This window comes from Stackebrandtia albiflava (assembly GCF_007994225.1).
In the GTDB taxonomy this organism is placed as follows: domain Bacteria; phylum Actinomycetota; class Actinomycetes; order Mycobacteriales; family Micromonosporaceae; genus Stackebrandtia; species Stackebrandtia albiflava.
Genome location: NZ_VLLL01000001.1, coordinates 27,730 through 118,084 on the forward strand (window position 1 = coordinate 27,730; position 90,355 = coordinate 118,084).

At 70.1% G+C, this 90,355-nt stretch carries 85 protein-coding genes, 1 tRNA gene and 2 pseudogenes; 39 read left to right on the forward strand and 49 right to left on the reverse strand.

The window, feature by feature from the left end; all coding sequences use genetic code 11:
• Nucleotides 1-73: 73 nt before the first annotated feature.
• Genes LX16_RS00155 through LX16_RS00165 form a run of 3 tightly spaced genes read right to left on the reverse strand, consistent with a single transcriptional unit; the run spans nt 74 to nt 1,904 of the window.
• Nucleotides 74-1,015 carry an ROK family glucokinase gene (locus LX16_RS00155; protein WP_147131166.1) on the reverse strand — a complete coding sequence of 314 codons (942 nt, stop codon included), beginning with the start codon at nt 1,013-1,015 and terminating at the stop codon, nt 74-76.
• Nucleotides 1,012-1,458: an SRPBCC family protein gene (locus LX16_RS00160; protein ID WP_147131169.1), complete on the reverse strand. Its 447-nt coding sequence runs from the start codon at nt 1,456-1,458 to the stop codon at nt 1,012-1,014. The genes LX16_RS00155 and LX16_RS00160 overlap by 4 nt, the downstream gene beginning before the upstream one ends.
• A 2-nt stretch (nt 1,459-1,460) precedes the next feature.
• Nucleotides 1,461-1,904, reverse strand: a complete 444-nt coding sequence (locus LX16_RS00165; protein ID WP_147131172.1) for a polyketide cyclase / dehydrase and lipid transport — start codon at nt 1,902-1,904, stop codon at nt 1,461-1,463.
• 124 nt (nt 1,905-2,028) lie between these two features.
• On the opposite strand from LX16_RS00165, the gene LX16_RS00170 reads away from it, so the two are divergent.
• Genes LX16_RS00170 through LX16_RS00180 form a run of 3 tightly spaced genes read left to right on the forward strand, consistent with a single transcriptional unit; the run spans nt 2,029 to nt 6,215 of the window.
• The gene (locus tag LX16_RS00170) at nt 2,029-3,819 is read left to right on the forward strand and encodes an AMP-dependent synthetase/ligase (protein WP_147131175.1); all 1,791 of its coding nucleotides are present in this window, start codon (nt 2,029-2,031) and stop codon (nt 3,817-3,819) included.
• 24 nt (nt 3,820-3,843) lie between these two features.
• Entirely contained in the window at nt 3,844-5,541 is a 1,698-nt protein-coding gene (locus tag LX16_RS00175) for a sensor histidine kinase (RefSeq protein WP_147131178.1), read from the forward strand.
• A 5-nt stretch (nt 5,542-5,546) separates the two neighbouring features.
• Entirely contained in the window at nt 5,547-6,215 is a 669-nt protein-coding gene (locus tag LX16_RS00180) for a response regulator transcription factor (protein ID WP_147131181.1), read from the forward strand.
• A 29-nt stretch (nt 6,216-6,244) separates the two neighbouring features.
• Here the strand turns inward: LX16_RS00180 and LX16_RS00185 are convergent, their stop codons facing one another.
• Together LX16_RS00185 and LX16_RS00190 are read right to left on the reverse strand one after the other, a co-directional pair.
• Complete coding sequence (locus tag LX16_RS00185; RefSeq protein WP_147131184.1) at nt 6,245-7,375, reverse strand: glycosyltransferase family 4 protein; 1,131 nt, start codon at nt 7,373-7,375, stop codon at nt 6,245-6,247.
• Nucleotides 7,372-8,619: a M48 family metallopeptidase gene (locus tag LX16_RS00190; protein WP_147131187.1), complete on the reverse strand. Its 1,248-nt coding sequence runs from the start codon at nt 8,617-8,619 to the stop codon at nt 7,372-7,374. Before LX16_RS00190 ends, LX16_RS00185 begins: the two co-directional genes overlap by 4 nt.
• A 168-nt stretch (nt 8,620-8,787) precedes the next feature.
• On the opposite strand from LX16_RS00190, the gene LX16_RS00195 reads away from it, so the two are divergent.
• A complete protein-coding gene (locus LX16_RS00195) occupies nt 8,788-10,176 on the forward strand; it encodes an NYN domain-containing protein (protein ID WP_244615616.1) in 1,389 nt (462 codons plus the stop codon).
• Nucleotides 10,177-10,216: 40 nt separating this feature from the next.
• Here the strand turns inward: LX16_RS00195 and LX16_RS00200 are convergent, their stop codons facing one another.
• From LX16_RS00200 to LX16_RS00220, 5 genes are all read right to left on the reverse strand, one after another.
• Complete coding sequence (locus LX16_RS00200; RefSeq protein WP_147131192.1) at nt 10,217-10,663, reverse strand: DoxX family protein; 447 nt, start codon at nt 10,661-10,663, stop codon at nt 10,217-10,219.
• Between the two features lie 27 nt (nt 10,664-10,690).
• Complete coding sequence (locus LX16_RS00205; RefSeq protein WP_211354202.1) at nt 10,691-11,161, reverse strand: hypothetical protein; 471 nt, start codon at nt 11,159-11,161, stop codon at nt 10,691-10,693.
• Nucleotides 11,158-11,841: a scabin-related ADP-ribosyltransferase gene (locus LX16_RS27830; protein ID WP_425304405.1), complete on the reverse strand. Its 684-nt coding sequence runs from the start codon at nt 11,839-11,841 to the stop codon at nt 11,158-11,160. Before LX16_RS27830 ends, LX16_RS00205 begins: the two co-directional genes overlap by 4 nt.
• 239 nt (nt 11,842-12,080) lie before the next feature.
• Nucleotides 12,081-13,718 (reverse strand): ABC-F family ATP-binding cassette domain-containing protein, encoded by a 1,638-nt coding sequence (locus LX16_RS00215; RefSeq protein WP_147131194.1) that lies wholly within the window; start codon nt 13,716-13,718, stop codon nt 12,081-12,083.
• A 613-nt stretch (nt 13,719-14,331) separates the two neighbouring features.
• Nucleotides 14,332-15,024: a hypothetical protein gene (locus LX16_RS00220; RefSeq protein WP_147131197.1), complete on the reverse strand. Its 693-nt coding sequence runs from the start codon at nt 15,022-15,024 to the stop codon at nt 14,332-14,334.
• A 363-nt stretch (nt 15,025-15,387) separates the two neighbouring features.
• On the opposite strand from LX16_RS00220, the gene LX16_RS00225 reads away from it, so the two are divergent.
• The gene (locus LX16_RS00225) at nt 15,388-16,752 is read left to right on the forward strand and encodes a DUF2254 domain-containing protein (RefSeq protein ID WP_158645435.1); all 1,365 of its coding nucleotides are present in this window, start codon (nt 15,388-15,390) and stop codon (nt 16,750-16,752) included.
• Here LX16_RS00225 and LX16_RS00230 read toward each other — a convergent pair.
• A complete protein-coding gene (locus LX16_RS00230) occupies nt 16,741-17,322 on the reverse strand; it encodes a TIGR03086 family metal-binding protein (protein ID WP_147131203.1) in 582 nt (193 codons plus the stop codon). The two genes, LX16_RS00225 and LX16_RS00230, sit on opposite strands and share 12 nt — an antisense overlap.
• Nucleotides 17,323-17,394: 72 nt before the next feature.
• On the opposite strand from LX16_RS00230, the gene LX16_RS00235 reads away from it, so the two are divergent.
• Complete coding sequence (locus LX16_RS00235) at nt 17,395-18,195, forward strand: helix-turn-helix domain-containing protein (RefSeq protein WP_147131206.1); 801 nt, start codon at nt 17,395-17,397, stop codon at nt 18,193-18,195.
• A 67-nt stretch (nt 18,196-18,262) separates the two neighbouring features.
• Here the strand turns inward: LX16_RS00235 and LX16_RS00240 are convergent, their stop codons facing one another.
• The 6 genes from LX16_RS00240 to LX16_RS00265 form a co-directional block, all read right to left on the reverse strand.
• Nucleotides 18,263-19,627, reverse strand: a complete 1,365-nt coding sequence (locus LX16_RS00240; RefSeq protein ID WP_147131209.1) for a dihydrolipoyl dehydrogenase family protein — start codon at nt 19,625-19,627, stop codon at nt 18,263-18,265.
• Between the two features lie 966 nt (nt 19,628-20,593).
• On the reverse strand, nt 20,594-21,001 hold the full coding sequence (locus tag LX16_RS00245) for a hypothetical protein (RefSeq protein WP_147131211.1): 408 nt from the start codon (nt 20,999-21,001) through the stop codon (nt 20,594-20,596).
• Nucleotides 21,002-21,517: 516 nt separating this feature from the next.
• Nucleotides 21,518-21,931, reverse strand: a complete 414-nt coding sequence (locus tag LX16_RS00250; protein ID WP_147131214.1) for a hypothetical protein — start codon at nt 21,929-21,931, stop codon at nt 21,518-21,520.
• On the reverse strand, nt 21,924-22,598 hold the full coding sequence (locus LX16_RS00255) for a hypothetical protein (RefSeq protein ID WP_147131219.1): 675 nt from the start codon (nt 22,596-22,598) through the stop codon (nt 21,924-21,926). The genes LX16_RS00250 and LX16_RS00255 overlap by 8 nt, the downstream gene beginning before the upstream one ends.
• Before the next feature lie 366 nt (nt 22,599-22,964).
• Nucleotides 22,965-23,585, reverse strand: a complete 621-nt coding sequence (locus LX16_RS00260; RefSeq protein WP_147131222.1) for an LPXTG cell wall anchor domain-containing protein — start codon at nt 23,583-23,585, stop codon at nt 22,965-22,967.
• 19 nt (nt 23,586-23,604) lie between these two features.
• Nucleotides 23,605-24,576 (reverse strand): aminoglycoside phosphotransferase family protein, encoded by a 972-nt coding sequence (locus tag LX16_RS00265; RefSeq protein ID WP_147131225.1) that lies wholly within the window; start codon nt 24,574-24,576, stop codon nt 23,605-23,607.
• Between the two features lie 70 nt (nt 24,577-24,646).
• Between LX16_RS00265 and LX16_RS00270 the strand changes: the two genes are divergently transcribed.
• Entirely contained in the window at nt 24,647-25,504 is an 858-nt protein-coding gene (locus tag LX16_RS00270) for a GNAT family N-acetyltransferase (protein WP_147131228.1), read from the forward strand.
• A 23-nt stretch (nt 25,505-25,527) separates the two neighbouring features.
• The gene (locus tag LX16_RS00275; RefSeq protein ID WP_147131232.1) at nt 25,528-26,313 is read left to right on the forward strand and encodes an SAM hydrolase/SAM-dependent halogenase family protein; all 786 of its coding nucleotides are present in this window, start codon (nt 25,528-25,530) and stop codon (nt 26,311-26,313) included.
• A gap of 334 nt (nt 26,314-26,647) precedes the next feature.
• Here the strand turns inward: LX16_RS00275 and pspM are convergent, their stop codons facing one another.
• The 6 genes from pspM to rimO all read right to left on the reverse strand — a co-directional run bounded on the left by pspM (nt 26,648) and on the right by rimO (nt 31,475).
• Nucleotides 26,648-27,448, reverse strand: a complete 801-nt coding sequence (gene pspM / locus LX16_RS00280) for a phage shock envelope stress response protein PspM (protein WP_147131235.1) — start codon at nt 27,446-27,448, stop codon at nt 26,648-26,650.
• Between the two features lie 14 nt (nt 27,449-27,462).
• Entirely contained in the window at nt 27,463-28,308 is an 846-nt protein-coding gene (locus LX16_RS00285) for a PspA/IM30 family protein (RefSeq protein ID WP_147131238.1), read from the reverse strand.
• An 83-nt stretch (nt 28,309-28,391) separates the two neighbouring features.
• On the reverse strand, nt 28,392-28,856 hold the full coding sequence (locus LX16_RS27835) for a helix-turn-helix domain-containing protein (RefSeq protein WP_147131241.1): 465 nt from the start codon (nt 28,854-28,856) through the stop codon (nt 28,392-28,394).
• 93 nt (nt 28,857-28,949) lie between these two features.
• Nucleotides 28,950-29,435 (reverse strand): CinA family protein, encoded by a 486-nt coding sequence (locus LX16_RS00295; RefSeq protein WP_147131243.1) that lies wholly within the window; start codon nt 29,433-29,435, stop codon nt 28,950-28,952.
• Nucleotides 29,432-30,028, reverse strand: coding sequence for a CDP-diacylglycerol--glycerol-3-phosphate 3-phosphatidyltransferase (pgsA, locus tag LX16_RS00300; RefSeq protein WP_147131246.1), 597 nt, complete (start codon nt 30,026-30,028; stop codon nt 29,432-29,434). The genes LX16_RS00295 and pgsA overlap by 4 nt, the downstream gene beginning before the upstream one ends.
• 1 nt (nt 30,029) lies before the next feature.
• Nucleotides 30,030-31,475, reverse strand: coding sequence for a 30S ribosomal protein S12 methylthiotransferase RimO (gene rimO / locus LX16_RS00305; RefSeq protein WP_147131249.1), 1,446 nt, complete (start codon nt 31,473-31,475; stop codon nt 30,030-30,032).
• A gap of 218 nt (nt 31,476-31,693) precedes the next feature.
• On the opposite strand from rimO, the gene LX16_RS00310 reads away from it, so the two are divergent.
• Nucleotides 31,694-32,218 carry a DM13 domain-containing protein gene (locus tag LX16_RS00310; protein ID WP_147131252.1) on the forward strand — a complete coding sequence of 175 codons (525 nt, stop codon included), beginning with the start codon at nt 31,694-31,696 and terminating at the stop codon, nt 32,216-32,218.
• 63 nt (nt 32,219-32,281) lie between these two features.
• On the opposite strand, the gene LX16_RS00315 is transcribed toward LX16_RS00310, so the two are convergent.
• The 3 genes from LX16_RS00315 to LX16_RS00325 form a co-directional block, all read right to left on the reverse strand.
• Entirely contained in the window at nt 32,282-34,774 is a 2,493-nt protein-coding gene (locus LX16_RS00315) for an FtsK/SpoIIIE family DNA translocase (RefSeq protein ID WP_147131256.1), read from the reverse strand.
• A gap of 172 nt (nt 34,775-34,946) precedes the next feature.
• The gene (locus LX16_RS00320; protein ID WP_147131259.1) at nt 34,947-36,713 is read right to left on the reverse strand and encodes a bifunctional metallophosphatase/5'-nucleotidase; all 1,767 of its coding nucleotides are present in this window, start codon (nt 36,711-36,713) and stop codon (nt 34,947-34,949) included.
• A gap of 95 nt (nt 36,714-36,808) precedes the next feature.
• Nucleotides 36,809-37,951, reverse strand: a complete 1,143-nt coding sequence (locus LX16_RS00325) for a low temperature requirement protein A (RefSeq protein WP_147131262.1) — start codon at nt 37,949-37,951, stop codon at nt 36,809-36,811.
• Between the two features lie 38 nt (nt 37,952-37,989).
• On the opposite strand from LX16_RS00325, the gene LX16_RS00330 reads away from it, so the two are divergent.
• Entirely contained in the window at nt 37,990-38,688 is a 699-nt protein-coding gene (locus LX16_RS00330; protein ID WP_147131265.1) for an SDR family oxidoreductase, read from the forward strand.
• Nucleotides 38,689-38,736: 48 nt separating this feature from the next.
• Here the strand turns inward: LX16_RS00330 and LX16_RS00335 are convergent, their stop codons facing one another.
• The 3 genes from LX16_RS00335 to thyX form a co-directional block, all read right to left on the reverse strand.
• Entirely contained in the window at nt 38,737-40,455 is a 1,719-nt protein-coding gene (locus LX16_RS00335) for a ribonuclease J (RefSeq protein WP_147131268.1), read from the reverse strand.
• A gap of 3 nt (nt 40,456-40,458) precedes the next feature.
• Entirely contained in the window at nt 40,459-41,349 is an 891-nt protein-coding gene (gene dapA / locus LX16_RS00340; RefSeq protein WP_147131272.1) for a 4-hydroxy-tetrahydrodipicolinate synthase, read from the reverse strand.
• A gap of 139 nt (nt 41,350-41,488) precedes the next feature.
• Entirely contained in the window at nt 41,489-42,241 is a 753-nt protein-coding gene (gene thyX / locus LX16_RS00345; RefSeq protein WP_147131431.1) for an FAD-dependent thymidylate synthase, read from the reverse strand.
• Between the two features lie 199 nt (nt 42,242-42,440).
• Between thyX and LX16_RS00350 the strand changes: the two genes are divergently transcribed.
• The 4 genes from LX16_RS00350 to LX16_RS00365 all read left to right on the forward strand — a co-directional run bounded on the left by LX16_RS00350 (nt 42,441) and on the right by LX16_RS00365 (nt 47,204).
• Nucleotides 42,441-42,947, forward strand: coding sequence for a toxin-antitoxin system HicB family antitoxin (locus LX16_RS00350; RefSeq protein WP_147131275.1), 507 nt, complete (start codon nt 42,441-42,443; stop codon nt 42,945-42,947).
• Nucleotides 42,948-42,986: 39 nt separating this feature from the next.
• Entirely contained in the window at nt 42,987-43,790 is an 804-nt protein-coding gene (locus LX16_RS00355) for a DUF4097 family beta strand repeat-containing protein (RefSeq protein ID WP_147131278.1), read from the forward strand.
• 193 nt (nt 43,791-43,983) lie between these two features.
• The gene (locus LX16_RS00360) at nt 43,984-46,545 is read left to right on the forward strand and encodes an FtsK/SpoIIIE domain-containing protein (protein WP_147131281.1); all 2,562 of its coding nucleotides are present in this window, start codon (nt 43,984-43,986) and stop codon (nt 46,543-46,545) included.
• Nucleotides 46,542-47,204: a hypothetical protein gene (locus LX16_RS00365; protein WP_147131284.1), complete on the forward strand. Its 663-nt coding sequence runs from the start codon at nt 46,542-46,544 to the stop codon at nt 47,202-47,204. The genes LX16_RS00360 and LX16_RS00365 overlap by 4 nt, the downstream gene beginning before the upstream one ends.
• 4 nt (nt 47,205-47,208) lie before the next feature.
• On the opposite strand, the gene LX16_RS00370 is transcribed toward LX16_RS00365, so the two are convergent.
• The 4 genes from LX16_RS00370 to LX16_RS00385 form a co-directional block, all read right to left on the reverse strand.
• The gene (locus LX16_RS00370) at nt 47,209-47,727 is read right to left on the reverse strand and encodes a hypothetical protein (RefSeq protein WP_147131287.1); all 519 of its coding nucleotides are present in this window, start codon (nt 47,725-47,727) and stop codon (nt 47,209-47,211) included.
• Between the two features lie 80 nt (nt 47,728-47,807).
• Nucleotides 47,808-48,362 (reverse strand): glucosaminidase domain-containing protein, encoded by a 555-nt coding sequence (locus tag LX16_RS00375; protein ID WP_158645436.1) that lies wholly within the window; start codon nt 48,360-48,362, stop codon nt 47,808-47,810.
• 146 nt (nt 48,363-48,508) lie between these two features.
• Entirely contained in the window at nt 48,509-49,078 is a 570-nt protein-coding gene (locus tag LX16_RS00380; RefSeq protein WP_147131293.1) for a DUF2752 domain-containing protein, read from the reverse strand.
• A gap of 85 nt (nt 49,079-49,163) precedes the next feature.
• Nucleotides 49,164-50,384: a winged helix-turn-helix domain-containing protein gene (locus tag LX16_RS00385; RefSeq protein WP_147131296.1), complete on the reverse strand. Its 1,221-nt coding sequence runs from the start codon at nt 50,382-50,384 to the stop codon at nt 49,164-49,166.
• A 290-nt stretch (nt 50,385-50,674) separates the two neighbouring features.
• Between LX16_RS00385 and LX16_RS00390 the strand changes: the two genes are divergently transcribed.
• Nucleotides 50,675-51,244: a GNAT family N-acetyltransferase gene (locus tag LX16_RS00390; protein ID WP_147131299.1), complete on the forward strand. Its 570-nt coding sequence runs from the start codon at nt 50,675-50,677 to the stop codon at nt 51,242-51,244.
• Between the two features lie 48 nt (nt 51,245-51,292).
• On the forward strand, nt 51,293-52,033 hold the full coding sequence (locus LX16_RS00395; RefSeq protein WP_147131303.1) for an LppM family (lipo)protein: 741 nt from the start codon (nt 51,293-51,295) through the stop codon (nt 52,031-52,033).
• 47 nt (nt 52,034-52,080) lie between these two features.
• Here LX16_RS00395 and dapB read toward each other — a convergent pair whose 3' ends face one another.
• The 7 genes and pseudogenes from dapB to LX16_RS00430 all read right to left on the reverse strand — a co-directional run bounded on the left by dapB (nt 52,081) and on the right by LX16_RS00430 (nt 59,567).
• The gene (dapB, locus tag LX16_RS00400; RefSeq protein WP_147131306.1) at nt 52,081-52,863 is read right to left on the reverse strand and encodes a 4-hydroxy-tetrahydrodipicolinate reductase; all 783 of its coding nucleotides are present in this window, start codon (nt 52,861-52,863) and stop codon (nt 52,081-52,083) included.
• Nucleotides 52,864-53,055: 192 nt separating this feature from the next.
• Complete coding sequence (locus LX16_RS00405) at nt 53,056-54,366, reverse strand: M16 family metallopeptidase (RefSeq protein ID WP_147131309.1); 1,311 nt, start codon at nt 54,364-54,366, stop codon at nt 53,056-53,058.
• A 146-nt stretch (nt 54,367-54,512) separates the two neighbouring features.
• Nucleotides 54,513-56,798 (reverse strand): annotated as a pseudogene (locus LX16_RS00410) (polyribonucleotide nucleotidyltransferase); the annotation flags it as partial.
• Nucleotides 56,799-57,031: 233 nt separating this feature from the next.
• Nucleotides 57,032-57,301 carry a 30S ribosomal protein S15 gene (gene rpsO, locus LX16_RS00415; protein WP_147131316.1) on the reverse strand — a complete coding sequence of 90 codons (270 nt, stop codon included), beginning with the start codon at nt 57,299-57,301 and terminating at the stop codon, nt 57,032-57,034.
• A gap of 122 nt (nt 57,302-57,423) precedes the next feature.
• Complete coding sequence (locus LX16_RS00420; protein ID WP_147131319.1) at nt 57,424-58,356, reverse strand: bifunctional riboflavin kinase/FAD synthetase; 933 nt, start codon at nt 58,354-58,356, stop codon at nt 57,424-57,426.
• Nucleotides 58,357-58,371: 15 nt separating this feature from the next.
• Nucleotides 58,372-59,253 carry a tRNA pseudouridine(55) synthase TruB gene (gene truB / locus LX16_RS00425; RefSeq protein WP_147131322.1) on the reverse strand — a complete coding sequence of 294 codons (882 nt, stop codon included), beginning with the start codon at nt 59,251-59,253 and terminating at the stop codon, nt 58,372-58,374.
• Entirely contained in the window at nt 59,250-59,567 is a 318-nt protein-coding gene (locus LX16_RS00430) for a MazG-like family protein (RefSeq protein ID WP_147131434.1), read from the reverse strand. The genes truB and LX16_RS00430 overlap by 4 nt, the downstream gene beginning before the upstream one ends.
• 180 nt (nt 59,568-59,747) lie before the next feature.
• On the opposite strand from LX16_RS00430, the gene LX16_RS00435 reads away from it, so the two are divergent.
• Both LX16_RS00435 and LX16_RS00440 read left to right on the forward strand, forming a co-directional pair.
• Nucleotides 59,748-59,957 (forward strand): hypothetical protein, encoded by a 210-nt coding sequence (locus tag LX16_RS00435; protein WP_147131325.1) that lies wholly within the window; start codon nt 59,748-59,750, stop codon nt 59,955-59,957.
• A 131-nt stretch (nt 59,958-60,088) separates the two neighbouring features.
• Nucleotides 60,089-60,161 (forward strand) — tRNA-Lys (locus tag LX16_RS00440).
• Nucleotides 60,162-60,245: 84 nt separating this feature from the next.
• Here the strand turns inward: LX16_RS00440 and LX16_RS00445 are convergent.
• Nucleotides 60,246-62,549 (reverse strand): Hsp70 family protein, encoded by a 2,304-nt coding sequence (locus LX16_RS00445; RefSeq protein WP_158645437.1) that lies wholly within the window; start codon nt 62,547-62,549, stop codon nt 60,246-60,248.
• Between the two features lie 248 nt (nt 62,550-62,797).
• Nucleotides 62,798-63,466 (reverse strand): winged helix-turn-helix transcriptional regulator, encoded by a 669-nt coding sequence (locus LX16_RS00450; protein ID WP_147131332.1) that lies wholly within the window; start codon nt 63,464-63,466, stop codon nt 62,798-62,800.
• A gap of 49 nt (nt 63,467-63,515) precedes the next feature.
• Between LX16_RS00450 and LX16_RS00455 the strand changes: the two genes are divergently transcribed.
• Nucleotides 63,516-64,241 (forward strand): DUF899 family protein, encoded by a 726-nt coding sequence (locus tag LX16_RS00455; protein ID WP_147131335.1) that lies wholly within the window; start codon nt 63,516-63,518, stop codon nt 64,239-64,241.
• An 87-nt stretch (nt 64,242-64,328) separates the two neighbouring features.
• Here LX16_RS00455 and LX16_RS00460 read toward each other — a convergent pair whose 3' ends face one another.
• Complete coding sequence (locus tag LX16_RS00460; protein ID WP_147131338.1) at nt 64,329-64,958, reverse strand: TetR/AcrR family transcriptional regulator; 630 nt, start codon at nt 64,956-64,958, stop codon at nt 64,329-64,331.
• Between the two features lie 135 nt (nt 64,959-65,093).
• Here LX16_RS00460 and LX16_RS00465 point away from each other — a divergent pair, with 135 nt between their 5' ends.
• Complete coding sequence (locus LX16_RS00465; RefSeq protein ID WP_147131342.1) at nt 65,094-65,750, forward strand: CatB-related O-acetyltransferase; 657 nt, start codon at nt 65,094-65,096, stop codon at nt 65,748-65,750.
• Nucleotides 65,751-65,786: 36 nt separating this feature from the next.
• Nucleotides 65,787-67,061, forward strand: a complete 1,275-nt coding sequence (locus tag LX16_RS00470) for an erythromycin esterase family protein (RefSeq protein ID WP_147131345.1) — start codon at nt 65,787-65,789, stop codon at nt 67,059-67,061.
• Here the strand turns inward: LX16_RS00470 and LX16_RS00475 are convergent.
• Nucleotides 66,974-67,993, reverse strand: coding sequence for a LysR family transcriptional regulator (locus tag LX16_RS00475; protein ID WP_211354205.1), 1,020 nt, complete (start codon nt 67,991-67,993; stop codon nt 66,974-66,976). The genes LX16_RS00470 and LX16_RS00475 overlap by 88 nt on opposite strands.
• 79 nt (nt 67,994-68,072) lie before the next feature.
• On the opposite strand from LX16_RS00475, the gene LX16_RS00480 reads away from it, so the two are divergent.
• The 9 genes from LX16_RS00480 to LX16_RS00520 all read left to right on the forward strand — a co-directional run bounded on the left by LX16_RS00480 (nt 68,073) and on the right by LX16_RS00520 (nt 75,967).
• Complete coding sequence (locus tag LX16_RS00480) at nt 68,073-69,026, forward strand: EamA family transporter (RefSeq protein ID WP_244615618.1); 954 nt, start codon at nt 68,073-68,075, stop codon at nt 69,024-69,026.
• On the forward strand, nt 69,023-69,922 hold the full coding sequence (locus LX16_RS00485; protein WP_147131353.1) for an NAD(P)H-binding protein: 900 nt from the start codon (nt 69,023-69,025) through the stop codon (nt 69,920-69,922). The genes LX16_RS00480 and LX16_RS00485 overlap by 4 nt, the downstream gene beginning before the upstream one ends.
• Before the next feature lie 118 nt (nt 69,923-70,040).
• Nucleotides 70,041-70,562 carry a DUF2087 domain-containing protein gene (locus tag LX16_RS00490; RefSeq protein WP_147131356.1) on the forward strand — a complete coding sequence of 174 codons (522 nt, stop codon included), beginning with the start codon at nt 70,041-70,043 and terminating at the stop codon, nt 70,560-70,562.
• 91 nt (nt 70,563-70,653) lie between these two features.
• A complete protein-coding gene (phoU, locus tag LX16_RS00495; RefSeq protein ID WP_147131360.1) occupies nt 70,654-71,301 on the forward strand; it encodes a phosphate signaling complex protein PhoU in 648 nt (215 codons plus the stop codon).
• 183 nt (nt 71,302-71,484) lie between these two features.
• On the forward strand, nt 71,485-72,537 hold the full coding sequence (pstS, locus tag LX16_RS00500) for a phosphate ABC transporter substrate-binding protein PstS (RefSeq protein ID WP_244615619.1): 1,053 nt from the start codon (nt 71,485-71,487) through the stop codon (nt 72,535-72,537).
• Nucleotides 72,538-72,613: 76 nt separating this feature from the next.
• Nucleotides 72,614-73,597: a phosphate ABC transporter permease subunit PstC gene (gene pstC / locus LX16_RS00505; RefSeq protein ID WP_211354206.1), complete on the forward strand. Its 984-nt coding sequence runs from the start codon at nt 72,614-72,616 to the stop codon at nt 73,595-73,597.
• On the forward strand, nt 73,594-74,511 hold the full coding sequence (gene pstA, locus LX16_RS00510) for a phosphate ABC transporter permease PstA (protein ID WP_147131368.1): 918 nt from the start codon (nt 73,594-73,596) through the stop codon (nt 74,509-74,511). The genes pstC and pstA overlap by 4 nt, the downstream gene beginning before the upstream one ends.
• 52 nt (nt 74,512-74,563) lie before the next feature.
• The gene (pstB, locus tag LX16_RS00515; RefSeq protein ID WP_147131440.1) at nt 74,564-75,430 is read left to right on the forward strand and encodes a phosphate ABC transporter ATP-binding protein PstB; all 867 of its coding nucleotides are present in this window, start codon (nt 74,564-74,566) and stop codon (nt 75,428-75,430) included.
• Nucleotides 75,431-75,580: 150 nt separating this feature from the next.
• Nucleotides 75,581-75,967, forward strand: coding sequence for a phage holin family protein (locus LX16_RS00520; RefSeq protein ID WP_425304404.1), 387 nt, complete (start codon nt 75,581-75,583; stop codon nt 75,965-75,967).
• 1 nt (nt 75,968) lies between these two features.
• Here LX16_RS00520 and LX16_RS00525 read toward each other — a convergent pair whose 3' ends face one another.
• Nucleotides 75,969-76,493, reverse strand: a complete 525-nt coding sequence (locus tag LX16_RS00525) for a hypothetical protein (RefSeq protein ID WP_147131375.1) — start codon at nt 76,491-76,493, stop codon at nt 75,969-75,971.
• A gap of 475 nt (nt 76,494-76,968) precedes the next feature.
• On the opposite strand from LX16_RS00525, the gene LX16_RS00530 reads away from it, so the two are divergent.
• Nucleotides 76,969-77,874: a cation diffusion facilitator family transporter gene (locus LX16_RS00530; protein ID WP_147131378.1), complete on the forward strand. Its 906-nt coding sequence runs from the start codon at nt 76,969-76,971 to the stop codon at nt 77,872-77,874.
• 263 nt (nt 77,875-78,137) lie between these two features.
• Nucleotides 78,138-78,320 (forward strand): DUF397 domain-containing protein, encoded by a 183-nt coding sequence (locus LX16_RS00535; RefSeq protein ID WP_147131382.1) that lies wholly within the window; start codon nt 78,138-78,140, stop codon nt 78,318-78,320.
• A gap of 272 nt (nt 78,321-78,592) precedes the next feature.
• On the opposite strand, the gene LX16_RS00540 is transcribed toward LX16_RS00535, so the two are convergent.
• Nucleotides 78,593-79,561: a helix-turn-helix domain-containing protein gene (locus LX16_RS00540; RefSeq protein WP_147131384.1), complete on the reverse strand. Its 969-nt coding sequence runs from the start codon at nt 79,559-79,561 to the stop codon at nt 78,593-78,595.
• Between the two features lie 246 nt (nt 79,562-79,807).
• Between LX16_RS00540 and LX16_RS00545 the strand changes: the two genes are divergently transcribed.
• The gene (locus tag LX16_RS00545; RefSeq protein WP_147131387.1) at nt 79,808-80,104 is read left to right on the forward strand and encodes a hypothetical protein; all 297 of its coding nucleotides are present in this window, start codon (nt 79,808-79,810) and stop codon (nt 80,102-80,104) included.
• 132 nt (nt 80,105-80,236) lie between these two features.
• Here the strand turns inward: LX16_RS00545 and LX16_RS00550 are convergent, their stop codons facing one another.
• On the reverse strand, nt 80,237-81,523 hold the full coding sequence (locus LX16_RS00550) for an alpha-L-fucosidase (protein ID WP_147131391.1): 1,287 nt from the start codon (nt 81,521-81,523) through the stop codon (nt 80,237-80,239).
• A 412-nt stretch (nt 81,524-81,935) separates the two neighbouring features.
• On the opposite strand from LX16_RS00550, the gene LX16_RS00555 reads away from it, so the two are divergent.
• Nucleotides 81,936-83,450: a serine/threonine protein kinase gene (locus tag LX16_RS00555; protein ID WP_147131394.1), complete on the forward strand. Its 1,515-nt coding sequence runs from the start codon at nt 81,936-81,938 to the stop codon at nt 83,448-83,450.
• Between the two features lie 3 nt (nt 83,451-83,453).
• Here the strand turns inward: LX16_RS00555 and glpK are convergent, their stop codons facing one another.
• On the reverse strand, nt 83,454-84,929 hold the full coding sequence (gene glpK, locus LX16_RS00560) for a glycerol kinase GlpK (protein WP_147131400.1): 1,476 nt from the start codon (nt 84,927-84,929) through the stop codon (nt 83,454-83,456).
• A 118-nt stretch (nt 84,930-85,047) separates the two neighbouring features.
• Between glpK and LX16_RS00565 the strand changes: the two genes are divergently transcribed.
• Entirely contained in the window at nt 85,048-85,953 is a 906-nt protein-coding gene (locus tag LX16_RS00565; RefSeq protein ID WP_147131403.1) for an ABC transporter ATP-binding protein, read from the forward strand.
• On the forward strand, nt 85,953-87,029 hold the full coding sequence (locus LX16_RS00570) for an ABC transporter permease (RefSeq protein ID WP_147131408.1): 1,077 nt from the start codon (nt 85,953-85,955) through the stop codon (nt 87,027-87,029). Before LX16_RS00565 ends, LX16_RS00570 begins: the two co-directional genes overlap by 1 nt.
• A 15-nt stretch (nt 87,030-87,044) precedes the next feature.
• On the opposite strand, the gene rsmI is transcribed toward LX16_RS00570, so the two are convergent.
• Nucleotides 87,045-87,902: a 16S rRNA (cytidine(1402)-2'-O)-methyltransferase gene (gene rsmI / locus LX16_RS00575; protein WP_147131411.1), complete on the reverse strand. Its 858-nt coding sequence runs from the start codon at nt 87,900-87,902 to the stop codon at nt 87,045-87,047.
• A gap of 170 nt (nt 87,903-88,072) precedes the next feature.
• On the opposite strand from rsmI, the gene LX16_RS00580 reads away from it, so the two are divergent.
• The 3 genes and pseudogenes from LX16_RS00580 to LX16_RS00590 all read left to right on the forward strand — a co-directional run.
• Complete coding sequence (locus LX16_RS00580) at nt 88,073-88,723, forward strand: restriction endonuclease (protein WP_147131414.1); 651 nt, start codon at nt 88,073-88,075, stop codon at nt 88,721-88,723.
• A gap of 97 nt (nt 88,724-88,820) precedes the next feature.
• Nucleotides 88,821-90,005, forward strand: coding sequence for a Gfo/Idh/MocA family protein (locus tag LX16_RS00585; RefSeq protein ID WP_147131416.1), 1,185 nt, complete (start codon nt 88,821-88,823; stop codon nt 90,003-90,005).
• A gap of 132 nt (nt 90,006-90,137) precedes the next feature.
• Nucleotides 90,138-90,355 (forward strand): annotated as a pseudogene (locus tag LX16_RS00590) (hypothetical protein); the annotation flags it as partial.

The following is a 90,355-nucleotide window of genomic DNA, read 5'->3' on the forward strand; positions in this document are numbered from 1 at the left end:
TTCGGCGGCGAACTCACCATCCCCGCACCCGTCGACACCACCATCGACACCACCGAATTCCCGTGAGCGGGGTTCAGCGCCGGGCCAGGTCGGCCGCGCCGACGATGCCCGCCATCGGTCCCATCCTCGCCGGTACCACGACGGCCGCGTCGATCCGCGACCGCGCCGCCAACGCCTCGCGATAGCGTCGCCGCGCGGGCTCCAGCAGCAGGTCACCCGCGTTGATGACGCCGCCACCGATCACGATGACGTCGGGATCGAGGAGTTGCGCGATGTCGGCCAGGGCCTCGCCCAGGTATTCACCGATGTCCTCGAACGCCGCGATCGACACCGGGTCACCGCCGCGCGCGGCCTCGGTCACCATGGGACCGTCGATGGCGTCCACGTCGTTGTCGGCGGCCTTCAACAGGGCGGTCGCCCGGTCGGGGTCCTCGGTCGCGGCCCGCTTGGCGAACCGCACCAGCGCGTTGCCGCTGGCGTACTGCTCCAGGCAGCCGTGCCGCCCGCAACCGCACTCGCGCCCGCCGGGAACCGCGAGGGTGTGACCGAACTCGGCGGCGATGCCGTGGGCTCCCCGCACCAGATTGCCGTCGATGACGATGCCGCCGCCGATGCCGGTGCCGACGGTGAACAGGGCCGCGCTGTCGGCCTCGGCGGCCGCGCCGTAACGGAACTCCGCCCAGGTGGCGACGTTGGCGTCGTTCTCGACCACGATCGGCAGGTCGATGTGCGCGGACAGCAGCTCACGGAGCGGCTCGTCCCGCCACGCCAGGTTCGGCGCGAACTGGACCGTCGAGCGGCTGGCGTCGATCCAGCCCGCCGCGCCGATCCCGACCGCGCCCACCTCGTGTTCACGACGCAGTTCGGCCACCAGGTCGACGATGACACCACGGATGGCCGCCACGTCCGTGGCGGGCGTCGACCGCAGCCGCGACGTGACGACCGTGCCGTCGTCGGCGACCACCCCGCCGAGGACCTTGGTGCCGCCTATGTCGATTCCGATGGTCAGGCTCACGCCAGCTCCTCCACGCGGGTCTTGAGGTTCTTCAGGGCCGAGTCCATGATGATCTTCTCGGCCTTGCGCTTGAACATGCCCAGCATCGGGATGCTCAGATCGACGGTCAACGTGTACTCCACCGTGGACGTACCGTCGGCGTTGCCCGAGATGTCGTACGACCCGACCTGCGACTTCTGCACCGACGACGGCCTGTCGAGCGTCCAACTGATCCGCGACAGGTCGTCGGAGTACTCGTACCGCAGGTCGTAGGCGTCCTTGAGGATCCCGGCGTCCAACTGGAAACGGACGAGGTGGGCGTACCCGTCCTCGAACTCCTCCAGGATCTCGACCTCCTTGACGTCGCCGATCCACTCCGGATAGCGCGCGAAATCGGTGATGACCGCCGTGATGTCCGCAACCGGTGCGGCGATCCGGATCGACTGCTTCGAGGACTCCGCCATGGTCAGGGAGCGTACCCCGCGTCCGGTGCGGCGATCGATCCCGGCGGACCCGTCGGCGGACCCGGCACCGCCGGGCTCACGGGCGCGGTGGAGGCGGTCTCCGTCACGTCCTTCAACCCCCACAGCACCCTGCGCAGGTGTGCCCGGGTCCGTCGCCGGCGCCACCGCGCCCACCACGACGGCCACCGGCGTCCCAGCGGGTCGACCCGCACGAAGGTGTGCAGCACCGCGCCCTCCCCGACCGGTTCCACCCAGACCTCGGTGGTCCCGGTCACCCTCGGACCGGTGACCCGCCACCGCACACCCTCCACACCGCGCTCCTCCGCCACCTCAAGACGCCACTGTGGCCAAAGTCGCGTCCGCAACACCGGGTCGGCGACGCGGAACGCCAGGTCAGCGGGCTCGGCTCGGACGTATGTTTCGATAATGAGATCAAGTTGTGGCACGTCCGTATCTTCTCCAGCTCTATGCAATCGCAGGTGAGGGGCGGTAGCGTTTTCATATAACAGTGTCCGTACCGCGGAGTTTCACGCCGACGACGTCGCCGTGAAACAGTCAATGGAGTCACCCGTGCGCGAATTCGCAGTTCCCCCGGCAGTCGAGATCCCCGACGACCACAACACGACCACCGCCCTGTGGGACAACGCCGCACGGAACCCCGACGGACTGCTGTTCGCGGTGCCGGCGGGTTCGGGCTGGCGTGACGTCACCAACCGCCAGTTCCGCGACGAGGTGACCGCCGTCGCCAAGGGCCTCGCCGCCTCGGGTGTCAAGCCCGGCGACCGGGTCGGACTGATGTCCCGGACCCGCTACGAGTGGAGCGTCCTCGACTACGCGATCTGGACGGCCGGCGCGGTGACCGTGCCGATCTACGACTCCTCCAGTGCCGAACAGATCCGGTGGATCCTGTCGGACTCCGGTGCGGTCGCCTGTATCACCGAACTCCCGCCGCACTCGCGGCTGGTCGAGTCGGTCCAGGACACGATCCCCACCGTCACGCACACCTGGGAGATCGAGGGCGGGGCGCTCGACACCCTCAAGGCCGCCGGTGAGGGCTTCGACGGCGACATCGAGGAACGCCGCCTGTCGGCCAAGGCGTCCGACCTGGCCACGATCGTGTACACCTCCGGCACCACCGGACGCCCCAAGGGGTGTGAACTCACCCACCTCAACCTGGTCGCCGACATCGCCAACGTGCTGCCCAGCGTGTCGTCGATGTTCAACTCCAGCTCCACGACCCTGATGTTCCTCCCGTTGGCGCACGTGCTGGCCCGCATCATCCAGGTCGGTTGCGTCCAGGCGGAGGTCCAGGTCGGCCACATCAGCGACCGCACACAGCTGGTGCAGACGTTGCCGACCTTCCGGCCGACCTTCCTGGTGGCGGTGCCGCGGGTCTTCGAGAAGGTCTACGACGGGGCGCGGCAGAAGGCCGTCGACGGCGGCAAGGGCAAGATCTTCGAGAAGGCGGCGCAGACCGCCATCGACTACAGCAAGTCGCTCGACACCGGCGGGCCGGGCCTGATGCTCAAGCTCAAGCACGCCCTGTTCGACAAGCTCGTCTACGTGAAACTGCGCACCCTGATGGGTGGCCGGTGCGGCTCGGCGATCTCCGGTGGCGCGCCGCTGGGAGAACGGCTCGCGCACTTCTTCCGCGGTGTCGGCGTGACGATCTACGAGGGATACGGCCTGACCGAGACCTCCCCCGTGGTGTCCATCAACCTCGACGACGCGTTGCGGATCGGAACGGTGGGGCGTCCCACGCCCGGCACCTCTATCCGCATCGCCGACGACGGCGAACTGCTGATCAAGGGCCCGCAGATCTTCAAGGGCTACTGGAACAACCCGCAGGCCACCGCCGAGTCCTTCGACGCCGAGGGCTGGTTGAAGTCCGGCGACATCGCCGAGATCGACGCCGACGGCTACCTGAAGATCACGGGCCGCAGCAAGGAGATCATCGTGACCGCCGGCGGCAAGAACGTCGCGCCGGCGCCGCTGGAGGACGTGGTCCGTGCGCACCCGCTGGTGGGCCAGTGCCTGGTGGTGGGCGACGCCAAGCCGTTCATCTCGGCCCTGATCGCACTCGACCACGAGACGCTGCCCGCGTGGCTGGAACGCCACGACCGGCCCGCCGACACCCCGATCTCGGAGCTCACCGAGGACCCGGTGATCCGTGCCGAGATCGAGGCGGTCGTCGCCGAGGCCAACGCGACGGTCTCCAAGGCCGAGTCGATCAAGAAGTTCCGGATCCTGCCCGCCGCCCTGACCGAGGCCACCGGTGAAGTCACTCCCAAGCAGAGCGTGAAGCGCAACGTAGTCTTGGAGAAGTACGCGGCGGAGTTCGAGGCCCTCTACTCCTCGTAGTCGCACGACAACCGGCGGGGAGGCATGGAGAAACGCGACTGGATGAAGGAAGGGTGGCTCGTTCCCGCGTTCGGTCTGCGGGTGCTCGTCTTCGCCTTCACCATCACGCTGGGCTTCCTCAGCGCCGACACGTCCGAGGCGATGTTGTGGGGCGGTCTGCTGCTGATCGCCTCGGTGCCGGGGACGATCGCCGCGGCCCACCCGGTGTTCGGCCGGCTGGGCCGGTTGGCGGAGGTCCTGGTGATCGTGCTGGGCACCCTGTCGCCGGAGGGCTGGTACGGCTGGCTGCTGCCCTACCTGGTGGCGCCCCTCGGGGGCGCGGCCATGTTCGGCGGCCTGCGCGAGGACCGGGTCCGCCCCGACAGCCCGCAGAACGTGTTCGCCCGCTACCCCGGCCTCATCGAGGCCGGGGTGTTGACGGTCATCGCCGCCGCCGCCCTCGGCGGGACGGCCATCTCCGCCGGCGGGAACCTCGGCAGCCCCCGGTACGCGGTGGAGTGTGCCACGGCCGTGTGCTTCGGGGTGCTCGCCGCCGGGACCGGGCACTGGCTCCGGCATCTGCTCAACGCCGGCGTCCCCTCTGGTTCACGGCCGTACGCCGAGGCGACCGCACTGCTCACGCAGTTGCGTGCCGTCACGCGGCAGCTTCCCGGTGGAACGCTGGATCCCGGCGGGATCGCCACCGACATCGTCCACCGGCTGCGAGGCCTGTCCGACGCCGACCGGGCCGCGGTCCTGGTCGCGGGCGGCGGCAACCGCCTGGTCGTGTTGGCCCAGTCCGCGGACGACCGGGTCGACTGGGAGACGTCGCTGCCGGCCAACGCGATGCTCGCCGATTCCTGGGCCGACCAGCAGGCGCACATCGGCGACACGTCGCTGGCCCGCAGCACCACCGGCCCGGTCTCGTCGATGGTGGTGCCGCTGGTGGCGGAACGCCGCACCGTGGGCCTGGCACTGCTGGAGTGCGACGCGCCGGACCGGTTCACCCCCGAGACCGCCGAGGAGGTCGTCACCGGGCTGGGGGCGGCGGCGCTGCGGTTGGAGACCGCGCTGCTGTTCGACGAGGTGCGGTCGATCGCGACCACGGAGGAACGGCAGCGGCTCGCCCGGGAGATCCACGACGGCATCGCGCAGGAACTGGCGATGCTGGGTTACGGCATCGACCACGCGCTCGCGCAGCTCCCCGAGGGGGCCGACGATTCCGGGGCGCAGCTTCAGGAGTTGCGCGACGAGGTGACCCGGCTGGTGACCGAACTGCGGCTGTCGTTGTTCGAGCTGCGCAGCGAGGTCGACCGGTTGGGCGGCCTCACCACCGCCATCGCCGACTACGCCCGCACCGTCGGGGCGTCGGCGGGCCTGCGGGTCCACCTGTCGCTGGACGAGGGCGGGGCGAGACTTCCGGCGGCGACCGAGGCGGAGCTGCTTCGCATCGCGCAGGAGGCGATGACCAACGCGCGCAAGCACGCACGGGCGGAGAACCTGTGGGTGACGTGTGAGATCGACCCGCCGTACGCCCGTATCGAGGTGGCCGACGACGGGAAGGGACTGGACGGCGACGGCGGCGACGGCCGGTACGGTTTGACCATCATGTCCGAACGCGCGGAGCGTATCCGCGGGTCTCTTGAGATACGGCCTCGGAAACCACACGGCACCACGGTCGCGGTGCTGCTCGCGGCATCCGCCCGGCCGGGTAGCGTGTCGTCCGAAGCTGTAAGGGAGTAACAACGATGAATAGCCCCACCAACGAGTCGTCGTCCACGACGGTGTTGATCGTCGACGACCACGACCTGATCCGAAAGGGCCTGCGGCACGCCTTCAGCCGTGACCCGCAGTTCGAGGTGGTCGCCGAGGCCGCCACCGCCGGGGACGGCCTGCGCAAGGCCGCGGCGCTGCAGCCCAACGTCGTCATCATGGATCTGCGCCTGCCCGACGGCTCCGGGCTGGAGGCGACCCGCAAGCTGCGCAAGGCCCACCCCTCGATGGGGATCGTCGTGTTGACCATGTACGCGGGTGACGACCAGCTCTTCGGCGCGTTGGAGGCCGGTGCGAGCGCGTTCGTACCCAAGTCGGCGCCGTCCGACGACGTGGTGTCGGCCGCCCGCCACGCCGCGACCACGCCCAACGCGTTCACCGCCGCCGACCTGGCCGAGGCGATGAAGCGGCGCCTGACGCCGACCGGTCCGCAGTTGTCGCCGCGGGAGGCGCAGGTGTTGAAGCTGCTGGCCGACGGGATGAGCGTCGCGGGGATCGCGAAGCAGTTGTACGTGTCGGAGTCCACCGCCAAGACCCACATCTCGAAGTTGTACGAGAAGCTGGGCGCGGGCAACCGCGCGCAGGCGTTGATGACGGCGTTGAAGCTGGGCCTCCTCGAAGCACCCGACTCCCCGAAGTTCTGAGTCGGTTCGGCGGCCCCCGCCGGGCCGGATCACTCCGGCGGGGTCAGCATCGTCCGCAACCGTTCGGCGAGGGTGGGCCAGGTCCACGCCTCACACATCCACTCCCGTCCCGCCCGTCCCATCCCGGCCGCCGCCTCCGGGTCGGTGAGTAGCGCGGTGAGCCGGTCGGCCAGGGTGGCGGCGTCTCCTCCGGGGACGACGTGACCGGTGTGACCGTCACGCACGGCGGCGGGGGCACCGCCCGAGTCCCCCGCGATGACGGGTAGGCCGGTCGCGGACGCCTCCAGGTAGACGACACCGAGCCCCTCCACGTCCATGCCCGCCCGCCGGGTGCGGCACGGCATCGCGAACACGTCTCCGGCGGCGTAGTGCGCGGGCAGCTCCTCCTGCGGCACCGCCCCCGTGATGGTCACCGCGTCGGTCTGGCCGGTGGCGGCGATGCGACGACGCAGTGCCGACTCGTACGGTCCGCCGCCCACCAGCAGTAGGCGCGCGTCCGGAACCCGCTCGCGGACCCGGGGGAACGCGTCGATCAAGGTGTCCTGCCCCTTCCGGGGCACCAGGCGGGACACGCACACCACGACCGGTGCGTCCCCGAGGCCGTGGCGGGAACGGACGGGTTCACCGTCCACGCCGGGGTGGAACCGTTCGACGTCGATGCCGAAGGTCAACTGCTCCAGCGCGGTCAGTCCGCCGATCGCCGGTGCCAGCCGCCGCCGGGTGTAGTCGGTGAGGTAGGTGACGACGTCGTTGTGGGTGGCGATGCGGCGCAACAGCGCACGGGCACCCGGCAGCATCGCCCAGCCGACCTCGTGGCCGTGGGTGATGGCGACCGCGCGGCGGATCCCGGTGCGTCGCTTCAATCCCGCCGCGAGCAGCCCGAGCGGGGCCGCCGCGCCGAACAGGACGGCGTCGCAGTCGTGCCGACGTGCGATCTCGGCGGCACGGCGCGCCACCCCGGGTGTGGGCAGCAGCATGCCGGTGCGTTCCCTGACCACCGGGAACGGCTGACGGGCGTCGAACCCGGCGGCGCCCTCGGAGGTGGAGCAGTACACCACCAGGTGTTCCACGGGAAGCCGCTCGGCCATGCCGTGCACGAACGACTGGATGCCGCCCTGCCGGGGCGGGAAGTCGTTGGTGACCAGCAACACCCGGGTCATGCGTACTCCTTCGCCATGGCGATGCGTTGTGCGGTCGTGGGGTGGGAGCCGAACAGCCAGTGCAGCACGGTCGGCGGGTCCACGTCGGACAGGTTGGTGGTGGCCAGTCCGGTCTGCATCTCGATGAACGTCTGCGGGTCCCCGGTGAGTTCCAGCGCGTGCTGGTCGGCGCGCATCTCGATCTGCCGCGAGATGACGTTCTGCACCGGGCCCGCCAGCAGGCCCACCACCGCTACGGCCGCGAGGATCAGTCCCGCCGACCGGGGCGAGGTGATGTCGTCCACCCCCGCCCTGCGCAGCAGGCCGCCGGCGCCCGCCAGCACCGCGATGCCGCACGCGGCGGCGGCGACCGCCAGTGCGCCGATGGAGGTGCCCACCCACACGTCCCCGTGTTTTGCGTGTCCGAGTTCGTGGGCGACCACCGAGACCACCTGTTCCCGGGGCGCCTCCAGCAGGGTGTCGTACACCACGATGCGCCGGGTGGGGCCGAGCCCCGACACGTACGCGTTGACGGCGGTGGTGCGGCGGGACGCGTCGGCGACCAGGACGTCGGTGACGGGCAAGCCGTCGCGTTCGGCCATCTCGATCAGCTCGGTCCGCAACGGGCCGTCCGCCATGGGGGTGAACCGGTTGAACAGCGGCTCCACCACGACCGGGTACACCGCCGACATGACGACCACCAGCACACCCGCCGCCGCCGAGGCCCACAGCCACCACAACCGGGGCGACAGCCGCATCAGCCCGTAGAGACCGGCTAGCATGATCGCCGCGGTCACGACGGTGACCCCGTACGATTTCGCGAGGTCGGCGGCCCACGCGCCCCAGGTCTGGGTGGACAGTCCGAAGCGGACCAGGATCGTGTGGCGCCACGCCGACAGCGGCAGGGTGACCAGTTGCGCGGCGAGCACCACGGCGACGCCGCCCAGTACCGCCTCTGCGAGCCAGTGCCCGCCGAACGGCCTGCCGCACCATTCGATGATCCGGGCGCCCAACGGGGTCAGGCCCAGCAGCAACGCCACCGCGAGGCTGAGACCCATCGCGATGTAGGAGCCGGGGCGGGTGGCCGCCGCGAACTCCTTACCCGCCGCCACGGTCTCGGCGGGCAGTCCCGCCACCGCGTCCGCCTGCGCCGCCGCCGAGGGCGGATGCACGTCCCACGGCACCAGGAGGACCCCCGCCAGGACGAGTCCGCCGAGCAGGACCAGCAGCGCGACGGACGCGGGGTGACGAAACATCGAAGCCATCGCTGTATTTTCGATCCCCGCCCCGCCGGTGTCGCGGGTGGGGGGCACGAGACGGCATGATCGGTGGCAGACTTGAGTCATGTCGGTGAAGTACGCACCCGCGACCATCACCGGGAGTGTCGACGCGATCACCTTCCGGCCGGTGCGGCGTGTCTCACCGACGGGGCCGTGACCGGTTCCGCGGGTGATCCACCCGCCGCCCCGCCACCCCCTCCTCCGCCGCCGCCTCCGCCACCGGCCGGGGACGTGCCGCACGACGGTGCCGACGAACCACCGGAGTCGGCGTGGCCGATCCTGATCGACCTCGCCGCCGCCACCCTGTCGGCGATACGGCCCGATGACCTGCCCGGCCAGTTGCGCCGGTTCGCGCGTTTCGCACCCGCCAAACGCGCCAAACCGGCCGGCCCGGCTCTGCGGACGGAACTGTCACGCGACTCGGCGTTCCGGCAGCGGGTGGCCGAACTGGTGACCGGTTCGCTCCCGTTGGCGGCCTCCGTCGCCGAGGGGACCGTCCCCGAGGACGCCGACCCCGTCGAGGTCGCGGCCCTGGCGTTCCTCACCCGTCCGGACGGCTGGACGAGACTGGTCCGCGCCGGTGCGCGCCACCAACGCGAACAGGAGGCCGCCTCCGAGGTCGCCGACCGCATCGCCCGGGCCGAGCAGCATGCCGCCGCCGCCGAGCACGACAGGGCGACGGCCGAACGGGAGGCCGAGAAGCTGCGCGTCGAGTTGACCGAGCTGCGCGGCGAGGTGGAGGAGCTGCGCCACCGGCAACGCGCCGACGCGCGTGAGCTCCGGGAGCTGCGGCGGCGGGAACGCAAGGCCGTGGACGCGTTGTCGGCGGAACGGGGCAGGCTCAGACAGGCCGAGGACAACCACACCGCCGAGGTGAGACGGCTGACCGCCGAGTTGGACGAGACACTGCAATCGCTGGAACGCGCCCGGCGGGGCGCCCGTGACACCAGGTCCCTCAACGACGCGAGGCTGTGGCTGCTGCTGGAGACCATCGGTGGGGCCGCCCAGGGGCTTCGGCGGGAGCTGGCGCTGGAACCGGCGGAACGCCCACCGGCGGAGTTCGTGGCCGACGTCGAGGGCCTGCGTGCCGACCGGCCGGCGTCGGCGTCGGCGCGGGGCCTGGAGGCCGACGACCCGATCAGGTTGGACGAACTGCTCGCGTTGCCGCGCGCGCACCTGATCGTGGACGGTTACAACGTGACCAAGGGTCGCTGGGGAGACCTGACGCTGGAACAACAGCGTGCCCGGCTCACCCGGGGTTTGTCGGGGCTCGCGGCCCAGACCGGGGCGGAGATGACGGTCGTCTACGACGGCGCCGAACGGATGGTCGGGCTGCCGCCCGCGCCACGCGGCGTGCGGGTCCTGTTCAGCCGCAAGGGACAGACCGCCGACGAGGTGATCAGGGCGTTGGTCCGCGCCGAACCGAACGGGCGCCCGGTCGTGGTGATCTCCAGTGACCGCGAGGTGGCCGACGGGACACGACGAAACGGCGCGTATCCGTTGTCGTCGGACACGTTGCGCCGTCGTCTGGAGAGAGCCTGACGCCCGGTCCCGCCGGGCGGGACCGGGTGCGTGGCGTGCGTCAACGGGCGGACCGGAGCAGGTTCCGCAGTTCGATCAGGGAGTGACGGCATCCGTAGGCGATCACCGCGGTGACCACTCCGGTCACCGCCGGGAACTCGACCATCATGCCGCCGAAGGCGACGATCTGGGTCGTCACCGCGCCGATCATCAGCAGGGTCAGGCACAGCGCCGCCAGTCCGGACAGCGGGCGGATCAGCAGACCCAGTGCTCCTGCGACCTCCAGCGCGCCGAGCAGGTAGATGAACCACTCGGCGAAGCCGATCTGGGCGAAGCCCGCGACCGCCTCGGGCGAGGCGGTCAGCTTCGGGAACGCCGAGAACAGGAAGACCGCGGCGGCGAGGCCGCGCAGCACCCACAGTCCGATGTGTCCGATACGGCGGGCGGTCCCCTTGGTGGCGTCGGTCCGGGTGGTCGTGACGGTGGCGGAGGCGGTGTGAGTGGTCATTGTCTCGGTCCCTTCGAGTCGGTTCACTCATACGTCGAACGGGAACCGCCGGGATCGACACGCCTGGGATTTTTCTTCGGATTCTTTTCGGGCTAACGACTCCAGCCACGCCACGTACGCCTCATGCTGCTGCGCGACCGTCGCCAGCAACCCGACGTCGGCAACCGGGGCCAGGGTGTCGACCAGGTCGGCCGTACTCGCCGGGCGGCCGGTGTGCAACAGGTGGATCCGTTCGCCGCCGCCCATGTCGCGCGCCATCCCGCTCGGGTAGGCGTCACGCCGGGCACCCTGCACCGCGGGCAGCCACCCGTCGGTCTCCAGGTCACGCCGCAACGCCACCAACGCCTCGAACAGGTCGGGACCGGTGGACTCCTTGAGCTGTCCCATGCCCTCCAGGCGAAGCCGGTAGGGATCGCGCCCCACCACCCGCAGCGTGGCGAGGCGACGCTCGGTGCCGCGTACCAGCAGCACCGAGACGTCGCCGGAGTCGACGGTCACCGCTCCCGCCACGGCCGGTAGTGCGGGTTCGCCTCACACCGGTCCTCGATGATCGTGAGGGTCTGCCGGTCGACGGGGCAGCCCTTGACGATGAACCGGGTCGCCAGGCCACCCGGGAAGGCGACCTCCGCCTGGTCGGCGTACTTGTGGTCGCGTCCGATGGTGTCGTTCACGTCGATGCCGCCGGGCGCGTCGATGTAGTAGTAGTACGGCGACTTCCACGCCCGGTACAGGTCGTCGCGGTAGGTCGTGCTCACGAACGGCGACGGCTGGTTCTTCAGGACGTAACTGCGCACGTCGTACTGGCCGTCGACGGTGTCCCACGCGGTGAAGCCGGTCTCGAAGATCTCCTGCGGCGCGCGGCGGTCCGCCCGGTACAGCTCGTGGCAGTTCTCCCGGTACTGCGGGTCGGGGGTGATGCGGTCGACGTCCACGTCACGCTGCGCCGCTGCGTACAACGGGTCCGGCCCGGACGGGATCGCCCGGAAGACCTCGCTCGGCAGCGTCACCACGAAGTCGGCACCGCAGCCCGCGTCCTCAAGGGCCTCGATGTCGCGGAAGTTCATCCGCGAGTCGCCGACGATGACGGCCGCCCGGCCGGTCGCGGCGTCGGTGACGACCGTCCCGTCGGTCATCTCCACCCGCGGCGCGGCGGTGGCCGGTGGCGCGGTGACGACCAGCGCCCCCGCCGCGACGATCGCCGTCGCGGACCAGCGCGCGACGCTTCGCACGATTCCCATGATTCTCCCCGTATCCGTCAGTCCTACATGGCTGGAGAGAATCTACCGATCCCGGAGGCGTGTCCCGGGTATGGCGCGCCCGAAAGGAGTCCGGCATGTCGCGCCGCCGTCGGCGGGCCGGCGACGCGACACGGCCGGCCGGTCGTCCACGTGTCCGTGACGCGACCGACCGGCCCGCTTCACCGCAGGCGGCCCGCCGACACGGCCAGTCGGCGACCCCGGAACACGTCGGTGAAGGCGGCGTCGTGGGACACCACCACCAGGGCTCCGGTGAACCGGTCCAACGCCTCCTCCAGTTCCGCTACCAGCGCCGGTGACAGGTGGTTGGTCGGTTCGTCGAGCACCAGCAGACGCGCCGGACGCGACACCAGTTTCGCCAGTTCGAGCCTGCGGCGCTGCCCGACCGACAGGGCCGCCACCGGCCTGTCCAGGTCGGCCTCGGCCAGCAGGCCGAGCGAACGCAACCGGTCGGCGTGTGCGTCGGCGGGTCCGGGAAGTCCGGCGGCGAACTCCTCCGTCACGGTCCTGGTGGTGGGTGCGGCGGGCAGTTCCTGACGCAGGTAGCCGATGTGCTCGGGACGGGTGACCGTGCCGGTGTCCGGGGTCAGGTCCCCGGCGAGCACCCGCAGCAGGGTGGTCTTCCCGGCACCGTTGGGCCCGGTGACGAGCAACCGGTCGCCGCCGCCGACGCGCAACCCGTCCACCACGAGGCGGTCTCCGACCCGGACACCGTCCAGGGTGGCCACCGGGCCGGCCGCCTCCTCCACGGTGTCCGCGGCGAATTCGCCGGAGAACCGCAGCGGCTCCGGCGGTTCGGGTACCGGGTCCTCCCGGAGCCGCCGAAGCCGCTCATGGGCCTGCCTGACCACTGCGGACAGTCCGGTCTCGTGCGACCTGCGGTGACCGGCGGTACGGGGACGCGTGTCGGACCGCACCTTCGACGCCAGCCTCGACGCGCCGGTCTCGGTGGCGGCGCTCTGCCGGGCGACCTCGGCGCGCCAGTCGCGGTACTCCTGCTCCCAGCGCCGTCGCGCCGCGGCCTTCGCCGACAGGTAGCCGTCCCAGCCGTCGCCGTATCGGCGCACCGTCCGCCGGTCCGCGTCGACCTCCAATATGGCCTCGGCGAAGCCGGCCAGGAACCGCCGGTCGTGCGTGACGGCCACGACGGTGCCACGGTGGTCGCGGAGCCGGCGCGCCAGCCAGCCGACCGCCGCGGCGTCCAGGTGGTTGGTGGGTTCGTCGAGCAGGATCAGCTCCGGATCCGCCGCCAACACCGCCGCCAGACCGAGCCTCGACTGCTCACCGCCGGAGAGGGTGCCGATGCGGCGGTCGTTCCCGATGTGGGCGACGCCCAACGCCTGGACGGCGGTCGCCAACCGGGACTCGGTCCGGTATCCGCCGCGCTGCTCGTACTCGGTGAGGAGATCACCGTATTCGGCGAGCGCGTCGTCATCGGCGTCGGCGAGTCCCCGCTCCGCCTCCCCGATCCGGCGTTCCAGGGCGCGCAGGTCCGCGAAGGCCAGGTCGATCGCGTCGGCGACGGTGGCGTCGTCGGGCAGCAGGAGGGTCTGGGCCGCGTGACCGATACCGCCTGCCGCCATCACCGTGATGTCGCCGCCGTCGGCCGACTCGGTTCCGGCGAGCAGCCGCAACAGGGTGGACTTGCCGGACCCGTTCTCGCCGACCACGGCGAGCTTCTCACCGTGGGGAACCGTCAACGACACCCGGTCGAGGACCGGCGGGCCGTCATAGGACTTCGTCACCTCCGTCAACGCGATCTGCGAGACGGTGGCGGTAGGGGAGAGGACGTGGTTCATGTGGGCCTCCACAGGTCGATGGGAAGAGGAGGCCGTTCGAGGCGGCGCGGGACGCGGGCTGCCGATCACGGGATCAGGATGCTTGCCAGGCGCGGCGTCGGCCGGAACGGCCATTGCGACACACGGTGAGGCGCCTGTCGGGACACGACGCGGCTCGCCCGGAAGCGGGCGGCGGCGTACGCGCGGGAAATCAGAGGAGCCGGACGGCCGGTTCGGACGAACCGACGGCTCTGCGACAGGCGACTAGTGGAACCGTGGCCTGGCGATCGTGTCTATCGCACCCATGCCGACCACCATACAAGACGCGACGTCTCGCCGGCAACCCGCCGTCGACCGGATCACACTCCGCCCGATCGGCACCGCGAATCCCGGCGGCCCGGGGCGCCGAGTCCCGCGGCCTCCGCAGGGCCCGCCCGCAGCTCCGACCGTCGCGGCCTCCCCACCTGAAGGCCGGCTGAATAACCGATTGACACCATTTCATACGTTTTGCAACACTTCGTTCCATCGGGGTGGTTTGCCCCCGGTCGGGGTGGGGAGTGTAGGGCGCCCGCATCCGCATCCACCCATCCGGTCTCGGGTGTGCAGAGTCATCCCCCGAGACCGGATGCGGCGGTCAGGGCGCCAGCTTCGTCAAGCCGTCGTTGACCACGTCGATCAGGACGTTCCCCAGCATCTCCGGCGCCGGCGCATCGTGCTCCTCGCCGTAGTTGACGCCGATCTCGGCCATACCGGAGACGTTCCCGTTGCGGAAGGCGAGTATCACGCTCAACACGTTGTTCTCCGTCTTGGTGTGGACCTCCGCCTGGTCTCCGATGTCGAGGTCGGTCAAGTGCGCGTAACCGGGGTAGGACTCCCAGATCCGGTCGTACTCGCCCTGGACGTTCTCGGGGTCGAGGACGCCGAAGTCGACATAGAAGATCCCGGTCGGTCGCGTATCCCGGTACTCCACGGTGCTGCGCATCTGCGCGTTGCACGACACCCAGCCGCGGCCCCCGCCCCGATCGTCCATCCCCGGTTCCTTCAACCCCTCGAACGGCAACACCGCGTTCACGCCGGACAGGTCGAGGGTGGCGCACAGGTCGTACCCGGCGGGAAAGTCGAAGACGTACTCGACACCGGTCGGCGCGGGCGGCAGCTCCGGGTCGTACTCGGCGGGGAACTCGTAGGGCTCGCCGCCCGCGAGCATGTCGGAGCCGCCGAAGCCGAAGAACCACACGCCCGCACCGCCCAGGCACATGACACCCAGCAACCCGGCGACCAACACCAGGATCAGGGCGGTGTTGGTCTTCTTCGGCGGCGAGGGCATCGGCGGAGGGCGGTGTCCGCCGGGTGGGGGAACGAACGCGCCGGGCGCTCCGGGCGGCGGACCGTACGACGGTGGCGGCGGCCCGGCCCCCATCACCGGCGGCGCCGTCGCCGGGTCGTAGGCGGACGGGAAGCCGTCGGAGGGGCCACCGAACTGATGATGTGAAGGAGGTTGAGACACGTTGAACCCGTCGGTCGGAGGTAGGAGTCCCGAACGTATCGACGAGCCGACCGAATCATGCACGATTTGACGCGCCACACTCGTGCACGCCGCCGCCGCGACGCCAGAGCCGCCGGAACCCGCCTACCGGAGACCGGCGATCGGGTGTCCTACCCTGATGTGCCACGGGGGACGGGGGCGGCCATGACGGCCACGAAGGACGACGGAGAGCCCGGGAACGACACCGGCGACACCACCGGGCCGGATGCCGCCGCGGCGCCCGTCCGGCGTGAGCCGTGGCGCACCGTCGGCACGCCACGTGTCCGGCGGGGCCAACGGTTGTGGGTGTGGCCGACGGTCATGGTGGCTGTAGCGGTACTGCTCAGTGCCGCCCTGCCCGTTGTGGACGCCCTCGTTCCGCAGTCGTTCAAGTCCGAGGTCTCGATACCCCGCGACCCCGGTGTGACCGCCAGCCGGTTGGGCGCGGTCGCGGGCGGCACGATCTCCTTCACCGGTTTCGTCTTCACGATCGTGATGCTCACCGTCCAGTTCGGTACGAGTTCGCTGTCGGCGCGGCTCATCCCGTTCTTCCAGCGCGACCGGGTCGTCCGGCTGGCGCTGGGTGTCTTCCCCGCCACGTTCGTCTACACGGTCCTGATCGCCATCGAGATCGGCGCCGACAACAACCGGGAGTTCCCCAGCATCAGTGTCGGCTTCGCGACCTTCCTGTCGGTCGTGAGTGTTCTCGTGTTCCTGCTGCTGGTGCAGCGCATCGCCGACATGATGCGGCCGCCGCGGCTGTTCCGGCAGGTGACGATCGCGGCGGAGGGCGCCGTCCGCCGGTTCCACGGGTCTGGGGCGGACGGTTCACCGGACGGCCTCGCCGCACCACCCGACGGGGTGGTCCACAACGGGACGGACTTCGGGACGTTGACCGGGGTGGACGTCCGGGGTCTGCGCCGGTTCGCCGCCCGGCACCGCGTCGGGATAACCGTCGTGCCCCGGCTCGGCGACTTCGTGTACCCCGGAGCCCCGTTGTGCCGGATACACGGCACCGCCACGAGAATCCGTGGTGACGCCGTCGCCCGTCGGCTGCGCATCGGTGAGGAACGGCGCCTGCGCCACGATCCGGCGTTCTGCCTTCTCGTCCTCTCGAACGTCGCGGTCAAGGCGATGTCGGCGGCCGTGAACGACCCGACGACGGCGGTGCAGGCGATGGACCACATCGAGACGCTGCTGGTACGGCTCGTCGCGGCACGACCCGGCCCGGTCGTGTACACCGCGGGTGCCGGCCGCGTCGCGGTCGGTGCCCCCGACTGGCCCGGCTATCTCGCCATCGGCACCGACGAACTGCGGCACTGCGCGGCCTCCTCGCCGGAGGCGAGCCGCAGGCTCCACCTGCTGCTCACCCGCGTGGAGACCGTCGCGCCACCCGAGTACCGGCAGGCGGCCCGGGAACGCATCGACGCCCTGCACCGTCAAGGCGGTCACGTGTGGACCGAGTTGGACGCCGCCCACGTGGCGGCGCCCGACACCCGTTTCGACGGACCGTTCGGGTCAGGCGGCTGACTGCCGCCACCGCGGGTCACGACCCGCGAGGCCCAACAGCCGGTCGAACGCCGGAGCCGAGTCCGGTACCGGCACCTCGGCACCGAACGCGCCCATCTGCCGGCCGGTCGGCGCCAACTCCGTCAGCACCGCCGACAGGTCCGTCACCGTGGCGTCGTCCACCCGCACCTCCTGCCCGGTCGCGACCGCGAGGTCCCAGCCGTGGACGACCAGGTCGAGAACGGGCATCCGGGCCACCACCCGGCGGGGCATGCCCATGCTCGACCTGTCGAAGGTCATCGCCTCAGGCGCCGACCAGGCCGCGACGAGCCGGTCGACGGCCGCGTTCAAACCGGTGCGCCATTCACCGTGGACCCGGTGCGGCGGTGTCGCGGCGAACGACATGTCCTCGCCTCGCGCCGCCTTCTCGAACTCCACGGCCACCTCGTACAGGTGGTCGAGAAGTCCGGCGACGTCGTAACCGGGGCACGGTGTCGCCGCCGTCAACCGCTCGTCGGGGATGCCGTCGATCACCGGCACGGCGGTGGCGGCGGCGGATGCGTACAGCTCGGCGATCTGGGATTCGGTCATCCGCCGAGGTTAACCGGGAGCGCGGCACGCCTCTTGAAGAAAACCGTCACCGGCGGGTCCTATCATCGGCCGGTGAGGCATCCCAGGAAGGACGACCGGGGCATCCTGGCGGCGGCTCGGCTACGTGACAAGGTGCGGTTCCGCCGGTTTCCGGCGACCGGGCCGCTGGACGTGCTCGTCGAACACTTCTGGCTGATCGACTGGGATCTCGCCGCGCCCCACGAGCAGCACGTGGTGCCGCATCCGTGCGTCAACCTGGCCTGGATGAACGACGCCCCCGCGCTGGTTCACGGCGTGGAGCACCGGCTGTCGTCGGTGAAACTCCTCGGCCGTGGCCGGGTGTTCGGTGTGCAGTTCCGGCCGGGCGGTTTCCGGCCCTTCGTCGACCGGCCGGTGTCGGACTTCACCGACGAGGCGGTGCCCGTCGCCGAGGTGCTGGGACCGGTGGACCGGGAGTACGAGGAGATACTGCGCCACGGCACCGACGACGACGCCCGCGTCGCGGCCGCCACCGAGTACCTCGTGCGGCGTCACCGGGAACCCGAACCGGCGAACCTGCTGGCGATGCGGTTGGCGAACCTGGTCAGGACCGACCGGACACTACTGCGGGTGGATCGGCTCGCGGAGGTCGCCGACATGTCGGAACGCGCGCTCCAGCGGCTGTTCGGGGAGTACATCGGGGTGAATCCCAAGTGGGTGATCCGGCGGTACCGGATCCACGAGGCGATCACGCAGGCCACCACCGGGACGAACTGGGCGCGGCTGGCGGCGGCGCTGGGGTACTCCGATCAGGCGCACCTGGCCAGGGATTTCCAACAGACGACGGGCATGTCCCCCACCGAGTACGCCCGGTGGGTCGGCGAACCCGGGTGAACGGGGCCGGTGCCGGGCGGAGCGCGTGGGTGCCGGGTACCGGGTCTCGGCACCCACGCTCGCCGGGTCAGTCGGCGTCGAGGTCGTGCACGGCGTCGAGCACTCCCCTGTGGAACGTGGGGTAGGCGTAGATCATGTCGCGGAGTGTGTCGATCGGGACCTTCGCCTTGACCGCCAACGTCAGCATCGACAACACCTCACCGCCGCAGGGCCCGACGGAGGTCGCCCCCACCAGCACTCCCGCGTCCGCGTCGGCGACCAGTTTGATCAGGCCGGCGTTGCCCGCCTTGTGGATCCAGCCGCGCGACGTCTCGGGGACCCTGGCCGTACCGGTCCTCACCCGGATGTCGGCGGCGTGGGCCTGCGCCTCGGTCATGCCGACCGAACCCACCTCGGGGTCGGTGAAGGTGACACGGGGCAACGCCCGGTAGTCGGCCGACGGGCCGCCCTGCCCGAGGATGTCACGTACCGCGATGTCGGCCTGGTACATCGCGACGTGTGTGAACGCGCCGCGCCCGGTGACGTCCCCGACCGCCCACAGACCGTCGCCCGCGCGCATCCACTCGTCGACCGGAATCGACGACGCCGACGGGTCGAGCCCCGCCTTGTCGACGCCGAGCGGACCGAGCTTGGCCTTCCGGCCGACGCTGACCAGCAGCGCCTCACCGATCAGCCTGCGGCCGTCCTCGATCGTGACGGTGAACCGGCCCTCGCCGTGGGACACCGCGGTGGCCTTCGCACCCGTGTGGACGTGGACGCCGTCGGCGGCCAGGACGTCCTGCACCAGGGCCGAGGACTCCGGTTCCTCGTTGGACATGATGCGGTCGGAGGCCTCGATGACGTTGACCTCCACGCCGAAACGGTTCCACGCCTGGGCCAGTTCGAGGCCGATGGCCCCGCCGCCCAACACCAGGAGCGAATCCGGCAGCGTGTCGGCCTCGACCAGTTCCCGATTCGTCCAGTAGGGAGTGTCGGCGAGGCCGTCGATCGGCGGTATCACCGGTGCCGATCCGGTACCGAACACCACGCCCCTGCGCGCCCGGTACACCTGGTCGCCCACCGTCACCTCGTTGGGGCTGGTGAGCGTGGCCCACCCGCGCACGAATCTCCCGCCCTTGTCGGTGAACCGTTTGACGGCGACGGTGTCGTCCCAGTTGTCGGTGGCCTCGTCGCGGATGCGGCGGGCGACCGGAGTCCAGTCCGGGATCGCGTGGGCGCGCCCGGCCATCCCGTCGACCCTGGCGGTCTCGGCGAGCAGGTCGGCGGCCCGGATCATCATCTTGCTGGGGATGCACGCCCAGTACGGGCATTCGCCTCCCACCAGTTTCCCCTCGACGCCCACGACATCGAGGCCGGCGCCGGCCAACCGCCCGGCGACCTCCTCACCGCCGACCCCGAGCCCCACCACGACGACATCGACTTCCTCGGTCACGGCGAACGTCCCTCTCGAATCGTTGTGAACACTGGTGCGATCGCTGACTTCCGACGCTACCGTAATCACGTGGTGAAGTCCGACAAGTCGGTGTCGCGGCGGAGTGCCCGGATACGGTGAATCGTCCGTCCTTAGAGGCCGGTCGGAGAAGGCGCCGCCATTTATCGAATAGCGGTTCGGGCGGTCGCCGGAACACATCCCGCAGGACCGCGGGGAACGGTCGTTTCGGTTGGTAAACCAGGGGTTTCGCCCGCGCGGCCGATGCCCGGGACGGGGCGACGATCCAGACGCCCGATGCGGGTGACCTGCCAGGCCGGGATCGAGGAGCGCTGACGGGGCGATACGAAGCCCCCACGGCAAGCGGTTGATCAGCGACGACTCCACTGCGCAACTGTCAGGAACCGGACACTCGATTTGGCACATTCCGAATCGTCACGCCGCAGGGAATGCACGGCATTCCGGCCGAAACGCACATCATCGGCGGCGATATGTCACACATTTCATTCCCGAATGTGTTCAACCGCGAGAGTCGCGTAATAACCACGCTACTACAAAATGCATGTGCCGTCGATTAATGCGCGAATACCGCTCCCCCACCGCACGTTCGGCCGCCCGAGGCCCCGAACCCCCTTCCGCGGCGGACCGCCGCCCGCGCCAGACACCACACCGCAGGCGCACCCGTGGCCTCCACCGGTTGCGGTAGCCCAAGACCGACAACCGCAGGATTCCGCACCGCGTCCGGTGCCATCGCCGCCATCTCCTGCCCGAGCACCGGCCTCTGCCCGCCCACGGTCGCGAGCGGCATCGCCAAGTTCATCGCAGACGTACTCGACGGCCGCTTCCCATCACCGCGACTTCATCCACGCCACCTCTGCCGCCAGGAGTAGCCGTCACGACACCACAGGATTCGGGTTCGGTAAGCCACCGAACCCGCCCCGGCCTCAGATTCGCGACAAAGCCGGTTCGTCATTTCCGCTTCCGCCACAGTCCTGAATGGCGACGGTAGTGCGGGGCGATCAAGAACTTCGGACGATTGAACACCACGATCGCCGCCGGAAGCACGAAGAGGAGCACCACACCGAACCCGAAGATGACGAACGATACCGATCTGCCGATCGCGTTCTCTACAACGATGTTCTGAAAGAGGAGAACACCTGCGGCTCCCAGGATGATGAGACTCGCAGCGACGACGAAAGCCACACCCGATCGGGCCAGCCCCGCCGAGGCGCGACCTCGGCCGAGGATCATCTCTGCGCTCATCCTGTCATTCCGAACCGCCTCAGCCCGCCCTCTCCAGTGTTGCGGGACCACGACGAGCCAGAGCAACGCGACAAATGCCGCCATCCCCGCGATGATGAGAATCGTCTTGACCATAGAACCGCTCACCATTCGTTCATGACTTCGCCGGCGTCATCCGGGCGCCGAAGACCGAAACTCCATGATGACTCCAGCCAGAGCAACGGACACAGACGCCGCCCTACGAACTGTTCGCCGCCCGAGCCGCGATACCGTGGTGGTTCAATGCCGACCGGATCGGTGCGTTCCCGGCGTATCAGTGCAAGAAGTGGCGTTCGCAGCGCGACGGCACAATTCCGGCCACGGCGTTCAACCGTCGAGGCCCGCCACGATCGCCTCCCACCACGCTTCGTCCCGCCCTGGTTCTCGTTGCACACGCCCCTTGGGTGAGACGGAACCGCCCATTGCCGAAGCAACCACGGCCCCCTGAAAGGCACGCTCCGACAAGACCAGTTCGCTCAGCATGTGAGGGCGTATGCCATCCCCGCAACGCAATGAACCTCTGCCTACCCAATGCCTCGCCGTGTCACCGAAATCGCTGGCCGCCACATATGCGAGCCAACAACCAGACCCGGAAAGAGTCGCTGCCAGTAGTCATGTTCGCCGATTCATTATCCCCGCCTGTCCCCGAAACCGTGGTGGGATCAAAAAGCGTGGGCGGTTGAAAAGGGTGATGAGGATTGGGAGCAGGACGAACATCAGAGCACTGATACAAAGCGCACCAACGATCATCAGTCGGGCGATGTCGAGCCACTTTCCGTGGAGCAGCGACTCCACAACAATGCCGACGGCGGCCGTGAACAGTATCATCGAAGCTGCGAACGTCATTCCTACGGTCGAACGAACAATTCCTCGAGCAATACCACCTCCTCCGAACATCCGCCGCTCAATCACCTCGTCGGTAAGGAGCCCTTTTCTATCTCCACGCCAGTGATGCGGAATGACGACCACCCAGATTGCAAGTACCATCATGCCAAAGACTGCTATAACAGCCAGCTTGTCACTCAAATCGACCTCGCCGTCGGAGGGCTCGCCGCCGCTCGACTACCGGCAACGCGACCGCAAAGAGCAGGTTCCCGGCCGACACGGCGATCAAGGCGTACCAGGACGTGAACGCCAGGAAGAAGAGTTGCAACCCGCTACCGAGTGCGATGAACCCGACCATGATGATCACCGTCCACACCGAGAGCGGCACGAAACGGGTGAACGTGTAAGTGAGGCTCAACGGGAGGATCGCACCCACCATCATCGGTGTCACGAGATAGAGCAGGACCGCGAGCAGCAGATTCCACAGCTCCTCAGCCGAGATGGTGCTACCCGAGAGGTCACGGGAGATCCGCGTCAACTCCAGGCCGATGGCGAACGCGACGACGGTGATCACCGCGTACATCGAGGACCAGCGAAGGAGGAAACCCGGAAGTCCGAGCAGGCCCGGTGGGCGCCCCGCGTCGAAGGGATCGTCCTCAACGACCCAGGAGTCCGGATCGTCCACCACAGAACCGAACCGGAACCGGCGATGACCACCGACCTCGAACCGCGGATCCACCCGGTCCTCCGACGCCTCGTCACGCACATCGCCACGGTCGCCCACAACCCCATCGCCTACACGCATAAGCCCTCCAGCGCCGCAAGGAATCGGGATGTCGGCATGGCCGGTTCCTGTCTTCTCCGGCACGTGACGCGCACGTGTGGGGGCATGGGAGATGTGGGCCTCGTGCCGGGAGATCCGTGTCGGTAGAGAATGTAAACGATTTCGATGCCGGGCACAACCCATTGTCACCGGGCGACTGCAATCCGGCCTAATCGGACATAGCGGGGCGGCATTCCGTTACGGAACGGGACAATCGGACTCACCGGCGATTCGCCATGTCCCGATACCGTGAGGTATGTCACCGTCACCCGCGGATGTGCGGCGGCCTTGGCGGCGGAGGAACCGGCACCGTTCGCGCCGTCACCGCGCCCAGGCACCGCCCCGGTGGGAACACCGCGCCGTCACGACCGAAGCCGGCACCCTCCGTTGTGACGATCCGGGCCGAAGTGCTCACCAGTGCGTGGAGCCCTGCAGCAGTCGGCGGCGGGCGCGGAGAGCGATGAGGATGAACGCGCCGGTGAGCGCGGCGGCGGCGCCGACGGCCACGGCGGTCGTCGTGCTGGTTCCGGTGGTGGGCAACCGTTCCGTGGTCGAGGGCGAGCCGGTGGCCGCCGCTCCGGCGATGTCGGATTCGGTGCGCAGGTCCCAACGCTGCTCGGGCGCGCCACTCCACGGCCGCAACACCAGTTCGGGTTCCGCTGCGACGGCCAGTTCAGGATGCCCCTGCGGATGCCATTGGCCGGTACCGGGTTCGTGCCGCCACACGGTGACCGATTCGGTGTCGCCGCCCACTGTGACCGGTGCTCCCGCGTCGGCGCGGTCCACGGTGAGCGCCGTGCGCCCGGTGGCGTCGGCGACGGCCCCGTACTCGGTGAAACGCCAATGCCCGGTGTCCACGCCACAGTCCGCCGACTCCACGACGACGTCTCCGGACCGGGGCGCGGCACACTGCCCGGTGGCGCGGTTGACCATCCAACCGGTCGGCTGGTCCGCGTATGCCGGCGCGGGCACGGCGACCGCGGCGGCGACGACGAGGGCCGTGGCCATCGAGGTGATGTTCCGATCCGCCATGGCGACAGTCTAGTGACGGTTACACTACGGGTTTACCCGGGATCCGATCGGCCGTGGCGAACAGGACCTCCGCGACGGCCGACATGTTGCGGACGAAGTCGGCGTCGTCCTCGTCGAGTCCCCAGTAGAGGTCCTCCATGGATCTCACGAACGCCCACGCGTGTGCGCGACGGGGATCCACCTCCAGCCATTCCGCGGTTCGGATCGTGTACTCGACCGCCGATACCTCTGTCGGTGTCGTCTCCAGTTGGATCCGCAGCAGGTATCCGGCGTCGAAGGCGCGCTCGCCGAGCTTCGGTTTCGGGTCGATGAGCAGCCACGGCTCACGCCGCGCGGACACTATGTTGCCGAGGTGGTTGTCCATGTTGGCCACTCCGACGGGACCGTCGGGCACGGTGAGGACCCGGCACAGCCGTTCCGCCTCCCGCAGCATCGGTGCGGGGATGTCGTCTCCCCGGTATCCGGCGAACAGCTCGGCCCAGTCCGCAGCCTGGTCCACCACGGTGGGGATCGGGGGGAGGTCGGCGGGCGCGGGACCCGGTACGCGCCACAACCGGCGGTACAGCCGCGCCGCGAACTCGACGTCGCCGGCGTGCTCGGGCAGTCCCTCGCGGTGGGCGGTGGCGACGTGCTCCTGGGACACCAGCGGCTCGCCGGGGTCGGCACGTTCCAGCAGCATGGCGCCGCTGTCGGCGTCGTACTCGTACAACAGGACCGCCCCCTCGCCCCCGTAATGGTACAGCGCGGTGGGTTCGGCGACGTTCCACTCGTCGACGACGGGGACCTTCAGGACGGCGGCCGTCCCGTCGGCACGGTTCACCGGTGCCACATAGGAATGCGTACCGCCGGTGAAGGCCGGGCCGGTGACCTCCAGCCGCCATTCCCGGCAGCGGTCCTCCACCAGGCGCGGCAGGTCGTCGAGCCACGCGTGTCCGCGTTCGGCGAAGATACGGCGGACGATCCTGGCGACTTCGGCGGGAACCAACGACATCCGGTCATTCTGCCGACCGGTGAACCGGCCCGGCAACCCGATGGCCCCGGGCGGCGGCTAGCGTGGCGGCATGCGCCTCACCGCCCCCTCCGACACGCTCCTCGCCACGCGGGAAGCCGACCGCGCCACGCCTGCCACGCCGCCCCGCGGCACGGCCGTCATCGAACGGTTCGGTCTGCGGCACGGCGACACCGAGGTGGGTGTGCTGGCGATCAGGACCGGCACGGAGTTCGACCGGCCGGTGGCGGTCCTGGACGACCTCTGGATCCGGCCCGAACACCGCCGGTCCGGGCTGGGCGCGGCGGCGGTCGCGGAGGCCGAGCGGTGGGCGTCCGGACACGGGGCCCCCCGACTGTCGGTGGCGTGCGTCCCCGACGACCCGGCTCACCTGGCGTTGTTCCGGGACTACCAGGTGGTGTCGCGGCACATGGTGATACCGGTGGGCGACGCGGTCGAGCCGACCGCGATCCGCGCGGACCCCATGACGGAGGCCGAGTACGGCCCGTGGCTCGCGCATTCGGTGACGGGTTTCGCCGAGGTGACGGCCGAATCCCAGGGCTTCACGCCCGAGGAGGCCACCGACCGCGCGAAGCAGGTCTTCGCGCAGCTCCTACCGGACGGCCTCGCCACCGAGGGACACGAACTGTGGATGGTCCGGCAGGGCGACGACGTGGTCGCGCACCTGTGGTTGTTCCACGACGCCCCGGACGGCCACACCTTCATCTTCGACATCGAGGTGACGCCCGACCGTCGCGGCACCGGGCTGGGCAAGGAGACGATGGCGCTGGCGCGGTGGCGGGCCGCCGTACACGGCCGTGACGGGGTGAAGCTCAACGTGTTCGCCACCAACGAGGTCGCCACGGGCCTCTACCGGCGACTGGGATACCGCGCCACTGTGGAATTCAGGTTCAAGGCGCTCACCGGCTGAGGCTTTCATGGCAGGCTGACCCCATGCCGACTTATCCGATCGTCAGCCTCACCACCGACTACGGTCTGGCCGACGGCTTCGTCGCGGCGTGCCACGGCGTCATCGCGCAGTGGGCGCCCGACACCCGCGTCATCGACGTGAGCCACCTGGTGCCGCCGGGAGACATCCGGCGGGGCGCACTGGTGCTGGCGCAGACGGTCCCGTTCCTGCCTCGCGGCGTCCACATGGCGGTGGTCGACCCGGGAGTGGGTACGACCCGGTTCCCGGTCGCGATCGAAGCCGGGTTCGGCATACTCGTCGGTCCCGACAACGGCCTGTTGATGTGGGCGGCCGAGGCGTTGGGCGGGGTACAACGCGCGGTGACGCTCACCGACACCCGGTTCCACCGGCACCCCGTCTCGCACACCTTCCACGGGCGGGACATCTTCGCTCCCGCCGCGGCGGTGCTGTCGTCGGGCGTCGCGCCCGCCGACCTCGGGGAACCGGTGAAGCCGAACGACCTGGTGAGACTGCCCGACCCCAAGGTCACCGTCACCGACGGCGAGATCGTCGCGGAGGTCATGTCGGTGGATCGGTTCGGGAACCTGCAACTGGCGGCCGACGGGCGTACCCTCGACGGTTTCGGGGAGGGTTTCGAGATCGCGGGCAGGTCGGCGGTGCGGGGTGACATGTTCGCGGCGGCGGACCCGGGTGCCGTGGTGGTGCTCGTGGACTCGGCGGGCAAGGTCGCGATCGCCGTCAACGGCGGTTCCGCCGCGGAGGAGCTGGAGGCCCGGGCCGGGGACGTCCTGAGCCTGCGCGCGCGGTGAGCGTGGCGGACGGGTGTGGTGCCGACGGGCGGTGCGCCCTCACCGGGCCGGGTGGGTGGCCCCGGTTCGAGGGAGTTCGCCTCACCGGTGAAGGGGAATCGCAGGGCCACCGGCCTCCTCCCCTCTGGCGTGAGCCTATCGCCGGCGAGGTGGGGTGCGCATCCCGAAAACGACGGGGCTGTGGATAACCCTCCGGTTGTGGACGCGGGAACCGCGGAGGGGGCCCGCGTCACGCGGGATCGGGGTACGCGAGGACCCGGGCATGACGACGGGGTTCCGCGCCCGGTTGACGACCGGGAACCACCCGTGACGCCCGGCGGTACCGAAGGGCGGTTCAGAGTTCCGGTTGCGGCTGGTGTCGGCGGTGGAAGTCGCGCATCTCACTGACCGCCGACGCGAAACCCCTGAGCTGTTCGGTCGCCTCCGCCAACCGGCTACCGGTGAGGTCCCCACCGGGATGCGTCAGCGACGACAGGGCGCTCTGCTCGGCGACGACCTCGGCGGCCGCCCCGACCATGTCCTCGTACGAGGTGACACCGGATTCGAGCCGTTCCAGTAGTGCCTGGTGCGCACTACCGAGCGACGCCTGCCGGTCGGCGGGTGCGACCGCGATCGAGCGTTCCAAGCCGCGTATCTGCTCGGCGAGATCCTTCAGCGAGGTCGCCGCGCCGCGCACGTCGGTCAGGACGTCGGCGGCGGGACCGGTGAGCCGGGGCGCGAGGTCGTCGAACGCCCGGGTCGCGGCGACCAGCCGCGTGAACGCCGGGTTGGCGGCGGACCGCCTGAACTGCGCCGACTCCCGTTTTCCGCGTACCTTGCGGGCGAGCTCGTTGGCGACGGTCTGCGCCTCCAGCGACAGGGCGGCCGTGCCGTGCAGGGCGAGCTGTTCGGACTCGCCGGGCATCGCCGCCGACATCCGCCGGTAGTCGATCCAGCGGAACGCCGCGAGGACGGCACTGCCGCCGAACAGGCCCGCCCAGACGGCGTCGAGTGGACCGAGCCCCTGGTACGGGACGAGCACGGCGGCGGTGCCTCCGAACAGGCCCGCCCACACGCTCCACCGGCGCGCGGCCCGGAGCCGTCGCCGTAGTCGTTTGAGCGGCTGGGGTACTCCGCCGCCGGGCAGCCTGATCATGAGGGGGTGCGGACTCAGCCGGTGGCCGCGTCCTTGTCCTTTCCTAGGCTCGCGCGGATCTCGTCGAGTCGGGAGACCGACGCACTGTCCGACTTGGCGGCCTCCACGGCGGGCTTCTCGGCGGCGCCGCCGAGTTTCTCACCCTGGAGGCTGGCGCGGATCTGCTCCAACCGGGACGATCCGGCCATGTCGATCGTGGACTTCTGGACCTCCATCATCCGCCCCTCGATGGAGTTGCTGGCGAGGTCGGCGCGGCCCATGGCGGTGGCGTAGCGGCGTTCGATCTTGTCGCGGATCTCGTCCATGTTGGGCACGTTGCCGGGCGCGGCCAGCGACGACATCGACTCCAGCGAGGAGGCGATGGTCTCCTGCATCTTCGCCTGTTCGAGCTGGCTGAGCAGCTTGGTGCGCTCGGCGAGCTTCTGCTGCAGCATCATCTGGTTGTTCTCGACCGCCTGGCGGGCCTGCTCGGCGGCGTTGATGGCCTGGTCGTGGAGGGTCTTGAGGTCCTCCATCGACTGCTCCGCGGAGACGAGCTGCGCGGCGAACGCCTGCGCGGAGTTCTCGTACTCGCCGGCCTTCTTCTCATCGCCTTCAGCGCGGGCACGGTCGGCCAGGACGAGTGCCTGCCGGGCCGAGGCCTGCAGCTTCTCGACCTCGGACATGGTGCGGGACAACTTCATCTCGAGCTGGCGCTGGTTCCCGATGACCGCCGCCGCCTGCCCCACCAACGCCTGATGCTGCCGCTGAGATTCTTCGATGGCCTGCTGGATCTGGATCTTGGGATCGGCGTGCTCGTCGATCTTGGCGCCGAACAGCGCCATCATGTATTTCCAACCCTTGACGAAGGGATTGGCCATCTCGCGATCCTTCCAGTGTTAGCGGCGGTGGGTATCGAGTCTAAGGTGTCGTGCCCATACTTGCCCAATCCCCGCCCACCGGCTCAGCCCGGGGGCCGTAAGGCGGCCACGCCCGCCTTGGGGGTGGGGCGTCCACCTGCGCCGCGCACCCTGCGCGCGCGGGCCGCCGCCAGTGAGACCGGTGGTGACACCGGTGCGGCGGCGCGTTTACGGACCGGCCGGGACTCCTGCCCGGATTTGCGGTGGTCGTCGAAGTGGGAGACGGACTGCAGCAGTGACACCGGCGACAGCTGCGCGGCGGCCTCGCGTTGCCGTTCCTCCTTGGCGACCTCGGTCGTCACCTCCCCCAGCACGTCCGACAAGGGTACGTCGAGCGCGGTGCAGATGGAGGACAGCAGTTCGCTGGACGCCTCCTTCTGGCCGCGTTCGATCTCGGACAGGTAGCCCAGGCTGACGTTGGCCGACGCGGAGACGTCGCGTAGCGTGCGGCGCTGGGCCCGCCTCCGGGACCGCAGTGTCTCACCGATGATCCGACGCAGCAGCACCATCGCAATCTCCTGTCTCGTCTGGCCCGGTCGGTGGAAAGGTGGGCACACAGATGTCAACCGGGTCGAGGGCCAGATTACTCCGGGTGGCGGAGACTAATTCCGCTCGGCCGCCAGGACGTCGAGGAGCAGCCGCAACGCCAGTTCCACCGAGGCGTTGCGCACCTGCGCACGGTCACCGGGAAGGTGGTGGCCACGGGCGACGGGTTCACCGTCGGGGCCGGCGACCGCCAGCCAGACCGTGCCGGGGGGTTGACCGCCGTGTGGTTCGGGTCCGGCGGCTCCGGTGGTGCCGATGCCCCAGTCGGCCTCGCCGCGTCGTCGCGCGCCGACGGCGAGTGCCGCGGCGACCTCGGCGGACACGACACCGTGGGTGTCGATGAGTGCGGCGGGGACGTCGAGGAGCCTGGTCTTCATGTGCGGGGTGTAGGCGACGACTCCGGCGGTGAACACGGCCGAAGAGCCCGGTACCTCCACCAGTGACGCGGCCAGCAGTCCCCCGGTGAGGGATTCGGCGACGGCGAGGCTGCGGTCGTCGTCGCGGAGCCTGGTGACGACGTCGGCGGCGGGTGTGGTGTTCAATCGCTTCTCCGATCACCCCGGTGACGAATGCGGATCACCTGTATGACGTATTCGGCGCCCGTGACGACGGTCGCCAGGACCGCGGCACCCATGAGCCAGGGGGCGGCGTCGGCGACGGGCGCCGGCCACGGCCACAGGTACCAGAAGATGGCGGCGACCTGTAGTGCCGTCTTCAGTTTGCCGCCGTGGCTGGCCGCGATCACCCCGAATCGGATGACCCAGAACCGCAGGACGGTGACGCCGATCTCACGGAACAGGATGAGCGCGGTCGCCCACCAGGGGACCTGTCCGGCCAGGGACAGCAGGATGAGGGCGGTCCCGGTGAGGGCCTTGTCGGCGATGGGGTCGGCGACCTTGCCGAACGCGGTGACCAGGCCGTGGCGGCGGGCGAGCCAGCCGTCCACGACGTCGGTCGCGGACGCGAGCGCGAACACCCCGGCGGCGGCCATGCGCCACGTCTGGGAGACGAAGGCGGATTCGACGACGCACCACGCGAAGACGGGGATGAGCAGCAGGCGCAGCAACGTCAACGCGTTGGCGACGTTGTAGACGGAGGGGGTGCGCCGGGCGTCGGCGGAGACCTCGTGGGGCACCTCAGCGGCCTTCGACGGAGACGAGTTCGGCGACCAGGTCCACGCCGTTGCTGTCGACGACGGTCGCGGTCACCAGGTCGCCCGGGGTGAGGCCGTCGACGTCGCCGATGACGGCGGTGCTGCCGTCGACCTCGGGCGCCTGGTGGGCGGCGCGGCCGTCCACGCCGTCGTCGTCGACGGTGTCGATCAGCACGGTCACGGTCTCCCCGATGCGTTCCGCGGCGCGCTGGTCGCACAGTTCGTCGGCGAGCGAGCTGAAGTGTTCGTAGCGGGCGGTGATGACGTCGGGATCGACGTGGCCGTCGAGCTCGGCGCCCTCGGTGCCCTCCTCGTCGGAGTACGCGAACACGCCGATGGCGTCGAGCCGGGCGTGGGTGAGGAACCTCTCCAGTTCGGCGACGTCTGTCTCGGTCTCACCGGGGAACCCGACGATGACGTTGGTGCGGGCGCCGGCCTGCGGGGCGAGGCCGCGGACGGTGTCGAGCAGGTCCAGGAAGCCCTCGGTGGAGCCGAATCGCCGCATCCGGCGCAGCAGGTCGCGGCTGGAGTGCTGGAACGACAGGTCGAAGTAGGGGGCGACGCCGGGGGTGGTGGCGATGGTCTCGATGAGGGCCGGTCGCAGTTCCGCCGGTTGCAGGTACGACAACCGGACCCGGACGATCCCGTCGACGGCGGCGAGTTCGCGGGTGAGCCGTTCGAGCGCGGACGGGTCCGACAGGTCCTTGCCGTAGGAGGTGGTGTTCTCGCTGACCAGGGTGATCTCCCGGACGCCCTGGGTGGCGAGCCACCGGACCTCGGCGATGATCTCCTCGGGCGGCCGGGACACGAACGCTCCCCGGAAGGTGGGGATGGCGCAGAACGCGCAGCGCCGGTCGCAACCGCTGGCGATCTTGACGTTGGCGACGGGGCCGGTGCTGAGCCTGCGGCGCATGACCGTCAGGTGGGCGGGCAGTCCCTCCGTGGATTCGGCGGGTGCGGCGGCGTGGCCGGGGATGACGGCGGCCGACGGCTTGCGTGCCGCCGGGCTGATCGGGAGCAGTTTCCGGCGGTCCTGCGGCGTGTGCGAGGTGATGTTCTCGCCGCGCGCGACGGCGTCGAGCCGGGCGGCGATGTCGGGGTAGTGGTCGAAGCCCAGTACGGCGTCGGCCTCGGGGAGGCTGTCGGCCAGTTGGGTTCCGTAGCGTTCGGCGAGGCAGCCGGTGGCGACGACCTTGGCGCCGGTGTCGGCGGCGGCCAGCAGCGTGTCGATGGAGTCCTGTTTGGCGGTTTCGATGAAGCCGCAGGTGTTCACCATCACGACGTCGGCGGCCTCTCCGTCGTCGGTGACCTCCCATCCGCCGTGGGCGAGGCGGGCGGCGAGCTCTTCGGAGTCGACCTCGTTGCGCGCGCAGCCGAGGGTGAGGACGGCGACACGGCGTTTGGGCAGGGAGGTTGGCGCTTCAGACACGCTATGAGCCTACCCATCGCCGCTTCACACGCGACAGCTCGTAGCCCCGTGGTGCACTCACTGTGCCCGGGGTCACCCGGGCGCAGTGGGAACACGGCCCCGGGGTCACCGGGCACAGCGCGAACGCGGCCCCGGGGTCACCCGGGCACGTGGCCGGAGCCGTACGGACGCGCGCGCCGGCGTCCCCACGAGGGGTGCGCGTGACGGAGAATCGATGGATGCGGAAATTTCTACGTTCTCCGATCACGTGGGTGGCCGTCGTGGTGGTGGCCGCCGCGGCCCTGTACTGGTTCCAACCGTGGCGGCTGTGGATCGATCAACGGGTGGACGAGCAGCTGCCGGACACCGTCGCCGAGTCTCCACAGGAGACGGAGTCGGCATCGGCGCGGCCGGATCCCGAGCCGGTCCTGTTGGCGGCGGGCGAGTTCGTGAGCCAAGAACACCCCACCGCCGGCCGCGCCGAGCTGGTGCGACAGCCCGACGGCTCGGTGGTGCTGGCGATCGCGGGATTGGAGACGTCGAACGGCCCGGACCTGCGGGTGTGGTTGACCGATCAGGCCGTCGACCCGGACGAGTGGTTCGTCTTCGACGACGGCTATCACGTGGAGTTGGCCCCGTTGAAGGGCAACCTCGGCGACCAGGTCTACGAGGTCCCCGCCGACGTCGACCTCGACAAGGTCGACAGCGTCTCGATCTGGTGCGCCCGGTTCGCGGTCTCGTTCGGCGCGGCGGCGTTGGAGTGACCCACGCGGTCACCCGGCCCCGCACGTCGGTGAGGCCGGGTGACCCGACGGACGGTGCGCGGTTCAGCCCTCGCCCCGGATCGAGGCGAGCACGTGGTCCAGTTCGTCCGGTTTCACCAGGACGTCCCTGGCCTTGGTGCCCTCCGACGGTCCGACCACGCCGCGGCTCTCCATGAGGTCCATGAGCCGGCCGGCCTTGGCGAACCCGACGCGCAGTTTGCGTTGCAGCATGGATGTGGAGCCGAACTGCGTGGTCACGACCTGTTCGACGGCCTGAAGTAGGACGTCGAGGTCGTCGCCGATGTCCTCGTCGATCTTCTTCTTACCGCCGGAGGCGGCGGTGAGGACGTCCTCGGCGAACTCCGGTTCGCGCTGGTCCCTGGCGAAGGCGACGACCCGTTCGATCTCGGCGTCGGTCACCCATCCACCCTGGATGCGTTGGGGTTTGCTGGCGCCCATCGGCAGGAACAGTCCGTCGCCGCGGCCGATGAGCTTCTCGGCGCCCGGTTGGTCGAGGATGACGCGGGAGTCGGCCAGCGACGAGGTGGAGAACGCCAGGCGGGACGGCACGTTGGCCTTGATGAGGCCGGTGACCACGTCGACGGAGGGTCGCTGGGTCGCCAGGACGAGGTGGATCCCGGCGGCGCGGGCGAGCTGGGTGATGCGTACGACGGCGTCCTCGACGTCTCGGGGCGCGACCATCATGAGGTCGGCCAGTTCGTCGACGATCACCAGGAGATAGGGGTAGGGGCGGTACTCGCGCTCGGATCCCGGTGGCGGCTTCATCTTTCCGGCACGGACCTTGCGGTTGAAGTCGTCGATGTGCCGTACGCCCGAGGCCGCGAGGTCCTCGTAGCGCATGTCCATCTCCTTGACGACCCACTGTAGAGCGTCGGACGCCTTCTTCGGGTTGGTGACGATGGGGTTCACCAGGTGCGGGATGCCCTCGTAGGCGGTCAGTTCGACCCGCTTGGGGTCGATCAGCAGCAGCCGCACCTCGTCGGGCGTGGCCCGCGCCAGCACCGAGACCAACAATGTATTGATGCAGCTCGACTTCCCGCTGCCGGTGGCTCCGGCTATCAACAGGTGCGGCATCTTGGCGAGGTTGGCGACGACGAAACCACCCTCGATGTCCTTGCCGAGACCGATCACCATGGGGTGGCGATCGGCCGCGGCCTCACCGCTGCGCAGCACGTCCCCCAGCGCCACGTCCTCCCGGTCGGTGTTGGGGATCTCCACTCCGACGGCGCTCTTGCCGGGAATCGGACTGAGGATACGCACGTCGGGGCTCTTGACCGCGTAGGCGATGTTGCGGGACAGCTGCGTGATCCGCTCGACCTTCACGGCGGGGCCCAGTTCGACCTCGTACCGGGTGACCGTGGGGCCACGGGTGAAACCGGTGACGGCCGCGTCCACGTTGAACTGTTCGAAGACCTCCTGGAGCGCGGCGATCACCACGTCGTTGGCCTTGCTGCGTTTCTTGGCCGCCGCACCGGCGGCCAACAGGTCCAACGGCGGCAACCGGTAGTCGCCGGTGTCGGGCAGCGTCGGTTGTTCCAGCCGGGCGGGGGCCGGGGAGTGCCTGGGCGGCTCACGTCGCCGGTCGGGGACCTGCTCGGGGGTCAGCCGGGGCAACGGGGTGGCGGGCCGGTGCACGGGGGCGTCGTCGGCCTCGGCGTCCTCCGACTCCGTCTCGGTGTCCTCGGCGACCATCGCGGCCTGGCGGCGGCGCGCCGGACGGCGGCGGGTGACCGGCTCCTCCTCGTCCTCGGGCTCGGTGTCCTCGACGGGTCCGGCGGTGCGGCCGGTCGCCAGGCGCCACAGTTCGGCGAGCCGGTCGGGTACACGGTTCACCGGGGTCGCCGTGATCACCAGGACGCCGAACACCGCGGTCAGCAGCAGGAACGGCGTGGCGACCCACGCCGACACGGCGGCCTCCAGCGCGCCACCGACGAGCCTTCCGATCTGGCCGCCCGCACCGGACACGCCGTCGGCGTCGGTGGGGAGACCGTTGCCCAGGTGGAACAGTCCGGCGGTGGCGATCGACAGGGCCGTCCAGCCGACGACGCCGCGGCCGTGCGCCTCTTCGGTGCGCGGCACCCGCATCATGCGGACGGCGCCGATCCCGAGCAGTGCCGGCAACGCCAGTGCGGTGACCCCGACGAGCCACCGGATCGCCAGCGACGCGTACTCCCCCACCGGGCCGCCGGAGTCGAACCACAACGCGACCGCCAGCAGGATCGCGGCGGCCAGCACACCCAGCGCCTGGCCGTCACGGCGGTGAGCGGTGTCGATCTCCTTGGCGGTGGCCGCCTCGCGGCCGATGCCGCGGGCCACCCATCCGATCGAGCGGGCCGTCCCGATCCACATGCCGCGCAACGCCATCCGGCTGGCCTCCAACGGCCCCGGTATGCCGCCGCCCCGGCGGGCGGGACGTTTGGGGGGTGCGGCCTTCTTTCGGGCGCGGGGTGCCGCCGCCGCCTTGGTGGTGCGGGCGCGCGCGGGTGCGGTGCGTTTGCGGGCGGCTTTCTTCGCCGCCTGACTTCGGCCGGCCATGCCCATTACCGTACCGGCGTGACACGGCCCGGTCCGGTACGCGGCCCGACTCGGTGCCGGTGGATACGTCACGACGGGATCGGCCGGAGACGGCCGACGGCCCCAAAGCGGGGCTTCGGGGCCGTCGGGTGGGTCGGTGCGGAGTGGAGTCTCGGCTCCACTCCGCCGCCGGTCACTGGAAGGTGATCCGGTTCGCGGGCAGGGCCTCGGCCGGGTCGTCCGCGCTGGTGTTGGCGGTGAACCAGTCCTTGAACACGTCGATGTCCAGCCCGCCGACGAGGCGGTTCCCTCCCTCGGCGAGGACGGCGAAGCCGTCACCGCCGTCGGCGAGGAAGGAGTTGACCGTCACCCGGTAGGTGGCGGCGGGGTCCAGCGGCTGTCCGTTCAGCGCGATCGTGTCGGTGAGGATGCGGTCGGCGCCGGTCGCGGAGGCGTCCACCGTGTAGGTGAATCCCTCCGACGGCTGCAGCAGCAGGTTGCGGTCGGCGTTGTCACCGGTGTACTGCTGTTGCAGCAGGGTGACGATCTGCGCACCGGTCAGGTCCATCGTGACGAGGTAGTTGTTGAACGGTTGCACGGTGAAGGCGTCGGCGTAGCTGACCACACCGTCCCCTTCGGAGCCGGACGCCGCGTAGCTGAGGTCGGCGCGGACGCCTCCGGGGTTCATGAAGGCGATCTGGGCGCCGCCGGTGTCGGCCGAGGAGGTCGCGGCCAGTTGCATGTCGGCGATCAGGTCTCCCAGTGGGGATTCCACGTCACGGGTGTCGCCCATGGGGATGTCCTCGGCGAGGTAGCCGACCGTCTGGTTGGCGATCGGGTCGACGAGGGTCCGGTATTCGGCGATCAGGTCCCGCTGGGTGTCGTCGACGTCGACGTCACGGGTGACGACGCGGTTCTCGGCGACCATGGTGGTCCGGATGATGTCGCGGGTCTTCTTGTCGTAGGTGAGGTTGATCTCGGTGTACAGCCGCCCGAAGGAGGAACCGGACGTCACGAGCCGGGGTTGACCGGCGGGGTCGTCGATGGTGCACGCGTACGCCTGGTGGGTGTGGCCGGTGACGACGACGTCGATCTCGGCGTCGAGGTTCTGGGCGATGTCGACGACGGGTCCGGAGATTCCGTCACCGGGGCCGGGCGAGTCGCAGTCGTAGTTGTAGGCGGGGCTGACCGGGACGCCGCCCTCGTGGAGCAGCACGACGATCGACTGGACGCCGACGGCCTTGAGCAGCTTGGCGTAGTAGTTGGCGGTGACGACCTCGTCCTTGAACTCGAGGTTCTTGATGACCTCCTTGCTGACGATGTTGCCGGTGCCTTCGAGGGTCATGCCGATGAAGCCGACGCGGGCGCCCTGGCCGAGGTTCTTCACCCAGACCGGCGGGAGTTCGGGCAGGCCGGTGTCCTTGTCGACCACGTTGGCGCCCAGGTACGGGAAGTCACTGCCGTCGTACGGGTCGGCGGGGTCGGTGCAGCCGTCGACCTCGTGGCAGCCGCCGTCCTGGATGCGGTGGAGTTCGGCGATGCCCTCGTCGAACTCGTGGTTGCCGACCGCGCTGACGTCGAGTCCCATGTGTTCCAGGGATTCGATGGTGGGTTCGTCGTGGAACGCCGCCGACAGGAACGGGCTTCCGCCGATGAGGTCGCCCGCGGCGACGGTGACGGAGTTGCGGTGGCCCTCCCTGGCCTCGGCCAGGTGGGTGGCCAGGTACTCGGCGCCCCCGGCCTTCACCTGCACCTGTTCACCGTGCTCGTCGATCATGGTGATCTCGCCGCTGGACCCGCTCGGCGGTTCCAGGTTGCCGTGGAAGTCGTTGATGGCGAGCAGTTGGATGTCGACGGTGGACTTGGCCTGCGCGGCGGACGGTACGGCCGTCACGGTCAGGCCGAGTACCGCCATCGCGACGGCGCCGCCGCCGATGAGGCGTTTTGCCCGGGTGGACATATGTGGGATCTCCCTGAGGGGCGTTGGTGGTTCTGCCACAGGTAGCGAAGCAGAACCCGGCTTCTTGCGGGTAGCCGCAGGATAACGAATGAGTCTCATCGCCCGGACGGTCGTTCGAGGGCGAGTCCCGCCGTGAGGACGGCCAGCACCGCGACGAGTTGCCAACCGGCGGCGACCGCCCCCAACGGCACGGTCGCGGCCAGGACGACGGCGGTCAGGATGCGGCCGGGCCTGCCGGGGAGGCCCATCACGGCGCGGAACCAGACGGTGCCCAGGAGGAACAGGGCGGGTCCGGCGGCGAGGGCGTACTCGGCGCCGTGGCCGAGCGGTGTCGTGAGGTGCCCGATGGACGCGGACACGGCCGCGGCCATGGTCACGATTCCGAGCAGGATCGGCACGTGGGCGTAGAAGTACCCGCCGAGCACCTTGCGGGCACGGCGGACCTGGTCGGTCTCGCCGGTGAGGGCGGTTTCGCCGGGTTCGGCGTCGCGGGCGAAGTAGTACCACCACAGTGAGGCGGCGATGGCCAGGCCGAGTACCGCGACGGACACGACGTGGCCGCCCATGGGCAGGTCGGCGGCGACGAGCCCGATGGCCAGCAGCGACTCACCGAGGGCGACGATCACCACCAGGCCGTGACGTTCGGCGATGTGTCCGGCGTGCAGCCGGAATCCACGTTGTCCCGACACCAGGGGCGACAGCCACATCACGGCCACAGCGACCGCCCACAGGGCGTACCTGGCGGGTCCGGTGACGGCGGCGGCGACCGCGAGCGCGCCGACCGAAAGCAGGTTGGCGGCGAAGATGGGCAGGAAGCGCCGGGTGGACTGGAGGTACATGACACCGTGGACGGTCACGACGACCGCCATGCCGAGCGCGAACCAGCCGCCGGAGCCGTGGAAGGCGTCGGGTACCGCCAGTCCGGTGGTGAGCCAGCCGGCCATTCCGACGAGCAGCAGTACGCGGCGGAGGGGCCGTCTGGCGGGTACGGCGTTGGTGAGCCAGGCGTAGCCGGCGTACATCCACCAGATGACCCCGAACATGAGGATGGTCTGCAGCGCGCCGGCGCCGTAGTCGTGGCCGAGGACGTGGGTGAGCCTGGTGACGGTGAAGACGAACACCAGGTCGAAGAAGAGTTCGAGTGTGGACACCGGCATGGAGGCGGTGTCGGGTACCGGTTCGACGCGTTCGCGGAACCAGCGCGGCGAGGGGATGCGCATCCGGACAGTGTCACTCACCCGCGCGACGGTGGACGCCGGCGGCCTATCCTGCTGGGATGAGTCGAACCGTGATGATCACCGGCGCGAACCGGGGTATCGGCAGGGAGCTGGCCGAACGGGTGTTGGCGCAGGGCGACGACGTGATCGCCCTGGGCAGGGACCGGGCGGCGATGGCGGAGTTGGGTTGCCGGGTGGTGACGGCGGACCTGTCGGCGCCGGAGACCCTGGCGGGCGCGGTGGCGGGCATCGACCGGCTGGACGCCCTGGTCCACAACGCCGGTATCGCCGAGGTGGGGCCGGTGGCCGAGACCGGACTCGACACGTGGCAGCGTCACCTGACGGTGAATCTGGCCGCGCCCGCGGAGTTGACCCGGTTGTTGTTGCCGGCGTTGCGGGCGGCGTCGGGTCACGTGGTGTTCGTGAACTCGGGTGTGGGCCTGTCGGCGGGGCCGATGTGGTCGGCGTACGGGGCGAGCAAGCACGGGTTGAAGGCGTTGGCCGACGCGCTGCGGGCCGAGGAGCAGGGCAACGGGGTGCGGGTGACGACGGTGTACCCGGGCCAGGTCGCGACCGAGATGCAGCGCGCGTTGCGGGAGTCGATGGGGGTTCCCTACGACCCGCGGCGGGCGATGTCGGCGGGGACGGCGGCCGAGGCGATCAGGTACGTGCTGAACGTGCCCGCGGAGGCCACGGTGCACGATCTGCGGATCGCGCCGAGCGACCCGGTACCGCACGCGACGTCCCGCCGGCGTTGAGCCGGCCCGGGGAGGGGCGTGACGCCGCACTCCCCGAGCGGCACCGGGTCACGACCGGTCGGGTGTCGCCGGGTGAGTTAACACCTCCAGCACGTGGGGCACGATCATCGGTCGGCGGCGGTAGGTGTCGTTGACCCATTTGCCGACGGTGCGGCGCACCAGCTGCTGGAGCTGGTGCGGGTCGGAGACGCCTTCGGCGGCGGCCTTGTCGAGGGCCTCGGTGATGAGCGGCAGCACGTCGTTGAAGGCGTTCTGGTCTTCGCTGAACCCCTTGGCGGACACGGTGGGGCCGCCGACGACCTTGCCGGTGACGGAGTCGACGACGACGGTCGCGGACACGAAGCCGCCGTCGCCGAGGATGCGGCGTTCGGTGAGCACCGGTTCCCCGACGTCGCCGACGGCGAGGCCGTCCACGTAGATGTAGTTGTTCTCGACGTGTCCCACGACCCGGGCCACGCCGTCGACGAGGTCCACCACGTCGCCGTTCTCGACCAGGACGACCTGGTCCCGGGGGACGCCGGAGGCGACCGCGAGACGGGCGTGGGCGCGCAGGTGACGCCATTCGCCGTGGACGGGCATGAAGTTGCTCGGCTTGACGACGTTGAGGGCGTACAGGAGTTCTCCGGCGGGGGCGTGGCCGGAGACGTGGACCTTGGCGACGTCCTTGTGGATGACGGTGGCGCCGGAGCGGGACAGCCGGTTGATGACGCCGTACACGGCGGTCTCGTTGCCCGGCACCAGTGAGGACGCCAGGACGACGGTGTCCCCGGATTCGACGGTGACGTGCCGGTGGTCACCGGAGGCCATCCTGCCCAGGGCGCTCATCGGTTCGCCCTGGGAACCGGTGGACATGTACACGATCTCGTCGTCGGGGAGCCTGGCGGCCTCGTCCATGGAGACCAGTGACCCGACGGGGATCTGGAGTAGGCCGAGGTCGCGGGCGATGCCCATGTTGCGGACCATGGAGCGGCCGATGAACGCGACCTTGCGGCCGTGTTCGGCGGCGGAGTCGAAGACCTGCTGCACCCGGTGGACGTGGGACGCGAAGGAGGCGACGATGATGCGTCCCTCCGCGTTGCGGAAGATCTCGTCCAGGACCGGCCGGATCTCGCGCTCGGACGTGACGAATCCGGGGATCTCGGCGTTGGTGGAGTCGGAGAGGAAGAGGTCCACGCCCTCGGCACCCAACCGGGCGAAGCCCGCCAGGTCGGTGACGCGGCCGTCCAGTGGCAACTGGTCCATCTTGAAGTCGCCGGTGTGCAGGACCAGGCCCGCGTCGGTGCGGATCGCGACGGCCATCGCGTCGGGGATCGAGTGGTTCACGGCGAGGAACTCGCAGGCGAACGGGCCGAGCTGTTCCCGCTGACCCTCGGCCACCGGCAACGTGTAGGGCTTGATCTTGCGTTCCCGCAGCTTGGCCTCGATGAGGGCCAGCGTGAACTGGGAACCGACCAGGGGGATGTCGGTCTTGTGCGCCAACAGGTACGGGACCGCGCCGATGTGGTCCTCGTGCCCGTGGGTCAACACGATCGCCTCGATGTCGTCGAGCCGGTCGAGCAGCGACGTGAAGTCCGGCAGGATCAGGTCCACGCCGGGTTGGTCCATGTCGGGGAACAGGACACCGCAGTCGACGATGAGGATCCGGCCGTCGAACTCGAAGGCCGTCATGTTGCGGCCGATGGCTCCCAGGCCGCCCAACGGCGTGACCCTCAACGCCCCGGCCGCCAACGGTGGCGGCGCTCCGAGATCGTTACGTGCCTTGAACATGTATCAACCCGCTTCCTTCACTTCGGCCTCGATGGCGGCCCGCAATTCGTCTTCGGCGGCGTACAGCGGCGGCCGGGGGGTTCCGGCCGGGAGTCCGCGTGTCGCCAGCAGCGCCTTGATCGCCACCAGGCCCTGGGTGCGGCCCATGATGGCGGTGGTCGCGCGCAGTACGGCCCTGTCGATCCGCCGCGCGTCGTCGAGCCGCCCGGCGTCGAAGGCGTCGAACATCTCCGCGATCCGCGCTCCCAGGACGTGCGCGGTCACACTGACCGCCCCGACCTGCCCGGTGGCGTACGCGGGCAGGTTCAGTTCGTCGACGCCGCAGTAGTACACGAGGTCGGTCTCGTCCATGACGCGGGTGCTGGCGGCGAGGTCGCCCTTGGCGTCCTTGACGGCGACGATGCGGGGGTGCGCGGCGAGCGCGATGAGCGTGTCGGTCTCCAACGCCGTGCCGGTGCGGGCCGGGATGTCGTACAGCATCACGGGTGCGCCGGTGGCGTCCGCGACGGTGTGGAGGTGCCGTTCCAGGTGCGCCTGCGGTGGCCGCGAGTAGTAGGGCGTGACCACGAGGAGGCCGTCGGCTCCGGCGTCGACCGCCTCCTGGGCGAGGGCGACGGTGTGGCGTGTGTCGGAGGTGCCGACCCCGGCCACGACCGAGGCGCGGTCGCCCACCGCCTCGACGACGGCGCGCACGAGCGCGGCCTTCTCGGCGTCGTCGGTGGTCGGTGACTCGCCGGTGGTGCCGTTGAGGACGAGACCGTCGCAGCGTTGCACGTCGACCAGGTGTTCGGCGAGTCGCCGGGCTCCCTCGACGTCCAGGGAACCGTCGGCGCCGAACGGTGTGACCATGGCTGTCAGAAGTCGCCCGAACGGGCGCACGGCATCACGCATCATATGAATCAACCTACCGTTCAGGACTGGGCACGGCGGCGTTCGGCCGACAGCGGGTCGGTGCCGTTCCCGCGGGTAGCCCCAGGTGAGAGCCGCCACGCCGGTGGCGCGGCGGTGGTCCGTTCACTCGGCAAGCCCGGTGTCAGCCTTCGTGCACGTAAGGACTGGACGCGACCTCGGTGCCGTCCGCCAGCGCCGAGATCGTGAAGTCGGCGAACACGTTGGGCACCTTCTCCTGGAGCCTGCGCAGGCAGGTCACCGCCAGCTGGCGGATCTCGACGTCGGCGTGCTCGGAGGCGCGCATCGCGATGAAGTGCCGCCAGGCGCGATAGTTTCCGGTCACCACGATACGCGTCTCGGTGGCGTTGGGCAGCACCGAGCGGGCCGCCTGCCGGGCCTGCTTACGCCGGAGTGTGGCGTTGGGCTCGTCGGCGAACTTCTTCTCCAGGCCCTCCAGCAGCTCGGTGTAGGCGCGCTGCGCGGCGTCGGCGGCGGCGATGAACCGTTCGTGGAGTTCGGGGTCCTCGGCGATGACGTCGGGTTCGACCATCTTCGCGTCGCGTTCGGGCACGTAACGCTGCGAGAGCTGGCTGTAGGAGAAGTGGCGGTGACGGATGAGCTCGTGGGTCAGGGAGCGCGAGATCCCGGTGAGGTAGAACGACACGCTGCCGTGTTCGAGGACGGAGAGGTGGCCGACCTGGAGGATGTGGTCGAGGTATCCGGCGTTGGTGGCGGTCTTGGGGTTGGGTTTGCTCCACGACTGGTAGCAGGCGCGGCCGGCGAACTCGGCGAGGGCCTGGCCACCGTCGGCGTCGGTCTCCCAGGGCACGTCGGGTGGCGTCTCGAAATGCGTCCAGCCGATGATGGTGACCTGCGGTGCCACGGTGTCCGCCATGCGGGTGCCCTCCGGTTCTGCTGCGGCGTTGTCGGCGCTCACCATACTTGGGCGTCTTCGCCGGGAACCACCTGCCTACGTGGTGTGAGACCTCACCGACCAGCCGGCGCCGGCGCGGTCCGACGCGCCCGTCACGCGACGTCGCGCGTGACATTCAAGTTGACTTGCGAGACGCCATTCTTAGTGCCATACTGGCGTCATGGATCTGAGTCCCTATCTGGAATCGCTTCGGCGCGACCTGATCGCCGCCGCCGCACCCGCGGGCGACGACGCGGTCCGTACCGCCGAGTTGCTGAGTACGTCACTGGAGTCCTCACTGCGCCTGGCGCTGCTGGAGGCACTGTCCGACGCCGCCGCCGAGATCACCGGCGAACTCAACCGCGTCGGCAACGTCGCCACCGTCGAGGTGCGGATGCGCGCCCGCCAGGCGGACCTGGTGGTCAGCGAGTCCCAGGCCGCCCCCGAACCGCCGCCCGCCCCGGTGGGTGACTCCGGCGACATCGCGCGGATCACACTGCGCCTGCCGGAGCCACTCAAGGAGGCGGTGGAGTCGGCCGCGGCGGCCGAGTCCGTCTCCGTCAACGCGTGGCTGGTACGCGCCATCAACTCCGCCGTCCACGGTCAACCGCCGCTGCCACCGCGCGGCGGCCCGGCACCCGGCCGCGCCCGCTTCGGCAAGCGCGTCACCGGATACGCACAGGCGTGACCTTCGGTCCTCTCACACTTCTCGAAAGGTACGTTCACCATGTCCGAATTCCCCTGTGACGGGCCGATCTCGGCCAACGTGCTGTTCTCGGCGGGCCGCTGCGAGATCATCGCGGAACAACGCGACTCCGCGCTGGTCGAGATCACGCCACACCGCAACGACAAGCGTTCCCGCGAGACGGCCGAGGCCACCAAGGTGGAGTTCCGCGACGGCCGTCTCACCGTCCAGGCCCCCGAGGGCATGGCCGGCATGGTGTTCTCCTTCGGGCGCAGCGGCGCCATCGACATCGTGGTGCGGATACCGGTGCAAAGCAGCGTCAACGTGAAGACGGCCTCCGCGTCGGTGCACATGCGGGGCGAACTCGACGCCGCGCAGGCCACCACCGCCTCGGGCGGCATCACGGTCGCCGACACGGTGCGAGAGGCCACCGCCAACACCGCCTCGGGCGACATCCACATCGCACGGTGCACCGAGACCGCCAAGGGCAACACGGTCTCCGGCGACCTCCAGATCGACTACGCGGGAGGCGACGTCAACCTCAAGTCGGTCTCCGGCGACGTGCGCCTGGGAACGGCGGGCGGCTCGGTCGGCGGCGGCAGCGTCTCGGGTGACATCACGATCAACTCGATCCGCGGCGGGGTCTGCCAGCTGAAGTCGGTGTCGGGTTCCATCACCGTCGGGGTCGCCCCCGGCACCGGTGTCTGGATGGACCTCAACACCGTCAGCGGTACGACGTCCAGTGACCTCGCCGTCGGCGACATGCCCAGTGACACCAAGGCGAATCTGGAGATGCGTCTCAACACCGTCTCGGGCAACATCGACCTGTTCCGCGCGACCGGCTGACCACACCGGATCACACTCAGATCGGGGCGCCTCCTGTGGAGGCGCCCTTCGGCGTGTGGTCGCCCCGGGGCGGCGACCGGGCCGGAACGTTCGTCGCGGAGACGGCCGGCCGCCACGGTGTTCGTTGCCGTAGGCACGGATCGGTTACCGTGACAGGCGACACTGGTGACGCAGGAACAGGCGGTGCGGGAAGGTGAGCTGGCGGACCGAACTCGACCGCGCGTACCAGGACTTCCGCCGTGCGCAGTCCCATCTCGACCGGGCCGGTGAACTCATCGACCGGCAGCGCGCGGCGCTGCCCGCCCCCGACGCCACCGCCCCCGCACAGGCCGAGTTGGCGGCCCTGCTGACGCAGGCGGCCCGGCGGCTGGCACCGGGGTACCTGTCGGAACCACTGGAGACCGTTCCGGCGGACACGCCGATGCGCGGCCACCCGGCCTCCGGGACCGTCCACGTGCGCGTCGGCACCGCCGAACCGGTGCCGGGAGTGGAGTTCCCGGTCGTGGTCCCGCTGTTGGGCGCCGGGCACCTGGTCGTCGACGGCGACGCGGCCGACCCGAGGGTCGCGGGGCTGCTGCGTTCGGTCCTGTTGCGATCGGTGGCGGCGGTGCCCCGGCTGTCGATCAGGCTGGTCGACGGTGTCACCCTGGGCCAGGCGTTCACCTCGGCGGCTCCGCTGGTGGCGGAACGGATCACCGAGCCCACCGCCACCGACGGTGCGGGCCTGGAACGGGTGCTCGACCTCGCCGAGGCCCACGTCCACGAGGTCCAACGGGGACGCAACGACGGTGTCGCCGCCGCAGACCTGCCGCTGTCGCTCGTGATCGTGGCGGGACTGCCGCCCCAGACGTCGCGTGCGGTACGGGCGCGGATCGCGGCACTCGCCCACGCCGGGCCACTCGGCCGTCTCCACCTGGTCCTGGCCGGATGGCGCGACGACCGTCACGAGCCGGCTCCGGCGATCGAACACGCCGCGTACCTGACGGTCGGCGACGACCACGGCCACCGGCTCACCCGGCTGCCCGTGCCGTTGCGCCTGGACCCCGCGCCACCGCCGCAGGTGGAGAAACGGGTGTTCGGTTCGCTCACGACCGCGTACCGCCGCGAGACCTCCATCGACGTGGCGGACCTGATGCCAGAGGACCACTGGCGGGAGTCGAGCGTCACGGGCCTGTCCACGGTGGTGGGCAGGGACGCGCGTGGCGCGGTGGAACTGCGGCTCGACGACGCCACACCGCACTGGTTGATCGGGGGACGCACCGGCGGTGGCAAGACGGTGTTCCTGCTGGGTGTCCTCTACGGGCTCGCCGCCCGGTACGGTCCGCGCGAGCTCGCGCTGTACCTACTGGACTTCAAGGAGGGCGTCTCCTTCACCGAGTTCACGCCCTCCGACCGCGACCCGAGCTGGATCCCGCAGGTGCGGGCCGTGGGCGTGGAGTCCGACCGGGAGTACGGCAACGCGGTACTGCTGGCGCTGCGCGGCGAACTCACCCGGCGCGCCTCGGCGATGAAGCGGGCAGGGGTCACGAAACTCGCCGACCTGCGCCGCCACTCCCCCGACCGGTCGCTGCCGCGGATCGTCGCGGTCGTCGACGAGTTCCACGTCCTGTTCGCCGGGAACGACCGGCTCGCGCGTGAGGCCGCCGGACATCTGGAGGAACTGGCCAGGAAGGGCCGCTCGTACGGGATCCACCTGATCCTGGCCAGCCAGACCATCTCCGGTGTCGAGGCCCTCTACACCAAGCGGGACTCGATATTCGGGCAGTTCCCGATGCGGATCGCGTTGCCGGGTGCGCGGCACGTCCTGGACCACCTCAACACCGCCGCCGAGACGATCCGCCTGGGGCAGGCCGTCGTCAACGACGGGGGCGGTGTCACCGGCTTCGACCGGCTGATCCAGTTCCCGGACGTGACCGCCGACGGCGAACGGCTCGCCGGGCTGCGACACGCCCTGTGGCGGTTGCGCGACCCGGATTCGGCTCCTCCGAACGTGTTCGCCGGTTACGCCGAACAGCATCTCGTCGAGGACCCGCGCTTCCCGTCGCTGGCCCCCGCTCCCGGTCCCGGCCGGGCGTTGCTCGGCCGGGGCGTCGACACCGACATCTCCACGGTGTCGGTCGCACTGGATCCGGTGCCGGGCCGCAACCTCGCCGTCCTGGGCACCGACCCGGCCGGGGCCGACGTCCTGCACGCCGCGGTGGTCGGCCTGGGCCGTCAACACGCCCCCGGGCGGGCCGTCTTCCTGCTGGTGCCGCTCATCGGGCCGGCGAGCGACGTGTGCCGCGACGCCGCCGACGCGCTGGTCGCCGCCGGTCACAAACCGGAGGTCGTGAACGCCTCGGACCTGGCGGACAGGCTCACGGACCTTGTCGAGTTCCGTCCACAGCCGGGTCCGGTGTACCTGACGGTGTTCGGGGGAGACGCCGCCGGTCCCGTGTGGGGTACCGCCGGGCAGAAGGCGTTCCAACGTCTGCTGCGGCACGGCCCCGCCCACGGGTACCACCTGCTGGGGTGGTGGCGCGGCCTGCGCCGCTTCATCGACGACATCGGCGGCGGCCCCGCCCGGGAGGACGTCGCGTGCCTGCTGGCCCTCAACGTCCCCGGCGGTGAACTCGGCGCCTTCATCGGCAACGCCGCCCTGGAGTACCAACCCCGCCAGAACCGGGCGTTGCTGATCGACCGGCACGACAACACGACGAAGTTGACGGTGCCGTTCCGTCGCCCCGACCGTGCCGACGAGGAGCCCGCCTGGTGAACCAGCCACCGGACTACGACCAACTGCTGTACCGGCTCGAACGGCTTCGGGAACGCGACTCGGCGGACACCCGGTCGGCACACGAGCGGGTGGACGCGCTCGCCGCGCGCGCCGCGGCGTGCACCGACCGGGCGAACGAGCTGCGAGGCGAACTGGTCGACACCGCGGCCCGGCTCCGGGCGGGCGTCCCCGACCTGCGCGCGGCGGTGGACCCCACCGAGGCGGCCCCCGCGGACGTGGAGACCGAACTGGCCGCCGCCGACGCCGCGTTGCGGCTGGCCCGGCAACGGCAGCAGGCGGCCGTGCGGACCGCGCAGCTCCCACCGCTGTTCCCCAAGGCGCCACCCGTGCTGCGGAACCTGGTGGTCTACTCGGCGGCGATGCTGGTCGCGGTGGTGGCTCAGGTGTTGCTGCTGCGGGTGTCGGCCGCCGGGCACCTTCCCGGCGACTGGCACACCTGGATCATCGTGATGCCGCCGGTGGTCATGCTGATCGCCGGCTACGTCGCCACCACCGCGGCGGGGACTCCCCGTGTCCCCATGACCGACCGGCACGGCGATCCGTTGCCGTTCACCGTCTACAAGAGTCCCCGCCTGGGGGCGGGGCTGGCGGTGTTGACCGTCGTGGCGGTGCTGCTGTGGCAGCTCGGCGCGTGGTGACCGGTCAACCGCCGGTGCCGCGTACCGCCGACTCGGTGTCGTCGCAGCCACCGCAGTTGTAGTACAGGACGTCCCAGTGGTCGGGTTCGCGGTAGTAGACGTTTCCCGCCGGTGACTTCCAACGGTCACCGCCGATGTAGGCGAAGTTGCGGTCGATGTACGTCGCCAGGCACGTCGTCAGGGACATGTCGAGCTTCCAACCGTCCCAGTGGGTGTGTAGGCCGGACGGACCGTGCCCGGTCTCGGTGCCTCCGGTGACGGTGAGGGCGCACCCGCTGTACTCGGTGAGTGTGACTGCGCCCCGGACGGTGTCCAGGTTGATCTGCGCGAACGAGGTGCACCGGGGGTTGTGGCGGTCGGAACAGCCGTCGCTGGACCAGATGGCGATGTCGTGGGCCCGGAACATCTCGACGGCCTCCGCGTGGGTCAACTTGACCGGTGCGGCGTGGGCGGTGGCCGGAACCGCCACCGTTACCACGGCGGCGAGGACCGTCCACAGGGCATGGTGAAACCGACGGTACATGCGATTCTCCGTTCTGGTGGGACGCGGACGGGCCGTACCCGGTGACCGCCGCCTCGCGGGCCGCGGTCACCGGGTACGGGTCAGCGCGGATCCACCGTGTCGAACCGGTACAGGTCGTAGTCGCGCATCAACGCGGTGATCTTCTCGGTGTACTTCGGGTCGGTCGCGTACCCTCCCCCGTGCACCTCACGGATGAAGCGATCCGGGTCGTCGACGAAGTCGAATGCCCGGTCGTAGCGCGGATTCTCGTACAGGTTCCGGCCGTGGTCGCTGAAGGAGTCGGCGACGGTCTCGTACACCCGGAACCACGCCCTGGTGTCGAAGCAGCCGTCGTCGTCGCACTCCCGGGTGTCGGTCTCGACGCAGTCGACCGCTATCGGGCCGGGATCCCCGTCGTGGCACTTCATGCCGAAGTGGTTGCGGGACTCGCGCGCGAGTTCGCTCTCACCCCAACCGGACTCCAGGATCGCCTGTGCCACCGTCACCGACGCCGGGACCCCGTACTCGGTCCGGCTCGGCTGCGCGCTCTCCCCCGCCGAGTCGATGAACCGCTGACGATCGACCGCCTGAGCGGCCTGCGGCAATGCCGTCACGATACCGATCACCGTCGTCGCGACGAGTACCGCGCGTGTCATGATCTGTCTCATTGGACGATTACCCCCGCCAGGCAGTATCGCGTGAAGCGGTGGCGACGCGGGGCCGATTCGACCGAAACCCGTCCTTCCGGGCGATCACGGGGCGAACGGCGGACACCGTACCGTCGCGACGGTACGGTGTGGAGTCACACGTACAGGGCCGTGAACGGCGCCCACGGCAGGTTCCTGACCACCCAGTACACGCCCCACGCCATCATGAACACGGCCACCGTGGTGCCGGTCACCTTCAACTTGGGCAGTCGGCGGCCGAGCCGTGGGACGACCCGGTCCAGCGTCCACGTCAGGTACAGGTACACCAGGAACGGCGCCGCGAACACCGCGAGGGCGTGGTTGCGCGCGGCCTCGGGCAGGTTCAGGGTCAGCACGTAGTAGAAGGCGCGGGTACCGCCGCAACCCGGGCAGTCGAAACCGGTCACCATCTTGAAGGCACACGTGGTCGGCCCCAGGTCGTCGGTGGGGTCGGTGGCGACCACGGCGGCAGCCGCTCCCGCGAAGCAGGTCAACAACGCGGCGGGCGCCACCCAGGCCGGGGCGCGCCGGATCCGGCCGAAGAACCGGGCGACACGACCGGGCGCCGGTGGGCGCTGCCACGCCTGCCCGTGACCGGGCGCGACCGGTGGATACCCGGGGAACGGCCCGGGTGTCGCCGGGACCACCGGCAGTTCCCGGGTCGGCGTGGACATCTGGTCGGGCATCGCTGACGGCACCTCTCTCACCCTGGCGTGTCCGCCGGAACGGCGTCGCCGCCTCTCCGGCGTACCGCCAGACTAACCGCCACCGTCACGTGGCCGCCAGCGCCGCGGTCAACTCCCCCGCTAGGTCGCCCCGGCTCGGTGGCGCCACGGAGGACAGGCCGAGCCACTCCGCCATGGTCGACAGTTCGGCGGCGAGAGCGGTCGCGATCTCGTCGCCGGAGGCGCCGAACCTCTCCTCCCGCCAGGCGGCGGGAACCCGCAGGACTCCGGCGGCCCGATCCGCCTTCAGGTCGACGCGGGCCGCCAGGTGCTCACCCCACAGGAACGGCAGGACGTAGTAACCGTGGACGCGCTTGGCGGCGGGCACGTAGATCTCGATGCGGTAGTGGAAGTCCCAGAGCCGCTCGGTGCGTTCCCGGTACCACACGAGCGGGTCGAAGGGACTCAGCAGCGTCCTCGCCGGCAGCCTCCGGGGGATCCGGGCGTCGCGGTGCAGATAGGCGGGTTTGGGCCAGCCGGCCACCTCGACGGGTGTGACGACGCCCTCCTCCACGAGTTCCCGCAGCGCGGTGCGCGCCTCGCCCGGTGCCAGCCGGAAGTAGTCGCGCAGGTCGACCTCGGTCGCCACCCCCATCGACGCGGCGGCACGCGCCATGAGCAGCCGGTGCGCCTCGCCGCGCTCCACCGCCGGAGCCCGCCACCACTGCTCGGGAATGACCCGCTCGGTGAGGTCGTAGACGCGTTCGAAGCCGGAACGCCCGGACACGGAGATCCGGCCGCACCGGAACAGCCATTCGAGCGCCTGCTTGGTGTCGCTCCAGTTCCATCCCCAGTGGTCACGGGAGCGCGGCGCGTCGTCCTCCAGGTGCCGGGCGGACGCCGGGCCGTTCTCGGCGAGCATCCGGTAGACGGTCTCCACGAAGTCGGGGCGCTCACGGGCGATCTGCTTCATCCCGCCCCAGGCGTGGCTCTCGGCCTCCGCCATCCGCCACCGGAACAGCGGGAACAACTTCACCGGCAGCAGTGAGGCGGCGTGGCCCCAGTACTCGAACATGCGCCGGGGCGCCCGGTAGGCGGCGTCGTCGACGAGCCGATGCGGGTAGGCGCCCAACCGGGAGAACACCGGAACGTAGTGGGCGCGTTCCAGGACGTACACCGAGTCGATCTGTAGGAGCTGGGTGTGCGCCAGGACCCTCCGCAGGTGGCGCGCGTCGCGCTTACCGGCCGGACGGGGCGTGTCGAACCCCTGCGCCGCCAGGGCGATACGGCGAGCCTGGTCGTTGCTCAGTGTGCGACTGGATGCCATCCGAAGACCCTAGACGGCGGGTGTGACGCTCCCGCGTGTCGGCGTCGGCGCCATCCCGGCGGGGTGCCCCACACCACCGCGCCCCGGCCGGGCCGCCCACACCGCGAAGCCGAGAGGCTGTCTTCGACCCTGCTGTTCTGCTGCGCGTCGCCCGGTCGGCACCTCGCGGCGTTGTCGGAGTCCGGGCGTACAACACCGGTACGCAGGGACTCCTCCGCCTTGCGAATGCACTCGACCGGAACACCGCTCGCGACGAACGAGGGCCGAAGACAACCTCTAAGCTGACCGGCATGGCCCTGGGATATGTCCGACCCGCGACCGCCGACGACGCCGAACGGATCGCGGCGATCCAGTTGACCACCTGGCGCACCGCCTACCGGGACATCGTCCCGGCCGACGTGCTCGCGGGGATGGACGAGACGTGGCTCGCGGAACGGTGGCGTGCCGCCTGTGCCGAGCCGCCCTCACCCGCGCACCGGGTGTTCACCGCCGTGGAGCAGGCCGAGTCGGACCACCGGCGGATCCAGACGGTCGGTTTCATCGCGGTCGGCCCCGACGAGGACGCGGACGCCGAGGCGGTCCCGGGCGCCGGAATGGTGACCGAACTGCTGGTGGAGCCGAGGTTCGGCCGCCGCGGACACGGCAGCCGGTTGTTGTCGGCGGCGGTGGCGCACTGGCGGTCCCACGGGATCACGGTGGCGTACGCCTGGTCGTTCGCGCGCGACGCCGCCACGCTCGGCTTCTACAAGTCGGCGGGTTGGGACGCCGACGGGGCGCGCAGGACCTTGGAGATGGCCGACCGGCGGGTGCCGCAACTGAGGTTGCACGCCGACGTCACGGGGGACGACGACACCGCCTGACATCCGGCGATATGACCGATTGACCCGATTCACCGGTACGATCGCGGTGTGTCCGCTCCACAGTCAAGGGTCTCCCGGTACGTCCGTCTCGCGTTGTCGTGCGGGGTGTTGTTGTCGGTGCTCACCGGTTGCGTCAAGGTCGAGCTGGTCGCCACGGTGACGGCCGACGACACCGTGGAGGGTTCGTTGACGGCGGCGGTGAAACGCGAGGCGGTCGAGGTGATCGGCGCCGAACCGGCCGACGAGTTCGTCGCGGCGTTGACGGAGGACGTCCCGGGCACCTACGAGGAACGCGACTACGACGACGGCGAGTTCCTGGGCCGCACCGTCTACTACCGTGACGTCTCGCTGGGGCGGTTCAGCCGCAGCGACCCGGACGACACCGACTCGGCGACGCTCCGGATCAGCCACGACGGCGACAGGTACCGCCTCGACGGTGAGTGGCGACTACCCGACCTGGACGGCACGGACTTCGTACCCACCATGGACGACTCGACGCTCGAAGGCGCCGAGTTCACCGTCTCGGTGACGTTCCCCGGCAAGGTGCTGGAACACAACGGCAGTCTCTCCGGCCGGACGGTGACGTGGCGGCTGGAACCGGGTCGCACCAACGTGATGACGGCCGAGTCCGCTGAGGCCGCGCCGGTCGACGTCGCCCTGATCGTCCTACTGGCCGGCATCGGCGTGGTCCTGGTCGTGGCGGTGCTGCTGTACCTGCGGCTCCGCCGGTACAGCATCGGGAACCGGCCACGGCCCCGCCCGGGGCGGGTCACCGTGGCCGGACGTTGAGCCCTTCGGCACGGTCCGCCACCTCGACGGGGCGGCGTGCGGTGCGCTCAGTCGAGCAGTGAGTCGATCCCCACGGTGAGGCCGGGCAGCCCCCGGACCTTCCGCGCCGCCAGCAGTACGCCGGGCATGAACGAGGCGCGGTCCACCGAGTCGTGACGGATCGTCAGGGTCTCACCGGGACCGCCGAACAGGACCTCCTGGTGCGCCATGGAACCCGTCGCCCGGATCGAGTGGACCCGGATGCCGTCGACGTCGGCGCCTCGCGCACCGTCGAGGGCGTGGGCGGTGGCGTCCGGTGCCGCCGCCATACCCGCCGCCTGCCGGGCCTCCGCGATGAGCTCCGCCGTCCGGGTCGCGGTGCCGCTCGGGGCGTCCACCTTGGCCGGATGGTGCATCTCGACGATCTCGGCCGACTCGAAGTACCGGGCGGCCTGTTGCGCGAACCGCATCATCAGGACCGCGCCGATGCCGAAGTTCGGGGCGACGACCATTCCCAGTTCCGGCTTGGCCGTCAACCAGCCCTCGAGTTGCTTGAGCCGTTCGGCCGTGAAACCCGAGGTACCGACGACGGCGTGGATGCCCTGGTCGATGCACCAGTGCAGGTTCTCCATGACGACGTCGGGACGGGTGAAGTCGATGACGACCTCGGCGCCGGCGTCGGACACGTTGAACAACCAGTCGCCGGCGTCCACCATGGCGACCAGTTCCATGTCCTCGGCCGCGTCGACGGCCTCGCAGACCGCGACACCCATCCGCCCGCGGGCACCGAGCACTCCGACCCGAAGCGGTTCGGGCTCATCCGCCTCGACGGCGATCTCCTCGTCCAACATCGGCCCAGGATAGTACGACCGGACCGGCGCACCCACATGCCCGACACCCTCCGGCGTTCGCGGCTTGGTTGGCCATACGACCATCGACGTGCCTCGAATAAGCCTTGATGTCCGATTTTCGGCCGTCGTATGACCAACCAAGGCAGCATTATGACCAACCAAGCCGGGAAACTGGGTGAGGCTCGGGGGTGATCAGGTGCCGGTGAAGTCGGTGTCCGCGAACGGACCCGAGACCGTCAGCACCCGCGGCCGGGTGAGGACCTCGGCGGCCAGGTCGGCCACCTGGTCCAGCGTGACGGAGTCGATCCGGCGCAGCACCTCGTCGACGGAGAGCTGGTCCCCGAACAACAGTTCACCACGACCCAGGCGGCTCATCCGCGACCCGGTGTCCTCCAGGCCCAGCACCAGTCCGCCCTTGATCATGCCCTTGCCACGGACGAGTTCCTCGGCGTCCACACCGTCACGTGCGACCTCCGCCAGCACCTCGCGCGCCAGTTCCAGCACCCGGTGGGCGTTCTCGGGCGCGCAACCGGCGTACACGCCGAACAGGCCGGTCTCGGCGAACTCCGCCGAGTAGGAGAACACCGAGTAGGCGAGTCCCGCCTCCTCGCGGATGCGCTGGAACAACCGGCTGGACATGCCGCCACCGAGGATCGCGCCCAACACCTCGAAGGCGAACCGCCGCTCGTCGCGGCGGGCGAGCCCGTGACATCCCAACACCAGGTGGGCCTGTTCGCTGTCGCGTCCGACGACGGTGACCGAGGAGCCGGACGGCGGGACGACGGCGTTCGAGTCGCGCAGCGCGGCGGGCACGCCGGCGGGGTCGGTCACCGACGACGCGAAACCCTTGTCCACCATAGACACCGTTTCGGCGTGCGATACGTTGCCCGCGGCCACCACCACCATGTTCGAGGCGACGTACCGTTCCCGGTAGAAGCGGTGGATCTCGTCGCGTTCCAGCTCGGCGACGGTCTCCGGCGTGCCGGCGATGTCACGCGCCAGCGGGTGGGAACCGAACAGCGCCGCCGCGAACAGGTCGTGGATCTCGTCGCCCGGATCGTCGCGCTGCATCGCGATCTCCTCGAGGATCACGCCGCGTTCGGTCTCGACGTCCTCGGGCGACAACCGCGAATCGGTCAGCACGTCGGCGAGGACGTCCACCGCCAGGGGGACGTCCTCGTCCAGCACCCGCGCGAAGTAGCACGTGTACTCCTTGGCCGTGTAGGCGTTGGTCTCGCCGCCGACCGCCTCGATCTGCGCCGAGATGTCCATGGCGGACCGCCGCCCCGTACCCTTGAACAGCAGGTGTTCGAGGAAGTGCGAGGCACCCGACAGTTCGGGGGCCTCATCACGGGATCCGGTGCCCACCCATACCCCGACGGTCGCGCTTCGCATGGCGGGGATGGATTCGGTCACCACACGCAACCCGCCGGGAAGCACGGTGCGGGACACCGTGCCGCCCAGCGGGTCGGCTGTGAGAGTGCGAGTGTGTGCGCGCGTCATACCTGCAAGTTCTACCGGTGCTGACGACGCTCCCGGCGACGGGGCCGCTTCTCGCCGTCTTCGCCCTGCTCGGACTCGCCGGCGGCGTCGGCCGACTCGGCGGCGGGGGCCGCCTGCGGCTTGTCGTCGTCCGAGCGGCCGCCACGGCCACGGCCGCCGCGATCCCGGTCACGGTCGCGGTCACGACGCGGTCCACGGTCGCCACCGGAGCTGCGCTTCGGCGGCTCCTGGCCCTCCGGGTAGACCTTGTCCAGGTAGATCTTGCCGCGCGCGTCGACGTCGGCGATCTCCACCTCGATCTTGTCTCCGACGTTGAGGAAGTCCTCGACCTTGTCGATGCGCTTGCCGTCACCGATCTTGGAGATGTGCAGCAGACCGTCACGGCCGGGGACCAGGGAGATGAACGCCCCGAAGGCGGCCGTCTTGACCACGGTGCCCAGGAACCGGTCGCCGACGTTGGGAAGCGTCGGGTTGGCGATGCCGTTGATCATCGCCACCGCGGCCTCGGCGGCCGGGCCGGTCGTCGCACCGATGTAGATGGTGCCGTCGTCCTCGATGGAGATGTCGGCGCCGGTCTCCTCGGTGATCGAGTTGATCGTCTGCCCCTTGGGGCCGATGACCATACCGATCTTGTCGACCGGGACCTTCACGGTGGTGACGCGCGGCGCGGTGTCGGCCATCTCCGCCGGTGCGGCGATCGCCTCGGTCATGACGTCGAGGATCGCGTGCCGCGCCTCGTTCGCCTGCCCGAGCGCGGCGGTCAGCACGTCGGAGGGCAGCCCGTCGAGCTTGGTGTCCAGCTGGAGACCGGTGACGAAGTCACGGGTGCCGGCGACCTTGAAGTCCATGTCGCCGAAGGCGTCCTCGGCTCCCAGGATGTCGGTCAGCGTGGCGTACTCGGTCTTGCCGTCGACCTCCTCGGAGATCAGGCCCATCGCGATGCCCGCGACCGGCGCCTTCAGCGGCACACCGGCCGCCATCAGGCTCATCGTCGAGGCGCACACCGAGCCCATGGACGTGGAACCGTTGGAGCCCAACGCCTCCGACACCTGCCGGATGGCGTACGGGAACTCCTCACGGCCCGGCAACACCGGGATCAGCGACCGCTCCGCGAGCGCGCCGTGGCCGATCTCGCGCCGCTTGGGCGATCCGACGCGACCGGTCTCACCGGTGGAGTACGGCGGGAAGTTGTAGTTGTGCATGTAGCGCTTCTTGGTGACCGGCGACAGCGTGTCGATCGCCTGCTCCATGCGCAGCATGTTCAGCGTGGTGACACCCAGGATCTGGGTCTCGCCGCGCTCGAACAGCGCCGAACCGTGCACGCGGGGCAGCACGTTCACCTCGGCCGTCAACGGCCGGATGTCGCGCAGGCCACGGCCGTCGATGCGGACCTGCTCGCGCAGGACGCGCTGCCGCACCAGCTTCTTGGTGAGCGAGCGGACGACGGCGCCGATCTCGCCCTCGCGGCCCTCGAAGTCACCGGCGGTCTGCTCCAGGGCGGTGGCCTTGATGCGGTCCAGCTCGGCTTCGCGGGTCTGCTTGTCGGCGATGGTCAGGGCCTCGGCCAGATCCGCGGCCACGACCTTCTCCACGGCCGTGTAGGCGTCGTCGGCGTAGTCCGGGTAGAGCGGGAACTCGACCGCGGGCTTGGCGGCGACGTCGGCGAGCGCCTGCTGTGCCCGGCACAGTTCCGCGATCACCGGCTTGGCGGCCTCCAGACCGGCGGCCACCACATCCTCGTTGGGGGCGGTGCCGCCTGCGGCGATCAGGCCGACCGCGTTCTCGGTGGCCTCGGCCTCGACCATCATGATCGCGACGTCACCGTCGTCCAGGAGGCGACCGGTGACGACCATGTCGAAGGTCGACTTCTCGATCTGCTCCAGGGTGGGGAAGGCCACCCAGGTGCCGTCCAGGTTGACCAGCCGGGCCGAACCCAGCGGCCCGGAGAACGGCAGGCCGGACAGTTTCGTGGAGGCCGACGCGCCGTTCATGGCCACCACGTCGTACGGGTGGGCCTCGTCGAGCGCCAGCACCGTCTCGATGACCTGGACCTCGTTGCGCAGCCCCTTGACGAAGCTGGGACGCAGGCCGCGGTCGATGAGGCGGCAGGTCAGGATGGCGTCCTCGCTGGGACGTCCCTCACGGCGGAAGAACGAGCCGGGGATGCGCCCGGCCGCGTACATGCGCTCCTCCACGTCCACCGTGAGCGGGAAGAAGTCGAAGTGTTCCTTCGGGTTACGGCCGGCGGCCGTGGTGGAGAGCACCACGGTGTTCTCCAGTTGGACCACGACGCTGCCGGCGGCCTGGCGGGCGAGCCGGCCGGTCGAGAAGGTGATCTCCCGGCGGCCGTGCTCACCGTTGTCGATCACCGCCGTCGCGGAGTGGTCCCCCAACGCCGCCACTTCGGGGGCGGTCTTCGTCTCTGCGGACATGTTCGTCTCACAGCTCCTTCGTGTCAGGGCACGTCGTTCGTCTTGGAGCTGTCCCACGGCCGGTCTTCGATCGAAACGCACGGGCTGTTCGAGCCCGGGCGCCACTACCGAGGACCGGAACGACGGGACGGCTGGACGTGCCACTTCTGTTACTTGCAAGGTACCCGGCCGGGCGGCCGGGGGTCCCTATGATTCGAGGGAGTGACCAGGTGTCACTCCCTCGAAGGCTCGGTCTATCGCCGGATGCCCAGTCGCTTGATGATCGCGCGGTACCGGTTGATGTCCTCGTTCTGGAGGTACTTCAGCAGCCGACGACGACGGCCGACCAGCAGCATCAGGCCGCGGCGGCTGTGGTGGTCGTGCTTGTGGGTCTTGAAGTGCTCGGTGAGGTCGCTGATGCGCCGCGTCAGTACCGCGATCTGCACCTCTGCCGAGCCGGTGTCACCCTCGGAGGTCGCGTATTCCTTGATGATCTCCGCTTTGGTGGCATTGTCGAGCGCCATGATCTCCCTTTGATGTCGAGATTCGAGAATCGTGTGCCCACGGCGTCGGGCAGGCACACGTGACCGCATGTGGCGGTGAACCACTCCACGTTAACAGGTGGTACCCGGTCGGTTCGCGGCGGTCACGCCTCCAGCAGGCGGCGGGTCTCCACCACATCCGCCTCCATCTGCGCGATGAGCGGCGGAAGTGAGTCGTAGGTGCGCTGCTCCCGGAGCCTCGCCACGAAGTCGATTCCGGCCTCCTCACCGTACAGGTCGCCGGAGAAGTCGAGGATGTGCGCCTCCACCGTGCGGTCGGTGCCGGCGAACGTCGGGTTCGTGCCGACACTGATCGCCGCGGGCAGCACCGTACCGTCCGCCCGCGCGAACCGGCCCGCGTAGACGCCGTCGGCGGGCACCGCCGCGTGCGGGTCGTGCCGCAGGTTCGCCGTCGGGAAGCCGAGCTGGCTGCCACCCCGGTCGGCGCCTCTGACCACCACACCGCGCACCCGGTGGGGGCGGCCCAGCGCCTCGGCGGCGGCCGCCACGTCACCGGCGTCCACACAGGAACGTATGAAGGTGGAGCTGTACACCGTGGCCCCGGTGCCCGCCAACGCGACCGCGTCGGCGGCGAAGCCGAAGGCGTGCCCCAGTTTCTCCAGAAGCGACACGTCACCGGCGGCCTTGTGACCGAACCGGAAGTTCTCCCCCACGACCACGGCGGCGGCGTGCAGGTCGCCCACCAGCATGTCGTGGACGAAGGACTCCGCCGACAGCCGGGAGAACTCGGGGGTGAACGGCTGGACACAGAAGCCGTCCACACCGAGTGCCGCGACCAGTTCCGCGCGCCGATCGAGGTCGGTGAGCGTCAGAGGGTGCGCCCCGGGGCGCACCACTTCGGACGGATGCGGGTCGAAGGTGACCACCACACTGGGCAGCCCCATGGTCCGGGCCGTCTCCACGGCCCGGCCGATGATCTGCTGATGTCCTCGGTGCACACCGTCGAACACTCCGATGGTGATGACCGACCGGCCCCAACCGGGCGGCGTCGCCGAGCTTCCGCGCCAACGTTGCATGATCACCATCCTTACTCACGCCGGAGCCAGGACCACCTCCGGGCGCGCCGACGCGCCCCGCTCCGACATCACCGCCAGGACCGTCTCGTCCGGCCCCACCACCGCGTAACGTTCCGCCAGGCCCGAGGCGGGCAACCGGCCGCCGTGCCCGACGAGCACCGCCTCCTCCGCCGTCACACGCCGGATCGGCATGAGCCTGCTCACCGTCTCGTGCACGGTGTGGGTCACCGGGACGTCCCGTTCGGCCAGTTCCTCCAGCGTGGCGGCCTCGTCGATGCCGAAACCGCCCACCCGGGTCCGGCGCAGCGAGGTGAGGTGCCCACCCACACCGAGCAGGTCGCCCAGATCACGTGCGATCGCGCGCACATAGGTGCCGGACGAGCAGTCGAGCCGGACGTCCACCTCCAGACCCGCATCCCGGCGGACGGCGGTCACGTCGAGGCGGGAGACCGTCACGCGCCGCGCGGGCAGTTCCACCTGTTCACCCTCCCGCACCCGCTTGTACGCCCGCTTCCCGTCGATCTTGACGGCGCTGACGGCGCTCGGCACCTGGGAGATCTCGCCGCGCATGGTCGCCAGACCCGCGTGCACCGCCTCGTCGGTGACACCGGACACGTCGGCGGTGGCGGTCACGTCCCCCTCGGCGTCGTCGGTGACGGTGGCCTCGCCCAGGCGGATCGTCGCCTCATAGGACTTGTCGCATCCGGTCACATAGGTCAGCAGGCGGGTGATGCGACCCACCGCCACCACGAGGACGCCGGTCGCCATCGGGTCGAGGGTGCCGCCGTGCCCCACCTTCCGGGTGCCCGCCAACCGGCGCATCCGGGCCACCACGTCGTGCGAGGTCATTCCACCGGGCTTGTCGACGACGGCGAAGCCGGTCACGGTCTCGGTCATGCGGACGACTCCCGACTCGGCTGCGAACGGCCGGAGATCTTGGCGGCGCACTCGGCCATGGCGGCGCGTGGATCGTGGCCGAGGCTGCTGATGGCCACCAACGCGGTCACGGCGACGTCGGCCAACTCGGCGACGACGTCGGCACGGGTGTGCGTCACACCCTTGCGCGGGTTCTGTCCCAAGGCGCCGATCCAGGCGACGGCGACCTCGCCGGCCTCCTCGGTGAGTTTGAGAATGCGGCAGGTCAGCTCGTGGTCGGTGCGGCCGTTCGCGGCGTCGAGCCAGCCGGTCGCGGTGTCCACCGCCTCCCACATCGGGTCGGTGTCGGTCACCCGCTGATGGTATTGACGGTCGCGCACCGGCGTGCGGCCGCCCGGCCCGGTGACGGAACGCCGCCACGGGACGTCACCGCATGGACATGTCGCGATATGACGTGCGTCCCGCCGAGACGGCGATGACACGGCCGTGGGGCCGGTGGCGGCTAAGGTGAGCCGGTGGCCGAACGTGTACCTGGCGAGTTGCGAACCCTGTGCCTGACCTGCGGTGGCAGCGGCGAGGTGTCGATTCCGCGCGCCCGGATCGACCAACCCGGACGGATCACGGGTGACATGGAGGGACGGGAGTGCTGGTCCTGCGACGGTGACGGCTGGATCCGGCAGGCCCGGCGCGACGGCACGGACGGTACCGCCCCCGGCGAGCCGTGACGCGATACCGGGATGCCCGCCCCCGAGACGCCGTGCTAATCTTCTCATCGCATCCGCACCGGGGTTCGACCCGGCGGGATGATCGGGGGTTCGACTCCCACAACCAGTGAACCCACCGGTTCACCACATACGCGCCGTTAGCTCAATTGGCAGAGCAGCTGGCTCTTAACCAGCGGGTTCGGGGTTCGAGTCCCTGACGGCGCACCGACACGATCGACGAGACTCCGGCCAGTGGAACGACGGCCGGAGTTCTTCGTCTCTCCGGACCCTCATGGCCTCTACTGTGGGCTACGGCCGGCCGGACCGGAGGTCGGTGGCCTTGCGGCGCCAGGTCTCGGCCTCGTCGGAGTCGCCGCGTCGCGCCAACAGGTCGGCGAGGCTGGTCAACACCTTGGCGTACTCGGACCGCGACTCGCGATACCACTCGCCCGCAGGTCCGTCGGCCGACCTGCACCACCCGGGCAGATCGTCCCAGGTGGTCGCGCCGGCGTCGACGGCTCGGCGGTACCAGCGTTCGGCCTCTATGAAGGAACCACGTTCGACCAGCAACGCACCGAGTCCGGCCATCGCCTCGGCGTCCCCCTCCTCGACGCCCCTACGGAACCAGCGTTCCGCCTCCACCGACGCGCCACGCTCGGCCAACATCTCACCCAGTCCGGCCATCGCCCCGGCACCGCCGGCCTCGGCACCCCGCTCGAACCAGCGTTCCGCCTCGGCGGACGCACCACGCTTGCGGAGCACCTCCCCCAGCCCGCCCATCGCATCGGCATCACCCGCCTCAGCCAACCTGCGGAACCACTTCTCGGCGTCCGTCAGGTCCCCGCACATCATGAGAACGCCGGCCAGGACGGTCGCAGCACCGTGGTCACCCGCGTCCGCGGCGCGGCATAGCCAGAACTCGGCCTGGCGGACGTCACCACTGACCATGAGCAGGTTGCCGAAGACGACCGGGATGTCGGCGGCGATCCGATCCCCGAGGAAGGCACCGAGGAATCCGTGGACGGCATCGTCGTCCGGCGGTCCTTCGGCGGTGAGCCTGCGGACCCAGGGCGCGGCCTCGGTGGCGAAAGCCTGCACCGTCGGCATGTCGAGGTCTTCGCTGCCGGCCTCCCGCATCATCGGCAGTACCGCGAGACCCGCCATCGCGAGCAGGTCACCCAGGTCGGCGGCCCGGCGTAGCCAGGGTTCGGCCTCGGCGAGATCACCACGTGCCAGCAGGAGGCGCGCGAGGGAGCGCATCGCGGTCCCGTTCGAGGCGTCCGCGCCCCGGCGGTACCAGGCCTCCGCCTCGACCGGGTCGCCGCGTTCCTCGGCGAGGCGGCCCAGTTCGCACACGGTCTCCGGGTCGATCGATTGCCCGCCATGCGGGGTCTCGGGCTCCGCCTCGTCGCTCGGGTCGCCGGGTGACGCCGTCGCGGCCTCGGGCCGGTCTTCGGTCGGCATGGACGGTGGCGGAGCCGGATCGGCGCCGTCCGGTGGAGGGGGCGGCGCGCCGGTACGTCCCGGCGCGGCGAAGTCACCGCCGCCGTCGTGGGACGGGACGGTGGTGAGACCGCCGTAGGCGACGACGGTCTCGGGCTGGTCGATGGCGGTGGGGGCGATGCCGGTGGCGCGGTGCAGCAGCGTAGCGACCAGCGGCATCCGGGAGGCGCCGCCGACCAGGAACAGTCCGGCCAGGTCGCCGGGTTCCCTTCCGACGGCGCGGATCAGTGTCCGTGTGAGTCGTACGGTCCTGTCGAGGAGTGGCCGCGCGAGGGTCTCCAGTTCGCCCCTGGTGAGGTGGGATTCCTTCTCCACCAGTGGAATGAGCAGATCGACGTGGTTCTCCCTGGAGAGCCGTTCCTTGGCCGCCCGGACGTCGTCGAGGAAGTGCCGGCGCTGACGTCTCTCGTCGGGCCGCTGCGGATCCATCAGTTTCCACCACTGTGGATCCTCGCGGTGTGGACGGCCGAGATGGTCAGTCAGGGCGTGGTCGACGTCCACGCCGCCCAGGTCGGAGGCACCGTCGGCAGCCAGGACGTCGAATCCCGTGTCGGTCCGCCGCACGACCGAGATGTCGAAGGTGCCACCGCCCAGGTCGTAGACGGCGATCACCGATCCCACGGGGACCCCGGCCGCCTGCCGGCGCGAGAAGTAGCGCGCCGCCGCCACCGGTTCGGGCAGCAGTCGCGGTGAGGCCATGCCCGCCGACTCGGCGGCGTCGATGAGGGTCTGGCGCCGCACCGGCCCCCACGTGGCCGGGTGCGTCAGCGTCAACGGGGGAACGGAACCGGTCACCCGGACGCATTCGTCGCGGACCCGTCCGAGGATCGCGGCGAACATGTCCCGCACGGTCACCTCGGCGTCGCCGAGCAGTACCGTCCCGTCGTCGATTCGGCGCTTGGGATGGGGTTCCAGGCGCTCGGGGTACAGGCGGGCCGAATGCGTCGCGTCGCGTCCCACCGTCAGGTCTCCGGCGGTCCCCTTGAACACCGCCGATCCCAGCAACGGCGATCCGTCGAACAGCAGCGGGGTCGCCCGGCCGTCCTCCGCGCCCACGACGGCCACGGTGTGAGAGGTTCCCAGGTCCACGCTCACACTCACCGGCCGCATGGAGGCAACATACCGGCGGTGTTCGGCGACCGGTACACGATGCGGCCCGATGCGGGCCCCCTCACCGGAATCGGCGCGCCGACGGTACGGCTCTCCGGTGGACGTGGTGGTCACCGACGCACGAACACCGTCGGCACCGGGCGTCCGGATTCCGGCGGGCATTCCGTCGCCGGGGAAGCCGCCCGGATCGCCCCCATACGGGACGAACCGCATCCCCGTGGGGCGAGGTGATGCCGTGGTGCCGGGGGTCAGGCGAAGGCCGCCACCAGGGCGGTGACGGCCGCATGGTCGCCGGTGACGGCCACCGATCCGTGCCGTTCGTGCGCGTCCAGGGGTTCCCCGGCGAACAGGACTCGGCTCCACAGTGTGGAGTCGGTCGCCACGGTGGCCGCGGCGTCGGCGGGTTCGCCTGCGCAGACCGTGAATCGGCCGTCCGACACGGTGGTGTGGTATCGGCTGACGGGCGGCGACGGCCGGCGGTCGTCGTGGAGGTGGAGGGCGACGGTCGGAAGCGTGGTGAGGCCGGACGGCGCCATCGTCCGCATCGCGATGATCACCGCGTCGGGGGTCATCCCGCCGGTGGTGGCGGGGTCGGGTCCGTCCGTGTACCAGCGTCCGAGGTCTCGCAGGATCGTCTCCAGACCGCGCCCCCATTCGGTCACGGCGTACACCCGGGTGCGGGCGGGGTCCGGAAGCGCCCGGTGGGTCACGATCCCGGCGTCCTCGAGGTGGCGCAACCGTCCGGTCAGGACCGCGGGGGTGATGCCGCGAACGGTTTCGGCCAGGTCGGCGAAGCGCTTCGGCCCCAGGAGCAGTTCCCGCACGATGATCAGCGTCCACCGGTCTCCCACCAGGTCGAGGGCGTTCGCGGCCCGGCAGGCGTCTCCGTGTTCGGCATAGCTGCGTATCACCGGCATCCATTGATCGTAGCTTCAAGATACTCGGCACTATGTTTAAGATAGTGACATGACAGAGAACCGCACGACTCCACCGGCACCCCCCGTCGTCGACCGCGCCACCTGGTTGCGGGAACGGGAGGCCCTACTGGTGCGGGAGAAGGAGCACACCCGCGCCGGCGACGCCATCGCGGCCGCCCGGCGACGACTCCCCATGACCGAGGTGACACCGCTGTCCCTGCCCGGGGCGAACGGTCCGACCCCGCTCGTCGACATGTTCGAGGGACGCGACGAGCTCGTCGTCTACAAGCACATGTGGGAGGAGGGGAAGCCGATCGCGCAGCAGTGCGAAGGCTGCACCATCACCATCTGGGACTTCCAGAACGCCGCCTACCTCAACGCGCGCGGCGTCACGTTCGCGGTGTGGTGTCCCGGCCCGCAGGAGGAACTGACGAGGTTCCGGGAGTTCATGGGTTACACCCATCCGTGGTACTCCACCCGAGGCGTGGACGACCCGGCCTACGCCGGCGGCGGCGCGATCGCCGTGTTCCTGCGCCGGGGCGACCGGGTCTTCCTCACCTACGAGACCACCGGACGCGGCGTCGAGGCGATCATGGCGTCGCTGAAGCTGCTCGACATGACCGTCTACGGCCGCATGGAGACCTGGGAGGACTCCCCGAAGGACTGGCCGCAGTCGCCGACATTCCACTTCTGGCGCACCGAAGGCAGGCCCACGGCACAGTGGACGCGACCCGGTGCGACCCCGGTCGACTCCTCCGACGGAGGCTGCCACTGAGGCGAGGCTCACGGGTGGACGACCGGTACGGGTCGGCCGCCCGAACCGCGAGGCCGGTGCACGGGAATCGCCGCGAGCCCGACGTGATCAGCCCGGTCCGTCCGGGACCGTGAAGGCACCGCCGCCGGCGGCGAGGGCGGCGGCACCGGCGGCGAGATCGGGCAGGCCGGGATCCGGCGTGGTGCGCAGCAACACCAGCTCGTGGTAGACGGGGGCGGTGGCGGCCACCAGCAGCCGCCGGGGGTCGGTTCGCGGTGGGATCTCGCCGCGTGCGACGGCGCGGGTGACGAGGACGGCGCAGCGCGCGTACCGGTCCTCCCAGAGCCGCCGCTGTGCGTGTTCCGCCTTCTGCGAGTGGAATGACGCGGCGATCAGCGCCGCCACAACGGACGGTCGCGCGGTCAGCGCGTCGAAGACCTCCCGATTGAGCGCCGTCAGGTCACCTCGGAGTGATCCGGTGTCGGGGGGTTCCCACTCGTCGTCCCCGGCGGCGTCTAGGAAGTCCGCGAGCAGGCCGCCGACGTCGCCCCATCGCCGGTACACCGTCGCCCGGTGCACTCCGGCGCGCAGCGCGACGGCCTCCACGGTGACTCCGGCGAAACCGTGTTCGGCCAGTTCGGCGAGCGTTGCCTCGTGTACCCGACCGCGGATTCGGGCGGTCCGGCCGCCGGGCCGGGGCCGGGGCGCGTCCTGGGGGCGGGATGTGGGCGAGGTCATCTGCGGTGTCCTGGTGAATCGGTCGACGGAGGCGCTGACAGCGCTTAATGTAGCATCTGTCGCGTTAAGCCGGGCGAAGTACCCGTCTCGGCGCGCCACACCGCGAACCCGCCCTCCGAAGGAGACGATGCCCCGATGCCCACGCCGCCCCCGCCCGACCCGACCGTGCTGCATCCGATGCCCGGGCAACCCCGCGTGGTGTCGTTGAAGCCGCTCGTCACCTCCCCGCTGATCGAGGTCGGCGAGTTCTCCTACTACGACGATCCCGACGATCCGACCGCCTTCCAGACCCGCAACGTCCTGTACCACTATGGACCCGAGCGGCTGGTCATCGGGAGGTTCTGCGCGATCGGAGAGGGCGTGCGGTTCGTCATGAACGGCGCCAACCACCGCATGGACGGCCCCTCCACGTTCCCCTTCCCGATCATGGGCGGCTCGTGGGCGGAACACCTCGACCTGATCACCGGACTGCCGGGGCGGGGGGACACGATCGTCGGCAACGACGTGTGGCTCGGGTACGGCTCACTGATCATGCCCGGCGTCCGCATAGGACATGGTGCGATCGTCGCCTCGGGTTCCGTGGTGGTGAACGACGTCCCCGACTACGGCGTCGTCGGCGGGAACCCGGCGACGCTGATCCGCCGCCGCTACGGCGACACCGACGTCGACCGTCTCCTCGCACTCGCCTGGTGGGACTGGCCGATCCCGCACATCACCGCACACCTGCGCACGATCATGTCCGGAGGCGTCGACGACCTGGAGGCCGCCGCCCCCACCCGGCCGGCCCGTTGACCCCACCGACCACGACGACGAACCGGAGCCGACACGATGACCGCATCCGACCCCAGTCCCTTCGCGGCGTGGCTCCGCGACCACGCCACCGCGCTCACCCACCTCGACCCGGACGCCCCACAGGACGATCTGGAACCGTTGGGCGACATGATCGGCGACGCCCGTGTCGTCGCGATCGGCGAGAACTCCCACTTCATCCGCGAGTTCTCCGCTCTCCGGCAACGCATCCTGCGGTATCTGGTGGAACGGTGCGGTTTCACCGTTCTGGCGTTCGAGTACGGGTTCGGTGAAAGCCTCCCCCTGGACGCCTGGGCACACGGCGAAGGCGCCGAGGAGGACCTGGCGGGGTTGACCGGCTCCGCGATCCCGGTCGGCCTCGACGCACCGCTGCGCTGGATCCGGCGGCACAACGCGACCGCCTCCCCGCACGTGCGGTTCGCCGGCGTCGACATACCGGCCGCCGGCGGCTCGCTGCTTCCGGCCCTGGAACCCGTCGAGGAGCATCTGCGGGTCGTCGACCCCGAGCTGCTGCCGACGATCCGGACGGCGAAACGGATCGCCGAATCCTTCGCGGGCGACTCGGGCGCGGTCGCCGCACCGGCGTGGGAACGACTGCCGGCCATCGAGCAGGACGCCCTCACCGCGAGCCTGGCCAGGCTGCTCATCAGGTACCGGTCGGTCGCTCCGCTCCACGTCTCCCGTGGCGGCCGGGAGGCGTACAACGTGGCGCTGCAATGCCTGGAGGGGGCCTGTCACGCCGACTACACCTTCCGCGCCATGGCGGGGCTGTTCTCCGGCGGTGGTCTCACCGCCGACACCTCCGCCCGCGAGGTCTACATGGCCGGATCGGTCCGGTGGCATCTGGAACGCCTGGGACCGGGCACCCGGATGGTGCTGGCCGCCCACAACGCCCACATCCAGAAGGCACCGATCTCCTTCGACGGACGTCTCACGTCGCTGCCCATGGGGCAACACCTCCACGACGCCCTCGGCGACGACTACTTCGCGCTGGGCCTGACCAGTACCGCGGGGCACACCGCCGAGATGCACCGCGACGAGAACGCCCGGTTCGGGTTCACCGTCGAGAACGCACCACTGGGACCACCCGCGCCCGGCAGCGTCGAGGAGGACTTCGCCGACTCGGGCGTCGGCTTCGGCCTCGCCGGACTGCGCGGGGTCCCCCGCGACGTCGCCGGCCCCGACCGGATCCGCATCCAGGCCGCCTACATGGAGTCGCCCGTCCTGGCCGCCTTCGACGGCGTCCTCAACGTGCCCGTCTCCACGGTCGCCGACGACCTCGGTGAGACCTGACGGTCCGACGGCCGGGCGGGGAGCCCGGCCGCGCCGTTCCCTCCGGAGTCGCCGTGCCCGGGCCGGGAACCGTCGAGCAGCGCCAGGAACGCCTGAGCGGCCGGTGAGGCACCGATCCTGCTCCAGACGACGTGTTCCATCCGGGCGGGCGCGTCGGCGACCTCGACGGTGACGACACCGGTGAGCCGTGGCACGTAGCCGGACGGGAGCAGCGCGACGCCGAGGTCCTCGACGACGAGCCGGGCGATGAAGTCCGCAGAGGACACCTCGAAGGCGACGTCACGTCGCAGGCCCGCCGCCGCGAACGCCAGGTCGGACTGGGCGCGCCCGGCCGTCCCGGCCGGAAGGTCCACGAAGACCTCGCGGGACAGTCTCCGCAGGTCCACCACGGTCTCCCCCGCCAGCGGATGCCCGGGCGCGACCACCGCCACCAGACGGTCCCGGGCGAGTTCGCGGGTCGCCACGCCCTCGGGTCGCGCCGTGGTCGGCAATCCGAGGAAGGCCACGTCCATCGTCCCCTGCCTCACCTGTTCCACCAGGTCCTCGCTCGCGCCCACCCGCAGGCGGACGTTCACGTGTGGATGGCGGCCGCGGAAGGTCCGCAGCGCCACGGGGACGTCCACGGCGGCGACCGTCGGGATCAGGCCCACCACCAGCTCACCGCGCACCTCGCCGACCGCGGCGGCCACCTCCGCCCGGGCGCGTTCGGCGGCGGCCAGGCACTGCCGGGCGGCCGGAAGGAACGCCTCCCCGGCCGGGGTGAGCCGCACGCTGCGACTGGTGCGCGCGAAGAGCCTGGCGCCGAGTTCCCGTTCCAGGCGGGCGATCTGGTGACTCAGCGCCGACTGGACCACCCGGCAGCGCTCGGCGGCCCGGGTGAAGTTCCGGGTCTCGGCGACCTCGACGACGTAACGCAACTGTTGGAGTTCCACACATCCATCTTGAATCACGATCGATCCGGTGACGAACATGTGTTGGACTCATCGATGGTCGCCGGGTGAGACTTCCGTCGTGACGACCCCCGTATCGAATCCGTCCCCGGCCCGCCTGACCGTTCTCACCGCACTGGCGCCGGTGAGCTGGGGCACCACCTACCTTGTGACGACCGAGTTCCTGCCACCCGGCATTCCGCTGCTGTCGGCGGTGATCCGGCTCCTCCCGGCGGGCCTGTGCCTGGTGCTCGTCGCGCGGGTTCTGCCGCGCGGCCGGTGGTGGTGGCGATCCGCCGTGTTGGGAACCCTGAACATCGGGGCGTTCAACGCGCTGCTGTTCGTGGCGGCCTACCGGTTGCCCGGGGGTGTCGCGGCGACCCTGACCGCGGTGCAACCGCTGCTCGTCGCCGCGATCGGGTACCTGGTGCTGCGTGACCGCCCCACCGGTTGGCGACTCGGCTGGGGCGCCGCGGGAGTGGCGGGCGTCGGGTTGATGGTGCTGCGCGGCCCGGTCGGCTTCGACGCCGTCGGTCTACTCGCCGGCATCGCCGCCGCCGCGTCGATGGCCACCGGGATCGTCCTGACCCGGCGATGGGGGCGCCCCGAGGGGGTCGGCACGCTCGCCTTCACGGGCTGGCAGCTCACCGCGAGCGGCCTGTTGCTGACACCGGTCGCGTTGGCGGCCGAGGGGCTGTCTCCGGTGCCCGACGCGGCGGCGTGGGGAGGCTACGCCTGGCTGGCCGTGGTCGGCACCGCCATCGCCTACGTCCTGTGGTTCGGGGGCCTGGGCCGGCTGCCGGTTGCGGCGGTGTCGTTCCTTCCGCTGCTGTCACCGGCCGTGGCGACCCTGCTCGGCCTGGTGGTGCTCGGCGAGACCCTCACACCGCCGCAGTGCGCCGGATTCGTACTGGCCCTCCTGGCGATCGCGGCCGCGCAGACGACGCCGGCGATCGCGCGCGAACGGTTCCGCCGCCACATCCGACCGACCGCCGGGACCCCGGCGGCCGAATCCACCGAGGAGATCGCACGATGACCGCCACCCGCACCCTGTTGATCACCGGAGCCACCGGGACCGTGTCCTCGGCGTTGCTGGACGCGCTCGAAGGCGCCCCCGTCAGGCTTCGCGCACTGGTGACCGGCGAGGCCGCCGCCGAGACTCTGCGGCGACGAGGCGTGGCGGCGTTCGTCGGCGATCTCGCGGAACCCGCGTCGTGCCGTGCCGCGTTCGACGGCGCCGACGACCTCTGGCTGTTGACACCCAACGACCCGCGCGCGCACGAACTCAGCGCGAACGCCGTCCGGGCTGCGCACCGGGCCGGGGTCGGCCGGGTGGTGCGGCTGTCGGCGTTGCGGGCCGCGCCCGACGCACCGACCCGCAGTGAGCGCCTGCACGCGCGCGCCGACGCGGACCTGATCGAATCCGGTCTACGATGGACGATCCTGCGACCCTTCTGGTTCATGCAGAACCTGCTCGGGGAGGCCCACGACGTCGCCGCCGAGGGTGTCCTGCGACTCAACATGGCGACGAGCCGGCTCGCCATGATCGACGCGCGCGACGTCGCCGCCTGCGCCGCCGTGATCCTGCGCGACGACTCCGACCGGCACGACGGCCGGACCTACACCCTCACCGGTCCTCGGGCGATCACCTTCGACGAGGTCGCCGCGGCACTGTCGGCGGTGTGCGGGCGGGCGGTCCGCTACACACCGGTCTCCGACGACGCACGCGAACGGCGGCTGCGGGCATCCGGTGTGCCGGAGTGGATCATCGGGATGTTGACCGAGTACGCCCAGGCCCACGTGCTGGGCCGGGGCGACCACGTCTCACCCGACTTCGAGGCCGTCACCGGCCGTCGCGCCCGCACCGTCACCGACTTCGCCCGGGATCACGCCGAGGTGTTCACGGCGAGGACCGACACCCGGACGGGTTGACCCGCGACACCACCGGTGCCGCCCTCCCCGAGTCCGGGAGTGGGCGGCACCGGACGTCTCCACCGGGTGCGCCGGAAAACGACTGGCACGGAACGGCCCCGGCTGTCAGGCTCGCCCGATGACTCCCGAGACGTTGTGCGGACTGTTGGCGGAACCGGAACGGCTGCGGGTCTTCGCCGCGGTGGTCCTCGGCGCGGGCGACGTCGCGACCGTGGCGAGCGGCGCCGGGCTGCCGCCGGCCCGCGTCGTCAAGGCGATCGGGAAGCTGCGGGACGGCGGCCTGATCGACGGCGACGACTCCGGTCTCACCGCGCGGCCCGAACTGTTCAAGACCGTGATGCGCGCGGTGGGAGCCGACCGCCCGACTCCCGTACTCGATCCCGACCCGAAGCGGAACGCGCTGCTCAACACGGTCCTGCGGGACGGCCGGATCAGGGTCATGCCGGAGGCCGCCGCCAAGGTGCGGGTCGTCCTGGAGTACGTCGTCACCCGGTTCGAGCCGGGTGTGCGGTACCGGGAACCCGAGGTGAACCGGATCCTGAGGGGATTCCACGACGACCACGCCAACCTGCGCCGCCGGCTGGTCGACACCGGTCTGATGAGCCGCGCCGACGGGGAGTACTGGCGGTCGGGTCCGTGACCGAGACACCCGTCACCGGGACCGCCCGTTCCGCGGGGTGACCGATCGGGCACACTCGAGGTCGGTTGTCGTCACCGATAAGGGGGTTCCGATGCGCGACCCACTGCACTCCCATCTGGACGTTGTCGGAGGCCAGTTGGTGGACATGTCCACTCTGGTCGCCACGGCGGTCCGGTCCGCCTCCGCGGTACTGCTGGAACGGACTCCCGAACGCGCGCAGGCGGTCATCGACGGCGACTCGCGGGTCAACGCCATGCAGTACACCGTCGAGGACCGCGTCACCGAGATCATGACCCGGCACCAGCCGATCGCCGGGGACCTGCGGTTCATGCTGGGCGCGATCCGCATGACCACCGACCTGGAACGCATGGGCGACATGGCGGTGCACATCGCCAAGATCGCGCAGCGGGACGGGACCGCCTGCGCCGTACCCGCCGCGCGGCCCGTCTACGAGGCGATGGCGGCCGTCGCCGACCGCGTCGCCGCCAAGACGACCCGCATCCTGCTGTCGCGGGACGTGTTGGACGCCGCCCAGTTCGACCTCGACGACGACGAGATGGACGCCCAGTTCGCGAGGCTGATGGCGTTGATCGGCGACGACTGGCCGCACGGCGCCGAGGCGGCCGTGGACGTGGCCATGCTGGGCCGCGCCTACGAACGGTTCGCCGACCACGCCGTACGCATCGCACACCAGATCGTCTACCTGGTCACGGGCGAGGTACACCTCGACCGGCCGTGAGCCCGGCCCGGCGACCGAGAGGCGCGTCACGGCGCGCGTTCAAACCGCGTCGCGTCGTTCATTTATCGTTCACCTTGACTTCTCTACCCGCACACCGGTCCGGATTTACATGGTCAGTGAATCAACCGCCGTCCGGTGACTCACCGGCCGAACCCGGAGTAGAGACCTACAGTGACTGTGAACGTGCGAGGCAAAGTCCTGCCTCTTCTGGCCGCCAGTGCCCTCGCCCTCGGTGTCGCGGCATGCGGCGGTGGAGACTCCGCCGACGACGCCGGAAACACCGGCACCAGCGACCTTTCCGGTGAACTGACCGCCTCCGGCGCCAGCTTCCCCGACGCCTACTACCAGGTGGCCATCGAGGCCTACGCCGAGGTCGCTCCCGAGGTCGTCATCAACTACAACTCCACCGGATCCGGCACCGGCAAGAAGGAGTTCGGCGAGGGTCTGACCGACTTCGCCGGCACCGACAGCCTGGTCGGTGACGACGACCCGGTCGAGCCCGGTTCGTTCCTCTACGTGCCCACCGTGGCCGCCCCCATCACGGTGTCCTACAACCTGCCCGGCGTCGAGGGCCTGCAGCTCGGCCAGGAGACGCTGGCCCAGATCTTCCAGGGCGACATCGAGACCTGGAACGACCCGGCGATCGCCGAGGCCAACCCCGACGCCGAGTTGCCCGATACCCCGATCACCATCGCCCACCGCTCCGACGGCTCGGGCACCACGACCAACTTCACCAAGTTCCTCGACGAGGCGACCGAGTCCTGGGAGCTGGGCAGCGGCGACGTCGTCGAGTGGCCCTCCGACTCGCAGGGCGGCGAGAAGAACACCGGTGTCGCCTCGATCATCCAGCAGACCGAGGGCGCCATCGGATACGTCGACCTCGCCGACGCGACCGGCAGCGAGCTCGTGTTCGCGGCCGTCGAGAACGCCGACGGCGAGTTCGTGATGCCGAGCATCGCGGGCACCACCGCCGGCCTGGAGGGCGCCGAGGTCGCCGAGGACCTGTCCTACAACCCGCTGAACGCGGCCGGCGCCGACGCCTACCCGATCACCGCGCCGACCTACATCCTGGTGCGCACCAGCTACGAGGACCCGCAGACCGCCGAACTGGTCAAGGCGTTCCTGACCTGGCTGCTCACCGACGGACAGGCGCTGGCCGAGGACGAGTTCTTCGCGCCGCTGCCCGACTCGCTCGCCGAGCAGGCACTGGCCCAGCTGGACAAGATCCAGAGTTGATCCGCAACCGCCGTCCCGCCGCATCGGAGGCCCCTGAGGCCCCCGGTGCGGCACGGCCGTATACATGGAGTTCCCCTTGACACAGCTCGACAGGGCACCCGCCTCCGATGTGACGACGCCGGGCCGGGGCCGCACGCTCGACCGCGTGTTCGGCGGCGCCTCGTACGGCGCGGGTCTTCTCGTACTCGGCGTCCTGGCGCTGATCCTGCTCAGCACCACCTGGGAGGCGCTGCCCGCCTTCCAGCACTCCGGATTCGACTTCATCTTCGGACAACGCTGGGCGCCCAACAACCCCGACCTGCCGCTGTTCGGCACGCTGACCTTCCTCTACGGCACCGCCGTCTCGTCGCTGCTGGCGCTGCTGATCGCGGTCCCGGTGTCCATCGGCATCGCGCTGTTCCTCACCGAGCTGGCGCCGCGCTGGCTGCGGGTGCCCGCCGTCACCGTGATCGACCTGTTGGCGGCGGTGCCGTCGGTGGTGTTCGGTCTCGTCGGCATCCTGGTCATCGCACCCGCCGCGCTGCCGTTGTACCAGTGGATCCACGACCTCGTCGTGAACGTTCCGGTCCTGGGTTCGGTGTTCGGTCCCGCCGTCAACGGCAACACCTTCGCCACGGCGGGCGTGATCCTCGCCGTCATGGTGATCCCGATCATCACGTCGATCAGCCGCGAGGTGTTCGACACCGTGCCGGTCGCCGACAAGCAGGCGGCGTACGCGTTGGGCGCCACCCGCTGGGAGATGATCAAGGGCGCGGTGTTCCCCCACAGTTTCGCCGGCCTGGTGGGCGCGGCGATGCTGGGCCTGGGACGCGCGATGGGCGAGACCATCGCGGTGACGCTCGTCATCGGCGGCTCCACCCAGATCGCGGCGAACCTCTTCGCCTCCGGGAACTCCATGGCCGCGGTCATCGCCCAACAGTGGGGTGAGGCCAGCGGTCTGCACACCAGCGCGCTCATCGGGATCGGCGTCGTGCTGTTCGCCATGACCGTGCTCGTCAACTACAGCGCGCGGGTGATCGTGCGGCGCGCCGAGATCCGCATGAAGGGAGCCACCGCATGACGGCCACCGCCACCCCCGCCCGTGAGGGTGCCGCCCGGTCGCGTCCCGACCTGGGGAAGTCCGCGCTGCCGTTCCGCCGCCGGTTCGCCAACCGGGGCATGACGGTGCTGATCGCCGCCTGTCTGCTGTTGGCGATCCTGCCGTTGGGCCTGGTGGTCTACGAGGTCGTGTCCCGTGGCGCGGGCGTGATGAGCCTGGAGTTCCTGACCGCCGACATCCCCCGCAACTACCGTCGTGAGGGCCCCGGCATGGGGGCCGCGGTGGTGGGAACCCTGGTGATCACGGGTATGGCCGCCCTGCTGGCGATCCCGCTGGGCGTGATGGGCGCGATCTACCTCAACGAGTACGGCAAGCAGTCGGCGTTGGCGAGGTTCATCCGGACCATGGCCGACGTGATGACCGGTGTCCCGTCGATCGTGATGGGCCTGTTCATCTACGTGACGTGGGTCCTGGCCATCGGCGAGAAGAACGGGTTCGGCGGCGCGCTGGCGCTCGCGTGCCTGATGCTGCCGATCGTCATCCGTTCCAGCGAGGAGATGCTGCGGCTGGTGCCGGACGAGTTGCGCCAGGCCAGTGCCGCGCTGGGCGCCCGCAAGTGGCGCACGATCGTGACGGTGGTCCTGCCGTCGGCGATCTCGGGCATCACCAGTGGTTCGCTGCTGGCGGTGGCCCGGGCCGCGGGTGAGACCGCGCCGATCATCGTGACCGTCGGGATCGCCTTCGCGGCGAACCCGGACCTGTTCGACGGCGGCAACACCACCCTGGCCGCGCAGATCTACCGCAACGCGAGCCTCACGTTCGCGGGGGCGCAGGACCGCGCGTGGGGCGCGGCACTGACCCTGATCGCGATCGTGCTGCTGTTCACCATCATCGCCCGGCTCATCGCCGCCAGGTTCGCACTCAAGGAGCGCTGAGATGCCGACCCGTTCCGTCAAGTCCCCGTCCGTCGACTCCGAGGTGACGACCATGACCACTCCCGAAAAGGCACCGTCCCGTACCGTCCGTCCCACCGCGGGCCTGGGCAGCGCCGCCACCTCGGTGTCGGCCCCCGGCGAGCCGGTGATGGACCTGTCCGACGTCAGCGTGTTCTACGGTGACTTCGAGGCGGTCAGGGGCGTGTCACTGCCCATCCGCCACAACCAGATCACCGCGATGATCGGCCCGTCCGGTTGCGGCAAGTCGACCGTGCTGCGGTCCCTGAACCGGATGAACGACCTGGTGGCGGGTGCCCGCGTGAGCGGTTCGATCACCTACCACGGTCAGGACATCTACGCGCCGAACGTGGACCCGATCCAGGTGCGGCGCCACATCGGCATGGTGTTCCAGAAGGCGAACCCGTTCCCGAAGTCGATCTACGACAACGTCGCCTACGGTCCCCGCCTGAACGGCGTCAAGCGGCGCGCGGAGCTCGACGACATCGTCGAGGAGGCGCTGACCGGCGCGGCGTTGTGGGACGAGGTCAAGGACAAGATGAAGACCTCCGGCCTGGCTCTGTCGGGTGGCCAGCAGCAGCGGCTGTGCATCGCGCGCGCGATCGCGGTCAAGCCCGAGGTCATCCTGATGGACGAGCCGTGTTCGGCCCTGGACCCGATCGCCACCTCCAAGGTGGAGGAACTGATGTTCCGGTTGGCGGAGGACTACACCATCGTCATCGTCACGCACAACATGCAGCAGGCGGCCCGGGTGAGTCACTACACGGCGTTCTTCACCGCCGAGGTGGACGACGCCGGTGTCCGGCACGGTCGCCTCGTGGAGTTCGACGACACCGAGAAGATCTTCACGAACCCGGCCGAGCAGCGCACGGAGGACTACATCACCGGCCGTTTCGGCTGATCCGAGACCGCCGCACCGAGGAGGAACCGGTGCGGCGCCGTGCCGGTGGTCCGGAGGGGCGCCGCGACCACCGGCACGGTAACGCCCGCACCGGGCCACTCCGAAGCCGCGGACATCCCCGATGCGGGGGCCCGGCTTTGTCACCATTCGATGGTGCGATTCCTGATCAGACTGATAGTCAACGCGGTGGCGTTGTGGGTCACGACCCTGATCGTGTCCGGTATCGAGGTCTCCGGCGGCTCCACCGCCGCCGACATCGGCACCCTGCTGGTGGTGGCCTTGATCTTCGGCCTGGTGAACGCGGTGATCAAGCCGATCGTCCAGGTGTTCGGCTGTGCCTTCTACGTACTGACGCTCGGCCTGTTCGCCCTGGTGGTGAACGCCCTGCTGTTCCTGTTGACGGGGTGGCTGTCCCAACAGATGGACATACCGTTCTCGATCGACGGGTTCTGGCCGGCGTTCTGGGGTGCGATCGTGATGGCGATCGTGTCGTGGCTGCTGAGCCTGGTGATTCCGGATCCGAAGCGCGATTCCTAGGTCAGTTGTCGCTGCGCAGGCCGGGCAGGCCGGAGATCACGGTGTTGCGCCGGCGTTCGTAGCGGTCGTCGCCGTCGCGGGCCTCCGAGGCGACCGGCACGGCGCGGTACCCGGCCTCGTACATCGGCCGTCCGTCGGCCGAGGACGGCGGCGGCCCCTGCGGGCCGGCCACCAGGCCGAGCCTCGCCCGGGCGACTCCGATGTACCGCAGTCCGACGACGGCCGCCTGCTGGACGGCGTGGTACTCCGCGGCGGTGGACGCCTCGGACAGCCGGTGTGACGCCATGTCGAAGTGTTCACGGGCGTCCTCCAGCGCGCGCGACGCGACGGGGTCGCCGCCGTGGCGCAGGCTGGCCAACTGGCCGTGCAGCAGACCGCACCACTTCGCGGCCGTCCGGTGCGCCTCCAGCGCCTCCTCGGCGTGCCGTCTGCGACGGGCGACCATGCCCATGACGAGCGCCGTGAGCGCGACGAGGCCGATGACACCGACCATCGACCAGATTCCGACGTTGACTACATCATCCATCCCTGACCTCCGCTGTGTAGTAACCCGATTCACCGGAATCGCCCCTACGGTGCCATCGGCGGATGGGAGTCACCTTGGGTTCAGCGAGCGCTTGCCGGGAGCTGCCGGAGACCGTGATCGGTGATGGGCGTCTCCAATGGCGACGAGGCGGCATGGGAATCAGACTGCTGACGTCGAGTCTACCCCGCGACGCCGAAGCTCCACTATGGATGTACGCGATACTCCACAATGGTGAGGCGGAACACCCTCCGGCCTCGCGCCGGGTAGGGGATCGGCGACCGACCGTGTCCGATCGGCACCACGGGAGCCCCGCGCCGCCGCCGATGTGCCGAACCGTGTCCACGGGAATCACATACCCAACCGCCGCGATCGGCGCACATCGGCGAATCCGACGCCAACACATATGCGTACATGCGCATGATAGCATCATTCGCGCGGGCGACCGCCCGGCGACGCGACGATTCGAGGAAACGGTATGGGAGCGGGACACGATCACGGGGCCATGAGCCTGGGCGCCAGGCATCGGGGACGACTGTGGGCGGCGCTGGGCGTCACCGGCGGTTTCATGGTGGTGGAGATCGTCATGGGGCTGTTCAGCAACTCCCTGGCGCTGCTGTCGGACGCCGGTCACATGGCGACCGACGCGCTCGGGATCGCCATGGCGCTGGCGGCCATCATCGCGGTGCGGCGCAGCCGCTCCCGGCCACGCCGGACGTTCGGCCTGTACCGCCTGGAGGTACTCGCCGCACTGGGCAACACCGTGCTGCTGTTCGCGGTCGCCGTGTGGGTCCTCATCGAGTCCGTCGGCCGGTTCCGGGAACCGACGGAGGTCGCCTCGACCGCCATGCTGGTCACCGCCGTCGTCGGCCTGATCGCCAACCTCGTGTCGCTGGGGCTGCTGCGGTCCGGAGCGTCGGAGTCGATCAACGTCCGCGGCGCGTACTTCGAGGTGCTTGGGGACGTCCTGGGGTCGATCGGCGTCATCGTGGCCGCGGTGGTCATCGCCACCACCGGATGGTGGTACGCGGACCCGGTCATCGCCGTGGCGATGGCGGGACTCATCCTGCCGCGTGCCGCACGGCTCGGCCGCGACGCGCTGCGCATCCTCCTCCAGACCGCACCCGAACACATCGACGTACCGGCCGTGGAGGAGAGGCTCCGCACCGTCCCCGGCGTCACCGACGTCCACGACCTACACGTCTGGACGCTCACGTCGGGCATGGACGTGGCCTCGGCCCACCTCGGGATCGCGTCGGGCCACGAACTCGGCGGGGTGTTGTCCGCCGCCAGGTCGGCACTGCACGAGGACTTCGGCATCGACCACGCGACCCTGCAGGTGGAACCCCAGGACGACCGGGGCTGCGAATCACTGACCTGGTGACGGCCGTCCGTCCACTTCGTACTCCCGTGTTCCCGTCGGCGGCTTCGCGCGACGGCACCGCCGACGGCGGCGAGACTCCGGCCGACACCCACAGTGCCGGAACGGACACGATAGTCCGCCTCAAACTGTCAACCAACCGACATTGTCACGGTTCCGACCTAACCCCTGGACCACAACGTCTACCGTGAAGCGGTGGCGCAATTCACGTGCGACCACGCTCAGGGAGTGCGTTCACGCGCACACAACCGAGAACAGGTGGGAAAATGCTCAACACACAATGGCGTAAGAGCAGCAAGTCCGGTCCCAACGGCGCATGCGTCGAGGCCCGGTTGTCCGTGACCGGCGTGGAGGTTCGCGACTCGAAGGACGTCAGCGGCCCGACCCTGCACGCCACGACCGGCGAATGGCGGGAACTGCTGGCGATCTCCAGGCACGGCTCCCGCTGACGCGGTATACGTTCCGGATCCCCGGTGCCCTCCTCCGGTGAGATGGTGGCCGTTCCCGTCGGACCGGCCCGCCACGACCCGTGACCGCCCAACGTCACGTGCATCGCGACAGCCCGATCGCCCCGAGGGCACTCTCCGAAGCGTAAGACGGCCTCCGCCCGAGGCCCCGCGGCCGTTCCGATGGCAATCGCACTCGGAACGGCCGCTCCGCCACAACCCATAGCGGTGAGAGGGCAGCCTTCTTCCCGACGATCGGTTCCCGGAAACCGGGATCAGCCCAACCGGTCGATCTCCTTACGGATCAGTTCCAGCGACATGGTCGGGCTCAACGCCGCGACCCGCAGGTTCTCGAAGACGGTCTTGAACCGATCGGTGTGCTCCTCCTCGTACACGTCCCCCGTGTGGCCCTCGATGTAGACCACGTCGGGGTGACGGTACGTGGGATCGGGCTCGGGATCCGGGTCCTTGGGGTCCCCGCCCGGCCCGAACTCCATGAAGGTGAACGATCCCAGCATCCCCGGGTAGGCGCCGCCGGCGAACGGCAACACCTGGATCTGTACGTTCGGCAGGTCGGCGACCTCGAGGAGGTGCCGGAGTTGTTGGCGCATCACGGGAGCGCCGCCGATGACACGGCGGATCGCCGCCTCGTCGATGACGTTCCACATCTGGAGTTCGCGCTGCCGGACGCGCCCCTGGCGCTCCATCCGCAACTCGATGCGCTTCTCCATGTTGGCCTTGGCGTTCTCGTCGACGAAGTCGAATGTCGACTGGGCGTACTCGCGTGTCTGGAGTAGACCGTTGATGATCAGGCCGTCGTAGATGCTCAGCCTGGTCGCCTCCGCCTCCAGGCCGATGTAGGTGGCGTACGGCGGCGAGATGGTGTCGGCGTACTTGGCCCACCAACCGCGTTTGCTGCCGTCGCGCGCCAGGCCGGTCAACTCCTTGACGAGTCCGGAGTCGTGGTCGACGCCGTAGAGTTTCGCGAACAGGTCGATGTCGCGGGTCTTCACCTTGACCCGGCCCAATTCCATCCGGTAGATCGTCGACGGCGTCACGTCGAACGCCTGGGCCACCTGCTCCACACTGGTGTGGCTGTTCTGGCGAAGCTCCCGTAGCTGTGCCCCGAGCCTCCGACGCCGAACGGTGGGGCTGCCGCTGCTGGACACCACTGTGGTACTCCCTGAGTTGTTCTCGGCCCGGTCGGACGCGCCGTCGTCAGTGTTCGCGCCATACTTTCCCATATCCGGATCCTCCTCGAAGCGCACACCGTGTGCGATCCACCGGCAGCCGTCCCGAAATGTTCACTCGATCAAGTGGAATGTCTTGCAGTGCCAACCTGCATGTGCAAGTCTATACGACAGAGACTACCCCACGTGTGTGGCCGAAGCCATCGCCAAGCACAGTGGAGTGTCCGCGAAGACGAACAAGGTGGGACCCAGTCATCGCGGGGCCGAGACGGCCCGCGGGATACGAAAGGGTGGGGAAAGTTGAGAAGTCCGTACACATTGGAGCAGCCGCCGCCCAGCGAGCCTCCCGACGGAGTGCTCAGCCCGAGCCTCTGGCCGGTGCAGGTGCGCTGGTGGCGGCGGCACACTCCCAAGGGACAGGCGCGCATCTGCGCCGTGTGCGGCCAGAGCTGGCCATGCCACTCCTGGGCGTGCTGGGACGGTCAGATCGGCGAGGCGGTGGAGGCCGCCAAGCGACACCAGGCACAGACCGCATCACTCCGCGTACCTTCCTCCCGGTCCGACATTCCCGCTTCCGTGTCCTCCCCACGGGTGTAGCAACGGACCGACGACCGCGGTGACGGCGGCGTCGCGTGGCATGTAACGACGACGTCACCACGGTTCATCGGCCGGTGCCCGAGGCGCCTTCCCATCTCCCCGGGCACCGGCCGCGATCAGACGGCCGGCGACTCAGTCCGCCAGGATCAGCTCCACCACCGGTACCGTGACCTCCGGTGGCCGCACGGGCAACCGCAACGTCAGGGTGTCGGGGTCCAGACCCGCCATGTGCCGCCGGAAGTCGTCCGCCGGGTCATACCGTTCGATCCGTACCTCGGAGTGGTCGTGCAACAGCCTCGCGTACCGGACCCGCCCGGCCAGGCCCGGCAGGTGGAGGTGCTTCAACGGCCAGGCGAGGACGTGGAGGTAGAGACGATCCGCCCGGCGGGTGAACCGGCAGTCCGGTGGCGGCGTGAACTCCGCCGGTCCGGCACCGTGGATCGCGGTGTGGTGGGCGTCCATCCACTCCCCGATGTCGGACAGGATCGCCGACGCGTGCGGATCGAACGCCCCGCGACCGGTCGGCCCGACGTTCAGCAACAGATTGCCGCCCTTGGCGACGGTGTCGATCAACATGCCGATCAGCAGCCGGGGCGACTTCCACTCCGTGTTGTCCCTGTCGTAGCCCCACGAACCGTTGAGCGTCTGGCACGCCTCCCACGGGACCGCCGAATCGAAACCCGCGCCGTCGACGGGCTGCACCTGTTCCGGGGTGGTGAAGTCCCCGGTGTCGGGACCGGGACCGGTGCCCAGATCCAGCCGGTCGTTGACGAGGATCCCGGGTTGCAGCCTTCGCACCAGGGCCATCAACTCCTCCGACCGCCAGTCCTCTCTGCCCTTGCCCCGGTCCCCGTATCCGGGGTAGGAGAAGTCGAACCACATCGAGTCGACGCGGCCGTACCCGGTCAACAGCTCGGTCACCTGACCGTGTAGGTACCGCACGTACCGGGACATGTCGCGGCCCTCACCGGGTCCGGGCGTGTCTCTGAGCGGGTGGTGGTCGTCGATGGTGAAGTCCGGGTGGTGCCAGTCCAGTAGCGAGTGATAGAAACCGATCCGGAATCCGCGTGCCCGGAACGCCGCCACCATCGGGGCCAGCAGGTCGCGCCCCGCCGGGGTGTGCGGCGCGGAGTAGTCGGTGAGCTTCGAGTCCCACAGGCAGAAGCCGTCGTGGTGCTTGGTCGTGACCACCACGTACCGCATCCCGGCCGCCCAGGCGTCCGACGCCCAGCGCTCGGGGTCGAACCGGTCGGGTGAGAAGTGGTCGAAGTACCTGCGGTACTCCTCGACCGTCGCCTTCTCGCGCGTCTGAACCCATTCGTGCCTGGCGGCCGCCGAGTAGAGACCCCAGTGGACGAACAGTCCGAACCGGGCCTCGGTCAGCCAGCGGGCGCGTTCCTCCAACGGCGGTATCGACATGGGGCTCCTTGCGGGGGTGTGACCGGTGGGTCGGGCGACCCTAGCAGCGTGGCGGCGGTGACGCGATGACGACGGTCACTCCGGTCGCGCGGCCGGGCCGTGTGCCAAACCCGGGCCTCGGGGCGTAGCGAAACCCGGTCAGGCTCGTTGACTCTTGTGGGAGGCCGTCCGTGCACCGACGACCTGCCGGGTGGTGACCAGGCGACCGGAACACTGCCGCCGTTCCGGTCGCCTGGCACCGCCTGTCCGGGCCGGCGTCGCGGTGCCTCCCACCAGAGCCAGGTGGCGGCCGTGGCATGCCGGAACGGTGTCAGCCGTGACGGCCTGAGCGCGGTCCGGGACTCCCGGTCCCGCGCGGAGGACGTGCCGCCGGAGTTTGCCGAACCGATGGACGGTGTGGGGGTACACAGCGGTGCTGAACGCGGGTGACGTGCTGGCGGGACGCTACCGGTTGCACGGACGCGTGGGCGGCGGCGGGATGGGCGACGTGTGGAAGGGCGAGGACACGATCCTCGGCCGCACGGTCGCGGTCAAGGTCCTGCTGACCGGTCTGGCGACCGACGAGAACTTCCGGGAACGGTTCCGGCGGGAGGCCTGCGCCATCGCGGCGCTGGAGGCCCCCGGGATCGTCGACGTCTACGACTACGGCGAGGTCGCCACGCCCCGGGGCGTCGTCGCGTTCCTCATCATGCAGTACGTGGACGGGCAGGCGTTGTCCCGCCGGATCGCCGGATGGGGCCGGCTCAACACTCGGGACACCCTGGACATCGTGGCCCAGGTGGCGGACGCGTTGGACATCGCGCACCGCGCCGGAGTCATCCACCGTGACGTCAAGCCGGGCAACATCCTGGTCCGCGACGACGGCCGGGTCACCCTCGTCGACTTCGGGATCGCGCGCGCCAGCGGCGACCTCACCATGACGACCACCGGAGTGGTGCTGGGGACGGTGACCTACATGTCCCCCGAACAGGCGTCCGGTGAACGACTCACCGCCGCCTCCGACATCTACTCGCTCGGCGTCGTCGCGCACCAGTGCCTCGCCGGTCATCCACCGTTCAAGGCCGACACCCCGCTGGGCGTGCTCTCGGCACATCTGCGCAACGTGCCGCCCAGCCTTCCCGACGACGTCTCCCCCGACGTCGCGGAACTCATCTCCCGGGCGCTGGCCAAGCATCCACACGACCGCTGGCCGACGGCCGCGGAGTTCGCGACCGCGTGCCGTGAGGCGCGGCCGGCCGTCACGGGCCGTTCGGCGACGACACGGCGCGCCGCCGTCGTGGAGCCGCCGGCTCACGCGGTCCCGGAGGACCGGATGTCGCTGCGGGAGGCGCGGTGGCAGCCGCCGGCACCATCGCCGGTGCCGGCGGTGCCCGCCGTCGTCCCCATGCGGCGCAGGCGACGACTGATGCCGGGCCTGCTGCTGTTCACCGGCGCGGCCATGCTGCTGGCGGTGGTGTTGGTGGTGGTCGTCGGGGATCCGCCCTGGGAGAGCCGCCGACTCGTCGACGTCACGGGTACCGACGCCTCCGAGTCGGTCTCACCGGACGGTGTGTCGAGTCCCGGCGACGAGCTGCCGGGCGGAGCGGACGAACCGGTGGGCAACCGCAGCCGCGACCCCTCCGACGACGATCCCTCCACGTCGCCGTCACGGGGCGGGACCGGGTCGCCGTCCCCCTCGCCGTCGGAGTCGGCGTCGTCGTCTCCCACGGCCACGCCGGTGCCCGACGTGGTGCGGCAGCCGGAGGCCAAGGCCCGTCAGACGCTCACCGAGGCGGGATTCCACCCGGCGGTGACGTATCAGGGAGACGGCGGGACGACATGTGCCGTCACCGCCCAGCATCCGCCCGCCGGGGACACCGCCCCACCGGGTTCGACCGTGACCATCACCGTCGATCGGGCGGAGGTGTGCGCGGAGGGCGCCCGCTGATTGTCAGTCCAGCCAACCCTTCGACTTCTCCACCGCCTTCCGCCACTGGGAGTAGTCGGCGGACCGGTCACGTTCGGGGAGCCACCGGCGGTCCTCCGCCCACAGGTCCCGGAGTTCGTCCACACTGGACCAGACATCGACGGCGAGTCCCGCGGCGTAGGCCGCGCCCAGCGCGGTGGTCTCGGCGATCCGCGGCCGGATCACCGGTATCCCCAGCACATCGGCCTGGATCTGCATGAGCAGGTCGTTCGCGGTCATGCCGCCGTCCACACGCAATCCGGTGAGCGAGACGCCGGAGTCCTGCCGCATCGCCTCGGCGACCTCCAGGGTCTGCCAGGCCGTGGCCTCCAGGACCGCGCGCGCAAGATGTCCCTTGTGGGCGAATCGGGTGAGGCCGGCGATCAACCCCCGGGCGTCGGAACGCCAGTGGGGGGCGTACAGACCGGAGAACGCCGGCACGAAGTAGCATCCGCCGTTGTCCTCGACGGTGCGCGCGAGGTCTTCGATCTCGGCGGCCTCGGAGATGATGCCGAGGTTGTCCCGCAACCACTGCACGAGGGCGCCGGTGATCGCGATGGAGCCCTCCAATGCGTACCGGGCGGGTTGGCCGTCGAGCTGGTAGGCGACCGTGGTGATCAGTCCGGCCTGCGAACCGACGGGTTCCGTACCGGTGTTCAGCAACAGGAAACTCCCCGTGCCGTACGTGTTCTTCGCGTCGCCGACGTCGTAGCAGCCCTGCCCGAACAGGGCGGCGTGCTGGTCGCCGAGCGCCCCGGCCACCGTGAGGCCCGCGAACTCCCCCTTCGCCGTGCCGTAGACGTGCGAGGACGGCCGGATCGCGGGCAGCATCGCCACCGGGACACCCAGGGCGTCGCACACCTTCTCGTCCCAGTCCAGGGTGGACAGGTTCATGAGCATGGTGCGGGACGCATTGGTCACGTCGGTGACGTGCTCACCGGTCAACTTGTGGATCAGCCAGGTGTCCATGGTGCCGAAGCACAGTTCGCCCGCCTCGGCGCGCGCGGCGAGTCCGGGCACCTCATCGAGCAGCCACCTCACCTTCGGGCCGGCGAAGTAGGTCGCCAGCGGCAGGCCGCAGATCTCGCGGAACCGGTCCTGGCCGCCGTCGGCGGCCAGCTCGGATACCAGGGCGTCGGTGCGGGTGTCCTGCCACACGATGGCGCGGTGCACCGGCTCCCCGGTCGCCCGGTCCCACACCACGGTGGTCTCACGCTGGTTCGTGATGCCCAGGGCCGCGATGTCGGAGACGTCGGCGGACGCCTTCGCCATGGCCTCGCGCATCACCGCCCGCACCCCACGCCAGATCTCCTCGGCGTCGTGCTCCACCCAGCCCGGTCTCGGGAAGTGCTGTGTGAACTCCTGTTGCGCCGCCGCGACCAGCCCACCGGTGCCGGTGTCGAAGATCAGGCAGCGCGACGACGTGGTTCCCTGGTCCACGGCGGCGACGTATCGGCTCACGGTGTCCTCCTCGGATGGCGGGCTCTCAGTGTGCCAGTCCCCGTCTCGTCCTTGAGAAGGAGCGGTAACACCCCGGCGGGCGGAGGCCGGTGGCTTCCGGCGGCCCTATGCTCGCCACATGGATGTAGCCATCAAGGTCGCCGACCTGGCGAAACGTTACGGCGACCTCGCCGCCGTGGACGGGGTCTCGTTCGAGGTGAAGACCGGGGAGTTCTTCGGCATCCTCGGCCCCAACGGCGCGGGGAAGACCACCACGCTGGAGATCGTGGAGGGGCTTCGCGAGCCGGACTCCGGGGAGGTCGGCCTGCTGGGGATGCGCCCGTGGCCCCGCAACCCGGAACTGGCGATGCGGATCGGAGTGCAGCTGCAGTCGTCGGCCTTCTTCGACCGGTTGACCGCGCGGGAGCAGTTGCGCACCTTCGCCGAACTGTACGGGGTGTCGTCGGCCCGCGCCGACGAGATGCTGGAGGTCGTCGGGCTCACCGACAAGGCCCGCACCCGCATCGAGAAGCTGTCCGGCGGGCAGGCGCAGCGGCTCAGCATCGCCTGCGCACTGGTCCACGACCCCGAACTGGTGTTCCTCGACGAACCCACCGCGGCCCTGGACCCGCAGGCGCGCCGCAACCTGTGGGACCTGCTGCGACGGGTCAACTCCGACGGCCGCACCGTCGTGTTGACCACGCACCACATGGACGAGGCCGAGTCGCTGTGCGACCGCGTCGCCATCATGGACTCCGGCCGGGTCCTCACCATCGACAGCCCGGCGAAACTCGTGCGCGACCTCCACGCCGCCACCCACATCTCCATCTCCAGCGGATTCCTCACCGTGGAACAGGCCGCCGGCGTCGCCGGAGCCGAGGCGCACGTTGAGGACGACGGCCTGGACCTGACGTTCACCACCCACGATCCGGCACGCATCCTGACGGCCCTGGCCGAACGCTCCGCGCTCGACGGACTGCGCGTCCGGGGCGCCACCCTGGAGGACGTGTTCCTGGAACTGACCGGACGGGAGTACCGGGCCTGATGCAGAGTTTCCGCAGCCTCACCAAGGCCATGTTCCTCGGATTCGTCCGGGACAAGGTCTCGCTGTTCTTCACCATCGTGTTCCCGTTGATGTTCCTGGTGATCTTCGGGGCGCTGTTCCAGGACCAGGGGACCTCCCCGGCCCGGATCGTCCAGGTCGGCGACGTGGCCGTCCTGGACGACCTGCGCGACAACGCGCCCGACTCCTATGAGGCCCTGTTCGAGGTGACCCGGTCGGACGACCTCGACGCCGCCGTGGAGACGGTGAGGCAGGGCGACGCCGACGCCGCGGTGTCCCAGAACGGTGAGACGGTCACGGTGCACTACTCCGCCGCCGACCGCACCAACTCCGCCGTCGTACTGTCCACACTCAACGGTGTGGTCGACGCGGGGAACCTCCAACGGCTCCAGGTGGCCGCGCCCGACGTGCCCGTCACCACGGTCGACAACCGGCAGGTCGAGGACGAGTCGCTGTCGGCGATCCAGTACCTGACGCCCGGCCTGCTCGGCTGGGCGGTGTCGATCTCCGGCGTGTTCGGTGCCGCGGCGACGCTCGTCGACTGGCGCAGCAAGAAACTGCTCCGCAGGCTGCGGCTGGCCCCGGTCTCGATCCCCGAGGTCATCGGTGCCCGGATCAGCGTCAGCCTGGCCACCGCGATGATCCAGCTCGCCGTGTTCATCGGCGTCGCCTCGCTACCGGTCTTCGGGCTCAGCCTGACGTCCTACTGGTGGATGGCGATCCCGGTCCTACTGGTCGGCACCATGGCGTTCCTGGCCCTGGGCATGGTGATCGGCGCGATCGCCAGGACCGGTGAGGGCGCGAGCGGCCTCGCCAACCTGGTCGTCATGCCGATGGCCTTCGCCTCGGGCTCGTTCTTCCCGCTGGACATGGCACCCGACTGGTTGAAGACGATCTCGTGGATCTCCCCGTTGCGTTACATCAACGACGCGTTGCTGTCGGTGATGGTGCGCGGGAACGACCCGTTGAGCGTGCTGCCGCAGATCGGGCTGTTGGTGGCGTTCACGCTCGTGGTCGGATTCGTCGCGTGGCGGATGTTCCGTTGGGACGACCTGTGACCGGTGGACCGGGGGTCAGTCGGACTCCCGTTCGGTGAGCAGCGCGTCGAACACGGCCCGCCGGGGCACTCCGAACCGGCGGGCCGTCGTGCTCATCGCGGTCTTGCGGTCCACACCCGAGTCGATCAGCTCGGCGACGGCCGCCGCCAGGTCGGCCGGTGCCGCTTCACCCCGGGCGGCGGTGTGTCCCGTCACGACCAGGGTGATCTCACCGCGCGGTGGATCGGTCCGCACACCCTCCGCCAGGTCGGCGAGTCCGCCCCGCCGGACCTCCTCGTAGGTCTTGGTGAGTTCACGGCACAGCGCCGCCGGCCGGTCCGCGCCGAGCCGCTCCGCCAGGGCGGTGAGACTCTGCCCGATCCGGTGCGGCGACTCGAAGAACACCATGGTCCGGGGTTCCTCGGCGAGCTCGGCCAGCAACCGGTCGCGTTCGGAGGTCTTACGGGGCAGGAACCCCTCGAAGCAGAACCGGTCGGTGGGCAGCCCGGACAGCGCCAGGGCCGTCGTCACGGCGGTCGGGCCGGGCACCGCCGTCACCGGCACGCCCGCGTCCACCGCGGCCCTGACCAGCCGGAAGCCGGGGTCGGAGACGCTGGGCATCCCCCCGTCGGTGATGACGGCGACCGTCGCGCCCGACTCCAGTTCGGCCAGCAGCCTCGGCGTCCGCTCCCGTTCGTTGCCCTCGAAGTACGACACGATCGTGGCGGTGACCGTGACGCCGAGATCGGCGGCGAGGCGATGGAGGCGGCGGGTGTCCTCGGCGGCGACCACGTCCGCCTCTCCGAGAAGGCGGCGGAGTCGCGGCGAGGCGTCCTCCGGGTTGCCCAGTGGGGCGCCGAGCAGGACCAGTTCTCCCGTGGTGTCGTCAGGCACGGCTCGTATTGTCACATGAACGGCCGTCCAGATTAACACCTTGTGGGGCAACGCCTCCAGTTCACGTCAACAATCCGACACTCCCCTGTGACTCGCCGTTCGCGTTATGCATACTGGGCGCAGCCCGTGCCGCCACACGGGCTCCGGCCATTACCCGACGCACCTTCAATATGGGGGAACCCACGATGCCGCCGTTGTCGCTCACCGTCAAGATCGTCGCGGGCGCGGCCGTGCTGTTCCTGGCGTTCACCGGTCTGCGGTACGCCGCGCTGTGGGTCGCGCAGCACTGGGTGCCGGTCGTGGTGGTCCTCGCCCTCGTCGCGCTCGCGGCCGGCGGCGTGCTGCTGTACCGGCACCGGCGGAACGCCGCGGAACGCGCCGAGGACGCCGAGCTCGAACGCCACCTGGCCAAGGCCGACACCATGACGATCCCCGAGTTCGAGGCGTGGGTCGCGAAACTGCTGTTGCGCGACGGGTTCCGCCAGGTGCGGTTCGTCGGCAGGGCCGCCGACTTCGGCAGCAACTTCGTCGCCACCGCCCCCGACTCCCGGCGGGTAATGGTGCGGGCCAAGCCCGACGACGGCACGATGAGTAAGCGCGGCGCCCGGCACATCCAGGCATTGGGCGCCGACGCCCACGCCCGCTGGAAGGCCGACACCGCGATGCTCATCACCAACGCCGACCTGCACCGCCTGAAGGTCGCGGCCCGGCACGACGCCCTCGCGGCCCAGTTGGGCGTGATCCTGGTCGACCGGATGGAACTCGCCGCCTGGGTCGCCGACCGGAAACCGCCCGCCGAACTGACCGCCAGTCCCGCCTGAGCGCCGCACGCGCCCGACGGTTCCGACCTGCGTGACCGTCGTCCTGAGCGACGTCACGGCCACCGGCCGCACACCGGCAAGCGGTTACGCTTCCGGCATGACTGACCTTCGCATCGGCGTGGCCGGCCTCGGGCTGCGCCGCTCCCTCGCCGCCGAGGCGCACCGTCCCGGGGCCGGCTCCCGTGTCACCGCGGTGTGCGACACCGACACCTCGACCTGGGACTGGGCCCGGGAACGGTTCGGTGACGTACTGACGTTCAAGGACTTCGGCGACATGCTGACCGCCGACCTCGACGCCGTCCTGATCCTCACCCCGGACGACACCCATGTCACGCTCGGCGGACAGGCCCTGTCGGCGGGTGTCGCCACCTTCATGGAGAAGCCGCTGGCGACCCGCATCGAGGACTGCGACACGCTGCTGGAACTGGCCCGCCGCCACCGGACCCGGCTGTACGTGGGGCACAACATGCGTCACATGCCGGTGGTCCGGACCATGCGCGAGCTGATAGCGGAGGGGGCCGTCGGTGAGGTCCAGGCGATCTGGTGCCGCCACTTCGTCGGCCACGGCGGCGACTTCTACTTCAAGGACTGGCACGCCGACCGTCGCCGCACCACCGGACTGCTGCTGCAGAAGGGCGCCCACGACATCGACGTGATCCACTGGCTCGCCGGCGCGGCCAGCCGGGAGGTGACCGCGATGGGGAAACTGAGCGTCTACAACCGGATCACCGACCGCCAGGCCCGGGAGGGCGACCGTCCCGCCGACTGGTACGACCCGGCGGCGAACTGGCCGCCGCTGTCGCAGCGGGGGCTGCACCCGGTCGTCGACGTGGAGGACCTGTCGATGATGCTGATGCGGCTCGACAACGGCGTCCAGGCCAGTTACCAGCAGTGCCACTACACCCCGGACTACTGGCGCAACTACACCGTGATCGGCACCGAGGGACGACTGGAGAACTTCGGCGACACCGGCCCCGAGGCGGTGGTCAAGGTGTGGAACCTGAAACGACGCGGCCACGACCCGGACGCCGACCGGGTGGTCCCGGTGCCGGTGAGCCGGGGCGGTCACGGCGGCGCCGACGCCGGCCTCATAGACGAGTTCTGCCGGTTCGTGCGGCACGGTGGGGCCACGGACACGTCCCCGATCGCCGCACGGGATTCCGTCGCCGCGGGAATCGTTGCGACACAATCGATCCGGGAGGGCGGCCGGAACCGAGCCGTCCCGATGCCGGACGCGGAACTGGCCGCCTACTATCGGAACGGTCAACCGGGCAGCCGGTAGGCACCACAACTTCGGCTTCGTGGCACGAACGGGGGATCAAGCGGACGATCCCATCCCATAGATTCGTACTCGTAACGAAGACAACCGGCCGAGGGGCCGGGACGGCAAACCCACATGGGAGAGGAAAGCGCGATGAGCGACGGTTTCGAGGACACGACGACGGATGAGCCGGTGGAGGACGACTACACCGCGGATGACGCGTCGGGTGACTACTTCGACATCAACGGTGATGGTATCGAGGACGCCACGACGGTGGCCGGTGAGGAGACCTTCATCGATGTGGATCACGACGGGGTCGCCGACGGGGTGTTGACCGCCGACGGGGAGTTGTTCTCCGACACCGATGGTGA

Coding starts and splice junctions, on each gene's coding strand:
- LX16_RS00160 (WP_147131169.1), bottom strand. CDS start 1,458: ATGGCGGAGTCCTCGAAGCAGTCGATCCGGATCGCCGCACCGGTTGCG.
- LX16_RS00175 (WP_147131178.1), top strand. CDS start 3,844: ATGGAGAAACGCGACTGGATGAAGGAAGGGTGGCTCGTTCCCGCGTTC.
- LX16_RS00180 (WP_147131181.1), top strand. CDS start 5,547: ATGAATAGCCCCACCAACGAGTCGTCGTCCACGACGGTGTTGATCGTC.
- LX16_RS00185 (WP_147131184.1), bottom strand. CDS start 7,375: ATGACCCGGGTGTTGCTGGTCACCAACGACTTCCCGCCCCGGCAGGGC.
- LX16_RS00190 (WP_147131187.1), bottom strand. CDS start 8,619: ATGGCTTCGATGTTTCGTCACCCCGCGTCCGTCGCGCTGCTGGTCCTG.
- LX16_RS00200 (WP_147131192.1), bottom strand. CDS start 10,663: ATGACCACTCACACCGCCTCCGCCACCGTCACGACCACCCGGACCGAC.
- LX16_RS00215 (WP_147131194.1), bottom strand. CDS start 13,718: ATGAACCACGTCCTCTCCCCTACCGCCACCGTCTCGCAGATCGCGTTG.
- LX16_RS00220 (WP_147131197.1), bottom strand. CDS start 15,024: ATGCCCTCGCCGCCGAAGAAGACCAACACCGCCCTGATCCTGGTGTTG.
- LX16_RS00225 (WP_158645435.1), top strand. CDS start 15,388: ATGACGGCCACGAAGGACGACGGAGAGCCCGGGAACGACACCGGCGAC.
- LX16_RS00230 (WP_147131203.1), bottom strand. CDS start 17,322: ATGACCGAATCCCAGATCGCCGAGCTGTACGCATCCGCCGCCGCCACC.
- LX16_RS00245 (WP_147131211.1), bottom strand. CDS start 21,001: ATGGTCAAGACGATTCTCATCATCGCGGGGATGGCGGCATTTGTCGCG.
- LX16_RS00260 (WP_147131222.1), bottom strand. CDS start 23,585: ATGGCGGATCGGAACATCACCTCGATGGCCACGGCCCTCGTCGTCGCC.
- LX16_RS00265 (WP_147131225.1), bottom strand. CDS start 24,576: ATGTCGTTGGTTCCCGCCGAAGTCGCCAGGATCGTCCGCCGTATCTTC.
- LX16_RS00270 (WP_147131228.1), top strand. CDS start 24,647: ATGCGCCTCACCGCCCCCTCCGACACGCTCCTCGCCACGCGGGAAGCC.
- LX16_RS00275 (WP_147131232.1), top strand. CDS start 25,528: ATGCCGACTTATCCGATCGTCAGCCTCACCACCGACTACGGTCTGGCC.
- pspM (WP_147131235.1), bottom strand. CDS start 27,448: ATGATCAGGCTGCCCGGCGGCGGAGTACCCCAGCCGCTCAAACGACTA.
- LX16_RS00285 (WP_147131238.1), bottom strand. CDS start 28,308: ATGGCCAATCCCTTCGTCAAGGGTTGGAAATACATGATGGCGCTGTTC.
- LX16_RS27835 (WP_147131241.1), bottom strand. CDS start 28,856: ATGGTGCTGCTGCGTCGGATCATCGGTGAGACACTGCGGTCCCGGAGG.
- LX16_RS00310 (WP_147131252.1), top strand. CDS start 31,694: ATGCGGAAATTTCTACGTTCTCCGATCACGTGGGTGGCCGTCGTGGTG.
- LX16_RS00315 (WP_147131256.1), bottom strand. CDS start 34,774: ATGGCCGGCCGAAGTCAGGCGGCGAAGAAAGCCGCCCGCAAACGCACC.
- LX16_RS00320 (WP_147131259.1), bottom strand. CDS start 36,713: ATGTCCACCCGGGCAAAACGCCTCATCGGCGGCGGCGCCGTCGCGATG.
- LX16_RS00330 (WP_147131265.1), top strand. CDS start 37,990: ATGAGTCGAACCGTGATGATCACCGGCGCGAACCGGGGTATCGGCAGG.
- LX16_RS00335 (WP_147131268.1), bottom strand. CDS start 40,455: ATGTTCAAGGCACGTAACGATCTCGGAGCGCCGCCACCGTTGGCGGCC.
- dapA (WP_147131272.1), bottom strand. CDS start 41,349: ATGATGCGTGATGCCGTGCGCCCGTTCGGGCGACTTCTGACAGCCATG.
- thyX (WP_147131431.1), bottom strand. CDS start 42,241: ATGGCGGACACCGTGGCACCGCAGGTCACCATCATCGGCTGGACGCAT.
- LX16_RS00350 (WP_147131275.1), top strand. CDS start 42,441: ATGGATCTGAGTCCCTATCTGGAATCGCTTCGGCGCGACCTGATCGCC.
- LX16_RS00355 (WP_147131278.1), top strand. CDS start 42,987: ATGTCCGAATTCCCCTGTGACGGGCCGATCTCGGCCAACGTGCTGTTC.
- LX16_RS00370 (WP_147131287.1), bottom strand. CDS start 47,727: ATGTACCGTCGGTTTCACCATGCCCTGTGGACGGTCCTCGCCGCCGTG.
- LX16_RS00375 (WP_158645436.1), bottom strand. CDS start 48,362: ATGACACGCGCGGTACTCGTCGCGACGACGGTGATCGGTATCGTGACG.
- LX16_RS00380 (WP_147131293.1), bottom strand. CDS start 49,078: ATGCCCGACCAGATGTCCACGCCGACCCGGGAACTGCCGGTGGTCCCG.
- LX16_RS00385 (WP_147131296.1), bottom strand. CDS start 50,384: ATGGCATCCAGTCGCACACTGAGCAACGACCAGGCTCGCCGTATCGCC.
- LX16_RS00390 (WP_147131299.1), top strand. CDS start 50,675: ATGGCCCTGGGATATGTCCGACCCGCGACCGCCGACGACGCCGAACGG.
- dapB (WP_147131306.1), bottom strand. CDS start 52,863: ATGTTGGACGAGGAGATCGCCGTCGAGGCGGATGAGCCCGAACCGCTT.
- LX16_RS00405 (WP_147131309.1), bottom strand. CDS start 54,366: ATGACGCGCGCACACACTCGCACTCTCACAGCCGACCCGCTGGGCGGC.
- rpsO (WP_147131316.1), bottom strand. CDS start 57,301: ATGGCGCTCGACAATGCCACCAAAGCGGAGATCATCAAGGAATACGCG.
- LX16_RS00420 (WP_147131319.1), bottom strand. CDS start 58,356: ATGCAACGTTGGCGCGGAAGCTCGGCGACGCCGCCCGGTTGGGGCCGG.
- truB (WP_147131322.1), bottom strand. CDS start 59,253: ATGACCGAGACCGTGACCGGCTTCGCCGTCGTCGACAAGCCCGGTGGA.
- LX16_RS00430 (WP_147131434.1), bottom strand. CDS start 59,567: ATGTGGGAGGCGGTGGACACCGCGACCGGCTGGCTCGACGCCGCGAAC.
- LX16_RS00445 (WP_158645437.1), bottom strand. CDS start 62,549: ATGCGGCCGGTGAGTGTGAGCGTGGACCTGGGAACCTCTCACACCGTG.
- LX16_RS00450 (WP_147131332.1), bottom strand. CDS start 63,466: ATGCCGGTGATACGCAGCTATGCCGAACACGGAGACGCCTGCCGGGCC.
- LX16_RS00455 (WP_147131335.1), top strand. CDS start 63,516: ATGACAGAGAACCGCACGACTCCACCGGCACCCCCCGTCGTCGACCGC.
- LX16_RS00460 (WP_147131338.1), bottom strand. CDS start 64,958: ATGACCTCGCCCACATCCCGCCCCCAGGACGCGCCCCGGCCCCGGCCC.
- LX16_RS00465 (WP_147131342.1), top strand. CDS start 65,094: ATGCCCACGCCGCCCCCGCCCGACCCGACCGTGCTGCATCCGATGCCC.
- LX16_RS00470 (WP_147131345.1), top strand. CDS start 65,787: ATGACCGCATCCGACCCCAGTCCCTTCGCGGCGTGGCTCCGCGACCAC.
- LX16_RS00485 (WP_147131353.1), top strand. CDS start 69,023: ATGACCGCCACCCGCACCCTGTTGATCACCGGAGCCACCGGGACCGTG.
- LX16_RS00490 (WP_147131356.1), top strand. CDS start 70,041: ATGACTCCCGAGACGTTGTGCGGACTGTTGGCGGAACCGGAACGGCTG.
- phoU (WP_147131360.1), top strand. CDS start 70,654: ATGCGCGACCCACTGCACTCCCATCTGGACGTTGTCGGAGGCCAGTTG.
- pstA (WP_147131368.1), top strand. CDS start 73,594: ATGACGGCCACCGCCACCCCCGCCCGTGAGGGTGCCGCCCGGTCGCGT.
- pstB (WP_147131440.1), top strand. CDS start 74,564: ATGACCACTCCCGAAAAGGCACCGTCCCGTACCGTCCGTCCCACCGCG.
- LX16_RS00520 (WP_425304404.1), top strand. CDS start 75,581: ATGGTGCGATTCCTGATCAGACTGATAGTCAACGCGGTGGCGTTGTGG.
- LX16_RS00525 (WP_147131375.1), bottom strand. CDS start 76,493: ATGGATGATGTAGTCAACGTCGGAATCTGGTCGATGGTCGGTGTCATC.
- LX16_RS00530 (WP_147131378.1), top strand. CDS start 76,969: ATGGGAGCGGGACACGATCACGGGGCCATGAGCCTGGGCGCCAGGCAT.
- LX16_RS00535 (WP_147131382.1), top strand. CDS start 78,138: ATGCTCAACACACAATGGCGTAAGAGCAGCAAGTCCGGTCCCAACGGC.
- LX16_RS00540 (WP_147131384.1), bottom strand. CDS start 79,561: ATGGGAAAGTATGGCGCGAACACTGACGACGGCGCGTCCGACCGGGCC.
- LX16_RS00550 (WP_147131391.1), bottom strand. CDS start 81,523: ATGTCGATACCGCCGTTGGAGGAACGCGCCCGCTGGCTGACCGAGGCC.
- LX16_RS00565 (WP_147131403.1), top strand. CDS start 85,048: ATGGATGTAGCCATCAAGGTCGCCGACCTGGCGAAACGTTACGGCGAC.
- LX16_RS00570 (WP_147131408.1), top strand. CDS start 85,953: ATGCAGAGTTTCCGCAGCCTCACCAAGGCCATGTTCCTCGGATTCGTC.
- LX16_RS00580 (WP_147131414.1), top strand. CDS start 88,073: ATGGGGGAACCCACGATGCCGCCGTTGTCGCTCACCGTCAAGATCGTC.
- LX16_RS00585 (WP_147131416.1), top strand. CDS start 88,821: ATGACTGACCTTCGCATCGGCGTGGCCGGCCTCGGGCTGCGCCGCTCC.